The organism is Enterobacter cloacae complex sp. SYL001 (assembly GCF_049237025.1).
Taxonomy (GTDB): Bacteria; Pseudomonadota; Gammaproteobacteria; order Enterobacterales; family Enterobacteriaceae; genus Enterobacter; species Enterobacter intestinihominis.
In genome coordinates, this window is the sequence record NZ_JBMKJI010000013.1 from 1 (window position 1) to 112090 (window position 112090).

General features: G+C 56.3%; 102 protein-coding genes, 2 rRNA genes and 1 riboswitch. Of the genes, 55 read left to right on the forward strand and 49 right to left on the reverse strand.

Annotated elements, in window-relative coordinates; genetic code table 11:
• From ACOTZP_RS13395 to btuB, 3 genes are all read right to left on the reverse strand, one after another.
• A 16S ribosomal RNA gene (locus tag ACOTZP_RS13395) occupies positions 1-66 on the reverse strand; the annotation flags it as partial.
• A 381-nt stretch (positions 67-447) separates the two neighbouring features.
• Positions 448-1299, reverse strand: coding sequence for a glutamate racemase (gene murI, locus ACOTZP_RS13400; RefSeq protein ID WP_023298885.1), 852 nt, complete (start codon positions 1297-1299; stop codon positions 448-450).
• Entirely contained in the window at positions 1244-3091 is a 1848-nt protein-coding gene (btuB, locus tag ACOTZP_RS13405) for a TonB-dependent vitamin B12 receptor BtuB (RefSeq protein WP_063146865.1), read from the reverse strand. Before btuB ends, murI begins: the two co-directional genes overlap by 56 nt.
• 66 nt (positions 3092-3157) lie before the next feature.
• A riboswitch (cobalamin riboswitch) is annotated at positions 3158-3333 on the reverse strand.
• A gap of 104 nt (positions 3334-3437) precedes the next feature.
• Here btuB and trmA point away from each other — a divergent pair.
• The gene (gene trmA, locus ACOTZP_RS13410) at positions 3438-4538 is read left to right on the forward strand and encodes a tRNA (uridine(54)-C5)-methyltransferase TrmA (RefSeq protein ID WP_023298887.1); all 1101 of its coding nucleotides are present in this window, start codon (positions 3438-3440) and stop codon (positions 4536-4538) included.
• A gap of 90 nt (positions 4539-4628) precedes the next feature.
• Here the strand turns inward: trmA and ACOTZP_RS13415 are convergent, their stop codons facing one another.
• A complete protein-coding gene (locus tag ACOTZP_RS13415) occupies positions 4629-4988 on the reverse strand; it encodes a YijD family membrane protein (protein WP_017383113.1) in 360 nt (119 codons plus the stop codon).
• A 9-nt stretch (positions 4989-4997) separates the two neighbouring features.
• Positions 4998-5636 (reverse strand): HTH-type transcriptional repressor FabR, encoded by a 639-nt coding sequence (fabR, locus tag ACOTZP_RS13420; RefSeq protein ID WP_003862059.1) that lies wholly within the window; start codon positions 5634-5636, stop codon positions 4998-5000.
• A 196-nt stretch (positions 5637-5832) separates the two neighbouring features.
• Between fabR and sthA the strand changes: the two genes are divergently transcribed.
• Entirely contained in the window at positions 5833-7233 is a 1401-nt protein-coding gene (gene sthA, locus ACOTZP_RS13425) for a Si-specific NAD(P)(+) transhydrogenase (protein ID WP_003862057.1), read from the forward strand.
• On the opposite strand, the gene oxyR is transcribed toward sthA, so the two are convergent.
• The 4 genes from oxyR to argC all read right to left on the reverse strand — a co-directional run bounded on the left by oxyR (position 7216) and on the right by argC (position 11705).
• Positions 7216-8133, reverse strand: a complete 918-nt coding sequence (gene oxyR, locus ACOTZP_RS13430) for a DNA-binding transcriptional regulator OxyR (RefSeq protein WP_022649783.1) — start codon at positions 8131-8133, stop codon at positions 7216-7218. The genes sthA and oxyR overlap by 18 nt on opposite strands.
• Positions 8134-8438: 305 nt before the next feature.
• Positions 8439-9812, reverse strand: a complete 1374-nt coding sequence (gene argH, locus ACOTZP_RS13435; protein WP_271074927.1) for an argininosuccinate lyase — start codon at positions 9810-9812, stop codon at positions 8439-8441.
• Between the two features lie 105 nt (positions 9813-9917).
• The gene (gene argB / locus ACOTZP_RS13440; protein ID WP_096216668.1) at positions 9918-10694 is read right to left on the reverse strand and encodes an acetylglutamate kinase; all 777 of its coding nucleotides are present in this window, start codon (positions 10692-10694) and stop codon (positions 9918-9920) included.
• A 6-nt stretch (positions 10695-10700) separates the two neighbouring features.
• On the reverse strand, positions 10701-11705 hold the full coding sequence (gene argC, locus ACOTZP_RS13445) for an N-acetyl-gamma-glutamyl-phosphate reductase (protein WP_045623064.1): 1005 nt from the start codon (positions 11703-11705) through the stop codon (positions 10701-10703).
• Positions 11706-11793: 88 nt separating this feature from the next.
• Here argC and argE point away from each other — a divergent pair, with 88 nt between their 5' ends.
• The 5 genes from argE to gldA all read left to right on the forward strand — a co-directional run bounded on the left by argE (position 11794) and on the right by gldA (position 18677).
• Complete coding sequence (argE, locus tag ACOTZP_RS13450; protein WP_015569956.1) at positions 11794-12945, forward strand: acetylornithine deacetylase; 1152 nt, start codon at positions 11794-11796, stop codon at positions 12943-12945.
• 306 nt (positions 12946-13251) lie between these two features.
• Entirely contained in the window at positions 13252-15903 is a 2652-nt protein-coding gene (gene ppc / locus ACOTZP_RS13455) for a phosphoenolpyruvate carboxylase (RefSeq protein ID WP_271074926.1), read from the forward strand.
• Between the two features lie 102 nt (positions 15904-16005).
• Positions 16006-16770, forward strand: coding sequence for a helix-turn-helix transcriptional regulator (locus ACOTZP_RS13460; RefSeq protein WP_023298892.1), 765 nt, complete (start codon positions 16006-16008; stop codon positions 16768-16770).
• 128 nt (positions 16771-16898) lie between these two features.
• Positions 16899-17561 carry a fructose-6-phosphate aldolase gene (gene fsa, locus ACOTZP_RS13465; protein ID WP_032626957.1) on the forward strand — a complete coding sequence of 221 codons (663 nt, stop codon included), beginning with the start codon at positions 16899-16901 and terminating at the stop codon, positions 17559-17561.
• Positions 17562-17573: 12 nt separating this feature from the next.
• The gene (gene gldA, locus ACOTZP_RS13470; protein WP_038416925.1) at positions 17574-18677 is read left to right on the forward strand and encodes a bifunctional L-1,2-propanediol dehydrogenase/glycerol dehydrogenase; all 1104 of its coding nucleotides are present in this window, start codon (positions 17574-17576) and stop codon (positions 18675-18677) included.
• 91 nt (positions 18678-18768) lie between these two features.
• Here the strand turns inward: gldA and katG are convergent, their stop codons facing one another.
• From katG to metB, 4 genes are all read right to left on the reverse strand, one after another.
• Entirely contained in the window at positions 18769-20949 is a 2181-nt protein-coding gene (gene katG / locus ACOTZP_RS13475; RefSeq protein WP_206227859.1) for a catalase/peroxidase HPI, read from the reverse strand.
• Between the two features lie 144 nt (positions 20950-21093).
• Positions 21094-21984, reverse strand: a complete 891-nt coding sequence (gene metF, locus ACOTZP_RS13480; protein ID WP_022649792.1) for a methylenetetrahydrofolate reductase — start codon at positions 21982-21984, stop codon at positions 21094-21096.
• 270 nt (positions 21985-22254) lie between these two features.
• Complete coding sequence (locus ACOTZP_RS13485) at positions 22255-24687, reverse strand: bifunctional aspartate kinase/homoserine dehydrogenase II (protein ID WP_003862044.1); 2433 nt, start codon at positions 24685-24687, stop codon at positions 22255-22257.
• A gap of 2 nt (positions 24688-24689) precedes the next feature.
• Complete coding sequence (metB, locus tag ACOTZP_RS13490) at positions 24690-25850, reverse strand: cystathionine gamma-synthase (protein WP_017383102.1); 1161 nt, start codon at positions 25848-25850, stop codon at positions 24690-24692.
• 275 nt (positions 25851-26125) lie between these two features.
• Here metB and metJ point away from each other — a divergent pair, with 275 nt between their 5' ends.
• A complete protein-coding gene (metJ, locus tag ACOTZP_RS13495) occupies positions 26126-26443 on the forward strand; it encodes a met regulon transcriptional regulator MetJ (protein ID WP_006179183.1) in 318 nt (105 codons plus the stop codon).
• A gap of 48 nt (positions 26444-26491) precedes the next feature.
• Here the strand turns inward: metJ and rpmE are convergent, their stop codons facing one another.
• Complete coding sequence (gene rpmE / locus ACOTZP_RS13500) at positions 26492-26704, reverse strand: 50S ribosomal protein L31 (RefSeq protein WP_003862040.1); 213 nt, start codon at positions 26702-26704, stop codon at positions 26492-26494.
• A 200-nt stretch (positions 26705-26904) separates the two neighbouring features.
• Between rpmE and priA the strand changes: the two genes are divergently transcribed.
• The 7 genes from priA (at position 26905) to rraA (ending at position 34842) form a co-directional block, all read left to right on the forward strand.
• Positions 26905-29100: a primosomal protein N' gene (priA, locus tag ACOTZP_RS13505; protein WP_045308713.1), complete on the forward strand. Its 2196-nt coding sequence runs from the start codon at positions 26905-26907 to the stop codon at positions 29098-29100.
• Between the two features lie 119 nt (positions 29101-29219).
• Positions 29220-30245 carry a DNA-binding transcriptional regulator CytR gene (cytR, locus tag ACOTZP_RS13510; RefSeq protein ID WP_063853129.1) on the forward strand — a complete coding sequence of 342 codons (1026 nt, stop codon included), beginning with the start codon at positions 29220-29222 and terminating at the stop codon, positions 30243-30245.
• Between the two features lie 92 nt (positions 30246-30337).
• Complete coding sequence (gene ftsN / locus ACOTZP_RS13515; protein ID WP_017383099.1) at positions 30338-31306, forward strand: cell division protein FtsN; 969 nt, start codon at positions 30338-30340, stop codon at positions 31304-31306.
• A 94-nt stretch (positions 31307-31400) separates the two neighbouring features.
• On the forward strand, positions 31401-31931 hold the full coding sequence (gene hslV / locus ACOTZP_RS13520; protein WP_022649795.1) for an ATP-dependent protease subunit HslV: 531 nt from the start codon (positions 31401-31403) through the stop codon (positions 31929-31931).
• A 9-nt stretch (positions 31932-31940) separates the two neighbouring features.
• A complete protein-coding gene (hslU, locus tag ACOTZP_RS13525) occupies positions 31941-33275 on the forward strand; it encodes an HslU--HslV peptidase ATPase subunit (protein ID WP_022649796.1) in 1335 nt (444 codons plus the stop codon).
• Positions 33276-33337: 62 nt separating this feature from the next.
• Complete coding sequence (gene menA, locus ACOTZP_RS13530; protein ID WP_088581795.1) at positions 33338-34264, forward strand: 1,4-dihydroxy-2-naphthoate polyprenyltransferase; 927 nt, start codon at positions 33338-33340, stop codon at positions 34262-34264.
• Between the two features lie 92 nt (positions 34265-34356).
• Positions 34357-34842, forward strand: a complete 486-nt coding sequence (gene rraA, locus ACOTZP_RS13535) for a ribonuclease E activity regulator RraA (protein ID WP_022649798.1) — start codon at positions 34357-34359, stop codon at positions 34840-34842.
• A 583-nt stretch (positions 34843-35425) separates the two neighbouring features.
• Here rraA and zapB read toward each other — a convergent pair.
• Entirely contained in the window at positions 35426-35665 is a 240-nt protein-coding gene (gene zapB / locus ACOTZP_RS13540) for a septal ring assembly protein ZapB (protein WP_022649799.1), read from the reverse strand.
• A 400-nt stretch (positions 35666-36065) separates the two neighbouring features.
• Here zapB and ACOTZP_RS13545 point away from each other — a divergent pair, with 400 nt between their 5' ends.
• From ACOTZP_RS13545 to fpr, 4 genes are all read left to right on the forward strand, one after another.
• On the forward strand, positions 36066-36911 hold the full coding sequence (locus tag ACOTZP_RS13545; protein ID WP_022649800.1) for an MIP/aquaporin family protein: 846 nt from the start codon (positions 36066-36068) through the stop codon (positions 36909-36911).
• A gap of 21 nt (positions 36912-36932) precedes the next feature.
• The gene (glpK, locus tag ACOTZP_RS13550) at positions 36933-38441 is read left to right on the forward strand and encodes a glycerol kinase GlpK (protein WP_022649801.1); all 1509 of its coding nucleotides are present in this window, start codon (positions 36933-36935) and stop codon (positions 38439-38441) included.
• Positions 38442-38611: 170 nt separating this feature from the next.
• Positions 38612-39622: a class II fructose-bisphosphatase gene (gene glpX / locus ACOTZP_RS13555; protein ID WP_022649802.1), complete on the forward strand. Its 1011-nt coding sequence runs from the start codon at positions 38612-38614 to the stop codon at positions 39620-39622.
• 96 nt (positions 39623-39718) lie between these two features.
• A complete protein-coding gene (gene fpr, locus ACOTZP_RS13560) occupies positions 39719-40465 on the forward strand; it encodes a ferredoxin--NADP(+) reductase (RefSeq protein ID WP_022649803.1) in 747 nt (248 codons plus the stop codon).
• Here the strand turns inward: fpr and ACOTZP_RS13565 are convergent, their stop codons facing one another.
• Positions 40466-40885, reverse strand: a complete 420-nt coding sequence (locus ACOTZP_RS13565; protein ID WP_022649804.1) for a DUF805 domain-containing protein — start codon at positions 40883-40885, stop codon at positions 40466-40468.
• 112 nt (positions 40886-40997) lie between these two features.
• Between ACOTZP_RS13565 and ACOTZP_RS13570 the strand changes: the two genes are divergently transcribed.
• Positions 40998-41594: a DUF1454 family protein gene (locus ACOTZP_RS13570; RefSeq protein WP_022649805.1), complete on the forward strand. Its 597-nt coding sequence runs from the start codon at positions 40998-41000 to the stop codon at positions 41592-41594.
• A 111-nt stretch (positions 41595-41705) separates the two neighbouring features.
• Positions 41706-42473, forward strand: coding sequence for a triose-phosphate isomerase (gene tpiA / locus ACOTZP_RS13575; protein WP_003862019.1), 768 nt, complete (start codon positions 41706-41708; stop codon positions 42471-42473).
• A 47-nt stretch (positions 42474-42520) separates the two neighbouring features.
• Here the strand turns inward: tpiA and ACOTZP_RS13580 are convergent, their stop codons facing one another.
• The 6 genes from ACOTZP_RS13580 to cpxP all read right to left on the reverse strand — a co-directional run bounded on the left by ACOTZP_RS13580 (position 42521) and on the right by cpxP (position 48643).
• Entirely contained in the window at positions 42521-43825 is a 1305-nt protein-coding gene (locus tag ACOTZP_RS13580; protein ID WP_048965674.1) for an SLC13 family permease, read from the reverse strand.
• Positions 43826-43898: 73 nt separating this feature from the next.
• Entirely contained in the window at positions 43899-44642 is a 744-nt protein-coding gene (locus ACOTZP_RS13585; protein ID WP_022649807.1) for a CDP-diacylglycerol diphosphatase, read from the reverse strand.
• A 111-nt stretch (positions 44643-44753) separates the two neighbouring features.
• The gene (locus ACOTZP_RS13590; RefSeq protein WP_023298902.1) at positions 44754-45743 is read right to left on the reverse strand and encodes a sulfate ABC transporter substrate-binding protein; all 990 of its coding nucleotides are present in this window, start codon (positions 45741-45743) and stop codon (positions 44754-44756) included.
• A gap of 208 nt (positions 45744-45951) precedes the next feature.
• Positions 45952-46914: a 6-phosphofructokinase gene (gene pfkA, locus ACOTZP_RS13595; RefSeq protein WP_003862009.1), complete on the reverse strand. Its 963-nt coding sequence runs from the start codon at positions 46912-46914 to the stop codon at positions 45952-45954.
• Between the two features lie 184 nt (positions 46915-47098).
• The gene (gene fieF / locus ACOTZP_RS13600) at positions 47099-47983 is read right to left on the reverse strand and encodes a CDF family cation-efflux transporter FieF (RefSeq protein ID WP_023298903.1); all 885 of its coding nucleotides are present in this window, start codon (positions 47981-47983) and stop codon (positions 47099-47101) included.
• A gap of 153 nt (positions 47984-48136) precedes the next feature.
• Entirely contained in the window at positions 48137-48643 is a 507-nt protein-coding gene (gene cpxP / locus ACOTZP_RS13605) for a cell-envelope stress modulator CpxP (protein ID WP_023305089.1), read from the reverse strand.
• A 150-nt stretch (positions 48644-48793) separates the two neighbouring features.
• On the opposite strand from cpxP, the gene cpxR reads away from it, so the two are divergent.
• A complete protein-coding gene (gene cpxR, locus ACOTZP_RS13610; protein ID WP_003862004.1) occupies positions 48794-49492 on the forward strand; it encodes an envelope stress response regulator transcription factor CpxR in 699 nt (232 codons plus the stop codon).
• Positions 49489-50862, forward strand: a complete 1374-nt coding sequence (gene cpxA, locus ACOTZP_RS13615) for an envelope stress sensor histidine kinase CpxA (RefSeq protein WP_022649811.1) — start codon at positions 49489-49491, stop codon at positions 50860-50862. The genes cpxR and cpxA overlap by 4 nt, the downstream gene beginning before the upstream one ends.
• A 99-nt stretch (positions 50863-50961) precedes the next feature.
• Here the strand turns inward: cpxA and yiiM are convergent, their stop codons facing one another.
• Together yiiM and sodA are read right to left on the reverse strand one after the other, a co-directional pair.
• A complete protein-coding gene (yiiM, locus tag ACOTZP_RS13620; protein ID WP_038416933.1) occupies positions 50962-51636 on the reverse strand; it encodes a 6-hydroxyaminopurine reductase in 675 nt (224 codons plus the stop codon).
• A 66-nt stretch (positions 51637-51702) separates the two neighbouring features.
• Positions 51703-52323: a superoxide dismutase [Mn] gene (gene sodA / locus ACOTZP_RS13625; protein WP_003861999.1), complete on the reverse strand. Its 621-nt coding sequence runs from the start codon at positions 52321-52323 to the stop codon at positions 51703-51705.
• 288 nt (positions 52324-52611) lie between these two features.
• Here sodA and rhaT point away from each other — a divergent pair, with 288 nt between their 5' ends.
• A complete protein-coding gene (gene rhaT, locus ACOTZP_RS13630; protein WP_022649813.1) occupies positions 52612-53646 on the forward strand; it encodes an L-rhamnose/proton symporter RhaT in 1035 nt (344 codons plus the stop codon).
• Here the strand turns inward: rhaT and rhaR are convergent, their stop codons facing one another.
• Together rhaR and rhaS (ACOTZP_RS13640) are read right to left on the reverse strand one after the other, a co-directional pair.
• Positions 53647-54495, reverse strand: coding sequence for an HTH-type transcriptional activator RhaR (gene rhaR, locus ACOTZP_RS13635; RefSeq protein ID WP_022649814.1), 849 nt, complete (start codon positions 54493-54495; stop codon positions 53647-53649). It lies immediately after the preceding gene.
• Between the two features lie 73 nt (positions 54496-54568).
• Positions 54569-55405 (reverse strand): HTH-type transcriptional activator RhaS, encoded by an 837-nt coding sequence (gene rhaS / locus ACOTZP_RS13640; protein WP_022649815.1) that lies wholly within the window; start codon positions 55403-55405, stop codon positions 54569-54571.
• A 301-nt stretch (positions 55406-55706) separates the two neighbouring features.
• On the opposite strand from rhaS (ACOTZP_RS13640), the gene rhaB reads away from it, so the two are divergent.
• The 9 genes from rhaB to rhaM all read left to right on the forward strand — a co-directional run bounded on the left by rhaB (position 55707) and on the right by rhaM (position 65652).
• Positions 55707-57176: a rhamnulokinase gene (gene rhaB, locus ACOTZP_RS13645; protein ID WP_271074923.1), complete on the forward strand. Its 1470-nt coding sequence runs from the start codon at positions 55707-55709 to the stop codon at positions 57174-57176.
• Complete coding sequence (gene rhaA, locus ACOTZP_RS13650; protein WP_022649817.1) at positions 57173-58432, forward strand: L-rhamnose isomerase; 1260 nt, start codon at positions 57173-57175, stop codon at positions 58430-58432. The genes rhaB and rhaA overlap by 4 nt, the downstream gene beginning before the upstream one ends.
• Positions 58433-58553: 121 nt before the next feature.
• Entirely contained in the window at positions 58554-59384 is an 831-nt protein-coding gene (rhaD, locus tag ACOTZP_RS13655) for a rhamnulose-1-phosphate aldolase (RefSeq protein WP_022649818.1), read from the forward strand.
• Between the two features lie 82 nt (positions 59385-59466).
• Positions 59467-60453 (forward strand): rhamnose ABC transporter substrate-binding protein, encoded by a 987-nt coding sequence (gene rhaS / locus ACOTZP_RS13660; protein ID WP_023298909.1) that lies wholly within the window; start codon positions 59467-59469, stop codon positions 60451-60453.
• Positions 60454-60552: 99 nt separating this feature from the next.
• Positions 60553-62055 (forward strand): sugar ABC transporter ATP-binding protein, encoded by a 1503-nt coding sequence (locus ACOTZP_RS13665; protein WP_038416934.1) that lies wholly within the window; start codon positions 60553-60555, stop codon positions 62053-62055.
• Positions 62055-63059: an ABC transporter permease gene (locus ACOTZP_RS13670; RefSeq protein WP_023305096.1), complete on the forward strand. Its 1005-nt coding sequence runs from the start codon at positions 62055-62057 to the stop codon at positions 63057-63059. Before ACOTZP_RS13665 ends, ACOTZP_RS13670 begins: the two co-directional genes overlap by 1 nt.
• Positions 63056-64057 (forward strand): ABC transporter permease, encoded by a 1002-nt coding sequence (locus tag ACOTZP_RS13675; protein WP_271074922.1) that lies wholly within the window; start codon positions 63056-63058, stop codon positions 64055-64057. Before ACOTZP_RS13670 ends, ACOTZP_RS13675 begins: the two co-directional genes overlap by 4 nt.
• Positions 64058-64192: 135 nt before the next feature.
• Positions 64193-65341 (forward strand): lactaldehyde reductase, encoded by a 1149-nt coding sequence (gene fucO, locus ACOTZP_RS13680; protein ID WP_063853136.1) that lies wholly within the window; start codon positions 64193-64195, stop codon positions 65339-65341.
• On the forward strand, positions 65338-65652 hold the full coding sequence (gene rhaM, locus ACOTZP_RS13685; protein WP_022649824.1) for an L-rhamnose mutarotase: 315 nt from the start codon (positions 65338-65340) through the stop codon (positions 65650-65652). Before fucO ends, rhaM begins: the two co-directional genes overlap by 4 nt.
• Here the strand turns inward: rhaM and ACOTZP_RS13690 are convergent.
• The 4 genes from ACOTZP_RS13690 to ACOTZP_RS13705 all read right to left on the reverse strand — a co-directional run bounded on the left by ACOTZP_RS13690 (position 65640) and on the right by ACOTZP_RS13705 (position 70752).
• Positions 65640-66917, reverse strand: a complete 1278-nt coding sequence (locus tag ACOTZP_RS13690) for an MFS transporter (protein WP_063853137.1) — start codon at positions 66915-66917, stop codon at positions 65640-65642. The two genes, rhaM and ACOTZP_RS13690, sit on opposite strands and share 13 nt — an antisense overlap.
• Positions 66918-66961: 44 nt before the next feature.
• Positions 66962-69085: an alpha-galactosidase gene (locus tag ACOTZP_RS13695; protein ID WP_271074921.1), complete on the reverse strand. Its 2124-nt coding sequence runs from the start codon at positions 69083-69085 to the stop codon at positions 66962-66964.
• Between the two features lie 105 nt (positions 69086-69190).
• Entirely contained in the window at positions 69191-70186 is a 996-nt protein-coding gene (locus tag ACOTZP_RS13700; RefSeq protein WP_421633735.1) for a LacI family DNA-binding transcriptional regulator, read from the reverse strand.
• A gap of 17 nt (positions 70187-70203) precedes the next feature.
• The gene (locus tag ACOTZP_RS13705; RefSeq protein ID WP_023305101.1) at positions 70204-70752 is read right to left on the reverse strand and encodes a helix-turn-helix domain-containing protein; all 549 of its coding nucleotides are present in this window, start codon (positions 70750-70752) and stop codon (positions 70204-70206) included.
• Positions 70753-70855: 103 nt separating this feature from the next.
• On the opposite strand from ACOTZP_RS13705, the gene ACOTZP_RS13710 reads away from it, so the two are divergent.
• Both ACOTZP_RS13710 and ACOTZP_RS13715 read left to right on the forward strand, forming a co-directional pair.
• Positions 70856-71515 (forward strand): AzlC family ABC transporter permease, encoded by a 660-nt coding sequence (locus ACOTZP_RS13710; protein ID WP_003861971.1) that lies wholly within the window; start codon positions 70856-70858, stop codon positions 71513-71515.
• The gene (locus ACOTZP_RS13715; protein ID WP_022649832.1) at positions 71515-71838 is read left to right on the forward strand and encodes an AzlD domain-containing protein; all 324 of its coding nucleotides are present in this window, start codon (positions 71515-71517) and stop codon (positions 71836-71838) included. The genes ACOTZP_RS13710 and ACOTZP_RS13715 overlap by 1 nt, the downstream gene beginning before the upstream one ends.
• A gap of 88 nt (positions 71839-71926) precedes the next feature.
• Here the strand turns inward: ACOTZP_RS13715 and ACOTZP_RS13720 are convergent, their stop codons facing one another.
• Both ACOTZP_RS13720 and fdhD read right to left on the reverse strand, forming a co-directional pair.
• The gene (locus tag ACOTZP_RS13720) at positions 71927-72091 is read right to left on the reverse strand and encodes a DUF1471 domain-containing protein (protein ID WP_108400214.1); all 165 of its coding nucleotides are present in this window, start codon (positions 72089-72091) and stop codon (positions 71927-71929) included.
• A gap of 114 nt (positions 72092-72205) precedes the next feature.
• Positions 72206-73042, reverse strand: a complete 837-nt coding sequence (gene fdhD, locus ACOTZP_RS13725) for a formate dehydrogenase accessory sulfurtransferase FdhD (protein WP_063152737.1) — start codon at positions 73040-73042, stop codon at positions 72206-72208.
• 371 nt (positions 73043-73413) lie between these two features.
• Between fdhD and fdnG the strand changes: the two genes are divergently transcribed.
• The 4 genes from fdnG to fdhE are packed head-to-tail and all read left to right on the forward strand — an operon-like array spanning position 73414 to position 78937.
• Positions 73414-76464, forward strand: coding sequence for a formate dehydrogenase-N subunit alpha (fdnG, locus tag ACOTZP_RS13730; RefSeq protein ID WP_087878250.1), 3051 nt, complete (start codon positions 73414-73416; stop codon positions 76462-76464).
• A 12-nt stretch (positions 76465-76476) separates the two neighbouring features.
• Positions 76477-77379: a formate dehydrogenase subunit beta gene (fdxH, locus tag ACOTZP_RS13735; RefSeq protein WP_003861960.1), complete on the forward strand. Its 903-nt coding sequence runs from the start codon at positions 76477-76479 to the stop codon at positions 77377-77379.
• Positions 77376-78011 (forward strand): formate dehydrogenase cytochrome b556 subunit, encoded by a 636-nt coding sequence (gene fdoI, locus ACOTZP_RS13740; RefSeq protein ID WP_006808711.1) that lies wholly within the window; start codon positions 77376-77378, stop codon positions 78009-78011. The genes fdxH and fdoI overlap by 4 nt, the downstream gene beginning before the upstream one ends.
• Complete coding sequence (fdhE, locus tag ACOTZP_RS13745) at positions 78008-78937, forward strand: formate dehydrogenase accessory protein FdhE (protein WP_022649835.1); 930 nt, start codon at positions 78008-78010, stop codon at positions 78935-78937. Before fdoI ends, fdhE begins: the two co-directional genes overlap by 4 nt.
• Before the next feature lie 39 nt (positions 78938-78976).
• On the opposite strand, the gene ACOTZP_RS13750 is transcribed toward fdhE, so the two are convergent.
• Both ACOTZP_RS13750 and ACOTZP_RS13755 read right to left on the reverse strand, forming a co-directional pair.
• Positions 78977-79348, reverse strand: a complete 372-nt coding sequence (locus ACOTZP_RS13750; protein WP_080469998.1) for a type II toxin-antitoxin system VapC family toxin — start codon at positions 79346-79348, stop codon at positions 78977-78979.
• Positions 79349-79350: 2 nt separating this feature from the next.
• Entirely contained in the window at positions 79351-79593 is a 243-nt protein-coding gene (locus ACOTZP_RS13755) for a ribbon-helix-helix protein, CopG family (protein WP_023298920.1), read from the reverse strand.
• Positions 79594-79792: 199 nt separating this feature from the next.
• On the opposite strand from ACOTZP_RS13755, the gene ACOTZP_RS13760 reads away from it, so the two are divergent.
• Positions 79793-80713 carry an alpha/beta hydrolase gene (locus tag ACOTZP_RS13760; protein ID WP_271074920.1) on the forward strand — a complete coding sequence of 307 codons (921 nt, stop codon included), beginning with the start codon at positions 79793-79795 and terminating at the stop codon, positions 80711-80713.
• An 8-nt stretch (positions 80714-80721) separates the two neighbouring features.
• Here ACOTZP_RS13760 and fabY read toward each other — a convergent pair whose 3' ends face one another.
• The 6 genes from fabY to ACOTZP_RS13790 all read right to left on the reverse strand — a co-directional run bounded on the left by fabY (position 80722) and on the right by ACOTZP_RS13790 (position 85466).
• Positions 80722-81663: a fatty acid biosynthesis protein FabY gene (gene fabY / locus ACOTZP_RS13765; protein ID WP_022649838.1), complete on the reverse strand. Its 942-nt coding sequence runs from the start codon at positions 81661-81663 to the stop codon at positions 80722-80724.
• Between the two features lie 44 nt (positions 81664-81707).
• On the reverse strand, positions 81708-82145 hold the full coding sequence (gene dtd / locus ACOTZP_RS13770) for a D-aminoacyl-tRNA deacylase (protein WP_015569909.1): 438 nt from the start codon (positions 82143-82145) through the stop codon (positions 81708-81710).
• A complete protein-coding gene (locus ACOTZP_RS13775; protein ID WP_023298923.1) occupies positions 82142-83023 on the reverse strand; it encodes a virulence factor BrkB family protein in 882 nt (293 codons plus the stop codon). The genes dtd and ACOTZP_RS13775 overlap by 4 nt, the downstream gene beginning before the upstream one ends.
• Positions 83017-83616, reverse strand: a complete 600-nt coding sequence (gene yihX / locus ACOTZP_RS13780) for a glucose-1-phosphatase (RefSeq protein WP_003861947.1) — start codon at positions 83614-83616, stop codon at positions 83017-83019. Before yihX ends, ACOTZP_RS13775 begins: the two co-directional genes overlap by 7 nt.
• Positions 83617-83734: 118 nt before the next feature.
• Positions 83735-84535, reverse strand: a complete 801-nt coding sequence (locus ACOTZP_RS13785; RefSeq protein ID WP_023298924.1) for a DeoR/GlpR family DNA-binding transcription regulator — start codon at positions 84533-84535, stop codon at positions 83735-83737.
• Between the two features lie 34 nt (positions 84536-84569).
• The gene (locus ACOTZP_RS13790; protein ID WP_045308726.1) at positions 84570-85466 is read right to left on the reverse strand and encodes a sugar kinase; all 897 of its coding nucleotides are present in this window, start codon (positions 85464-85466) and stop codon (positions 84570-84572) included.
• A 155-nt stretch (positions 85467-85621) separates the two neighbouring features.
• On the opposite strand from ACOTZP_RS13790, the gene yihU reads away from it, so the two are divergent.
• From yihU to ompL, 7 genes are all read left to right on the forward strand, one after another.
• Positions 85622-86512: a sulfolactaldehyde 3-reductase gene (gene yihU / locus ACOTZP_RS13795; RefSeq protein ID WP_022649844.1), complete on the forward strand. Its 891-nt coding sequence runs from the start codon at positions 85622-85624 to the stop codon at positions 86510-86512.
• A 17-nt stretch (positions 86513-86529) separates the two neighbouring features.
• Positions 86530-87405 carry a sulfofructosephosphate aldolase gene (yihT, locus tag ACOTZP_RS13800; protein WP_058677378.1) on the forward strand — a complete coding sequence of 292 codons (876 nt, stop codon included), beginning with the start codon at positions 86530-86532 and terminating at the stop codon, positions 87403-87405.
• Positions 87406-87419: 14 nt separating this feature from the next.
• Positions 87420-88661, forward strand: a complete 1242-nt coding sequence (gene yihS / locus ACOTZP_RS13805) for a sulfoquinovose isomerase (RefSeq protein ID WP_271074919.1) — start codon at positions 87420-87422, stop codon at positions 88659-88661.
• Positions 88662-88677: 16 nt separating this feature from the next.
• Entirely contained in the window at positions 88678-90702 is a 2025-nt protein-coding gene (locus tag ACOTZP_RS13810; RefSeq protein ID WP_271074918.1) for an alpha-glucosidase, read from the forward strand.
• 45 nt (positions 90703-90747) lie between these two features.
• Entirely contained in the window at positions 90748-92130 is a 1383-nt protein-coding gene (locus tag ACOTZP_RS13815; protein WP_022649848.1) for an MFS transporter, read from the forward strand.
• A gap of 43 nt (positions 92131-92173) precedes the next feature.
• The gene (locus ACOTZP_RS13820) at positions 92174-93598 is read left to right on the forward strand and encodes an MFS transporter (protein ID WP_271086534.1); all 1425 of its coding nucleotides are present in this window, start codon (positions 92174-92176) and stop codon (positions 93596-93598) included.
• A gap of 74 nt (positions 93599-93672) precedes the next feature.
• Entirely contained in the window at positions 93673-94359 is a 687-nt protein-coding gene (ompL, locus tag ACOTZP_RS13825) for a porin OmpL (RefSeq protein ID WP_421633736.1), read from the forward strand.
• Between the two features lie 79 nt (positions 94360-94438).
• Here the strand turns inward: ompL and typA are convergent, their stop codons facing one another.
• Positions 94439-96262, reverse strand: coding sequence for a ribosome-dependent GTPase TypA (gene typA / locus ACOTZP_RS13830; protein WP_022649851.1), 1824 nt, complete (start codon positions 96260-96262; stop codon positions 94439-94441).
• Between the two features lie 377 nt (positions 96263-96639).
• Here typA and glnA point away from each other — a divergent pair, with 377 nt between their 5' ends.
• From glnA to ACOTZP_RS13850, 4 genes are all read left to right on the forward strand, one after another.
• Entirely contained in the window at positions 96640-98049 is a 1410-nt protein-coding gene (gene glnA / locus ACOTZP_RS13835) for a glutamate--ammonia ligase (protein ID WP_003861925.1), read from the forward strand.
• 167 nt (positions 98050-98216) lie between these two features.
• A complete protein-coding gene (gene glnL / locus ACOTZP_RS13840) occupies positions 98217-99266 on the forward strand; it encodes a nitrogen regulation protein NR(II) (protein ID WP_003861923.1) in 1050 nt (349 codons plus the stop codon).
• An 11-nt stretch (positions 99267-99277) separates the two neighbouring features.
• Positions 99278-100690 carry a nitrogen regulation protein NR(I) gene (gene glnG, locus ACOTZP_RS13845; protein ID WP_271074915.1) on the forward strand — a complete coding sequence of 471 codons (1413 nt, stop codon included), beginning with the start codon at positions 99278-99280 and terminating at the stop codon, positions 100688-100690.
• 111 nt (positions 100691-100801) lie between these two features.
• Positions 100802-100912: a YshB family small membrane protein gene (locus ACOTZP_RS13850; RefSeq protein WP_017382667.1), complete on the forward strand. Its 111-nt coding sequence runs from the start codon at positions 100802-100804 to the stop codon at positions 100910-100912.
• A gap of 100 nt (positions 100913-101012) precedes the next feature.
• Here ACOTZP_RS13850 and hemN read toward each other — a convergent pair whose 3' ends face one another.
• The 3 genes from hemN to ACOTZP_RS13865 all read right to left on the reverse strand — a co-directional run bounded on the left by hemN (position 101013) and on the right by ACOTZP_RS13865 (position 103479).
• Positions 101013-102386 carry an oxygen-independent coproporphyrinogen III oxidase gene (gene hemN, locus ACOTZP_RS13855; protein WP_032626916.1) on the reverse strand — a complete coding sequence of 458 codons (1374 nt, stop codon included), beginning with the start codon at positions 102384-102386 and terminating at the stop codon, positions 101013-101015.
• 188 nt (positions 102387-102574) lie between these two features.
• Entirely contained in the window at positions 102575-103090 is a 516-nt protein-coding gene (gene yihI / locus ACOTZP_RS13860) for a Der GTPase-activating protein YihI (protein WP_022649854.1), read from the reverse strand.
• Positions 103091-103251: 161 nt separating this feature from the next.
• Positions 103252-103479 carry a hypothetical protein gene (locus ACOTZP_RS13865; RefSeq protein ID WP_271074914.1) on the reverse strand — a complete coding sequence of 76 codons (228 nt, stop codon included), beginning with the start codon at positions 103477-103479 and terminating at the stop codon, positions 103252-103254.
• A gap of 191 nt (positions 103480-103670) precedes the next feature.
• On the opposite strand from ACOTZP_RS13865, the gene yihA reads away from it, so the two are divergent.
• The gene (gene yihA, locus ACOTZP_RS13870) at positions 103671-104300 is read left to right on the forward strand and encodes a ribosome biogenesis GTP-binding protein YihA/YsxC (RefSeq protein WP_003861913.1); all 630 of its coding nucleotides are present in this window, start codon (positions 103671-103673) and stop codon (positions 104298-104300) included.
• 311 nt (positions 104301-104611) lie between these two features.
• On the opposite strand, the gene polA is transcribed toward yihA, so the two are convergent.
• Entirely contained in the window at positions 104612-107404 is a 2793-nt protein-coding gene (gene polA / locus ACOTZP_RS13875) for a DNA polymerase I (protein WP_045308732.1), read from the reverse strand.
• A 439-nt stretch (positions 107405-107843) separates the two neighbouring features.
• Here polA and ACOTZP_RS13880 point away from each other — a divergent pair, with 439 nt between their 5' ends.
• Positions 107844-108752 (forward strand): acyltransferase, encoded by a 909-nt coding sequence (locus ACOTZP_RS13880; RefSeq protein ID WP_022649857.1) that lies wholly within the window; start codon positions 107844-107846, stop codon positions 108750-108752.
• A gap of 21 nt (positions 108753-108773) precedes the next feature.
• On the opposite strand, the gene dsbA is transcribed toward ACOTZP_RS13880, so the two are convergent.
• From dsbA to ACOTZP_RS13895, 3 genes are all read right to left on the reverse strand, one after another.
• Complete coding sequence (gene dsbA / locus ACOTZP_RS13885; RefSeq protein ID WP_022649858.1) at positions 108774-109397, reverse strand: thiol:disulfide interchange protein DsbA; 624 nt, start codon at positions 109395-109397, stop codon at positions 108774-108776.
• A gap of 27 nt (positions 109398-109424) precedes the next feature.
• A complete protein-coding gene (locus tag ACOTZP_RS13890; RefSeq protein WP_022649859.1) occupies positions 109425-110411 on the reverse strand; it encodes a serine/threonine protein kinase in 987 nt (328 codons plus the stop codon).
• Between the two features lie 75 nt (positions 110412-110486).
• Entirely contained in the window at positions 110487-110756 is a 270-nt protein-coding gene (locus tag ACOTZP_RS13895; RefSeq protein WP_003861904.1) for a YihD family protein, read from the reverse strand.
• Between the two features lie 68 nt (positions 110757-110824).
• Here ACOTZP_RS13895 and mobA point away from each other — a divergent pair, with 68 nt between their 5' ends.
• Positions 110825-111409: a molybdenum cofactor guanylyltransferase MobA gene (gene mobA, locus ACOTZP_RS13900; RefSeq protein ID WP_022649860.1), complete on the forward strand. Its 585-nt coding sequence runs from the start codon at positions 110825-110827 to the stop codon at positions 111407-111409.
• Positions 111406-111909 (forward strand): molybdopterin-guanine dinucleotide biosynthesis protein MobB, encoded by a 504-nt coding sequence (gene mobB / locus ACOTZP_RS13905; RefSeq protein WP_271074913.1) that lies wholly within the window; start codon positions 111406-111408, stop codon positions 111907-111909. Before mobA ends, mobB begins: the two co-directional genes overlap by 4 nt.
• 99 nt (positions 111910-112008) lie before the next feature.
• Here the strand turns inward: mobB and rrf are convergent.
• A 5S ribosomal RNA gene (gene rrf / locus ACOTZP_RS13910) occupies positions 112009-112090 on the reverse strand; the annotation flags it as partial.

Below are 112090 nucleotides of genomic sequence, written 5' to 3' on the forward strand. Positions count from 1 at the left end.
TTCGACTTGCATGTGTTAGGCCTGCCGCCAGCGTTCAATCTGAGCCATGATCAAACTCTTCAATTTAAGTTTGATGCTCGTGAATTAAACTTCGTAATGAATTACGTGTTCACTCAGAGACTTGGTATTCATTTAGTGTCCGAAGACATTAAGAATCCATGTCACTTTGAGTGCCCACACAGATTGTCTGATAAATTGTTAAAGAGCAGTTGCAACGCGGCTTTCAGCTCATCGTTGCGAGGTCCCGTATATTACGTTTTCCTCATTCAGAGTCAAGCAATTATTTTCACTTTTCTCTGTTGGCGTTCATCTCTGAACCCCGCTGTCCCGGCGGCTTGTAAGCCGTTGTTCCGTGTCAGTGGAGGCGCATTATAGGGAGTTCTCAGACGTTGACAACCCCTCTTTGAAAAAAAACGTTCAACCGTCTCTTTTTTGCTCAAAACCGTGCTACAGCGCCAGTTTTTCGAGCGTTTCGAAGCCATAACGACGTAAAACGGGCAAAAGTTGTTCGGTTTCTTTTGTTATCGCCATACAGAAAGCGATGTTCGCATCCGCTGATTTCGCATCCGGCGCCTCGTGCTCCAGTAGCCAGGCCGTCCGACGCGCAATCGCAGCACCGGAATCCACCAGCCGGGTCCCTTCAGGCAAAACCTTTAACAGCTCTTCCTGTAATAGCGGGAAATGGGTGCAGCCGAGAACAACCGTATCCGGTGGTTCCTGCATCCGCAGCCATGGACGCAGAATGCGACGCAGCTCTTCAAGCGATACCGTCTCGCCGTGCAGTTTCGCTTCCGCCATTTCCACCAGCTCCGCGGAGCCGAGCATGGCGATCTGGCATTCATTGGCAAAGCGCTCAATAAGCTCACGCGTATAAGGACGTTTTACCGTACCGCGTGTCGCCAGCAACCCCACGATACCGTTCGCCGTCAGACGCGCCGCAGGTTTGATTGCCGGGACAACGCCCACAACCGGGAACGGGAATTTTTCGCGCAGGGCAGGAAGAGAGACCGTGCTTGCCGTATTACAGGCAATAACCGCCAGCGCCAGGGGATAGCGCTTTTGTACCGCAGTGACGATTTCAATCACACGCTCAACGATAAAGTCTTCACTCTTTTCCCCATACGGGAACGCGACGTTATCGAAGGCGTAGATGTAATGGAGATCCGGCAGGAGCTGCCGAATCTCATCATAGACCGAAAGCCCACCGACGCCGGAATCAAACACCAGCACGGTGGGACGCGGATCAGAAGGTGTAGCTGCCAGACAAGGTGTATTCCCGTCCTGCAGTTTTGTAGCCATAAACTGTCTCGTAATCTTTATCGAACAGGTTGGCTATTTTACCACGAACTGTGAGATGTGAGGTGACAGGATATGAAACCGCGACGTCCCACAGGCTGACGCCGCCCATTTTAACTTTCTCTGACGGATAGGTTCCAAAGTCGGTGTCGTAGCGCGTGCCGAGATAGTGATACGTCAGGCTCCAGTCAACATCATAGATCTGCGTATCAAGCTGATATTTCACCTGCTGTTTAGCACGACGGTCCAGAAGTTGATTGGTTGCCGCATTGCGGGCATCCACATAGTCGTAGCCCACAGTATGCGTCAACGGACCCGTATCAAACGACGCTGTCGCTTCTACACCTTTAATGCGTGCTTTGCCGACGTTGTAATATTGCTGCAGGTTATTGTTGAAGTCGATGAGATTATCAACGTCATTACGATAGCCGGATACGCGCCAGCTTACGCCTGCCGTCAGGCCTTCAAACGCCCCTTCCCACTGCTTGCTCTCTTCAGGATCAAGATGGGTATTGCCGTAGAAGCCATAGAGCTGACCCAGATTCGGCGCTTTATAGGCCGTGCCATAAGAGGCTATGAAGCGGTAACCGTCAACGAACTCCCAGGCTGCGCTACTTTGCCAGGTACCATGGCGACCAAACTGAGAGTTGTCATCGCTGCGGGCCGCCGCCTCCAGAGTGAAATCTCCAAACTGCTGCAACCCAGTCAGGTAGACGCCAGTGTTACGCAGGTCATAGGCGTTGGTTACGTAGTTGGTACCCGGCTCGGTGCTCTGTTTCTGCCAGTCAACGCCCGCGCCGATGTTGCCATGTCCCACGTCAACTGAGTTGGTCCACTGAACATTGTACTGTTTGATTTCATCCAGGGTTGCTGTGGAGTCATAGCGTCCAAGGTGCGGATCGTAATTGTAGTCTTTGCTGTGACTGTAGCTGGAGAGCAACTGTGAATGGAAAACATCCCGGTTAAACCGCAATCCGGCATCCCAGGTCTGGCTATAGAGTTGGCGGGTATCAACCAGCACATCAGGGGTGAATGAACTGTAATAGCCGTCATAGGCGGTACGGTTGCTGTAACCATAGCCGCGAACGAAACCACTCCATTGCTCAGAGAAAGCATGCTCCAGTGCGCCGTAGAGCGTTTTATTCATAAAGCCGTCGCGATCGGTCTGGGCAAGGCCGCCGTTATTACCGTCAGCAACGACGTCAAAGCCTTTTGTGTAGGTGTAATCCCCCGCCAGCGTAACGCGCGTACTTTCACCCAATGTTTGCTGGGTGCTGCCACCATAATTCTGGAAGCCGTGTGTCCCAACGCCAGCATTCAGCGTTGTGCCATCCTTCGCACGCGTAGTGATAATGTTGACTACACCACCGATCGCATCCGAGCCGTACACCGCCGAACGCGGTCCACGAAGATATTCGATGCGCTGCACCAGGGAGATCGGAAACTGGCTGAGATCGGACGACCCCGTGACGCCCGCCTGGTTAAGGCGGATCCCATCGACGAGAATCAGGACATGGCTGGAGTTCGTACCGCGTATAAAGAGAGAAGAGAGCTGCCCCATCCCGCCATTTTGTGCCGTATCTACGCCAGGCAGGCGACGCATGACATCCAGAACCGTGGTGGATTGCCAGCGGTCGATATCGGCCCGCGTCACGACAGAAGTCGCAGCCAGAACAGATTTTTCAGGTTGTTCGAAACGGTTTGCTGTCACCACCAACGAGTCGGCGCTTTCCTGCGCCCAGCCCGAAAATGCCGTGACGGAAAACGCCGTCAACAGCGATACTTTTTTAATCATTGTTAAAGCATCCACAATATAAGAAGGATGCCGCAGGCCTCATCGATAGCACGCGATGATGAAACCAAATGCGACGTGATCCCGGCAGGTCTTCGGGCTGGGTGGCGTTATACGGATGAAGACTTCCCGTTTTCACAGTGTCTACAACTCTCATCCCGCCAGTCTTTACCGCTGCGCGTCAGCTCCAGATTTGCACTGGATTCCCTTTTCACTCTCAGGAGACCGGAAACAGAATGCTACAATTAGACACGTATAGATGTCCAGATAGCTATTAGCCATTAAATCTGGACATCCACTGCACAATCCCTACAATCCCCGCGTAATTCTTTATCACTCAGGACGCATCATGACCCCCGAACACCTCCCGACAGAACAGTACGACGCACAGCTGGCAGAAAAAGTTGTCCGCCTGCAAAGTATGATGACGCCTTTCAACGCGCCCGTTCCCGAGGTGTTTCGTTCTCCGGTCAGCCACTACCGTATGCGCGCTGAGTTTCGCATCTGGCACGATGGCGATGACCTGTACCACATCATTTTCGATCAGCAGACGAAATCCCGGATTCGCGTAGACAGTTTCCCGGCGGCGAGTGAGCTTATCAACCAGCTAATGACGCTGATGATCGACGGTGTGCGCACTAATCCGGTGCTGCGCAACAAGCTGTTCCAGATTGACTACCTGACCACCCAAAGCAATCAGGCCATTGTCTCTCTGCTCTATCACAAAGCGCTGACCGACGAGTGGCGCGAGCAGGCAGAAGCCCTGCGCGATGCGCTGCGCGCGCAGAACATCAACGTGCACCTGATTGGCCGCGCGACCAAAACCAAAATCATGCTGGACCAGGATTACATCGACGAGCGTTTGCCGGTGGCAGGAAAAGAGATGGTTTACCGTCAGGTGGAGAACAGCTTCACCCAGCCGAATGCGGCAATGAACGTGCAGATGCTGGAGTGGGCGCTGAATGCGACGGAAGGGTCGACGGGCGATCTGCTGGAGCTCTACTGCGGTAACGGCAACTTCTCGCTGGCGCTGGCGCGTAACTTCGAACGCGTGCTGGCGACGGAAATCGCCAAACCGTCGGTGGCCGCCGCGCAGTACAACATCGCCGCTAACCATATTGATAATGTGCAGATCATTCGTATGGCGGCAGAAGAGTTTACCCAGGCGATGAACGGCGTACGTGAGTTTAACCGCCTGCAAGGGATTGATTTGAAGAGCTACCAGTGTGAGACAATTTTTGTCGATCCGCCGCGCAGTGGCCTGGACAGCGAAACCGAGAAGATGGTGCAGGCGTACCCGCGTATTTTGTACATCTCCTGTAACCCGGAGACGCTGTGCAAGAATCTGGAAACATTAAGCCAGACGCACAAGGTTGAACGTCTGGCGCTGTTCGATCAGTTCCCATATACGCACCATATGGAGTGCGGCGTACTGCTCACGGCGAAGTAATGTGGGCCTTGTAGGGCAGGTAAGCGAAGCGCCACCTGCCAAAAAAGCCGGATGGCGCTTCGCTTATCCGGCCTACAATGACAAAACCCTTTACTCTGGTAACTGGCTCTTGCGGCTACGCATGCGAGAGCCAATCCAGAACACCAGCGCCACAGACAGCACCGCAGGCAGGAAGTTAGAACCGATATCCGGATACTCTGCACGCACCACGGTGCTGTACAACAGTACACCCAGAATAAAACAGGCTGCGGCCAGCCCCGGTAACCCAACCGGCATGGTGCGGTTCAGATAACGTTGATGCAGGCAATACACCGTCAGCACCAGCGCGATAATCGGGAAAATCGAGAACGGTACAATTGAGCTGAAAACCGCCGCAAACGTACCGTTAATGGATAAGCCAGCGATCAATGCCAGCAACAGCGTTCCTTTATCCTGACCTGACTGTTTCATTACTCACCTTCACTCATCGTTTTGATGTGCCAACTTCTCTTGTTCACGGCGATACCAGTAGTACGCACCTTTAGAAATCATCCGCAGCTGCAATACCAGTCGCTCTTCGAGTTGCTTACGTTGTTCAATGCTGACATCCAGCGCTTCGGCACCCGCACTGAAAACAATGGTCACCATCGCCTCGGCCTGTGCTTCAGTAAACGCACGCGGCATATGGTTTTCGAGTTCAAGATAGTCGGCAAGTTCCGCGATGAAATGCTGAATTTCACGCGCGACGGCGGCACGAAACGCCGCCGACGTGCCAGAGCGCTCGCGCAGCAAAAGGCGAAACGCGTTAGGGTTATTGCCGATAAATTCCATAAATGTCGACACGGAGGTGCGGATCACGCTGCCGCCTTTGGCAATACGCTGACGCGCCTGACGCATAAGCTGGCGCAGCATCAAACCGCTCTCGTCGACCATGGTCAGGCCCAGTTCATCCACATCACGGAAATGACGATAGAAGGACGTTGGCGCAATCCCGGCCTCGCGCGCCACTTCGCGCAGGCTTAAACTGGCAAAACTCCGCTCAGCACTCAGTTGACTGAATGCGGCTTCCACCAGCGAACGCCGGGTTTTCTCTTTTTGTTGTGCTCTTACGCCCATCACGATAGTTGAATCCTTCCAAAGGCCCGTTGGCACTATACCAGAGAATAAAATTAATCTGTTTACCTGGCTTTGTGAATGATTGTTTACGCGCGGTTTGTGCTCCACTGCCCGAAAAAAGCACAACGATAATTGGGTTACCCAGGCAATGATGTTATGATTCTGTTGCTTTTATGTATAAGAACAGGTAAGCCTTGCCATGCCACATTCCTACGATTACGACGCAATAGTTATTGGTTCCGGCCCCGGCGGCGAAGGTGCTGCTATGGGTCTGGTAAAACAGGGAGCCAGAGTAGCGGTTATTGAGCGCTACCATAATGTCGGCGGCGGTTGCACCCACTGGGGCACCATCCCTTCGAAAGCCCTCCGCCACGCCGTTAGCCGCATTATCGAATTTAACCAGAACCCTCTTTACAGCGACCACTCCCGACTTCTTCGTTCTTCCTTTGCCGATATCCTGAATCACGCAGACACGGTCATTAACCAGCAGACGCGCATGCGTCAGGGTTTCTATGAGCGCAACCACTGTGAAATTCTGCAGGGTAACGCGCATTTTGTGGATGAACACACCCTGGCGCTGGAGTGCCACGACGGTTCGGTTGAGACGCTCACCGCTGAAAAATTTGTGATTGCCTGCGGATCGCGCCCATATCATCCGGCAGACGTGGACTTCTCTCATCCACGTATTTACGACAGCGACTCCATCCTCAGCCTGCACCACGAGCCACGCCATGTGATCATCTATGGCGCGGGCGTGATTGGCTGTGAATATGCGTCGATTTTCCGGGGAATGGAGGTCAAAGTTGATTTGATCAACACCCGCGACCGGCTGCTGGCGTTCCTCGATCAGGAGATGTCAGATTCCCTCTCCTACCACTTCTGGAACAGTGGCGTGGTGATTCGTCACAACGAAGAGTACGAGAAAATCGAAGGCTGCGACGACGGTGTGATCATGCACCTGAAATCTGGTAAGAAGCTGAAGGCGGACTGCCTGCTGTATGCCAACGGCCGTACCGGCAACACGGATTCATTGCAGCTGGAGAATATCGGGCTTGAAACCGACAGCCGCGGTCAGCTCAAGGTCAACAGCATGTACCAGACTGCGCTGCCGCACGTTTACGCGGTCGGCGACGTTATTGGTTACCCAAGTCTGGCCTCCGCTGCTTACGATCAGGGCCGCATCGCCGCACAGGCGCTGGTGAAAGGTGAAGCGACGGCGCATCTGATCGAGGACATCCCGACGGGCATCTACACCATCCCGGAAATCAGTTCTGTCGGCAAAACCGAGCAGCAGTTGACGGCCATGAAGGTGCCTTACGAGGTGGGTCGTGCCCAGTTTAAACACCTGGCGCGCGCACAAATTGTGGGGATGAGCGTGGGTACGCTGAAGATCCTGTTCCATCGCGAGACGAAAGAGATCCTCGGTATTCACTGCTTTGGTGAACGTGCCGCGGAAATCATTCATATCGGCCAGGCGATCATGGAGCAAAAAGGTGGTGGCAACACCATCGAGTACTTCGTTAACACCACCTTTAACTACCCGACCATGGCGGAAGCCTATCGGGTAGCTGCGCTGAACGGCTTAAACCGCCTGTTTTAACGCGTTGTCGAAATGGCCATCCATTGCACCACGGATGGCCTCTGCCAGCTGCTCATAGCGGCTGCGCAGCGGTGAACCCGGACGATAAACCAGGCCGATCGTGCGACGCGGCTCTGGCTTAATACACGGCAGATAGACCACGCCATCACGCTTACGCTCGCGCGGCACGGCCAGCGCAGGCAGCAGCGTAATGCCACTTCCTGCCGCGACCATGTTACGCAGCGTTTCCAGGCTGGTTGCGCGGAAATGGGTATCTTCATCTGCACCCGCTTCGAAGCAGAAGCCCATCGCCTGATCGCGCAGACAGTGGCCGTCTTCCAGCATCAGCAGCTTTTCTCCGGCCAGATCGGCCATCGGCACGCGATCGCGGTTCGCCCACGGGTGATCTTCATAGATCGCCAGCATCATCGGCTCATCGAACAGCGGTACTTCAATAAACGCTTCACTCTCTTTGACCAGCGCCAGGATCGCGCAGTCGAGCTTGCCGCTGTCTAACTGCGCCAGCAGCTGATGGGTTTGCGCTTCATGCAGGTACATTTCGAGTTTCGGGAACGTCTGGTGCAGCAGCGGAATGATTTGCGGCAACAGATACGGGCCAACGGTTGGGATCAGGCCAATATGCAGCGGGCCGGACATCGCCTCCCCCTGCTGGCTTGCCATTTCCTTGAGCACTTTGACCTCGCGCAGTACGGTGCGCGCCTGATCCACCAGCAGCAGACCTGCCTGCGTGAACAGTACCTTACGACTGGTGCGCTCCAGCAGCATCACGCCCAGCTCATCTTCCAGCTTGCGGATCTGACCGCTCAGCGTTGGCTGGCTGACATGGCAGGAGTCTGCCGCGCGGCGAAAATGGCGATGCTCAGCTAACGCTACCAGGTATTCAAGATCACGAATATTCATTATTCATCCTCCGTCGCCACGATAGTTCATGGCGATAGATAGCATAGCAACGAACGATTATCCCTATCAAGCATTCTGTTGAATAATACATCACATAGACGAGGCGGCACGTGTTTGACCCAAAACGACCCCGCACCGTCAGCGAGTTTCTCTCAAAACTCGAAAAACTAAAGCCAACGTGAACTTTTGCGGACCCCGTGGTCCGCTTTTTTTTGCGTATAAAAAAGCCCGGCACTAAGCCAGGCTCCGTTTTTCTCCCTCTCCCTGTGGAAGAGGGCCGGGGTGAGGGCACCAGCCCGCACAAATCAAACCAACCGGTTTTTCGCGTCCGCAATCGCCTGCGCTACCTGCTTCGGCGAGACTCCACCTTTCGCCGCACGCTTATCCAGGCAGGATTGCAGGGCCAGAATCGGGTAGACATCCTCCCTAATAACCGCACTGAATTTTTGCAGGTCGGCAAGCGCCAGCTCTTCAAGGGCTTTACCCTGACGAATCGCTTCCACTACCGCTTCACCCACAATATGGTGCGCCTCGCGGAACGGTACGCCTTTCGCCACCAGGTAGTCTGCCAGCTCGGTAGAGTTAGCATAGCCCTGCTGCGCCGCTTCCTGACAGCGCGGACGTTTCACCTGAATACCGTCCAGCACCAGCGCGCCCATATGCAGACAGTCCAGCCAGGTGTCGAGCGCGTCGAACAGCCCCTCTTTGTCTTCCTGCATGTCTTTGTTGTATGCCAGCGGCAGCCCTTTCAGGGTCATCATCATGCCGGTCAGCGCGCCCTGCACGCGGCCACACTTACCGCGGATCAGCTCCAGCGCATCCGGGTTTTTCTTTTGCGGCATCAGGGAGGAGCCGGACGTCACGCGGTCGGACAGCTCGACGAAGCCCGCTTCGCCAGAGTTAAAGAAGATCAGGTCTTCGGCAAAGCGCGACAGGTGCACCATCCCGATAGAGGCATTCGACAGCAGCTCCAGCACGTGGTCACGGTCAGAGACGCTGTCTAGGCTGTTGCGGGTGGCGGAAGCAAAGCCCAGCCAGCCTGCCAGCTGCTCACGGTCGATTTCATAAGCCGTACCGGCCAGCGCGCCGCTGCCCAGCGGGCTGACGTCCAGACGCGTTAAGGTATCCTGTAAACGGCTCTCATCACGCGCCAGCATCTCAACGTAGGCCAGACACCAGTGCGCGAACGTCACTGGTTGCGCGCGTTGCAGGTGGGTATAACCCGGCATCACCGCATCCTGATTGTTCTGCGCAGTGTCCACCAGCGCGCTCTGCAGCTGACGATTCGCCGCCAGCAGTTCGCCGACGGTCTCTTTACACCACAGCTTCAGGTCGGTCGCCACCTGGTCATTACGGCTACGCCCGGTATGGAGCTTTTTACCCAGCTGGCCGACTTTGTCGATAAGTTTGCCTTCCACCCAACTGTGAATATCTTCGGCATCGCTCTGGAGGATTTGCTGCGGATCCAGACGCACCTCTTCCAGCAGATTATTCAGCGCCTCTTCCAGCTGCTGCTGTTCCTCTGCGGTCAGCACGCCCACGGTCACCAGCGCTTTGGACCAGGCCACAGAGCCGACAATATCCTGTTCGGCCAGGCGGTAGTCGAAGCGCAAAGAGTCGTTGAACTGTTTGAACCGCTGATCCGCTGCCTGTGTAAAACGCCCACCCCAAAGTGCCATAACGAATTTCCTTAATGATGATATTTTTGCCCGGTGGCGCTGCGCTTACCGGGCCTACAAAATTCCCGTAGGCCGGATAAGCGAAGCGCCATCCGGCACAGAATCTTAAGCCAGAATACGCGTACCAATCGGCGTACCGTTAAACAGCGCCGGGAGTTGCTCCGCGTGACGCCAGGAGGCGATATCCACCGGACGACCCAGCGTGCGCGCGGCATCCAGCGCCGCGTTCACCTTAACGATCATGCCGTCGGTGATAATGCCCTGATCGATCAGCTGTTCGGCTTTTGCGGCGGTCATTTCCGCTATACGCTGGCCTTTGCCGTCCAGAATGCCGCTCACGTCGGAGAGCAGGATCAGGTCTGCGCCCAGCGTGGCCGCCAGCGCGGTTGCCGCCTGGTCCGCATTGACGTTCATCAGCTCGCCCTCTTCGGTCACGCCGATTGAGCTCACCACCGGCAGGAAACCACCTTCCAGCAGGGTGTTAATCAGCTTAGGCGAACCTGGCTGCGCCAGTCCAACATGGCCAAGCGCTTCGTCGAGCTGGGTCACTTTCACGCAATCGCCATCGCCCAGACAGAGGCCAACGGACGCGATGTGGTGCTTCTTCGCCCACGCCAGCAGCGTTTTGTTCGCCGTCCCCGCCAGCGCACCAGTAATAATGTCAATCTGGTCGGCAGGCGTGACGCGCAGGCCATTTTTCTTAATCACCGGCAGGTTGAGCCCTTTCATCAGCTCGTCCACCACACAGCCGCCGCCGTGGACAATCACCAGCGGACGTTGATGTGATTCACGATAGTTCACCAGCGCGGTAAACAGGCGCTCCAGCGCTTCTTCGCTGTCCAGCAGTACACCACCGAGTTTGATAATTAATGGGTTCATCATCACACCTTAAATAAGAGCCTGCGTTTCAGGGAAGCCGAAACGAATATTTGCACACTGCATTGCCTGTGCGGCAGCGCCTTTGAGTAAGTTATCTTCTGCGGCGACCACAATCAGGTGCTCGCCCTGCACGGCAAAGCCGATGTCGCAGAACGGCAGGCCGACCACGTTTTTTAGCGCTGGTACGCCTTTGTCATACAGACGCACCAGTGGTTTATCCGCATACGCCTGCGTGAAGACTTCGCTCACCTGTTCTTTGGTCACACCCGGCTTCAGGCGGCAGGTAATGGTTTCGAGGATCCCGCGCGGGAAGCTACCGAGGTGCGGGGTGAAGATCACCTCCGCGCCCAGATGGGTGGTGATTTCAGGGTGATGACGGTGATTAAACACGCCATACGGCTGAAGGCTCACTTCGCAGAAGCTGTTGGAGATCGCGGCCTTGCGCCCGGCGCCGCTCACGCCGCTGGTGGCGTTGATCACCGGCCACTGGTCAAGATCCAGCAGACCCGCGTCGATCAGCGGCTTAAGGGAGAGCTGCGCCGCCGTCGGGTAACAGCCAGGCACGGCAATCAGATTCGCTTCTTTCAGTTTATCTGCGCTCCACTCCGCCAGGCCGTACACCGCTTTTTCGAGCAGATCCGGGTGCTGATGGGTGAAACCGTAATATTTTTCGTAGAACGCGCTGTCGTTAACGCGAAACGCGCCGGAGAGATCGAAGACCACGCAACCGGCTGCCAGAAACTGCGGCGCCAGGTCGTGACTGACCTCGTGTGCGGTGGCTAAAAACACCACGTCAACGCCGTCGGTAAACTCGCTGATGTCAGACATAGCCTGCAAAGGCAAATCAACCACGCCCTTAAGTTGTGGATGCAAATCGGAAATTAACTTTCCGGCATCATTGCTTTGCGCTGACACGGTCAAAGCGGTTATGGTCATATGTGGGTGGCGATTCACGTAGCTTACAAGCTCTGCGCCCGCATAACCGCTAGCGCCTACAATCAGCGTATTCAACATCGGGTTCCTTTATGCTCAACGTTAATGTATTTTTATTCACATTTATTGCATGAATATTGATACTATCACGACCTAAGGTGTGTCAACAATGAAAATGAACTTACCGCCATTTATCGAGATTTACCGCGCCCTGATTGCCACACCGTCCATCAGCGCAACGGAAGAAGCGCTGGATCAGAGCAATGAGTCTTTAATCAATCTGCTGGCGGGTTGGTTTAGCGATCTTGGGTTTAACGTTGAGGTTCAGCCCGTCCCCGGAACACGTCACAAATTTAACCTGCTCGCCAGCACCGGACATGGCGCTGGCGGCCTGCTGCTGGCTGGTCACACTGACACCGTGCCGTTTGACGATGGCCGCTGGACCCGCGATCCGTTCACCCTGACAGAGCACGACAACAAGCTCTACGGTCTCGGCACGGCGGACATGAAAGGCTTCTTTGCTTTTATCCTCGACGCGCTGCGTGACGTGGACGTGACAACGCTGAAAAAGCCGCTCTACATTCTGGCGACCGCCGATGAAGAGACCAGCATGGCGGGCGCACGGTATTTCTCTGAAAACACGTCGATTCGCCCGGACTGCGCGATCATCGGTGAACCTACCTCTCTGCAACCGATTCGGGCGCACAAAGGCCATATTTCTACCGCAGTGCGCGTGCTGGGCCAGTCTGGTCACTCCAGCGATCCGGCGCGCGGCGTGAACGCCATTGAGCTGATGCATGACGCGATTGGCCGCATCATGACCCTGCGCGACGATCTGAAAGAGCGCTATCACTACGAGGCGTTCACCGTGCCGTATCCGACGCTGAATCTCGGCAGCCTGCACGGCGGTGATGCGTCCAACCGTATCTGCGCCTGCTGCGAACTGCATATGGATATCCGTCCTCTGCCGGGTATGACGCTGAGCGATCTGGATGGCTTACTGAACGAAGCGCTGGCCCCGGTCAGCGAGCGCTGGCCGGGACGTCTGACGGTCTCCGAACTGCATCCGCCGATTCCAGGCTACGAATGCCCGCCTGACCACCAGCTGGTTCAGGTGGTGGAAAAACTGCTCGGGGAGAAAACCGACGTGGTGAACTACTGTACCGAAGCGCCGTTTATTCAGACCCTGTGCCCGACGCTGGTTCTGGGCCCTGGCTCCATCAACCAGGCCCACCAGCCGGACGAATATCTCGAAACCCGCTTCATCAAGCCCACCCGCGAACTCATTACCCAGGTTGTGCATCACTTCTGCTGGCATTAAAACGGCCCCTCACCCTGCCCTCTCCCCAAAGGGGAGAGGGTGTTCAAGTTCCCTCCCCCCTTTGGGGAGAGGGTTAGGGTGAGAGGAGTAAATCCCGCGATCTACGTCACATTCCCATAAGCATCTCTTATCTGACGCAATACGAATTAAATTTCGTAAATTGCCCGCATTTATTCATCTGCTGAACCGTTTTCGCAGCAATTGACGACGGGGGTTTTACGTGGCTTTATAAAGGGAGATGACAAAATAATGTCCAGAAAATTTTCGCCTGGGCATAAACAAAAATGATGGGGTGACTGGGTTTTTATGAACGAACAATATTCCGCGTTGCGTAGTAATGTCAGTATGCTCGGCAAAGTGCTTGGAGATACCATCAAAGATGCGTTGGGGGAGAACATCCTCGACCGTGTTGAAACCATCCGCAAGCTGTCCAAATCTTCCCGCGCCGGTAACGAGGCCAATCGTCAGGAGCTGCTCACCACCTTGCAGAACCTCTCTAATGATGAGCTACTGCCCGTTGCCCGCGCCTTCAGCCAGTTTCTGAACCTGGCAAACACCGCTGAGCAATACCACAGCATTTCGCCAAAAGGCGAAGCGGCCAGCAACCCGGAAGTCATTGCCCGCACCCTTCGTAAACTCAAAGACCAGCCCAACCTCAACGAAGCGACCATCAAAAAAGCGGTGGAATCCCTTTCGCTGGAGCTGGTGCTGACCGCACACCCAACCGAAATCACGCGTCGTACGCTGATCCACAAAATGGTGGAAGTGAACAACTGTCTGAAGCAGTTGGATAACAAAGACATTGCCGACTACGAACGTAACCAGCTTATGCGCCGCCTGCGCCAGCTGATTGCTCAGTCCTGGCACACCGATGAAATTCGTAAGCATCGCCCAAGCCCGGTCGACGAAGCCAAATGGGGCTTTGCGGTGGTGGAAAACAGCCTGTGGGAAGGGGTGCCAAACTACCTGCGCGAGCTGAACGAACAGCTGGAAGAAAATCTGGGCTATCGCCTGCCGGTCGACTTTGTGCCGGTTCGCTTCACTTCCTGGATGGGCGGCGACCGCGACGGCAACCCGAACGTGACGGCGGAAATCACCCGTCATGTCCTGTTGTTGAGCCGCTGGAAAGCAACCGATCTGTTCCTGAAAGATATTCAGGTGCTGATCTCCGAGCTGTCGATGGTAGAAGCGACGCCGGAACTGCGCGCGCTGGCCGGTGAAGAAGGTGCCAGTGAGCCGTACCGTTTCCTGATGAAAAAACTGCGCGGTCAGCTGATGGCCACGCAGGCCTGGCTGGAAGCGCGCCTGAAAGGCCAGCGCCTGCCGAAGCCGGAAGGTCTGCTGAGCCAGAACGAACAGCTCTGGGAACCGCTGTACGCCTGTTATAAATCGCTTCAGGCCTGCGGGATGGGCATCATTGCCAATGGCGAACTGCTCGACACCCTGCGCCGCGTGAAGTGTTTCGGCGTGCCGCTGGTGCGTATCGACGTCCGTCAGGAAAGTACCCGTCATACCGAAGCGCTGGGCGAGCTGACCCGCTATCTCGGCATTGGCGACTATGAAAGCTGGTCCGAAGCCGACAAACAGGCGTTCCTGATCCGCGAGCTGAACTCCAAGCGCCCGCTGCTGCCGCGCAATTGGGAGCCAAGCAATGACACCTGCGAAGTGCTCAACACCTGTAAAGCGATCGTGGATGCGCCGAAAGGATCGGTGGCCGCCTATGTGATCTCCATGGCGAAGACCCCGTCCGACGTGCTGGGCGTTCACCTTCTGCTGAAAGAAGCGGGCATCGACTACGCACTGCCGGTAGCACCGCTGTTTGAGACTCTCGACGACCTGAACAACGCCAACGACGTGATGACCCAGTTGCTGAACATCGACTGGTATCGCGGCTTTATTCAGGGCAAGCAGATGGTGATGATTGGCTATTCCGACTCCGCGAAAGATGCGGGCGTGATGGCAGCCTCCTGGGCGCAGTATCAGGCGCAGGATGCGCTAATTAAAACCTGCGAAAAAGCCGGTATTGAACTGACCCTGTTCCACGGACGCGGCGGTTCAATTGGTCGTGGCGGTGCGCCTGCACACGCGGCGCTGCTCTCCCAACCACCAGGAAGCCTGAAAGGCGGCCTGCGCGTGACCGAGCAGGGCGAGATGATCCGCTTCAAGTACGGCCTGCCGGAAGTGACCATCAGCAGCCTGTCGCTCTATACCAGTGCGATCCTGGAAGCCAACCTGCTGCCGCCGCCGGAGCCAAAAGAATCCTGGTGCCGGATTATGGACGAGCTGTCTGACATCTCCTGCGATCTGTATCGCGGCTTCGTGCGTGAAAACAAAGACTTTGTGCCTTACTTCCGCTCAGCCACGCCTGAGCAGGAGCTGGGTAAACTGCCGCTCGGCTCGCGCCCGGCCAAGCGTCGTCCTACTGGCGGCGTTGAATCCCTGCGCGCCATTCCGTGGATCTTTGCCTGGACGCAGAACCGCTTAATGCTGCCGGCCTGGCTGGGTGCCGGTGCGGCGCTGCAAAAAGTGGTGGAAGACGGTAAGCAGAGCGAACTGGAAACCATGTGCCGCGACTGGCCATTCTTCTCTACCCGTCTGGGGATGCTGGAGATGGTCTTCTCGAAAGCCGACCTGTGGCTGGCGGAATACTACGATCAGCGTCTGGTGAAACCCGAGCTGTGGGCGCTGGGTAAAGAGCTACGCGAGCTGCTGGAAGGCGACATCAAAGTGGTGCTGGATATCGCTAACGACTCCCACCTGATGGAAGACCTGCCGTGGATCGCCGAGTCTATCCAACTGCGTAACATCTACACCGACCCGCTGAACGTTTTACAGGCTGAACTGCTGCACCGTTCGCGTCTGGCGGAAGAGGAAGGTAAAGAGCCGGATCCACGCGTCGAACAGGCGTTAATGGTGACGATTGCAGGCGTTGCGGCGGGGATGCGTAACACCGGTTGATCGGTTTTGCCGGGTGGCGCTTACGCTTACCCGGCCTACAATAGGCTTTTCGTAGGCCCGGCAAGCGCCAGCGCCGCCGGGCAATACCCTGGTATCCACACCATGCACCACGATATCCCCCACATCCTGAATGACCTGATCAACGGCACCTTGCCGCTGCGTCAGGTGCATTTCCCCCCTTCGGCTAAACCTCTCCCCCGAACGTCACCTTGCCTCGTGCTTAGCTTTGATACGGCCTGCGAAGCGTTATTTTTTTCATCCGGTAATATTCCGCTTCAACCCGCCTTTTCGCTCAACATCAGCTTCGGCAAGCAACAACTGACTCTTCAGCTCGAGCGCGACAACACGCTTTTGCAACAGCAACAGGTTGCCAGACGCGGGCCGCGAGTGGGCGCATTCCTTTTGCAGACGCTCGCTGAATTGCAAATGCAGCCAGACGATCGGGAAACGGCCAGACTGGTGGTATTAAGTTTGCTCAGCCACTGTCGCGATCTGCTGGGCAGCGATATCCATACCGCCAGCCGCAGCCGTGCATTATTTGAAGCGATTCGTCACTACATCGAAGAACATCACGCCTCTGCACTAACCCGTGAATCGGTGGCGCAGGCGTTTTATATTTCTCCGAACTACCTTTCTCATCTTTTTCAAAAAACAGGCAGCGTGGGGTTCAACGAATATCTTACGCAAACACGCCTCGAGCACGCGCGTCAGCTTCTTAAAGGCTACGAGTTTAAAATCAAAGATATCGCTGCAAGCTGCGGATTTACGGACAGTAACTACTTTTGCCGTCTCTTTCGCAAGCACACTGAACGTTCCCCTTCCGAATATCGACGCCAGTATCACAGCCAGCTGATCGCCAAAAAGTAGCATTGTGATCGCTCTCTCACTTCGCCAGGGACATTACATTTATCCAGTATTTGGCAAAATTGACCTGTATTCGCCGCGACTGGGTGCGCCGTATCCTTTATTCAACCTTTCTGACTTAAGGAAAAATAATGGAACTGTACCTGGATACCGCCAACGTGGCAGAAGTTGAACGCCTGGCGTGCATTTTTCCCATTGCGGGCGTGACCACCAACCCAAGCATCGTAGCCGCCAGCGGCGAATCTGTCTGGGAGGTGTTGCCGCGCCTGCAGCATGCTATCGGCCCGGAGGGCAGGCTGTTTGCCCAAACCATGAGCCGCGACGCCGAAGGAATGGTGGCGGAAGCAAAACGGCTGAACAATGCCCTGCCGGACATCGTGGTAAAAATTCCCGTCACTGCACAGGGGCTCATCGCGATTAACGCGCTGAAGAAAGAGGGAATTACCACGCTGGGAACCGCCGTTTACAGCGCCGCTCAGGGGTTACTGGCCGCGCTGGCAGGAGCGAAATATGTCGCACCGTATGTAAACCGCGTCGATGCGCAGGGCGGTGACGGCATTCGCACGGTACAGGAACTGCAATCCCTGCTGGAACAGCATGCGCCAGAGAGCATGGTGCTGGCTGCCAGCTTTAAAACGCCGCGCCAGGCGCTGGATTGCCTGTTGGCAGGATGTGAGGCAATCACGCTTCCCTTAGACGTAGCGCAACAAATGCTCGGCACGCCAGCGGTAGAGTCAGCCATAGAGAAGTTCGAGCAGGACTGGAAAAACGCGTTTGGTAACCTCAACCTCTAAGGGAGATATGTTATGGACCGTATCATTCAATCGCCGGGGAAGTACATCCAGGGCGCTGATGTTCTCACTCGTCTCGGCGACTACCTGAAGCCGCTGGCGGCTCGCTGGCTGGTGGTAGGCGATAAATTTGTGCTGGGTTTTGCCGAAGAAACCCTGCGTCAGAGTTTTAAAAAAGCCGGACTCCATGCCGAAATTGCACCGTTTGGCGGCGAATGTTCGCAAAATGAAATCGATCGCCTGAAAAAACTGGCCGACAGTACCGACTGCCTGGCGGTGCTGGGTATCGGGGGCGGAAAAACGCTGGATACCGCCAAAGCGCTGGCGCACTTTATGGACGTGCCGGTGGCTATTGCCCCGACCATTGCCTCCACCGATGCGCCGTGCAGTGCCCTTTCCGTGATTTATACCGACAGCGGCGAGTTCGATCGCTACCTGATGCTGCCGCACAACCCGAACATGGTGATTGTCGATACCAGGGTGGTGGCAAGCGCACCTGCGCGCCTGCTGGCCGCCGGGATTGGCGATGCCCTGGCAACCTGGTTTGAAGCGCGCGCCTGTTCGCGCAGCGGCGCCACGACCATGGCGGGTGGCAAGTGCACGCAGGCAGCGTTAGCGCTGGCTGAGCTGTGCTACAACACGCTGGTTGAAGAGGGCGAGAAAGCGATGCTGGCGGCGGAACAACACGTGGTGACGCCTGCTCTGGAACGCATTATTGAAGCCAACACCTATCTGAGCGGCGTGGGCTTTGAAAGTGGCGGGCTGGCGGCGGCACACGCCATTCACAATGGCATGACGGCGGTGCCGGATGCGCACCATTTCTACCACGGTGAAAAAGTGGCATTTGGTACGCTGACGCAACTGGTACTGGAGAACGCGCCGGTAGAAGAAATCGAAACCGTTGCGGCGCTGTGCCATAGCGTCGGGCTGCCAATTACGCTGGCGCAGCTGAATATCAAAGAGGATATTCCGGCTAAAATGCGGCTGATCGCGGAGGCGTCCTGTGCCGAAGGGGAAACCATTCACAACATGCCTGGCGGCGTAACGCCGGATCAGGTCTATGCGGCGCTGCTGGTGGCGGACCAGTATGGACAGCGATTCTTGCAGGAGTGGGAGTAATAGAAAAACCGGGTGGCGCTGCGCTTACCCGGCCTACATGGCACTTTAATTTGTAGGCCGGGTAAGGCGTAGCCGCCACCCGGCACAAGGGTTACTTCACGTCAAACCGATCCAAATCCATCACTCGCGCCCATACGGCAACGAAGTCGCGGACGAACTTCTCTTGTGCATCGCTGCTGGCGTAAACTTCGGCCAGCGCGCGGAGGACAGCGTTGGAACCGAAGACCAGATCGGCGCGGGTGGCGGTATATTTCACTTCCCCGCTGGCGCGATCGCTACCGGCAAACAGCTCGTTTGAGTCGTCGGTCGCTTTCCACTGGGTGTTCATATCCAGCAGATTGACGAAGAAGTCGTTGCTCAGCACGCCCTCGCGGTTAGTAAACACGCCATTCTTGCTGCCATCGAAGTTTGCACCCAGTACGCGCAAACCGCCGATCAACACCGTCAGTTCCGGCGCGGTCAGGGTCAACTGCTGGGCTTTGTCGATCAGCAGCGACTCCGTGGTGGACACATCCACCTGCGCGCGATAGTTACGGAAACCGTCGGCAATCGGTTCGAGCAGGTTAAACATCTCGATATCCGTCTGATCCTGACGCGCATCCACACGACCTGGAGTGAACGGTACGTTGACGTAAACGCCTGCCGCTTTCGCCGCCTGCTCAACGCCCACGACACCCGCCAGCACAATGATATCGGCCAGTGAAGCTTTGTTGGTGGTGCGCTGGATCGCTTCCAGAGCCGGTAATGCCCGCACCGCCGCGGTGTTAACGTCCCAGTCGCGCTGAGGTGCCAGCGCCAGACGCGCGCCGTTCGCGCCGCCACGCTTGTCGCCGCCGCGGAAGGTCGATGCCGACGCCCAGGCCACGGAAACCAGCTCGCTCACGGAGAGACCCGAGGCCGCGATTTCCGCTTTCAGGCTTTCAATATCTTCCTGCGTCGGATGGAACACCGGCTGAGGCAGCGGATCCTGCCAAATCAGATCTTCTTTCGGTACTTCCGGGCCGATGTACCGCGCTTTTGGCCCCATATCGCGGTGGGTCAGCTTGAACCACGCGCGCGCAAAGGCTTCGTTGAAGGCCTGCGGATCGTTCAGGAAACGACGGGAAATTTTCTCGAATTCCGGATCAAAACGCAGCGTCAGGTCGGTGACCAGCATGGTTGGCTTGCGTTTTTTCGACGGGTCGAACGGGTCAGGCATAATTTCCGGCGCATCCACGGCTTCAAACTGAATTGCGCCCGCCGGGCTACGTGTCTGCACCCATTCGTATTTGAACAGGTTCTCGAAGAAATAGTTGCTCCACTGGGTTGGGGTTTGAGACCAGATAACTTCCAGCCCGGAGGTGATGGCGTCAGCGCCAATACCGGTGCCGTGCGTGCTGGCCCAGCCCAGGCCCTGCGCTTCAATAGGCGACGCTTCAGGGTCAGTGCCCACGTGCGTGGCTTCGCCTGCACCGTGCGTTTTACCGAGCGTATGGCCGCCTGCAATAAGCGCAACGGTCTCTTCGTCATTCATGCCCATGTTGCCAAATGTAGCGCGGATCGCCGCCGCCGCAGACAGCGGTTCACCACTGGCGTTTGGCCCTTCCGGGTTAACGTAAATCAGGCCCATTTCTGTGGCGGCCAGCGGGCGCTTCGCCAGCGCTTCCGGGTCACGGTGAGTCAGCCAGGCTTTTTCATCGCCCCAGTTCACGTCCAGATCCGGTTCCCAGACGTCTTCACGCCCGGCACCGAAACCAAAGGTGCGGAAGCCGGAGTTCTCCAGCGCCACGTTACCCGCGAGGATAAACAGGTCGGCCCAGGAGATTTTTTGTCCGTATTTTTGCTTAATTGGCCACAGCAGACGGCGAGCCTTATCCAGGCTGACGTTATCAGGCCAGGAGTTCAGCGGCGCAAAACGCTGCTGACCGCGACCGGCACCGCCGCGACCATCAACGGAGCGATAGGTACCCGCACCGTGCCAGGCCATACGGATAAACAGGCCCGCATAGCTGCCCCAGTCGGCAGGCCACCACGGTTGTGAGTCGGTTAACAGTGCTTTGAGATCGCCCTTTAGGGCGGAATAGTCGAGCTTACTGAATTCTTTGCGGTAGTCGAAGTCTTCACCCAGAGGGTTTGAACGGCTGGAGTGTTGATTAAGTAAATCGATGCGGAGTTGTTTAGGCCACCACTCTTTGCTGCCGGTACCTGCACCCGCGCTGTGATCGACGCCGCCCTGGTGGAACGGACATTTGCCGGCGGATGCCGCGTTATTGGTCTCGTCTGACATGCTCATCGCTATGCTCCCTTTACAGTGTTACCGTTACGATATACACCACTAGCGATAAGAGATAGTTGAATTAATCCACAGATTCGATAGCTAATACCTTTTAACTTTCTGTTCGAGTAAAAAACCCTCACTTTATGAGGGATTTTTACTTTATAACGCCGGGCGGACACCCAGCGTATGGCAAATGGCGTAACTCATCTCCGCGCGGTTAAGCGTATAGAAGTGGAAATCCTTCACCCCTTCACGGCTTAAAATCTTCACCATATCCATCGCGATATTGGCCCCCACCAGCTTGCGTGTTTCCGGGTCATCGTCCAAACCTTCGTACATTTTGGACATCCACAGCGGAATGCGCACGTTGGTCATATCCGCGAATTTCTTCGCCTGTTTGAAGTTCGAGACCGGCAGAATGCCAGGGATGATTTCGACATCAATACCCGCCGAGACGCAGCGGTCGCGAAAGCGTAAATAGCTTTCCACATCAAAGAAGAACTGAGTAATGGCGCGATTTGCACCTGCGTCCACCTTACGCTTCAGGTTAAGCAGATCCGCCTGGGCGCTTTTCGCTTCCGGGTGAACTTCCGGGTAAGCGGCAACGGAAATATCAAAGTCAGCAACGTCTTTCAGCAGGGCAACCAGATCGGTGGCGTACATGTCCGGCTTACCGCTCCCCGGCGGCAGGTCGCCGCGCAGGGCAACGATATGACGAATGCCGTTGTTCCAGTAGTCCTGAGCAATCGCGCGCAGTTCATCAGGGGTGGCGTCGATACAGGTGAGGTGCGGTGCCGCTTCCAGACCGGTTCGGTCTTTAATGCCCTTAATGATGCTGTGCGTGCGGTCACGCTCACCGGAGTTGGCGCCGTAGGTTACGGAGACGAACTTCGGCTTCAGGCTGCTCAGGCGATCGATAGAGCTCCACAGGGTTTGCTCCATTTCACTGGTGCGCGGCGGGAAAAATTCAAAAGAGACGTTAATCTGGCCGTTTACTTCGGCCAGGCTCTGATTCAGGGCTTCCCGCTGGTTGGCGTGAAAAAAGCTCATACCTTACCTCTATCTTTCGCGTGTCATTGTTTGTTGTGTTGTGAACTTCTATACGTTTAGACGTCCAGATGTAAAAATGACGGAAAAGCGGGATGACGTCAACAGAAATAATCAACATTAACGGTGAGGTTTGTTCAGGGAAGATGAAGGGGATTCATGATGGGGGGTGAGAAGGCCCCTCACCCCAGCCCTCTCCCCAAAGGGGCGAGGGGGGAAAGACCGCACCGAGCAGTCCCCTCTCCCCTAAGGGGAGAGGGTTAGGGTGAGGGGTTACAGTAGCTTAGCCAGGCGATTAATGTCGGACTGAATGGCTCCGGCGGTCACATCGCGCCCCGCACCCGGGCCACGGATCACCAGCGGGTTATCGCGGTACCAGCGGCTTTCGATGGCGAAGACGTTATCGCACGGCAGCAGCGCCGCCAGCGGATGTTCAGGACGTACCGCCTCCACGCCCACGCGCGCTTTACCGTTCGCCTCGAAGCGCGCCACGTAACGCAGCACCAGGCCCATCTCGTTTGCCGCTTCGAGACGTTGCACCATCTGCTCGTTCAGCTCGTCGCCGTTCTCAAAGAAGTGATCGACAGATCCTTCCTCGCAGCCCGCAGGCACCAGAGACTCAACGCGTACCTGACCCGGTTCAATGTCGTAGCCCGCTTCACGCGCCAGGATCACCAGCTTGCGCATCACGTCTTTACCGGCAAGGTCAACGCGCGGATCCGGCTCGGTTAAGCCCTGCTGCCACGCCTGATCCACCAGGTCGGTGAACGGAACGGTGCCGTCAAACTGCAAAAACAGCCAGGAGAGCGTGCCGGAGAAGATCCCGCTCAGCGCCAGAATGCTGTCGCCGCTTTCAATCAGGTCGCGCACGGTATGGTTCACCGGCAGGCCCGCGCCAACGGTGGCGTTATACAGCCAGTGACGGCCCGTTTTTTCGAATGCGTCATGGATCTGACGGTATTTATCAGTGCTGCTCGCGCCCGCCAGTTTGTTGGCGCTGATGACGTGGAAACCGTGGCTGGCGAAATCCAGATACTGATCGGCCAGCTGTTCGCTGGCGGTAACGTCCAGCACCACCAGATCGTCGTACGGGTGCGCGCGCATCCACAGGAACAGCGACTCTTCGTCCTGCTCAACCGCTTCATCGTTAAAGAAGGCCAGCGCCCGGCTGGCGTCCAGCCCTTCGTAGTTCAGCAGGCTGCGGCGGCTGTCCACCACCCCAGCCAGAATAAATTCAAACCCGGTACGCGCCGAAAGCGTTACCTGCTCGCGGGCGAACAGCTCCAGCCAGCGGGAACCGATATTCCCTTTCCCGAACAGTACCAGGCCGATGCGTTTTTCCGCGCGGAACAGGGAGGTGTGCAGGCCCTGAATCAGGCTTTCGGTTGGCCCCTTGCGCAGAACAGCAACCAGGCTGATGCCCTCTTCCGACTGCCAGGTGAACTCCACCGGCTGCCCTTTCAGCTGCTGCCAGAAGCGGTGGCAGTGCAGCGGGTTACGGGTGACGCCCGCGCCCACCATTGCCACCAGCGCCAGTCCCTGACGCAGGCGAAGCTCGCCCGGCAGTCCCGCTTCATCCAGAATCTTCAGGGCGCTGTCCACCACTTCAGCGGTATAGCAGAACTGCAACAGCTGGCGATCGTTATGCACGCCAACGGCCAGCGGACGCACCTGGGCACGTTTCAGGATGGTGTCGATATCTTTGTGCGCCAGTTTGAAATCCTGGCCCGCAGGTACCTGGAACTCAATCAGGCAGATGTCATCGTGGCTGGTGACAATGCGCGCGCCCGTACCGGATGCCAGCACGCGCTCGATGCGAGTGGAACCCTGATCCGGCGTGTAGCTACAGCGTAGTTGCAGGTCGATGTCGCTGCCGGAAACCGGCTGTAGCGTGCGCGCGTGCAACACTGGTGCCGCCAGACGCGCCAGCTCGCTCGCTTCGTCGAGACGCAGCAGCGGCAGCAGGCAGGCATCTTTTACTTTGCGCGGGTCCGCGCTGTAGACACCGGCCACGTCGCTCCAGATGGTGACGCGGGACACGCCCGCCAGGGCGCCAATCTGCGTTGCCGAGTAGTCAGAGCCGTTACGGCCCAGCAGTACGGTTTCACCTGCGTTGCTGCGACTGATAAAGCCGGTCACCACAATACGTTTACCCGGATGTTGCACCAGCAGCTGTTGCAGCAGCGGGTAGGACAACCCTTCGTCCACCTGCGGCTGTGCGGCGCGTTCGGCACGCAGGAAATCACGCGCGTCGAGCCAGGCGGCTTCCACGCCAAGATGTTGCAGCACGGCGGCCATCAGGCGCGCAGACCACACTTCACCATGGCCAACCACTTCCGCATACACCGCATCGGTAATGCCGCTGTCCAGCAGAGCTGCCAGACGCTCAAGGTCGTGAGTAAAGGCGCTTATCAGCCCGTCCGCCACGTCCGCAGGCAGCAAACCGGCAATCAGTTCACTCTGGTAACGACGTAAGGACTGTTGCACCTGATGCGCAGAGAGGCGATCGGTCTGGCTCAGTTTCAGCCAGCTAATCAGCTGGTTGGTGGTGCTGCCCGCCGCAGAGACAACCATCATGTCCCCCGGCTGTGAATACTCGGTCATGATCCCTGCGACACGCAGATAACATTTCACATCAGCAAGACTACTACCACCAAACTTGTGCAGCTGACGACCCTTCGCCCCTGCCTGCGCTATCACACTCATGATTACCCCTTGGCTGCGACCCGGAAGCCATTTTCCAGATCGGCAATTAAATCTTCAGAATCTTCAATACCGGTCGAGATACGCAGCAGCGTCTCGGAAATCCCGGCGGCGGCACGTGCTTCGGGTGCCATACCTGCGTGCGTCATGGTTGCGGCGTGGGAGATCAAGCTTTCTACTCCCCCTAAGGATTCCGCCAGCGTAAACAATGACAACCCGCTCAGGAAGCGACGCAGCGTTTGCTCGTCACCGTCCAGTTCAAAACTTAACATCGCGCCAAATCCTTTCTGTTGGCGCGCGGCAATCTCGTGCCCCTGGTTTTCCGGCAGCGACGGGTGATAAAGCTTCTTCACCAGCGGCTGGGTTTTCAGGAAATCCACGATCGCCTGGGCATTACGCTGCGCCACGTCCATACGCGGTGACAGGGTGCGGATACCGCGCAGCAGCAAATAGCTGTCGAACGCGCCCGCGGTGACGCCAATGTTATTGGCCCACCATGCCAGTTCAGTGACAACATCAGGATCTTTGGCAATCACCACACCCGCTACCACGTCAGAATGGCCGTTCAGATATTTCGTGCATGAATGCAACACCAGATCGGCACCCAGTGCCAGTGGGTTCTGAAGGGCCGGACTGAGGAACGTATTATCCACTACACTTATCGCTCCCGCATCCCTTGCGAGCTGACAAATTTTCGCAATATCGACTACGCGCAACAATGGATTGCTTGGACTTTCCACCAGAACCAGCTTCGGCTGTTCGGCTAACGCCTGTTTCAGCGCCTGTTCGTCGTTTTGATCGACAAACAACACGCGGTAGCAGCCACGTTTCGCCAGGCTATCAAACAGACGATAGCTGCCGCCGTAGCAGTCGTGCGGCGCCACCAGCAGATCGCCAGGTTTCAGGAACACCGTGGTCACCAGATGAATGGCAGACATGCCGGTATTGGTTAATACCGCCCCTGCGCCGCCTTCCAGTTCCGCCAGCGCGCGCTGGGTGACGTCACGCGTAGGATTGCCGCGACGCGAGTAGTCATGCGCGCGAGGTTCATTAAATCCGGTGAAATTATAGGTGCTGGAGAGATGAATTGGCGGGACAACGCAGCCGTACTGCTCGTCATCATTCAATCCGCTACGCACTGCGATGGTGGCCTGTTTACGCGTCATGGTGAGGCTTCCTGGCGAATGAGGTGAAAAGTCAGGCACCAGAGTAAACATTGAAAGTATGGACGTCAATACATCTGGACATCTAAACTTCTTTGCGTATAGATTGAGCAATGCGCAAATAGCCGTTAAAATTATATGCTTTAGGACACGCTACAGCGGCAATATCCGTGCCTCGGTATCGTCTCTACGGTAAACTACGCAAGATTACGGTTCAAAACTGATGGTTACGGGTTTTGCACCTTTAGATTAATGACTGAGAGGATTAAAGGTATCTCATGGCTGAATGGAGCGGCGAATATATCAGCCCATACGCTGAGCACGGTAAGAAGAGTGAGCAAGTCAAGAAAATCACGGTGTCCATTCCTCTGAAGGTGTTGAAGATCCTCACCGATGAACGTACGCGTCGTCAGGTGAACAACCTGCGTCACGCCACTAACAGCGAACTGCTGTGCGAAGCGTTCCTGCATGCGTTTACCGGCCAACCGTTGCCGAACGATGACGATCTGCGCAAAGAGCGCAGTGACGAAATTCCAGAAGAGGCGAAGGTGATCATGCGTGAACTGGGTATCGACCCGGATACGTGGGAATACTGATAAGCGGATACAAAAAAGGCACCTTGCGGTGCCTTTTTTTCGGGAAACTTATTTAGCGCCCGGGATGCTGAAACGCTTGTTGAAGCGGTCAACACGGCCACCGGTTGCAACATCACGCTGCTTACCAGTGTAGAACGGGTGGCATTTGCCGCACACGTCCAGGTTCAGATCGTGACCCACGGTAGAGCGGATCTGGATAGAGTTACCGCAAGAGCAGTTTGCAGTAATCATTTCGTATTTCGGGTGAATATCTTTTTTCATGGGAGAACCTCAGTTAAGGCCGCGTCGCTCTTCCAGCCCTAACGCCAGACACCACGCGATGTTGAATGTAAGTTCTTTGGCGTAAAGTACACCAAAGGCGGCGAATCATACAGAATTTAACCAACGTATGCAAACTGATCCGCACGCTGCTTTCACTAATGTGTATACTAACGCGCCACTTTTCAAGTCAGGAAGATTCGATGCCCGTCGCTCACGTTGCCCTGCCCGTTCCGCTTCCCCGCACCTTTGACTACCTGCTGCCCGACAGCATGAGCGCCAAAGCGGGCTGTCGCGTGACCGTGCCGTTCGGTAAACAGCAGCGCGTGGGGATCGTCGTCTCCGTCAGCGATAAAAGCGAGCTGCCGCTTACCGAGCTGAAATCGATCGTTGAAGTGCTGGACGATGAACCTGTTTACTCTCACAGCACCTGGCGACTGCTGCTGTGGGCGGCAGATTATTATCACCATCCTATTGGCGACGTATTGTTCCACGCCCTGCCGATTATGCTGCGTCAGGGTAAGCGCGCCAGCCATGCGCCAATGTGGTACTGGTTTGCCACCGAGCAGGGTCAGGCGGTCGACATTAACAGCCTGAAGCGCTCGCAAAAACAACAGCAGGCGTTGGCCGCGCTACGCCAGGGGAAAATCTGGCGCCATCAGGTCGACGAGCTCGAGGTGAGCGAAACCGCGTTGCAGGCATTAAGGAAGAAAGGGCTGAGCGAGCTGGCCAGCGAAGCACCTGCCCTTCACGACTGGCGCGACGGCTTTTCCGTCTCGGGCGATCGCCTGCGTCTGAATACCGAGCAGGCCACCGCCGTGGGCGCGATTCACAGCGCCGCCGATCGTTTCTCCGCCTGGCTGCTGGCGGGCGTCACCGGCTCCGGTAAAACCGAAGTGTATCTGAGCGTACTGGAAAATGTGCTCGCACAGGGCAAACAGGCGCTGGTAATGGTGCCGGAAATCGGCCTGACGCCGCAAACCATCGCCCGTTTCCGTGAACGCTTTAATGCGCCCGTTGAGGTTCTGCACTCCGGCCTGAACGACAGCGAGCGCCTCAGCGCCTGGCTGAAAGCGAAAAACGGCGAAGCGGCGATTGTGATTGGCACCCGTTCCTCACTCTTTACGCCGTTTAAAAATCTCGGCGTTATCGTGATCGATGAAGAGCATGACAGCTCCTATAAACAGCAGGAAGGCTGGCGCTATCACGCCCGCGACTTAGCCGTGTACCGCGCCCACAGCGAGCAAATCCCCATTATTCTGGGGTCCGCCACCCCCGCGCTTGAAACGCTGCACAACGTTCGCCAGCGTAAATACCACATGCTGCGCCTGACGCGCCGCGCGGGGAATGCCCGTCCGGCCATTCAGCATGTGCTGGATCTGAAAGGCCAGCAGGTGCAGGCCGGGTTAGCGCCTGCGCTGATTAGCCGCATGCGCCAACATTTGCAGGCGGGCAACCAGGTGATCCTGTTTCTGAACCGCCGCGGCTTCGCGCCTGCGTTGCTGTGCCACGACTGCGGCTGGATTGCCGAGTGCCCGCGCTGCGATCACTACTACACCTTCCACCAGGCTCAGCGCCATTTACGCTGCCACCACTGCGACAGCCAGCGTCCGGTACCCCGTCAGTGCCCGTCCTGCGGCTCAACGCACATCGTGCCGGTGGGTCTGGGGACGGAGCAGCTCGAACAGGCGCTGGCGCCGTTCTTCCCTGATGTGCCCATTTCGCGTATCGACAGGGATACCACCAGCCGCAAAGGGGCACTGGAGCAGCAGCTGGCGGAAGTGCATCGCGGCGGCGCGCGCATCCTGATTGGCACTCAAATGCTGGCGAAAGGGCATCACTTCCCGGACGTGACGCTGGTCGCCCTGCTGGACGTCGACGGCGCGCTGTTCTCCGCGGATTTTCGCTCCGCGGAGCGTTTCGCACAGCTTTATACCCAGGTTGCTGGTCGCGCCGGTCGAGCGGGTAAGCAGGGCGAAGTAGTGCTGCAAACGCACCATCCTGAGCACCCGCTGCTGCAAACGCTGCTGCACAAAGGCTATGACGCCTTCGCCGACCAGGCGCTGGCCGAACGTCAGACGATGCAGCTTCCTCCGTGGACCAGCCACGTCATCATCCGTGCGGAAGATCATAACAACCAGCAGGCGCCGCTATTCCTGCAACAGCTGAGAAATCTCCTGCAGGCCAGCCCACTGGTGGATAATCAGCTGTGGATTTTAGGCCCGGTACCCGCGCTCGCCCCGAAACGCGGCGGCCGTTTCCGCTGGCAACTCTTACTTCAGCACCCTTCGCGTATCCGTTTACAGCAGATCGTCAGCGGCACGCTGGCGCTGATTAATACCCTGCCGGAAGCACGAAAAGTGAAGTGGGTTCTGGACGTCGATCCGATTGAAGGCTGAAGACGGATCGAAAAATTTAATGCGCCTCACACTTTTTATGAAAATTCTGTAACCGATTCCATTAACTATCTGTAAAAATGGTGCGGTCCGCAGTTCGGTGTTCAGGCGAGGAGAAGACGTTGAAGTCCAGGAAAGAGGTTGCCTCGGCGACCATGAAAGACGTTGCCGAGAAAGCACAAGTCTCAACAGCAACCGTGTCCCGCGCATTGATGAACCCTGACAAAGTCTCCCAGGCGACCCGAAACCGGGTTGAAAAGGCGGCGCTTGAGGTCGGTTATTTCCCGCAAGCCATGGGGCGCAACGTTAAACGCAACGAATCCCGCACCATCCTGGTGATCGTGCCGGACATCTGCGATCCCTTCTTCAGCGAAATCATCCGCGGCATTGAGGTCACGGCCGCCGCCCAGGGCTATCTGGTGCTGATTGGTGATTGTGCCCACCAGAACCAGCAGGAAAAAACGTTCATCGACCTGATCATCACCAAGCAGATTGATGGCATGCTGCTGCTTGGCTCACGCCTGCCGTTTGATGCCAGCATTGAAGAACAGCGCAATTTACCGCCAATGGTCATGGCGAACGAATTCGCGCCGGAGCTGGAGCTGCCGACCGTTCATATCGATAACCTCACCGCCGCGTTCAACGCCGTGAACTATCTTCAGGAGCTGGGGCATAAGCGTATCGGTTGTATTGCCGGACCAGAAGAGATGCCGCTGTGTCATTACCGGTTGCAGGGCTACGTTCAGGCGCTTCGCCGTACCGGGGCTATTGTCGATCCGCACTACATTGCGCGCGGTGATTTCACCTTTGAAGCGGGCGGGCAGGCGCTGGAAAAATTGCTTGCCTTGCCAGAACCGCCTACCGCGGTCTTCTGCCACAGCGACGTGATGGCGCTGGGGGCGTTATCCTACGCCAAACGTCACGGCCTGCGCGTGCCAAAGGACCTGTCGATAATCGGTTTTGATAATATTTCGCTTTCGGAGTTTTGCGATCCGCCGCTTTCGACTGTTTCGCAGCCGCGGTATGACATTGGCCGGGAAGCGATGCTGCTTTTGCTGGATCAGCTGCACGGTCAAACAGTTAGCAGTGGGTCACGACTACTGGATTGTGAGCTGATTGTGCGCGGCTCTACCCAGGCATTAACTTAAAGTAAATACCTTTCGACACCCTTATCTGGTCAAAGCCCCGTCGCTTAAGTAACATGGCGGGCTGACGAACGAATAAATACAGCGAAACGATAGTGGCACAACGAGATTATGTACGTCGCGGCCAGCCGGCACCTTCGCGACGCAAAAAGAGTAGTTCAAAAAGCAAGCAACGTAGCCTGTCTGCTGTCTCCCCAGCCATGGTCGCCATTGCTGCGGCTGTGCTGGTGGCCTTTATTGGCGGCCTCTACTTCATTACGCATCATAAAAAAGAAGAGTCTGAAGCCCTTCAGGGTAACAAGGTCGTCGGCAACGGCCTTCCTCCGAAGCCTGAAGAGCGCTGGCGCTACATTAAAGAGCTGGAAAGCCGCCAGCCTGGCGTACGTGCGCCTACCGAGCCTTCTGCCGGGGGTGAAGTGAAGAATGCCGATCAGCTGACGGACGAACAGCGCCAGTTGCTCGCTCAGATGCAGGCGGACATGCGCCAGCAGCCTACGCAGTTGAACGAAGTACCGTGGAACGAACAAACCCCGGCGCAGCGTCAGCAAACGTTGCAGCGCCAGCGTCAGGCACAGCAGCAAACGCAACAGCAGCAGTGGACGCAGACGCAGCCGGTACAACAGCCGCGTACACAACCGCAGCAGCAGACGCGTACCGTACAAACGCAGCCTGTTCAGCAGCAGCCGAAAGCCCAGCCGCAGAAGCAAACAGCACAGCCGTATCAGGATCTGTTGCAGACGCCTGCACATACCACTGCGCAACAGCCAAAAACGCAGCAGGCTGCGCCGGTCACTAAAGAGACCGAGGCACCAAAGCAGACGGCTGAGAAAAAAGATGAACGCCGCTGGATGGTTCAGTGCGGTTCGTTTAAAGGCGCTGAGCAGGCAGAAACGGTGCGAGCTCAGCTGGCATTTGAAGGATTTGACTCACGCATTACCACCAATAACGGCTGGAATCGCGTGGTGATTGGACCGGTCAAAGGCAAAGAAAACGCAGACGGCACCATTTCCCGTTTGAAAGTGGCGGGCCACACAAACTGCATTCGACTCGCCTCCGGGGGTTGAAACCCCCAAAATCCCCCCCATCTATCATTTAATTCAGCCCTGAGCACAGGCTCAGGGCTTCTGTTTCCCGAATCTGTAACCAGGGGGTCTGCTCGTGACAACAATAGTAAGTGTACGCCGTAACGGCCAGGTGGTAATTGCCGGTGATGGCCAGGCCACGCTGGGTAATACCGTCATGAAAGGCAACGTGAAGAAAGTACGTCGTCTTTATAACGACAAAGTGATCGCCGGTTTCGCAGGCGGCACGGCTGATGCCTTCACGCTGTTTGAACTGTTTGAACGCAAACTGGAAATGCATCAGGGTCATCTGGTGAAAGCCGCCGTTGAGCTGGCAAAAGACTGGCGTACCGACCGCATGCTGCGCAAGCTCGAAGCACTGCTGGCCGTGGCTGACGAAAACGCCTCGCTGATCATCACCGGTAACGGCGACGTGGTTCAGCCTGAAAACGACCTGATTGCCATCGGCTCTGGCGGCCCGTACGCCCAGGCCGCAGCCCGTGCGCTGTTGGAAAATACCGACATGAACGCGCGCGATATCGCGGTGAAAGCGTTGGATATTGCAGGTGATATCTGCATCTATACCAACCACAATCACACCATCGAAGAATTGACCTCCAAAGCGTAAGGATCGCCCATGTCTGAAATGACCCCACGCGAAATTGTCAGCGAACTGAACAAACACATTATCGGCCAGGACAACGCCAAGCGCTCCGTGGCTATCGCACTACGTAACCGCTGGCGTCGCATGCAGCTCGACGAAGAGCTTCGCCACGAAGTGACACCAAAAAATATTCTGATGATCGGCCCGACCGGGGTGGGTAAAACCGAAATCGCCCGTCGTCTGGCCAAACTGGCTAACGCGCCGTTCATCAAAGTTGAAGCCACCAAGTTCACCGAAGTGGGCTATGTGGGTAAAGAAGTGGACTCCATCATCCGCGACCTGACCGATTCAGCGATTAAGATGGTGCGTGTCCAGGCGATTGAGAAAAACCGCTATCGCGCCGAAGAGATGGCCGAAGAGCGTATTCTCGACGTGCTGATCCCACCGGCAAAAAATAACTGGGGACAGGCTGAACAGCAGCCTGAACCTTCTGCTGCGCGTCAGGCATTCCGCAAAAAACTGCGTGAAGGCGAGCTGGACGACAAAGAGATTGAGATCGATCTCGCTGCCGCGCCAATGGGCGTGGAAATCATGGCCCCTCCGGGCATGGAAGAGATGACCAGCCAGTTGCAGTCCATGTTCCAGAACCTGGGCGGGCAGAAGCAGAAAGCGCGTAAGCTGAAAATCAAAGACGCGATGAAGCTGCTGATTGAAGAAGAAGCAGCGAAGCTGGTTAACCCGGAAGAGCTGAAACAGGACGCTATCGACGCGGTTGAGCAGCACGGTATCGTGTTTATCGACGAAATCGACAAAATCTGTAAGCGCGGCGGCAACAGCTCCGGCCCGGATGTTTCCCGCGAAGGCGTTCAGCGCGACTTGCTGCCGCTGGTGGAAGGTTGCACCGTCTCTACCAAGCACGGCATGGTGAAAACTGACCACATTCTGTTTATCGCGTCAGGTGCGTTTCAGGTTGCCAGCCCATCCGATCTCATTCCGGAACTGCAGGGTCGTCTGCCAATCCGCGTTGAGCTGCAGGCGCTGACCACTGAAGATTTCGAACGTATCCTGACTGAGCCAAACGCTTCTGTGACCGTACAGTACAAAGCGCTGATGGCGACCGAAGGCGTGAATATCGAGTTCACCGACGATGGGATCAAACGCATCGCTCAGGCCGCATGGCAGGTCAACGAAACCACCGAAAACATCGGTGCGCGTCGTCTGCACACCGTGCTGGAACGCCTGGTGGAAGATATCTCTTACGATGCGAGCGACCTTAACGGTCAAACCATTACCATTGACGCAGAGTATGTGGGCAAACACCTGGATGCGTTAGTGGCAGATGAAGATCTGAGCCGTTTTATTCTATAATCGCGTTCAATGCATTTTCATCACTGTTGATGGGGGCTATGGCCCCCATTTTTATTGGCTAAATAACTATGACTGATATCAGCCGTACGCAGGCGTGGCTCGAAAGTCTGCGTCCAAAAACGCTTCCTCTGGCTTTTGCCGCCATTATCGTCGGTACCGCACTTGCCTGGTGGCAGGGGCATTTCGATCCCCTGGTGGCTGGTCTGGCGCTTGTCACCGCCGGGCTACTGCAAATCCTCTCTAATCTCGCCAATGATTACGGCGATGCGGTAAAAGGCAGCGATAAACCTGATCGTATCGGGCCGCTGCGCGGGATGCAAAAAGGGGTGATTACCCAGGCACAGATGAAGCGGGCGCTGATTATCACCGTGGTGTTGATTTGCCTGTCCGGCCTGGCGCTGGTGACGGTCGCCTCGAAAACCACCAGCGATTTCATTGGCTTCCTGGTGCTGGGCTTGCTCGCCATTATTGCAGCAATTACCTATACCGTTGGGACGCGTCCTTACGGGTATATTGGTCTGGGCGACATCTCCGTACTGGTGTTCTTCGGCTGGCTGAGCGTCATGGGAAGCTGGTACTTGCAGGCGCATACGGTGATCCCCGCCCTGTTCCTGCCCGCGACCGCCTGCGGTCTGCTGGCGACGGCGGTGCTGAATATCAATAACCTGCGCGACATCGACAGCGACCGTGAGAACGGTAAGAACACGCTGGCCGTGCGTCTGGGCCCGGTGAATGCCCGCCGCTATCACGCCTGCCTGCTCATCGGCGCGCTGGTCTGCCTGGCGCTGTTCAATCTGATCTCTCTGCACAGCCTGTGGGGCTGGCTGTTTGTGCTCGCCGCACCGCTGCTGGTTAAGCAGGCCCGCTATGTCATGCGTGAACTCAGCCCGGCTGCCATGCCGCCGATGCTGGAGCGCACGGTAAAAGGCGCGTTGCTGACTAACCTGCTGTTCGTCATCGGGATTGTCTTAAGCCAGACGCTGAGTTAGCTGACAAATATCAATTAACAATTGATGATTTTGCCAACAAGGCATTTCGCACGATATACTGAACACATTCGCAGCAACAGAGCGTTAAACCTATGAAATACGATACCTCCGAGCTTTGTGACATCTACCAGGAAGATGTCAACGTCGTTGAACCCCTGTTCTCCAACTTTGGCGGACGGTCGTCGTTTGGCGGGCAAATCATCACGGTGAAATGTTTCGAGGACAACGGGTTGCTGTACGATCTGCTCGAAGAGAACGGCCGTGGCCGCGTTCTGGTGGTCGACGGCGGCGGTTCCGTGCGCCGTGCATTGATTGATGCTGAACTGGCGGGAATTGCCGTCCAGAACGAGTGGGAAGGCATTGTGGTGTACGGTTCCGTGCGTCAGGTGGACGATCTCGAAGACATGGATATCGGGATTCAGGCCATCGCGGCCATACCGGTAGGCGCAGCGGGCGACGGCATCGGCGAAAGCGACGTGCGCGTCAATTTCGGCGGCGTGACCTTCTTCTCGGGCGACCACCTTTATGCTGACAATACCGGCATTATCCTTTCTGAGGATGCGCTGGATATTGAGTAGTTAATCGGTAAGCGAGATGCATAAAAAAACCGCCAACAGCAATGTGGCGGTTTTTTTGTCCCTCGGGATTCGCGGTCCGTTGGGTGATATTGCAACCTTTAACCAGGATTTTTATCTTACCCTGATTCATTCCTCAGGTAACCCCTGTCGACCCTTTATGAATTCCTAATTATGTGTGGGAACCTTAACTCCGCAGCTGTTGCTCATTATGATGCTGTGTCCCTTTCCGCCATCTCGCAAATGGGCGCCGGTCCAGGGAAAGGTGTATTCACCACCGTAAAGCAACCTTTAACCGGGCTTGTGTCCACCGACTTATCACCGGTGGTGAACGGTGGAGCGGTAAGCAGCAGGGACCGCATAATGAAACGCTATTTATGTATCGCGTTCATTGCCGCCAGCGTACTCGTTGTAAAGAGCGATGAACCTGTTGGGTTTGTTGCTTTTGCTACGACAGCGCAGGACAAGTAGCGTTAAGGCCGCCTCAGGCGGCCTTTTTTATGGTTTGATATCGGTTAGCGAAAACCATAAAAAAGCCGGGTGGCGGCTTCGCCTTACCCGGCCTAATCAGTTAACCCCACCGGAATTAAACTTCTTCCATACGTCCCAGCAGTGCCTGCAGGCGATCCTGCCAGCCGTTCTGCTGTTCGCGCAGCTGGTTGTTTTCGCGCTCCAGTTCTTCACGGCTGTGCTGAGCATTCTGAACTTCCTGGGACAGGGAGTTGTTTTTCTCTTTCAGCTCTTCAATTTCCATCTGCAGCAGGGTGATGGTGTCGATCGCCTGCTGTACTTTCGATTCCAGTTTCTCAAACACTTCTAAAGACATGATGCTACCTCTCCTGAATTGCAAGGCGACGCTTTAACGTAAACGCGCACGACATATACCGTCGATTGTATGGAGCGCGGCGCTCTGTGTCCAGCGACACACCGCGCAGATCGCGGTTTGCAACACTTTTAGGTCTGGTCCTGGTGCGTTCGCGGTATATACCCCTAAATTGTTAACTCTTTAGTTAATGAAATGATTCAGCTCACATTATACCGTTGGTGCAAAAACGCGCTTTATGGCGCGAAAACGCTCATTTTATTGACACAGACCACACATTTTGATTTCGATATTTCTCGTTTGTGCTCGTTAACGATAAATTAACACTATGTCTACAGGGCATCGTGGCTGTCACGGGCGGTCACGCAAACAATAAACATTACTCTTTTGCAGGATTCCGATTATGAGTCAGACATCAACCTTAAAAGGCCAGTGCATTGCCGAGTTCCTGGGTACCGGGTTGTTGATATTCTTCGGAGTAGGCTGTGTCGCTGCACTGAAAGTGGCAGGTGCCAGTTTTGGTCAGTGGGAAATCAGTATTATCTGGGGTTTGGGCGTGGCGATGGCCATCTACCTGACCGCAGGGGTTTCCGGCGCACATCTTAACCCGGCGGTGACCATCGCGTTGTGGCTATTCGCGTGCTTTGACGGACGCAAAGTTGTCCCTTTCATCATTTCACAATTTGCCGGCGCCTTTTGCGCAGCGGCGTTAGTTTACGGGCTTTATTACAATCTTTTCACCGACTTCGAACAGACGCATCATATGGTGCGTGGCAGTGTCGAAAGTCTGGATCTGGCAGGCATTTTCTCAACGTATCCGAATCCGCATATTAATTTTGTGCAGGCGTTCGCAGTTGAAATGGTGATTACCGCTATTCTGATGGGCGTCATTATGGCGCTGGGCGACGACGGAAACGGCATTCCGCGCGGCCCGCTGGCACCACTTTTGATTGGCCTTCTGATTGCGGTAATTGGCGCATCCATGGGTCCGCTGACCGGCTTTGCGATGAATCCGGCGCGTGACCTGGGTCCAAAAACCTTCGCCTTCTTTGCAGGATGGGGCGATGTCGCCTTTACCGGCGGCAAAGACATTCCTTACTTCCTGGTTCCGCTGTTCGGGCCAATCGTAGGGGCGGCGCTGGGCGCATTCGGCTATCGCAAATTAATTGGTCGCCACTTACCGTGCGACACCTGTGTGGAAGAGGAAAAAGAGTCGACTTCCACCACACAACAAAAAGCTTCGCTGTAATCTGACTACGGGACACATACCATGACCGAAAAAAAATATATCGTTGCGCTCGACCAGGGCACTACCAGCTCCCGCGCTGTCGTAATGGATCATGACGCGAACATTGTCAGCGTGTCTCAACGCGAATTTGAGCAAATCTATCCGCGTCCAGGCTGGGTTGAACACGACCCGATGGAGATCTGGGCGTCACAAAGCTCCACGCTGGTGGAAGTGCTGGCGAAAGCCGACATCAGTTCTGACGAGATTGCCGCTATCGGTATCACCAACCAGCGTGAAACCACCGTTGTCTGGGAGCGCGAAACCGGTAAGCCCATCTACAACGCCATTGTCTGGCAGTGCCGCCGCACCTCAGAGATCTGCGAAAAACTGAAGCGCGACGGAATGGAAGAGTACGTGCGCAGTACAACCGGTCTGGTCATTGACCCCTATTTCTCCGGCACCAAAGTGAAGTGGATCCTCGATCACGTGGAAGGTTCACGCGAACGTGCACGACGCGGCGAGCTGCTGTTTGGCACCGTCGATACCTGGCTTATCTGGAAGATGACTCAGGGACGCGTTCACGTCACCGACTACACCAACGCCTCGCGCACCATGCTGTTCAACATCAACACCCTGGAGTGGGATGACAAGATGCTGGACGCGCTGGACATTCCGCGTGCGATGCTGCCAGACGTGCGCAAATCTTCAGAAGTTTACGGCCAGACCAACATCGGCGGTAAAGGCGGCACCCGTATTCCTATCGCCGGTATTGCCGGTGACCAGCAGGCGGCGCTGTTCGGCCAGCTGTGCGTCAAGGAAGGGATGGCGAAGAACACTTACGGCACCGGCTGCTTTATGCTCATGAACACCGGCGAGAAAGCGGTGAAATCAGAAAACGGTCTGCTGACCACCATCGCCTGCGGCCCACGCGGTGAAGTGAACTATGCCCTGGAAGGGGCGGTATTCATGGCGGGCGCCTCCATTCAGTGGCTGCGCGACGAGATGAAGCTGATCAGCGATGCGTTTGACTCCGAATACTTCGCGACCAAAGTGAAAGACACCAACGGCGTATACGTGGTGCCAGCGTTTACCGGTCTGGGCGCACCGTACTGGGATCCGTACGCCCGCGGCGCGATTTTCGGCCTGACGCGCGGTGTGAACTCAAACCACATTATTCGTGCGACCCTGGAATCCATCGCCTACCAGACGCGCGACGTGCTGGAAGCGATGCAGGCGGACTCCGGCATTCGTCTGCACGCCCTGCGCGTGGACGGCGGTGCGGTAGCCAACAACTTCCTGATGCAGTTCCAGTCCGACATTCTGGGTACCCGCGTTGAACGTCCTGAGGTGCGAGAAGTAACGGCGCTGGGCGCGGCGTATCTGGCAGGTCTGGCGGTTGGCTTCTGGCAAAACCTTGACGAGCTTCAGGAAAAAGCGGTGATCGAACGCGAATTCCGTCCAGGCATCGAAACCACCGAGCGCAACTACCGCTACAGCGGCTGGAAGAAAGCGGTGAAACGTGCCCTGGCATGGGAAGAGCACGACGAGTAAGACAGACTCACCCCTCACCCTAACCCTCTCCCCAAAGGGGCGAGGGGACTTAAAACACCCTCTCCCCTTTGGGGAGAGGGCCGGGGTGAGGGGCTCAGACCGCACCACCCCTCCCCCTCCCCACTCTGTGATAAACTTCGTGCAATTCCTTTTGATTGTACGAGTACCTCATGAAACGTGAACTTGCTATCGAGTTTTCCCGCGTCACCGAAGCTGCCGCCCTCGCAGGCTACAAGTGGCTGGGCCGTGGCGACAAAAATACCGCAGACGGCGCAGCCGTCCACGCCATGCGCATTGTGCTTAATCAGGTCAATATCGATGGCACTATCGTCATTGGCGAAGGCGAAATCGACGAAGCCCCGATGCTCTACATCGGTGAAAAAGTCGGGACGGGCAAAGGCGATGCGGTGGATATCGCCGTCGACCCGATCGAAGGCACGCGCATGACGGCGATGGGCCAGGCCAACGCGCTGGCGGTGCTGGCGGTGGGCGATAAGGGCTGCTTCCTCAACGCGCCAGATATGTACATGGAAAAGCTGATTGTCGGTCCTGGTGCTAAAGGCGCTATCGACCTTAGCCTGCCGCTGGATGCCAACCTGCGCAATATCGCAGCGGCGCTGGGTAAACCGCTCAACGAACTCACCGTGACCATCCTGGCGAAACCGCGCCACGACGCCACCATCGCTTATCTGCAAGCACTCGGCGTGCGCGTATTTGCCATTCCTGATGGCGACGTTGCCGCCTCTATTCTGACCTGCATGCCGGACAGCGAGGTCGACGTGCTTTACGGCATCGGCGGCGCGCCGGAAGGTGTGGTCTCTGCGGCAGTGATCCGCGCGCTGGACGGCGATATGCAGGCGCGTCTGCTGCCACGCCATGAGGTCAAAGGCGACAGCGACGAGAACCTTCGCATTGGTGAAGACGAACTGGCGCGCTGTGCGGCGATGGGCATCGAGGCCTATAAAGTGCTCGCGCTGAACGAGATGGCTCGCAGCGATAACGTGGTCTTCTCCGCAACCGGCATCACCAAAGGCGATCTGCTGGATGGCATCACCCGCAAGGGAAACATGGCCACCACTGAAACCCTGCTGATCCGCGGCAAATCCCGCACCATTCGCCGCATTCAGTCCATTCATTATCTCGACCGCAAAGACCCGGACGTACAGACGTACATTCTGTAAAACCGTTTGATCGATAGAGCTTTCCGGCCCGAATGGGCTGGAAATGTTTCCCACAAGTACGGAAGATAGAAGAGAGAAACAGCACAGGAGAAGAACATGGCGGACTGGGTAACAGGTAAAGTCACAAAGGTACAGTTCTGGACCGATGCGCTATTTAGCCTCACGCTGCACGCTCCCGTTCATCCGTTTACCGCCGGGCAGTTTGCCAAGCTCGGGCTGGATATCGACGGTGAACGCGTACAGCGCGCCTACTCTTACGTTAACGCGCCTGATAACCCGGATCTCGAGTTCTATCTGGTCACCGTCCCGGACGGTAAGCTCAGCCCGCGCCTCGCCGCGCTGAAACCGGGCGATGAGGTGCAGATTGTCTCCGACGCGGCGGGGTTCTTCGTGCTGGATGAAATCCCCGACTGTGACACGCTCTGGATGCTGGCGACCGGCACGGCCATCGGCCCGTATCTCTCTATCCTGGAGTACGGCAAAGATCTGGAGCGCTTTAAGAATATCGTGCTGGTTCACGCCGCGCGCTACGCCGCAGACCTGAGCTATTTGCCGCAGATGCAGGCGCTGGAACAGCGATATGGCGGGAAGTTAAAAATTCAGACGGTGGTCAGCCGCGAAACCGCAGCTGGCTCGTTAACCGGCCGCGTTCCGGCGTTGATTGAAAGCGGCGCGCTGGAAGAGGCGGTGGGTTTACCGATGAATACCGAAACCAGCCACGTGATGCTGTGCGGTAACCCGCAGATGGTGCGCGATACGCAGCAACTGCTGAAGGATACCCGGCAGATGACGAAACACCTTCGCCGCCGACCGGGCCATATGACCGCCGAACACTACTGGTGATCAGCGGTACTTCACCTCAAGGGTATCTTTTCCGTATTTGTTCTCGCTCTGGGTGCCGATAAACGCGCCCAGTTCGACAACCATCATCACAAAGATAACCGTCGGCAGCAGTCTGCCCACCACCCACGGGAGGATGGAGGGCAGCATTGACCAGTTCCCCGCCACCAGCATCCACGCCAGAATAATCAGAAAAGCCCAAGCGCCGGAGCGACCGCGATCGTGCAGACGTTTCACCACCACGGCGGCGGTTGGCCACAGTAAACAGACCAGCGCAAAGGCCGCAGTTTGCGTGCTCAGCCAGGCGTTATAGGCAACAAAAAACAGAAGCAGCATGGCGACAACCCACGCTGCCATCCAGATCCAGAAGTCACGGCGTCCAATACGCCCTTTGAATGAAAACAACCACTGCTGTATGGTCATGTAAGGTTCCTTATTATTGTTTAGCCCGCATTTTACCCTGGAGTTGTGACCTTTTGACAAGCCGACCAGATATCGTTTTAATCATGGGCAATAACGGCCAGGGGCAATGTTGATGAAAAGTTCGGCACACTCTCTTTATTTGTGTTTAGCGATGCTGAGCGCCAGTTTTTCTCTGCACGCCGCGGAACCGGCTTCCCCGGTCACCGCCCCCTACCTTCTGGCGGGCGCCCCCTCTTTCGATCAATCTATCAGCCAGTTCCGCGAAGCCTTCAATAAAGAAAACCCCTCGCTTGCGCTGGGGGAGTTCCGTGCGATTGACGGTGCCCGCGATACGCCAACCCTGACCCGCGCTGCCAGCAAAATTAACGAGAATCTATATGCTTCCACTGCCCTTGAGCGCGGAACGTTAAAAATCAAAAGCATGCAGATCACCTGGCTGCCGATTCAGGGCCCAGAGCAGAAAGCGGCGAAAGCGAAAGCGCTGGAGTATATGAGCGCTATTCTGCGCGCCTTTACTCCCACCTTCACGAAAGCGCAAAGCCAGCAAAAGCTGCAAAAACTGCTTACCGCCGGGAAAAACAAACGCTATTACGCGGATACGGAAGGTGCCGTTCGCTATGTTGTCGCAGATAACGGCGAAAAGGGGCTGACCTTCGCGGTTGAACCGATTAAGCTGGCCCTATCAGACGCACTCGAGGGGGCGAATTAATGACAAAAAGCAAAGCCTTTCGAGGGAAAATCTCTATACTGATTCACAGACCATGCTGCCCTTAAGGGTGGCCATATTCCTTAATTCGCTTATTGAGCGTGGAGAATTGAAATGCGACATCCTTTAGTGATGGGTAACTGGAAACTGAACGGCAGCCGCCACATGGTAAACGAACTGGTTGCTAACCTGCGTAAAGAGCTGGCTGGCGTGACCGGCTGCGCGGTTGCTATCGCTCCGCCGGATATGTACCTGGATCTGGCTAAACGTGCCGCTGACGGCAGCCACATCATTCTGGGCGCGCAGAACGTTGACGTTAACCTGTCTGGCGCGTTTACCGGTGAAACCTCCGCTGAAATGCTGAAAGACATCGGCGCGAAATACATCATCATCGGCCACTCTGAGCGTCGCACCTACCACAAAGAATCTGACGAGTTCATCGCGAAGAAATTCGCTGTGCTGAAAGAGCAGGGTCTGATCCCGGTTCTGTGCATCGGTGAAACCGAAGCAGAAAACGAAGCGGGTAAAACCGAAGAAGTGTGCGCACGTCAGATCGACGCTGTGCTGAAAACCCAGGGCGCGGCAGCGTTCGAAGGCGCGGTTATCGCGTACGAGCCAGTCTGGGCGATCGGTACCGGCAAATCTGCAACTCCAGCGCAGGCACAGGCGGTGCACAAGTTCATCCGTGACCACATTGCAAAAGCAGACGCGAAAGTGGCTGAGCAGGTCATCATCCAGTACGGCGGTTCCGTTAACGCATCAAACGCAGCTGAGCTGTTCACCCAGCCAGACATCGATGGCGCGCTGGTTGGCGGCGCATCCCTGAAAGCAGACGCTTTCGCGGTGATCGTTAAAGCGGCAGAAGCGGCTAAGCAGGCGTAATTGCCTTTGGGGCGGGTGGCGCTTCGCTAACCCGCCCTACAAAACCACTACAAACGTCCTAATACGCTAAACCACAAATAATCCAGCGGCAGCAGCACCAGATACGTAGCAATCGCCAGCGCCAGGCAGAGCAGCATCCCCGCCTTCGCAGGCACTTTCCCTAAGCCCATCGCCACCACAATCGGCGACGCCTGATACGGCAGCAGCGGCGTGGAATACCCCAGCACCTGAATCATGATCACCGACAGCAGCGGGAAGCCGGTCGCGTCGGAGAAGCTCTGCGCCAGCGTGGTGTACAGCGCCGGAACGCCGTTGGCGGTCATAATGAAGTTGAGCGCCGTGGTGATCCCCGTCAGCGCCAGGAAGCTGGTAAACGGGCGGTCTGCATCCAGCGGCATGATATGGAGCAACGCCTCGCCTACGGCCGCACCGATACCGGTCTGCGTCACCGTAATGGCCAGCCCGAGTATACCCGCGACGTAAATACAGGTGCGCATATTCACCCCCGCCGAGAACTCCTCGCCGGTGATAAATCCGATGCGCGGCAGCATAACGATGACCGAGGCCGCCAGCCCCGTCCATGCTGGCCCCACGCCGTGCCAGCTTTCCGTTACCCACATCGTCAACACCACCGCCAGCAGCCAGGCGAGACGTTTTTCGTCACGCGCCATCGGTTCCGATGGCGCGAGATCCTTCGCCGGTTTTGGGTTGCCGGGAAACAGCCAGCAGATCAGGCCAATCAGAATCAGGCCTTTGAGAATACCCAGCACCGGCGTATGCAGCAGCAGATACGGGACATAGTTGAGGTGGATGCCGTATGAGCCCTCCGCCGCGCCGCTCATCACAAGGTTTGGCACGTTAGCGGGCAAAATAGTGGCCGAGAGCTGGAAGGTGCCAAACCCGACCGCCAGCGCCAGGCCAAACCAGGCCCGCGAGCCATCAGGAATGCCGGCCCGCTTCGCCATCGCGGCGACAATCGGCATCAGCAGCGCAATACGTCCCATGTTCGACGGCATCACGAATGCCAGGGCATAGCTCAGCAGCACAACGCTTGCCACCATCAGCACCCAGGAGTCGGTAAGCTTTGCCGACAGCGCCCGGGCGGCCCTGTCCGCCAGGCCGGTTTTCCGAATCGCCACGCCCAGCACAAAGCCGCTGAACACCAGCCAGAAGGCAGACGAGGCGAAGCCGCCAAAGATCACTTCCGGCGGGGCGATTCTGGCGGTCATCGCCGCCGTAAAGAACAGCAGCGCGGTGATAAATTCCGGCAACAGCGACGTCGCCCACAGCACGATGGTGACGCCGACGATCAGCGAGGGAAGCAGCAGAGGATGCGTTAACCAGAGCGACATACCTGTCTCCTGTAGAATTTTTCAGCAAGTCTACGGCGACAGGCAGGGCGAGTAAACGCTATTTATGGTGGGGTCACTTCAGGATATCGCATTGATGATCCTGCAATTCCTCAGCCGACGCACGGTTAAAGGTCAGCAGGTTACGCTCCGTCGCCAGCAGTACAAACGAGCCGTCCGACTGCTGCGCCATCGCCAGCGCGAAGCGTCCCATATGGTCGCGCGCTTCCGGCAGCTCTTCCGCCAGCATCATAAACGGGCTGCGCTGCACCAGTTCGTTCTCCGTCACCCGACGGGCAAGGTACTCATGCCCTTCCAGCCCGCCCGGAAGCGGTAGCCACTGGGTGCTGATTTGCCCCTGCGCCGCGTTCAGCTTCTCGCGCACGTCCGGGCGCAGGCAGGAGATGTGGATATGGAAATGGTTTTGCGTGCGCCCGGTCGGGGAGTTGATGGTCAGAGAAACAGCGCTGTCAGGCACGTCGGCTCCCCGTTTCATGCTCATAAAATGACGAGACTGCCATGCCAGCCAGAAGAAATTCGGTGTCTGAGGCTCAGTCAGCAGCGGGCTTTCGGTGCCGTTGATACGGTACGTGGGCATCAGCAGGTATTGCAGCGGTCCGTTGCGGTCCTTGAACACCACGTAGCCCGCATCTGGCATCACCTGCGCACACGGCGCCGGGTTACGGTTATGCAGCTGGTTGGGCACACACTGGTCGAGAACGATATGACGCAACGCATTCGGATTACCCGCTTTCATCCAGTACACGCCGCCTGCGGCAAGGGCGATAACGATCAGAATCAGTAAGATAATTTTTTTCACAACGCGTTCCCTGTTTTCAATAGAGGCAAAAGAGTAACGCAAAATGATGACCAAATAAAAAACCCGGTGGATTTCTCACACCGGGTTACCGTGTCGTTCTTTGTAAAACGCTTAGCGCTTGCTGATCTGGTCGAAGGTGCCGCCGTTAGAGAAGTGCTCTTTTTGCGCTTTGGTCCAGCCGCCAAAAACATCATCGATAGTGAACAGCTTCAGTTTCGGGAAGGCGTTTTCGTATTTCTTCGCGACGGCCTCATCGCGCGGGCGGTAGAAGTTTTTCGCCGCAATTTCCTGCCCTTCCGGTGAGTAGAGGTACTTCAGGTAGGCTTCCGCCACCGCTTTGGTGCCTTTCTTATCAACAACCTTATCGACGACGGAGACGGTCGGCTCAGCCAGGATGGATTCGCTCGGGGTCACGATCTCGAATTTGTCTTTACCCAGCTCGTTGGTCGCCAGCAGGGCTTCGTTTTCCCAGGCAATCAGCACGTCGCCGATGCCGCGCTCGACGAAGGTGTTAGTTGCGCCGCGCGCGCCGGAGTCCAGCACTTCGACATTTTTAAACAGCGCTTTCACGAATTCCTGCGCTTTAGCCTGGTCACCGTTGTTGTGGTGCAGGGCGTAGCCCCAGGCCGCCAGGTAGTTCCAGCGTGCGCCGCCGGAGCTTTTCGGGTTCGGCGTGATGACAGACACGCCCGGCTTAATCAGGTCGTTCCAGTCTTTAATCTGTTTCGGGTTGCCTTTGCGCACCAGGAAGACAATGGTCGAGGTGTATGGCGCAGAGTTGTCCGGCAGGCGCTTGATCCAGTTTTTGTCGATACGGCCACGCTCCGCGATCGCGTCTACGTCATAAGCCAGCGCCAGGGTAACCACATCGGCTTCAATGCCGTTGATCACCGATGTCGCCTGCTTACCTGAACCGCCGTGAGACTGGCGAACCACCACGTTATCGCCGGTTTCCTGTTTCCAGTGCGCCGCAAAAGCTTTGTTGTACTGGTCGTACAGTTCACGCGTCGGATCGTACGACACGTTCAGTAACTGAATGTCCTTTGCCAGAACGCTGGTCGATGCCAGCAATAATGTTAACCCCACGCCCCATTTATTCATCGCCCGGCTCTCTTGTTTAGTGTTTTGATGAATGCAGCGTGCCAGAAAGCTAACCGATGATTAAAGAATAAAAAAAGATTGGCTATAACGTGGAGGAATAAAAAAAGGATGGGCACAAAAAAGCCGGGTGGCGGCTACGCCTTACCCGGCCTACGATCCGTGCTTTTGTAGGCCCGGTAAGCGCAGCGCCACCGGGCAACAGAGCCGATCAGTACAGTTTTTTCGCGCAGTCCAGCCAGTCACCTTTGAACGGACGCTTCATGTTTTCAATGGCGTCGATGATGTCATGGTGAACCAGTTTCTCGTTCTGAATACCGACGCAGCGGCCGCCGTGGCCCTGTAGCAGCAGCTCGATCGCGTACGCACCCATGCGGGACGCCAGGATACGGTCGTACGGGCCTGGGGAACCGCCACGCTGAATGTGACCCAGAACGGTCGCGCGGGTTTCGCGTTTGGTTTCGGTTTCGATGTACTTCGCCAGCTCGTCAACGTCACAGATGTGCTCGGTGATAGCAACGATGGCGTGTTTCTTACCTTTCGCGATGCCGGCTTTGATCTCTGCGACCAGATCTTCACGGCTGAACTCTACTTCCGGAACTACCACGAACTCACAGCCACCGGCAATGGCCGCCGCCAGGGTCAGGTCACCGCAGTAACGGCCCATCACTTCAACAATGGAAATACGCTGGTGAGAGGAAGAGGTGTCACGCAGGCGGTCAATCGCTTCCACAACGGTACCCAGCGCGGTGAAGTAACCGATGGTGTAGTCAGTGCCTTTGATGTCGTTGTCGATGGTGCCAGGCAGGCCGATGCACGGGAAGCCCATTTCAGTCAGACGTTTTGCACCCATGTACGAGCCGTCGCCGCCGATAACCACCAGCGCATCCAGACCCCGTTTTTTCATGTTTTCGATAGCCACTTCACGGATGTGTTCGTCACGGAATTCCGGGAAGCGCGCGGAACCGAGGAAAGTACCGCCACGGTTGATCATGTCAGACACGCTGTAGCGGTCGAGCTGAACCATGCGGTCTTCATACAGACCCAGGTAACCGTCATAGATACCAAAAACTTCCAGACCTTCCGTCAGCGCTGCACGGACAACCCCACGGATTGCCGCGTTCATGCCCGGCGCATCACCGCCGCTTGTCAACACACCGATTTTCTTAATCATGACTACCTCTGAACTTAGGAATGCAAAATTGAAATCTGCTGCCGGAAGAAACTGTTCAACCGTCGAATACTGCAAATAGTATATCAATCCCTTCCAGCTGAATTGATTCAGGTCAGGCCATATGGTGGTAATTTATCCACAAAATGCTGGTCTGGCTCACTTTTTTACAACGAATTACGAAAGCTCAAAACGCCCTGGGGACGACAGAGCACGGATCCTGGTGAATAATGACGTCTGACCCAGGGAAACGCTGCAAAATCGCCTGCTCCACCTGTTCAGCGACCATATGCGCCTGAACCAGTGGCAGGTTGTCTTCCATTTCCAAATGAATCTGAATAAAGCGGGTCGGCCCTGACTGCCGCGTACGAAGATCGTGAGCACCACTGACGCCAGGCCAGTGGGTCACGATGGCATAAATTTCATCACGTTCTGCATCCGGAAGCGCACGGTCAAGAAGCGACTGTACCGCGTCATACCCCATCCGCAACGCGCTGTATAAAATATAGATCCCTATCCCTAACGCAAACAACGCATCGGCACGATGCCAGCCATACCAGGCCAGACCGAGCGCAATAAGAATTGCCCCATTCATCATAACATCAGACTGATAATGAAGCATATCGGCCCGTACAGCCTGGCTTTGTGTTTTGCGTACAACCCAGCGCTGGAACGTTACAAGAACAAGTGTGCTTATAAGTGCAACTACGGTTACGACCACACCAACGCCCGGATCGTTCATCGGAGAAGGCGAAATAAGATGCTGAATGCCGGTCAAAAACAGGAAAAGCGCGGAGCCAGAAATAAACATACTTTGTGCCAGCGCGGCCAGCGATTCCGCTTTGCCGTGGCCAAACGTATGCTCTTCATCCGCCGGTTGCAGCGAATAGCGCACCACCAGCAGGTTGGTCAGCGAGGCGGCAATATCCACAAGTGAATCCACCAGCGCCGCCAGAATACTAACCGACCCGGTGTACCACCACGCGAAAATTTTAATGATCAGCAAACACGACGCCGTCACCGTCGCGGCGATTGCGGCCCGGCTTACCAGCCGTCCATAGGATTGATTCATAAACACTCCTGTCATGCCATGGCGCTAGTATAACGGATGGTTGAGGAGTCAAAGGATGAATAAACGGTTAACAACACTGAACGATGGGCAAAAAAAACCCCCACATCATGTGGGGGAAGACAGGGATGGTGTCTATGGCAAGGAAAACAGGGTTTACTGGTTACTACGGGTACTGCTATTGCTACTGAAAAGCGTCATATCTGAGCTTCGCTGCATCCGTGCAACCTCACGCAACTGGTTCATACGTTGCTGATGTTTGGTATTCAAAACCGCTTGCTGCTCGGGCGTTAGCAGGTGGAACATCTGGTTGCGTACCTTCGCCATTTCTACCTGGCGGGCAACCTGTTCCTGCGCCATTTTTTCTGCCTGAGCGCGTACAGCGCTTTCGTCAAAATTTTCTGCGGTGACAAGGCGATGCATTGTCTCCATTTCGCTAACATTAACAGGGGGCTGGTCGTGTCGTGCCCTCTGCATCAGATCTCGCATCTGTTGACGCTGATGTTCGGTTAAACTTATGCCGTCAAACATATGGCTTTGGCTGCTGTGCTGCGTTGCGCCCTCTGCTGAGGAACCGTTATCGCTGTTGATAGCTACAGCAGCCTGGCTAAACGCACAGAAGGCCAGCGTTGAGGCCATGACGGCAGCGGTAACTTTGCGCATCACTTGCTCCCAAAATCTTTCGTGTCGCGATTCAACGAGAGACAGTCTACGATTCAGGCTGCAAACATGCGTCAGGGGGTGTAAAACAACGTAAAGTCATGGATTAGATAGCCTTGATGTCGTAATTTCTGCCTCGGAGGTATTTAAACAATGAATAAAATCCTGTTAGTTGATGATGACCGAGAGCTCACATCTCTTTTAAAGGAGTTGCTCGACATGGAAGGTTTCAACGTCCTGGTTGCCCACGATGGGGAACAGGCGCTGAGTCTCCTTGACGACAGCATCGATTTACTTTTGCTCGACGTCATGATGCCGAAGAAAAACGGCATTGATACGTTGAAAGAGCTTCGCCAGACACACCAGACCCCCGTCATTATGCTGACCGCGCGCGGCAGCGAGCTTGACCGCGTACTCGGCCTTGAGCTGGGTGCGGATGACTATTTACCTAAGCCGTTCAACGACCGTGAACTGGTGGCCCGTATTCGCGCGATCCTGCGCCGCTCTCACTGGAGCGAGCAGCAGCAGAATACCGACAACAGCTCACCTACGCTGGAAGTGGACTCCCTGAGCCTGAACCCGGGCCGCCAGGAAGCGAGCTTCGACGGTGAAACGCTGGAGCTAACCGGCACCGAGTTCACCCTGCTGTATCTGCTGGCGCAGCATCTCGGCCAGGTGGTGTCGCGTGAACACTTGAGCCAGGAAGTGCTGGGCAAACGCCTTACCCCGTTTGACCGCGCCATCGATATGCATATCTCGAACCTGCGCCGTAAACTGCCGGAGCGTAAAGACGGTCACCCCTGGTTTAAAACCCTGCGTGGTCGCGGTTATCTGATGGTTTCCGCTTCATGATAGGCAGCTTAACCGCCCGCATCTTCGCCATCTTCTGGCTGACGCTGGCACTGGTTTTAATGCTCGTTTTGATGTTGCCAAAACTCGACTCACGCCAGATGACGGAGCTGCTCGACAGCGAGCAACGTCAGGGCGTGATGATCGAGCAGCACGTGGAAGCGGAGCTGGCAAACGATCCGCCGAACGATTTAATGTGGTGGCGCAGGCTGTTTCGCGCTATCGACAAGTGGGCGCCCCCCGGACAACGTCTTTTACTGGTCACCAGTGAAGGCCGCGTGATTGGGGCCGATCGCAATGAAATGCAGATTATCCGCAACTTTATTGGCCAGGCGGATAACGCCGATCACCCACAGAAAAAGAAATATGGTCGGGTAGAAATGGTGGGTCCTTTCTCGGTGCGGGATGGGGAAGATAACTACCAGCTCTACCTGATTCGCCCCGCGAGCAGTTCCCAGTCCGACTTCATCAACCTGCTGTTTGACCGTCCGCTGTTGCTGTTGATTGTCACCATGCTGGTTAGTTCCCCACTGCTGTTATGGCTGGCGTGGAGCCTGGCGAAACCGGCGCGTAAGCTGAAAAACGCGGCGGACGAAGTGGCGCAGGGCAACCTGAGGCAGCATCCGGAGCTGGAATCCGGGCCGCAGGAGTTCCTGGCCGCCGGAACCAGTTTTAACCAGATGGTGAGCGCGCTTGATCGAATGATGACGGCCCAGCAACGTCTGCTGTCGGATATCTCCCACGAGCTGCGAACGCCGCTCACGCGTTTACAGCTGGGTACCGCCCTGCTGCGCCGTCGCAGCGGTGAGAGCAAAGAGCTGGAGCGTATTGAGACGGAAGCGCATCGCCTGGACAGCATGATCAACGATCTGCTGGTGATGTCGCGCAATCAGCAGAAAAACGCGCTGGTGAGCGAAACGGTGAAAGCCAATCACCTCTGGCATGAGGTGCTGGACAACGCGGCCTTCGAAGCGGAACAGATGGGCAAATCCTTCACCGTCAATTTCCCGCCGGGCCCGTGGCCGCTGTACGGTAACCCCAACACGCTGGAAAGCGCGCTGGAGAATATCGTGCGTAACGCCCTGCGCTACTCGCACACGAAGATTGAAGTGGCGTTCTCGGTGGATAAAGACGGGATCACTATCATCGTGGACGACGACGGTCCAGGCGTCAGCCCGGAAGATCGCGAGCAGATTTTCCGTCCGTTCTACCGTACCGACGAGGCGCGCGACCGTGAATCTGGCGGTACGGGGCTGGGTCTGGCGATTGTTGAAACAGCCATGCAGCAGCACCGTGGCTGGGTGAAAGCCGATGACAGCCCGCTGGGCGGTCTGCGGTTAACGCTGTGGCTGCCGCTGTATAAGCGTTCGTAATCCCCTCACCCTAACCCTCTCCCCATAGGGGAGAGGGGACGGCTCGGTGCGGTCTTTTCACCCTCGCCCCTTTGGGGAGAGGGCCGGGGTGAGGGGCAATTATTTCCCCCACAATCTCCGCGAACTGCTCTCGATCTTGCCGCTTATCCGCCGCTTCTGCATCGTTCTGGTCCAGCTGGTGGATAATCCTGCCGCTGACAGCAGGCGGTGAAACTGTTCATCGTCGAACGGCATATGCCAGGCAATGGCACAGGCCTCGAATACCGACACCTCACTCAGGCGCGAAGCCAGCTCAATCGGCGCATCCGCCGAAACCTGTCCCGCCTGCACAACGCGATACAGCCAGCCGGTTTTACCCGCGTTTTGCAGCTGGGCCGACATATCCTGAATGCCAAAATGGTAGTTAAGTTTGAAGCACGGCGAGCGCGGCTGGGTGACCTGAATCAGAGCATCGCCCCAGCGATAAATATCGCCAATAAAGACGTTCTTCTCCGTCAGCCCTTCCGTTGAGAGATTTTCGCCAAACGCGGGGGCGACGAAAAGGTCCGCCTGTTCAGGAAATTCGGTTTTCCAGTGCTGATAGTGCTCGCGCGGATAGTGGCACAGCGCGCGATCGGGCCCGCCGTGGATTTTCTTTTCGGCCTGCTGGTCGCCCGCCAAACCAAGCTCGGTAAGCGTCAGCTCACCGTCGACCTGCACTTTGGCGATAGCGCTCGGGCGACTGCCTTCGTACTCCCTTACCTTGCCTGTAAACACATTCACCGGGTAATGCATCTCCACTCCTTCAGATACAAAAAAAGCGAGTCATCAGACTCGCTTCTCACAGGCGTCAATGCAACCTTATTTTTTAGCGGCGAAACGCGCTGCTGCTTCGTCCCAGTTCACTACATCCCAGAAGGCTTTGATGTAGTCAGGGCGACGGTTCTGGAACTTCAGGTAGTAAGCGTGTTCCCACACGTCCAGACCCAGAATTGGGAAGCCGGATGCGCCAGAGATAGCTTCACCCATCAGCGGGGAGTCCTGGTTTGCGGTTGAAACGACCGCCAGTTTGTCACCTTTCAGGACCAGCCACGCCCAGCCAGAGCCGAAACGGGTTGCAGCGGCTTTTTCGAATTCCGCTTTGAAGTTGTCAACGGAACCGAAGTCACGCTCGATAGCCGCTTTCAGGTCGCCCTGAAGGGTGGTGCCGGTTTTCAGGCCTTTCCAGAACAGGCTGTGGTTAGCGTGACCGCCCGCGTTGTTGCGCAGCACGGTTTTCTTGTCTGCTGGCAGCTGGTCCAGTTTGGTGATCAGCTCTTCAACAGGCAGATTAGCGAACTCTGGCAGGCTTTCCAGCGCAGCATTCGCGTTATTCACGTAGGTCTGGTGATGTTTAGTGTGATGGATTTCCATCGTCTGCTTGTCGAAATGCGGTTCCAGTGCGTCGTAGGCATACGGCAGGGATGGCAGTGTATAACTCATAATCCTCTCCATTATTGTCGGGCGGCACAGCTGTTAATGCCGCGTAAGCAGTTGGTTCATTATAGTTAATTAAATGATATTGAAAATGATTATCAATGCCGTAGTTTTTATAAGGTTATTCGGTTTTTGAGAAATGAAGGAATTGTGAGTCTGCTCACGCGGTTAACGTGCTGATTGCCATTCAAAACAAAAGTGCGGCAACCTTCTGAAGGTTCCCAAACCGCCTAATTTTTACACTCATCAAGTCGGCGGGAAGCCTCCGGCTATAAAAACGATGAGGATGTAAAAATGAATCATGCGATTACGATGGGTATCTTCTGGCATTTGATAGGCGCGGCCAGTGCAGCCTGTTTCTATGCCCCGTTTAAAAAGGTGAAAGGCTGGTCATGGGAAACCATGTGGTCCGTTGGCGGTACCGTGTCCTGGCTGATTTTGCCGTGGACAATCAGCGCCATGCTGCTGCCCGATTTCTGGGGCTACTTCTCCTCCTTCAACGCCTCCACCCTGCTGCCGGTATTCCTGTTCGGCGCGATGTGGGGTATCGGTAATATCAACTACGGCCTCACCATGCGCTACCTCGGAATGTCGATGGGGATTGGCATCGCGATCGGCATTACGCTGATTGTTGGCACCCTGATGACGCCAATCCTCAACGGCAACTTCGATGTGCTGATCAACACCCAGGGTGGGCGAATGACGCTGCTGGGCGTGCTGGTAGCGGTGATCGGCGTGGGAATTGTCACCCGCGCGGGCCAGTTGAAAGAACGCAAGATGGGCATCAAAGCCGAAGAGTTCAATCTGAAGAAAGGGCTGCTACTGGCGGTGATGTGCGGCGTCTTCTCGGCGGGCATGTCGTTCGCGATGAACGCCGCCAAACCGATGCACGACGCCGCTGCAGCGCTGGGCGTCGACCCGCTGTACGTTGCCCTGCCAAGCTACGTGGTGATCATGGGCGGCGGCGCGCTGGTAAACCTCGGCTTTTGCTTCATTCGTTTGGCAAAAGTGAAGAATCTGTCGGTAAAAGCCGACTTCTCGCTGGCAAAACCGCTGATCGTCACCAACGTCCTGCTTTCCGCCCTCGGCGGTCTGATGTGGTATCTGCAATTCTTCTTTTACGCCTGGGGTCACGCCAGTATTCCGGCGCAGTATGACTACATGAGCTGGATGCTGCACATGAGCTTCTACGTGCTGTGCGGCGGGCTGGTTGGGCTGGTACTGAAGGAGTGGAACAACGCCGGGCGTCGTCCGGTTGGCGTGCTGAGCCTGGGCTGCGTGGTGATAATTATTGCGGCCAATATCGTCGGCCTCGGCATGGCGAACTGATTACGCTGCCTTTCGACTGCGATGACGCCACTGAACCGGCGTCATCCCTACCTCACGGTTAAACACCACCGAAAAGTAGTTACTGTCCTCAAAGCCGCAGCGCATCGCCACTTCACTCACCATCAGCTCCGTATGCTGTAACAGATACTGAGCGTGGCAGATGCGCAGCTGGCGCAGATAGTGGTTTACCGTCATCCCCGTCTGGGTGCGGAACTGCTGGCGCAGCGCGCGCTCGCTGCACTGCTCCTGCTCGCAGAATTTTTCCAGCACGAAACTCTTGTTAAGACTGCCCGCAAGCCGGGTGATGAGCTTATCCAGCAGCGCTTCCTGCGTGGTGGCAGAGGGATTATCCGTAGCGTAACGATGGCGCTTCAGGGTCATCACCAGCTGGGCAAAAAGCAGCTCCGACATCTGGTTTGCCACCGGATCGCTCTTCTGGCTCTCCTGCTCCAGCTGGGAAATCGTCTGGCGCACCTGAGCCATGCCGTTGCTGCTTAAGCGCCAGTGCGGTTCGCCTCTGGCATCATGTAAACCGGGGATATTGCCCGCCCAGTCGACATTCAGTTTAAGCCTGTCAGGGCAGTAGATGACGTTCTGCAACACCAGATCGTTAACCGAGGCGTAAGAGTGTTTATCTTCGGCGCGGATGTAGAACAGGTCTCCGCGCGTGATGCGGTAGGGACGGTCGTTGAGGACGTGCAGGCCGTTGCCCCGCCACACCAGCACCAGCTCGCAGAACTCGTGGGTATGCTCGGCAAAGACGTTTTGCGGATAGCGATCCGCCACCGCGACGGCCTGACTCGCGGAGGCAAAAAAATCATCTTTACGAAGAATTAACTGAGCAGCCACACCACAACCTCGACGGCGAATAACCGGACATTATTAGCCTTTCTGCGGTAAAAAAACGGTGACTGCCCTCGCGTTACTGAAGCAACGCGTCTTTCCCCTGACGGATATCGCGCGGCGACCAGCTAAACTCCCGGCGAAACAGCGTCGAAAAGTGGTTACTGTCGCCGAAACCGCAGCGATAGGCGATATCGGTGACGCTTTCATCCGTGTGCCTTAAAAGGTGACGCGCTTTGATCAGGCGCAGACGGTTGAGGTAGCGCTGCGGCGTCAGCCCGGTATGCTGCTTGAGCTGACGATGCAGCGTGCGCAGCGAGAGCGAAAAGTCATCCGCCAGCGTTTCCCAGCAGACATCTTCGGCAAAATGATCTTCCAGCCAGGCCATCAGCTGATTCAGGCGCGCGTCGTTATTTTCCAGCCCTTCCACCAGGCTGCTGCGCCGCAGCAGCACCAGCAGCTGCATAAACAGCATCTCGCGGGTAGCAATGGCGTGCGTCTCCTGTCCATCCTCGCTCTGCTCCATCTGGCTTACCAGCTGACGCACCTGCTGCAACGTGGACTGATTCACCCGCCAGTGCGACGGATAATGGCCGTCCTTCTCCTGCGGCAACAGCTGATTCAGCCCGGAGAGAAACTGAAACGCATCCGGAGAACGATAGAGCACATTGGTCAGGCACAGGTTATCGGTATGTTCATACAGGTGCCTGTCGTGATCGCGCACGAAGCACACCGTACCGCCGCTGATGGTATACGGCTGACCATTAAACACGTGGATGCCCGTTCCGTGCTCAACAATCACAATTTCATGAAAATCATGATGATGTTCCGGGAACGCAGCCTGAGGCAGCCGTGGCTCAATCGCAACCGGCGAAGCCCCCGAAGGAAAAAAATCGACGCTGTGCAGTACGGTCATAACGGCCTCTACCAATGAGAAAAGTTCTCAAAATAGTAATTAAGGCCTTCCCCGCTCACCTTAAATTTTTGACAGCAAACCGCGCAAAAGCTGCCGGTTTTTCAAGAAACAGGCGGAAAGATCGGGAAATGCGGTCAGCGTCACACTGCCTGCAAACCCCGCGATTACTGGAAACTGTGAACTCCCTCACGTTCATCTTTGCTTTCTTGCCAGCGCGAGATTTGGGCTGTCAGTGGCGAGAAGGTGGCTATTTCTTCCCTTTCTTACACTCCTCGGTAATGACTTAAGAAAGGACCCGACCATGACTTTTCGCCATTGTGTGGCTGTCGATTTAGGCGCATCCAGCGGCCGTGTAATGCTCGCCACCTGGGACTGCGACCTGCACACCCTTACGCTTCGCGAAATGCACCGTTTCGCCAATTGTCTGCAAAAACAGGACGGTTTTGTTACCTGGGATATCGACGCCCTGGAAGCAGAGATCCGCACCGGACTTCACAACGTCTGTGAAGACGGTATTCGCATCGACAGTATCGGCATTGATACCTGGGGTGTGGATTACGTGCTGCTGGACAGTCACGGCGAACGCGTCGGCCTGCCGGTCTCCTACCGCGACAGCCGCACCGATGGGCTGATGGCGCACGCCATCGCGCAGCTTGGCAAGGAGAACATCTATGGTCGCAGTGGCATCCAGTTTCTGCCGTTTAACACGCTGTATCAGCTACGTGCGCTGGTTGAGCAACAGCCTGAGCTGGTCGAAAAGGTGGCGCATGCGCTGCTGATCCCGGACTACTTAAGCTACCGTCTGACCGGCAATATGAACTGGGAATACACCAACGCCACCACCACGCAGCTGGTCAACATCAACACCGATAACTGGGATGGACATCTGCTGGCCTGGACGGGCGCCTCGCCGTCCTGGTTCGGCGCGCCAACCCATCCGGGCAATGTGATCGGCCACTGGCTTTGCCCGCAGGGGAATGAAATCCCTGTTGTCGCCGTCGCCAGTCACGACACCGCGAGTGCGGTCATTGCCTCGCCGCTCGCCGACAAAGATGCGGCCTATCTCTCTTCCGGCACCTGGTCGCTGATGGGCTTCGAGAGCAAAACCCCGTACACCAGCGATGCCGCGATGGCGGCGAACATCACCAACGAAGGCGGTGCCGAAGGCCGCTACCGGGTGCTGAAGAACATCATGGGGCTGTGGCTGCTCCAGCGGGTGCTGAAAGAGCAGAACATCACCGACCTGCCCGCGCTTATCGCGGAAACCGAAACGCTGAAGGCCTGCACCTTCCTGATCAACCCGAACGACGAACGCTTTATCAACCCGGTGCACATGAGCGCCGAAATCCAGGCCGCCTGTTTTGAAGCGGGGCAGCCGGTACCTTCCCGCTCCGCCGAGCTGGCACGCTGCATTTTTGACAGTCTCGCCCTGCTGTATGCCGACATCCTGAGCGAGCTGGCTGACCTTCGCGGCAAACCGTTCACACAACTGCATATCGTGGGCGGCGGCTGCCAGAACCAGCTGCTGAACCAGCTCTGCGCGGATGCCTGCGGCATTACCGTGGTGGCAGGTCCGATTGAAGCCTCCACGCTCGGCAATATCGGCATTCAGCTGATGACCCTGGACGAACTTTCAAACGTCGACGATTTCCGTTCGGTGGTGACGGCGAATAACAGCCTGACCACCTTCACCCCCCATCCCTGCCATGAAATTGCCCGCTACCGGGCGCAGTTTCAGCAAAAACGACTGACTAAGGAGCTTTGCGCATGACCACTCAACTTGAACAAGCCTGGGATCTGGCTAAACAGCGTTTCGCCGCCGTCGGCGTGGATGTCGAAGAGGCGCTGCGCCAGCTCGACCGTCTGCCCGTCTCCATGCACTGCTGGCAGGGTGATGACGTCGCCGGTTTCGAGAACCCGGGCGGTTCCCTGACGGGGGGTATTCAGGCCACGGGTAACTACCCGGGCAAAGCGCGCAACGCCACCGAACTGCGTGCGGATCTGGAGCTGGCGCTGAGCCTGATCCCCGGGCCAAAGCGCCTGAACCTGCACGCCATTTATCTCGAATCCGACGAGCCGGTCGCGCGTAACGAAATCAAACCGGAACACTTTAAGAACTGGGTGGAGTGGGCGAAAGCCAACCGGTTGGGTCTCGATTTTAACCCGTCCTGCTTCTCGCACCCGCTGAGCGCGGACGGGTTTACCCTTGCGCACGCCAACGACGAAATCCGCCAGTTCTGGATCGACCATGTCAAAGCCAGCCGCCGGGTCTCGGCGTATTTCGGCGAGCAGCTTGGCACGCCGTCGGTAATGAATATCTGGATCCCGGACGGCATGAAAGACATCACCGTAGACCGACTGGCCCCGCGTCAGCGTCTGCTGGCCGCGCTGGATGAAGCTATCAGCGAAAAACTGGACCCGGCGCACCACATCGACGCCGTCGAAAGCAAGCTGTTCGGCATTGGCGCAGAGAGCTACACCGTGGGCTCAAACGAGTTCTACATGGGTTACGCCACCAGCCGCCAGACCGCGCTGTGCCTGGATGCCGGCCACTTCCACCCAACCGAGGTGATCTCCGACAAAATCTCCGCCGCCATGCTCTACGTGCCGCGTCTGCTGCTGCACGTCAGCCGCCCGGTTCGCTGGGACAGCGACCACGTGGTGCTGCTGGATGACGAAACCCAGGCCATTGCCAGCGAAATCATCCGCCACGACCTCTTTGACCGTGTACACATTGGCCTCGACTTCTTCGACGCCTCTATCAACCGCATCGCGGCGTGGGTTATCGGCACCCGCAACATGAAGAAAGCCCTGCTGCGCGCGCTGCTGGAGCCTGTCGCCGCCCTGAAACAGCTGGAAGAAAACGGCGACTACACCGCGCGCCTGGCGCTGCTGGAAGAGCAGAAATCCCTGCCGTGGCAGGCGGTGTGGGAGATGTACTGCCAGCGTCACGATGCGCCTGCGGGCAGCCAGTGGCTGGACAACGTGCGGGCATATGAGGAAGACGTGTTGAGTCAGCGCGGGTAACTGCCCCCTCACCCCTGCCCTCTCCCCAAAGGGGAGAGGGAGCAAACCATCCCCTCTCCCCTTTGGGGAGAGGGTTAGGGTGAGGGGTTCAACCTCACCGCGATAACTGGAAATGAAAACTATGCAGACCATCACCACCTCCTGGTTCGTCCAGGGCATGATCAAAGCCACCTCTGACGCCTGGCTCAAAGGCTGGGATGAGCGCAACGGCGGCAACCTGACGCTACGCCTGGACGACGCGGATATCGAGCCATTTGCCGCCGATTTCCACCAGAAGCCGCGCTATATCGCCCTGAGCCAGCCGATGCCGCTGCTCGCCAACACGCCGTTTATCGTCACCGGTTCCGGGAAGTTCTTCCGCAACGTCCAGCTCGACCCGCAGGCCAACCTTGGCGTGGTGAAAGTGGACAGCGACGGTGCGGGCTACCACATTCTCTGGGGTCTGACGGACGACGCGGTGCCTACCTCTGAACTGCCGGCGCACTTCCTCTCCCACTGCGAGCGCATCAAGGCGACCAATGGCAAGGACCGCGTGATCATGCACTGCCACGCCACCAACCTGATCGCCCTGACCTACGTGCTGGAAAATAATTCTGATTTCTTCACCCGCAAACTGTGGGAAGGCAGTACCGAGTGTCTGGTGGTGTTCCCGGACGGCGTCGGCATTCTGCCGTGGATGGTGCCGGGCACCGACGAAATCGGTCAGGCAACCGCAACGGACATGCAGAAGCACTCACTGGTGCTGTGGCCGTTCCACGGCGTCTTCGGCAGCGGCCCGACGCTGGATGAAACCTTCGGCCTGATCGACACCGCCGAGAAATCCGCGGAAGTGCTGGTGAAGGTCTATTCCATGGGCGGCATGAAGCAGACCATCACCCGGGAAGAGCTGATCGCCCTGGGCAAACGCTTTGGCGTCACCCCCATGCAGTCGGCGTTAGATCTGTACCAATAACAACATCGCGCCCCGCTCATTGAGACGGGGCGAAAACCACCTGCAATCCCTACAACTAACTCAAGTCAGTGGAGTAAAAGCAATGAAAATAAAAGCAAGCTTGATCCTCACCGTTGCCGCTCTGGCGTTGTCCGGTTCCGCTTTAGCAGAAGTGAAAATCGCCCTGGTGGCGAAGTCCTTAGGAAATGGATTCTTCGAGGCAGCGAACGTCGGCGCGCAGGAGGCGGCCAAAGAGTTAGGCGATGTGAAAGTGATTTATACCGGCCCGACCACCACCACGGCGGAAGCGCAGATCGAGGTGCTGAACGGGTTGATCGCCCAGGGCGTGGATGCGATCGCGATTTCCGCGAACGATCCGGACGCCGTCGTGCCGGTGCTGAAAAAAGCGATGCAGCGCGGCATTAAGGTTGTGTCGTGGGACTCCGGGGTGGCGAAAGCCGGACGCCAGATCCACCTCAACCCGTCCAATAATGCCCTGATTGGCGAAACCAACGTGAAGCTCGCCGCCGACGCGCTGAAAGCGCTGAATGTCGAGAAAGGCGACGTGGCGGTGCTGAGCGCCACGCCAACCTCCACCAACCAGAATACATGGATTGCGGAGATGAAAAAGGTGCTGCCGAAGTACCCGTCCGTCAATCTGGTGACCGTGGCCTACGGAGACGATCTCTCTGACAAAAGCTACCGCGAAGCGGTCGGCTTGCTGAAAACCTACCCCGAACTGAAAGTGATTGTTTCGCCATCGTCCGTGGGCATTGTGGCCGCTGCGCAGGCGGTGAAGGACCAGGGCAAGATTGGCAAAGTGTACGTCACCGGTTTAGGCCTGCCGTCCGAGATGGCGGGCGCGGTGAAGTCCGGCGCGAGCAAGAGCTTTGCCATCTGGAACCCGATCGACCTCGGCTATGCGGCAACCTACCTGGCGGATGACCTGGTGAAAGGCACGGCCACGAAAGGTGAGGCCAGCATGGGCAGACTGGGCAAAGTGAAGCTGGATGCTGACGGCAACGGCGCGATGGCCGAGCCGTTCGTCTACGATGCCAGCAATATTGATAAGTTCTCGAAAATCTTTTGATGCAATTTGTTGGCCGGATAAGCGTAGCGCCATCCGGCAAAAGGCGGGTGGCGCTGCCGCTTACCCGCCCGACAAATTCCTCTGTCCAGGAGAACTATCATGACCCCATTGCTACAGCTTTCTGGCATCACCAAGGTGTTCCCCGGCGTGCGTGCCCTTGAGAACGTGCAGCTTGCGCTGTGGCCCGGCAAAGTGACGGCGCTTATCGGCGAAAACGGCGCGGGCAAGTCGACGCTGGTCAAAGTGATGACCGGCATTTACCAGCCCGACGAGGGCGAAATTCTCTATAAAGCGATCCCCGTTCATCTCCCGACGCCGGAGTCGGCGCATAAAATGGGCATCACCGCCATTCACCAGGAAACCGTGCTGTTTGATGAACTCTCGGTCACCGAGAATATTTTTGTCGGTCAGTACCTTCACAAAGGCTTCCTGAAAAAGCTCGACTGGCCGGAAATGCACCGCCGGGCGCAGGCGATCCTCACGCGGCTGGAAGTGCAAATCGACCCGCGCGCGACGCTGAAAACCCTGAGCATCGCCCAGCGTCACATGGTGGCGATTGCCCGCGCGCTGTCGTTTGAGGCGCAGGTGGTGATCCTCGATGAACCCACGGCGGCGCTGTCGCAGCATGAAATCCTCGAGTTTTACCAGATTGTGGAGCGCTTAAAGCAGGAGGGCAAAGCCATCCTGTTTATCTCCCACAAGTTCGACGAGATTTTTGAGCTGGCGGACCATTACACCATTTTGCGCGACGGCGCGTTCGTCGGCGCAGGTGCAATAAATGAGATCACCGAGGAGCGGATGGTGTCGATGATGGTCGGGCGCGCCATTACCCAAACTTTCCCTAAAATCGACTGCGAAAAAGGCGAGACGGTGCTGGAGGTGAAAAACCTCTGCCATCCGACCGAGTTTGCGCATATCTCGTTCTCCCTGCGTAAAGGGGAAATCCTCGGCTTTTACGGGCTGGTGGGGGCCGGGCGTACCGAGCTGATGCAGGCGCTTTCCGGCGTCACGCGGCCATCGTCCGGGGAAATTATCCTCAACGGACAGCCCCGGCGCTTCTGCCAGCCTGCGGATGCGATCAAAGCCGGTATCGTCTGCGTGCCGGAAGAAAGACAGAAACAGGGGGCGATTATCGCCCTGCCGATTGCCCAGAACATCAGCCTGCCTCAGCTCAGCAAGCTCAATCCGAACGGTGTGCTGCATGACGACCGTGAATGGAAGCTGGCGGACGAGTACGCCAAACGCCTGCAAGTGAAAGCCTTCAGCTGGAAGCAGGCGGTGGAGACCCTCTCTGGCGGCAACCAGCAAAAGGTTGTGATCGGCAAATGGCTGGCGACGCACCCTGACGTGATTATCCTCGATGAGCCGACAAAAGGCATCGATATCGGCTCAAAAGCAGCCGTGCATCAGTTTATGTCCGAGCTGGTCAGTCAGGGGCTGGCGGTAATTATGGTCTCGTCCGAACTGCCGGAAGTGATGGGCATGGCGGATCGCATTATCGTCATGCACGAGGGGCTGATGGTGGCCGAGTACCAGGCGGGAGACGCGACGGCGGAAACCATCGTCAGCGCCGCCAGCGGTGCAAAACAGGAGGCGGCATAATGCTTAGCTCACTCTTAAAACACCGCGAAGCCCTGCTGGGCGCGGTGATTATCCTGATGATCGTCGCCATTGGCAGCCGCGTGCCATCGTTTATCGCGCCGGGCAACCTGGTGGAGATGTTTAACGACACCGCCATTCTGATCGTCCTCGCGCTCGGGCAGATGATGGTGCTGCTCACGAAAGGCATCGACCTGTCGATGGCGGCCAATCTGGCCCTGACCGGGATGATTGTCGCCCTGATTAATTTCCATTACCCGGACGTGCCCGTCTGGGCGCTGCTGATCCTTGCCAGCGTGCTTGGGCTGCTGATGGGCGCGATAAACGGCCTGCTGGTGTGGAAGCTGGGCATTCCGGCGATTGTGGTAACGCTCGGCACTATGAGCATCTACCGCGGAATGATCTTTTTGCTCTCCGGCGGCGGCTGGGTGAACTCAAACCAGATGGGTACAGATTTCCTCGGCCTGCCACGTGCGTCAGTGCTGGGCTTGCCGGTGCTGAGCTGGTGCGCCATCGCCGCGCTGCTGCTGGTGGGCTACTTCCTGCGCTACAGCCGCACCGGACGAGCGCTCTACACCGCAGGCGGTAATGCCACGGCAGCGTACTACACCGGGATCAACGCCGGAAAAATGCAGTTCATTAGTTTCTGCCTTTCCGGTCTGCTGGCCGGGTTCTGCGGCTACCTGTGGATATCGCGCTTTGCCGTTGCGTATGTTGACGTCGCTAACGGTTTTGAATTGCAGGTGGTGGCAGCCTGTGTGATTGGGGGGATCAGCACCATGGGCGGCACCGGGCGCGTGCTCGGCTGTCTGTTTGGCGCACTGTTCCTCGGGGTGATTAACAACGCCCTGCCGGTGATCGGCGTCTCCCCGTTCTGGCAGATGGCGATTTCCGGCACGGTAATTGTGATAGCAGTGCTGCTGAACGAGCGCGGCAATAAACGTAAAGGCCGATTGATACTACGCGATGCGGCGCTGGCACGTCAGAAACTGGCGGTGAAATCATGAGTAAAATGATGACATCTGAAGCAATCAAACCCACTTCTGCGCCGGGCTTCTTCCAGCGTCTGCTGTGCTGGGAGGGCTTCCTGCTGGCGGTGACGCTGGCGGTGTTTGTGGTGAACGCGCTCGCCTCACCCTACTTCCTCAATATCTGGAACCTCTCCGACGCGACGTTCAACTTCACCGAAAAAGCGATCATCGTGTTGCCGATGGCGATGCTGATTATCGCCAGGGAAATTGACCTGTCGGTAGCCTCCACCATCGCGCTCAGCTCCACGGTGATGGGCTTTTGCGCTGCGGCGGGCGTCGATACGCCGCTGCTGGTCTGCGTCGGATTAGGCGTCGGGCTACTGTGCGGGCTGTTCAACGGCATTTTGGTGACGCGCTTTAACCTGTCGTCCATCGTCATCACCATCGGCACCATGAGCCTGTACCGCGGGATCACCTACATCCTGCTCGGGGACCAGGCGCTGAACAGCTACCCTGAGAGCTTCGCCTGGTTCGGCCAGGGCTACGTCTGGGGCGCGTTGTCGTTTGAGTTTGCGCTGTTTATCGTGCTGGCCGCTCTGTTTGCCTTTGTGCTGCACCGCACCAACTTTGGCCGCCGCACCTACGCCATCGGCAACAACCCGACCGGCGCGTGGTACTCCGGCATCAACGTGAAGCGCCACAACCTGATCCTCTTCGCGCTGGTGGGGCTGATGTCCGGCCTGGCGTCGGTGCTGCTTACCTCGCGTCTGGGCAGCACCCGCCCGACCATCGCGATGGGCTGGGAGCTGGCGGTGGTGACGATGGCGGTGCTCGGCGGCGTCAATATTCTCGGTGGGTCCGGCAGCATGGTGGGCGTGATTATCGCCGCCTTCCTGATGGGGCTGGTGACCTTCGGCCTGAGCCTGCTCAACGTGCCCGGCATTGTGATGTCGGTGATTATCGGCGCGATGCTGATCGTGGTGATTTCGCTGCCGATTATTACCCGCCGGATGATGCTGCGAAGACGGAATTAAATTGCCCCTCACCCCTGCCCGCTCCCCTGAGGGGAGAGGGTGAAAAGCCGCACCAAGCAGTCCCCTCTCCCCTCCGGGGAGAGGGTTAGGGTGAGGGGAACGGATTACCTCAAAAGCATATTAAGGAGAATTATCATGAGCTTTATGTTGGCACTCCCCAAAATCAGCCTGCACGGCGCGGGCGCAATCGGCGATATGGTCAACCTGGTGGCGAGCAAGCAGTGGGGAAAGGCACTGGTTGTCACCGACGGTCAGTTGGTAAAACTCGGCCTGCTCGACAGCCTGTTTAACGCGCTGGACGCCCATCAGATGTCGTATCACCTGTTCGATGAGGTCTTCCCAAACCCAACGGAAGCGCTGGTGCAAAAAGGCTATGCGGCATATCAGGATGCAGAGTGTGATTACCTGATTGCCTTTGGCGGCGGCAGCCCGATTGATACCGCCAAGGCAATCAAAATCCTCACTGCCAACCCCGGTCCGTCAACCGATTATTCCGGCGTCGGCAAGGTGAAAAACGCGGGCGTGCCGCTGGTGGCGATCAACACCACCGCAGGCACGGCAGCGGAGATGACCAGCAACGCGGTGATCATCGACGCCGCGCGTCAGGTTAAAGAGGTGATTATCGACCCGCACATCATCCCGGATATCGCCGTGGACGATGCCAGCGTGATGCTCGATATTCCGGCCTCCGTGACCGCCGCAACCGGCATGGACGCGCTAACCCACGCCATTGAAGCTTACGTCTCCGTGGGCGCACACCCGCTGACCGATGCCAACGCGCTGGAAGCCATTCGTCTGATCAACCTCTGGCTGCCGAAAGCGGTCGACGACGGTCACAACCTGGAAGCGCGCGAGCAGATGGCTTTTGGGCAGTATCTGGCGGGCATGGCGTTTAACAGCGCCGGGCTGGGGCTGGTGCATGCTCTGGCGCACCAGCCGGGCGCGACGCACAACCTGCCGCACGGCGTCTGCAACGCCATCCTGCTGCCGATCATCGAAAACTTTAACCGCCCGAACGCGGTCGCCCGATTCGCCCGTGTGGCGCAGGCGATGGGCGTTGACACGCGCGGCATGAGCGACGAAGCGGCCAGCATGTCCGCCATTCAAGCGATTCGCGATCTAAGTGCCCGCGTCGGCATTCCGTCCGGATTTAGCCAGCTCGGCGTCACCAAAGCCGATATTGAAGGCTGGCTGGATAAAGCGCTCGCTGACCCGTGCGCGCCGTGCAACCCACGTACCGCCAGCCGCGATGAGGTCCGCGAGCTGTACCTGGAGGCATTATGATCCGCAAAGCGTTTGTGATGCAGGTAAACCCGGATGCGCACGAGGAGTATGCGCGCCGCCACAACCCGATCTGGCCTGAGCTGGAAGCGGTACTGAAAGCCCACGGCGCGCACCACTACGCCATTTACCTCGACAAAGCCCGCAACCTGCTGTTTGCGACAGTGGAGATTGAATCGGAGGAGCGCTGGAACGCGGTGGCAAATACCGACGTCTGCCAGCGCTGGTGGAAACATATGGCTGACGTTATGCCGTCTAACCCGGACAACAGCCCGGTGAGTGCGGAGCTGAACGAGGTGTTTTACCTGGACTGATGTGTTAACGCTGCTGCCCCTGCGGTAGCAGCTATCTCCCGCCTGCCACTCAGCGTAAACGCCGACACAACCGTAATCGCCAGCACGAAGCAGCCCAGCATCAGGTACGTCTCCTGGAAGCCGACCCGGTCATACATATTTCCGGCAAAGGCGGAGAGGAAGATCGCCGCCGACTGTTTGGCAAACTGGAAGCCAATCAGGTAGATGGTGGCCGACAGGCGCGTATCAAACACCCCGGTGATGTACTTGAATGCCCCCACCAGCAGGAACGGGACTTCCAGCGCGTGCAGCATCTTCAGGGCAATCACCTCCACGGCAGTGGTGGCAAACGACGAGCCGATAATGCGCGTCGCCATGATTACCCCGGCAATCAACAGCGTGTTTTTCGCGCCGATGCGGTTAATGATCCACGGCGAGCAGAACATGATGATCGCGTTACAGATTTCCCCGGCCGTGGTGGCGAAACCAAAGGCGCGGGTCCCCTCCTGCGGTGTGGCGAAAAAGGTTTTAAAGAAGGTGGCAAACTGCTGGTCGAAGACGTCATACACGCAGGCCACGCCAATCACGTACAGGATGAACATCCACATTCTGCGCTGGCGGAACAGGGTGAAGACGGTTTTAGCGGTGATCTGCGGCTGATTGGCGCCCAGGGCATTCATCACCTGCGCCGTCTGGTTGGGCTTCGGTTTCGCAACCACCAGCAGCAGCATCAACAAAAGCGCTGCCGCCGATCCCATCCAGAAAACATACGACGGATCGATGCCGAACAGGATGCCGCCCGTTGAGGCGCACAGCCCCCAGCCGAGACAGCCGAACATGCGCGCCTTGCCGTACTCAAAAAAGCTGTTGCGGCTCACGCGTTCAATGTAGGCCTCAATCGCCCCCGAACCCGCTGAGAAGACAAAGCCGATATACAACCCACCGCTCAGCGCCCCCAGCCAGATATTGGTTTTCAGCAGCGGGGCGAAGACGTACAGGAAGAACGGCGCGAACAGGAACAGCAGCACCGAAATGATCCACAGCAGGTGTTTTTTCAGCCCCAGCTTGTCCGAAATGACCCCCAGCACCGGCTGGAAGGCAATGGCCGACAGCGAGATGCAGGAGAAAACAATCCCCGTATGGGTTTTGTTCAGGCCGATGATGTCCGACAGCCAGATCGGCAGGAACGGAAAACAGGTGGCCATGATGAAGAAGTAGAGAAAGAAGAACAGCCCGAAGATCCAGAAGTTAGGGTTGTCTTTGTGGGTACAGGTTGTTGTGTTCATTATTTTTATCCTCAACGGAGGGCCGGTTGCCCGGCCCGTCACCCTTACACGCGTTCCACACCAATCAGAATGGCGGTTTCCGGATCCAGAATTGGCAGCGCAATACCCGCCTGCATCAGCCATTCACCGCTTACCGTTTGCGGCGCGTCCATCCACGCCGGCAGCTTGCGCATGGTGTGCCCGCCCTCGCCCGTAATCTGAATGTTCGGGTGATCGAGCAGCGTGATGCGGTACTGCGCGCTGGCGTCTAACCCCGGCATGCGCAGCGGCATCATCAGGGTGTAATCCGGCATCGCGAGCTGGCTGACCAAAAACAGCCCCTGCGTCTTGTCTTCGCTCACTATACCCTGCGCCAGGGTGGTGGCGTCCGGCATATCCACGCGCCACTGGGTGCCGTGATGAATGACCTCGCGCCACCGCTTATACAGCGCGGCGTAATGTCGATAGCCTTCACGCTCCTGCGCGTCGACGGTGAGCGGATCCAGCTCCAGCCCCATGTGACCAAACAGCGCCGTCAGTCCGCGGAACTGAATGCTGTGCTGGCGGAAGGTAGCGTGACATTTATGATGACCGATATGCGCCCCCATCACCTCCGGCGGGAAGAAGTAGCTCATGCCGCGCTGGATAGTGTTGCGCTCCAGCGCGTCGTTATTGTCGGACGCCCAGAAGCGGTGGCAGCGGGTCAGCACTTCATAATCGATTCGCCCGCCGCCGGAGGAGCAGGATTCAAACTCAATGTGCGGGAAACGCTCGCCCAGCACGTCCAGCAGGCGATAAAACTGGCGGGTCTGGGCATCGGCGGCGGCTTTGCCCTTGTGCCCTGGCTGCACCAGCTCGCGGTTCATGTCCCACTTCACGTAGTCGACCGCATGCTCGCCCAGCAGCCAGCTCATGCGCTCGACCAGATAATCAAAGGCCTGCGGAATATTAAGATTGAGCACCAGCTGATGTCGCCCGGTCGCCTGGGCGTAGCCCGGCAGCGCCAGCACCCAGTCAGGGTGCGCGCGATACAGATCGGAATCCGGGTTAATCATCTCCGGCTCAACCCAAATACCAAACTCCATGCCAAGCTGTTTAACGTGATCGATCACCGGCTTAAGGCCGTTCGGGTATTTTTTCTCGTCCAGATACCAGTCGCCCAGCGCCGCGTGGTCATCGTTGCGGCCTTTGAACCAGCCGTCGTCGATAATAAAGCGCTCCACGCCCAGCGCTGCGGCCTCGTCGGCCATGCGCATGATGTAGTCCGGATCGTGGTTGAAGTAGATCCCCTCCCAGGTGTTGAGGTGCACCGGGCGCGGTTTATCTTCCGGGAAGCGGATAACGTTGTCGCGCAGATAACGGTGGAACTGCTGGCTCATGCCGTTCAGCCCGTGCGGGGAGTGGCTGGCATACAGGCGCGGCGTCCAGAGCGTTTCCCCCTCTTCAATCGCCATTTCACCCGGCAGGTAGAGCGCTTCGGCCTGCATATAGCGGCGGCCATCGGTTTTCGCTTCCGCGCGCAGGCGGTGGTTGCCGCTCCAGCCCAGATGCACGCCCCAGACGTGGCCGTGCATTTCACTGAATGACGGCGTACCTGAAATCAGTGCCGGGAAATGTTCGTGGGAGGTTTTACCCCGGCGGTTTTCAATCACGAAGCTGTCGTGCTCAAGCGTAACGCGGTGCGGCTGAAACTCCCTGATCCAGCGTCCGTGGAAGGCCATCACCTCCTGCGCACGTTCGGCCACCGGCAGCGTCACGGCAAAGCGATCCACCTGCCACGCCAGCGTTTTCAGGTTGGTTAACCCATGGCGCACCACCAGTACGCCGCTGGCATCCAGCACCAGCTCGCTGGTCAGGCGCAGGCCCGCCTGTTTATCTTCCGCCGTTACCGTCAGGGTTTGCCCCTGCTGTTGTACGCCTGTGGTGGTGAAGACAGGCGAACCGTCCAGCCCCTGGCGATGCCCCTCGATGCCGGGCGAACCAAACAGGCCGTGCCCCAGCTCTGCCATCAGCGTGACGGGCGAGTCGACGTCCAGCCTGCCGTTAGCAACCGGGCGCGCAATACTCAGCACATCCTGCGGCGAAAAGTGGTGAAGGTGCGGTCCCCAGTAGAGAATTTCGGCGAACGGATGGGTTTTTAGCACCACGTCAACCGTATTGCTTTCAAGTCGAAAAATGGCATCTTGCATCGGACATCTCCTGTCATCGGGATGTCCTGAGTGTTGATCCGAAACGTTTCGGATATAAACCACAACGTTTCGGATCTGTGATCGAGTTTTGAATTTTTGGTGTAATCAGGCCGTCTGGGCTGGGGAAAATTCCGGCTGCCAGAGCACCTGAAGCGTATCAATGTCGTCGCCGTTAATCAGCTGGCGCACCATATCGGCAATCTGTTTCCCGACGCCCTGACGGGTAGACTGGATCACCGCCGCGACGTCGATATCGACAATGCTGTCCTGCGGTAAACCGTCATAGACCACCAGCGAGACGGCATTTTCACCGGTTAAGCGCCCCATCTGCGCCAGAGCCATCGCTGCGCCGTCGCCGTGAGTGTTGCAGTCGGTAATGATGGCCGTGGGCGGCTGCGGCAGGGAGAGAAGTTCTTGCGTGGTGGCATACCCCACGCGGCGCGAAGGGGGCATGGCGCGCAGCCATTCGCTGGAAAGACCGGCTTCCCGCAGCGCGTCCAGGAAGCCCTGGCGACGCTGGGTGATGAATGCCTGGTTGTTGCTTTCGCCCAGCAGCGCAATGCGCTGATGGCCTTTCTCGATCAGCCAGCGGGTGGCCTGATACGTACCGGCATAGTTGTCGAAATCGAACCACGCGTACGGCTGCGGCAGCTGGCTGCGGCCGAGCGCCAGGAACGGGAACCCGGCGGCCTGAAGCTGCTCAAGACGCGGATCGTGATCCAGCGTATGCGCCACTATCAGCGCATCCACGCGTCGGCTCTGCACCATGCGCATATAGCTGTGTTTGTCCGCCAGATCGTCGTCAGCGATGAGCAGCAGGTCAATCTCATGTCGCGCCAGTTCGTGGCTAATTTCGCCGACCATGTCCATAAAAACGCTGTTATTGAGCGGAACAGGATGCACCGGAAACACCAACCCGACGGCGTCGATTTTGCCCATCTTCAGGCGACGGGCAAAGGTATTTGGTCGGTAGCCACGGCGCTGGGCCTCCGCTTCCACGCGGGCGCGCGTCTCAGCAGAAACGTCGTCATATCCGTTGAGGGCGCGGCTGACGGTGGTAACAGACAGCCCCAGTTCTTTGGCAATGGCTTTAAGCGACATGATTTTCCGTATCTTCTTTAGTTTTGTTCCGCCACCAGCAGCGCGTGCGTATCTGGCTCCAGCGCCTTAAAGATATGCGGCTGGTCAGCAGGGTAGCAAATGTAATCTCCCGGGCCGAGTTCTTCCGCCGCGTCGATCAGACCGACCATCGCCCGCCCCTGGGTCACGATAATATGCTCAACCGACCCTGGCGGATGCGGCTGGGAAATACGGTCTGCCCCCGGCTGAGTCAGCAGCAGGTAGATATCACGACGCGCCCCCGGCGGACACGCCGCGAGCAAAATCGCCTCGTAGTTCGCCTGCCCGGCGACAACTTTTGTGCCCTCGCCGCGGCGGATCACCTGCGTGACGGGCTGCTGTGGCTCCAGTAACCGGGCAAACGGAATATCCAGCGCCACGCAAAGCGACCAGAGCGTTTCCAGGCTAGGGTTGCCGTTGCCAGACTCCAGTTGTGAAAGCGTGGATTTGGCGATCCCGGCACGGCGGGCGATCTCCGCCAGCGAAAGTCCGGTTCGCAGGCGTTCTCGCACCAGGCTTCTGGCGATTACGCTGATTGGCTGCGTCATAATAACGGCCTCATTCTCTCTATAACGAACGAATCGTTCGCCTTGTAAAACGTTTTTGATGCGTTCATTATAATGGAAATACGTTCGATATGGCTAAAATGGTATGAAGAATCACCTCTCTTGCCTGAAAGGCGACACGATAAAAGCGATCGTCCTGGTCTGCCTCGCGGTGGGCGTGGTCGGCATGTCCTACGGCTCGCTGGCGATGGCCTACGGCTTCCCGCTGTGGGTGCCATTTGTCCTCTCCCTCACGGTGCTGGCAGGCGCATCCGAGTTTATGTTTATCGGCATCGTAGCGAGCGGCGGCAATCCGCTGGCGGCGGCCGCAGCCGGTTTACTGGTAAACGCGCGCCATGTGCCGTTCGGCGTGACGGTGCGTGACCTGGTGGGCAAGCGCGGCCTGAGCTTTCTGGGCTGTCATATCATGAACGATGAAAGCGTGGTGTTTGGCCTGTCGCAAAAAACCGCCGAGCAGCGTAAAGCGGCCTACTGGCTGTGCGGGTTAGGCGTGGCAATCATCTGGCCGCTGGGCGCGGTGCTGGGGGCGATGGTCGGCAAGCTACTGCCAGACCCGGAAACCATCGGGCTGGACGCGGTGTTCCCGGCGATCCTGCTGGCGTTAGTGGTGCCGGCATTTAAAAACCGTACCACGCTGATCCGCGCCTGTAGCGGCGCGGTGTTGTCGCTGGCCGCCGTACCGTTTGCGCCGGTTGGCCTACCGGTGCTGCTCTCTTTGCTCGGCCTTGCCGCGAGGAAAAAATAATGGAAAACATGACGGTCTTTATTCTCGGCATCGCCATTCTTTCTGCCGGAACCTATCTGATGCGTCTCGGCGGGGCAAAACTCGGCAGCCGGCTGGCGCTTTCTGAACGGTCGCAGGCGCTGCTTTCAGATGCGGCTACCGTTTTGTTGTTCTCCGTCGCGCTGGCGACAACGTTTTATGAAGGGGACCATTTTGCCGGGATGGCGCGCGTGCTGGGGGTGGGGTTCGCGGTGTTTTTGGCCTGGCGCAAAATGCCGTTAATTGTGGTGATCGTCGCGGCGGCGGTGGTGACGGCGCTGCTGCGTCTGGCGGGCATAAACTAAAAAAGCGCCCCAGGGGCGCTCTTTCGACGGTACTGCGAAATTATTTGTTCAGTTCAGCGGTCATGTGTACGCGGTTACCGGTGAATGCCTAAGTAATTTTGTAGGATGACGCGCCCGCTTCCTGAGCCTGTGCGGCGATTTTAGCTTCTGCACCGTCCAGCGTAGAGGCGGATGCGGTCACAGTCTGCGCAGCGAAAGAACCGAAAGATGTAGCCAGAGCGATTACTGCGACAAAAGTTTTGATGCTTTTCATGAGATAAACCCTTTCGTTAAGTTGTTTAGATAAGGCACCATGCCTTGATGAGATAAATACTAGACCTCATCATGAACAACTAAAAGCGGAAGGATTTGCTATACTCATTCAAAATTACTGATTAACAATTAATCGCTGCGGATGGGTGTAAATTGTCGCCCTGCCTGGCTTGCAGAACCCCACCAGCGTCAGGTTGCAGCGCTCCGCCACTTCAACCGCCAGCGTGGTTGCCGCTGACACCGCAAACAAAATTTCCACGCCGCACATGGCGGATTTTTGCACCATCTCGTAGCTGGCGCGGCTGGAAACGAGCGCGGCCCCTTGCAGCCAGACGTTGTTTTCCCGAGCGCGACGGCCCAGCAGCTTATCCAGCGCGACGTGGCGGCCAACATCTTCATGCCCGCCTGCAATGCTCCCCGACGGCAATACCCACGCCGCCGCATGCGTACAACCGCTGAGCTGGCCGATGGGCTGAACGTCATTCAGGTGCTCAAGCGCCCGATCAAGATGCGCCAGATTGAACGTCTGGGTGAACGGCAGCGGGATAATGGGTTTGCCGATATCGTTAAGCTGTTCAACACCGCACACGCCGCAGCCGGTACGTCCGGCCAGCGCCCGGCGGCGCTCTTTCAGCCCCATAAAGCGGCGGCTGGAGAGTTCGATTTGCACTTCGAGACCGTTACAGGCCGGTACGACGTCCATGCCGTAGATCTCCTGCGGATGCGCAATGATGCCTTCCGAGAGGGAGAAACCGATGGCGAACAGCTCGAGATCTTTCGGCGAGGCCATCATCACCACATGCGAAATCCCGTTGTAAACCAGGGCAACGGGGACCTCTTCCGCCAGAAAATCCGGCGTGGCATGTGAAATGTGAGGCGGTCTGTGTACCGACAGTTCCACAATGCCCGCAGGCAGTGGCGACGCGTGGGTAGCACGGTTTTGTTTAAACACGACGGTATTCCTGAACAACCACGGAAGTGAGCCTGCTATTGCACCACAAACAGCGGACCTTACGCATAGTATGGATCAACTTTTCAGCATCCATTCTCCTACTCAATTCGGAGGGGTGCAACCGGTCATCTGCTACACACCCTTAACATCCGCAGAGAGAAATGTGATTGATATCACACTTTATAATCAATGCCGTGATAATACGTTCACTTTGTTTTAACGCCGTTGGAACAGGCGTACCGACATTGTGGTATTCTGGGCTTATCCCTCGGAGAAATGAGGGATTAACGCAAATTTTTCTCCTTTGCGGTTAATTCTCAACCGCAAAGTAAAACTACATAGCAATGTCGTAATGAACCAAGGAGTGACCCATGCAGGTCAGCAGAAGGCAGTTCTTTAAGATCTGCGCTGGCGGTATGGCAGGCACCACGGCGGCGGCACTGGGCTTTGCGCCCGGCGTAGCGCTGGCGGAAACTCGGCAGTATAAACTGCTGCGCACCCGCGAAACCCGTAACACCTGTACGTACTGCTCCGTCGGCTGTGGGCTGTTAATGTATAGCCTCGGCGACGGTGCGAAAAACGCCAAAGCATCTATTTTCCACATCGAAGGCGATCCGGATCATCCGGTCAACCGTGGTGCGCTGTGTCCGAAAGGGGCCGGTCTGGTAGATTTTATCCACTCCGAAAGCCGCCTGAAGTTTCCTGAGTACCGCGCTCCCGGCTCTGACAAATGGCAACAAATCAGCTGGGAAGAGGCGTTCGATCGCATCGCTAAGCTGATGAAAGAAGACCGCGATGCCAACTTTATTGCGAAGAATGCCGAAGGCACCACCGTTAACCGCTGGCTCTCCACCGGCATGCTGTGTGCTTCAGCGTCCAGTAACGAAACCGGCTATTTAACCCAGAAATTTACGCGCGCACTCGGTATGCTCGCGGTCGACAACCAGGCGCGTGTCTGACACGGACCAACGGTAGCAAGTCTTGCTCCAACATTTGGTCGCGGTGCGATGACCAACCACTGGGTCGACATCAAGAACGCCAACCTTATTGTGGTGATGGGCGGTAACGCCGCTGAAGCGCACCCTGTCGGGTTCCGCTGGGCGATGGAAGCCAAAATCCACAACGGCGCGAAGCTGATTGTGATCGATCCCCGCTTTACGCGTACAGCGTCAGTGGCGGATTTCTACACCCCTATTCGTTCAGGTACTGACATCACTTTCCTGTCAGGCGTATTGCTGTACCTGATGACCAACGAAAAATATAACCGCGAGTACACCGAAGCCTATACCAACGCCAGCCTGATCGTGCGTGAGGATTACCACTTCGAAGATGGCCTGTTCAGCGGTTATGACGCCGAAAAACGCAGGTACGACAAAACCAGCTGGAACTACGAGCTGGACGAAAACGGCTTTGCGAAGCGCGACACCACCCTGCAACACCCGCGCTGCGTGTGGAACCTGCTGAAAGAGCACGTGTCCCGCTATACGCCAGAGGTTGTCGAAAACATCTGTGGGACGCCGAAGGCGGACTTCCTGAAGGTGTGCGAGTTGATTGCGGAAACCAGCGCCAAAGATAAGACCGCGTCGTTCCTGTATGCACTCGGCTGGACGCAGCACTCCATCGGCGCGCAGAACATCCGCACCATGGCGATGGTTCAGTTGCTGCTCGGCAACATGGGGATGGCAGGCGGCGGCGTTAACGCCCTGCGCGGTCACTCCAACATTCAGGGTCTGACCGACCTTGGCCTGCTGTCTCAGAGCCTGACGGGTTACATGAACCTGCCGAGCGAGAAACAGACCGACCTGCAAACCTATCTGACGGCCAGCACGCCAAAACCGCTGCTCGAAGGCCAGGTAAACTACTGGGGCAACTATCCGAAGTTCTTCGTCTCGCTAATGAAAGCCTTCTACGGCGACAAGGCGACGGCGGAAAACAGCTGGGGCTTTGACTGGCTGCCGAAGTGGGACAAAGGGTACGACGTCCTCCAGTACTTCGAAATGATGCACCAGGGCCAGGTCAACGGCTATATCTGCCAGGGCTTTAACCCGGTGGCGTCGTTCCCGAACAAGAACAAGGTTGTCGAGTCTCTGTCGAAACTGAAGTACCTGGTGACAATTGACCCGCTCAATACCGAAACCTCGACGTTCTGGCAGAACCACGGTGAGTCGAACGATGTCGACCCGTCGAAGATTCAGACCGAAGTGTTCCGTCTGCCGTCCACCTGCTTCGCGGAAGAGAACGGCTCTATCGTCAACTCTGGCCGCTGGTTGCAGTGGCACTGGAAAGGCGCGGACGCCCCGGGCATCGCCCTGAACGACGGCGAGATCCTGGCCGGTATCTTCTTACGCCTGCGTAAAATGTACGCGGCTGAAGGCGGCGCAACGCCTGAGCCGGTGCTGAACATGACCTGGAACTATTCGACGCCGGAAAACCCTGCGCCGGAAGAAGTGGCCATGGAGAGCAACGGTAAGGCGCTGGCGGACGTTATCGACCCGGCGACCGGCACCGTGCTGGCGAAGAAAGGCGATCAGCTCAGCACCTTCGCACACCTGCGTGACGACGGTACGACGTCAAGCGGCTGCTGGATTTTTGCCGGTAGCTGGACGCCGAAAGGCAACCAGATGGCCAACCGCGATAACGCCGACCCGTCGGGCCTCGGTAATACGCTGGGCTGGGCATGGGCATGGCCGCTTAACCGCCGCATCCTCTATAACCGTGCCTCTGCTGACCCGCAGGGCAACCCGTGGGATCCGAAGCGTCAGCTACTCAAGTGGGACGGCGCGAAATGGGGCGGTGTGGATATTCCGGACTACAGCACTGCCGCACCAGGCAGCGATGTCGGGCCGTTTATCATGCAGCCTGAAGGGATGGGGCGCCTGTTTGCTATCGATAAGATGGCGGAAGGTCCGTTCCCGGAACACTATGAGCCGTTTGAGACGCCGCTGGGTACTAACCCGCTGCACCCGAACGTGGTCTCTAACCCGGCAGCCCGTATCTTCAAGGGCGATTTTGAAGCTCTGGGTAAAAAGGACAAGTTCCCGTATGTCGGCACCACCTACCGTCTGACCGAGCACTTCCACTACTGGACCAAGCACGCGCTGCTTAACGCCATCGCGCAGCCGGAACAGTTTGTGGAGATCGGCGAGAAGCTGGCGGGCAAGCTCGGCATCGCCCATGGCGATACCGTGAAGGTCTCCTCTAACCGCGGCTACATCAAAGCCAAGGCGGTGGTGACCAAGCGTATTCGCACGCTGAACGTTCATGGTCAGCAGGTGGATACCATCGGCATCCCAATTCACTGGGGTTATGAGGGCGTGGCGAAGAAAGGGTTCATTGCGAATACCCTGACGCCGTTCGTCGGTGATGCGAACACGCAGACGCCGGAGTTTAAGGCCTTCCTCGTGAACGTGGAAAAGGTGTAACGGAGACGACTTATGGCTTATCAATCTCAAGACATTATCCGTCGTTCCGCGACTAACGGTTTCACGCCCGCGCCTCAGGCGCGGGACCACCAGCAGGAAGTGGCGAAACTTATCGACGTGACCACCTGTATCGGCTGTAAAGCCTGTCAGGTGGCTTGTTCAGAGTGGAACGACATCCGTGACGAAGTGGGTCACAACGTCGGGGTGTACGACAACCCGGCGGACCTGACCGCCAAGTCCTGGACGGTAATGCGTTTCTCGGAAGTGGAACAGAACGACAAACTGGAATGGCTTATCCGCAAAGACGGCTGTATGCACTGTGCGGATCCGGGCTGCCTGAAGGCGTGTCCGTCAGAAGGGGCTATCATTCAGTATGCCAACGGCATCGTCGACTTCCAGTCTGAACAGTGTATTGGCTGCGGCTACTGCATCGCGGGCTGTCCGTTCGACGTGCCGCGCATGAACCCGGAAGACAACCGCGTCTACAAATGTACGCTGTGCGTTGACCGCGTAAATGTCGGTCAGGAGCCAGCCTGCGTGAAGACCTGCCCAACCGGCGCTATCCACTTTGGCTCTAAAGAGGATATGAAAACGCTGGCGGCAGAGCGCGTGGGCGAGCTGAAAACCCGTGGTTACGATAACGCGGGCCTGTACGATCCGGCCGGGGTTGGCGGTACGCACGTGATGTACGTGCTGCACCACGCCGACAAGCCGAATCTGTACCATGGCCTGCCGGAGAACCCGGAAATCAGCGCCACCGTGAAGTTCTGGAAAGGTATCTGGAAACCGCTGGCCGCGGTCGGTTTTGCGGCCACCTTTGCAGCGAGCATCTTCCACTACGTCGGCGTTGGTCCGAACCGCGCGGAAGAGGAAGACGATAACCTGCATGAAGAGAAAGACGAGGTGCGCAAATGAGAAAACGTGACACCATCGTGCGCTACACCGCGCCGGAACGCATCAACCACTGGGTCACCGCCTTCTGCTTCATGCTGGCGGCGATAAGCGGGCTGGGGTTCTTCTTCCCCTCCTTCAACTGGCTGATGCAGATACTGGGCACGCCGCAGCTGGCGCGCATCCTGCACCCGTTCGTGGGTGTGGTGATGTTTGCCTCGTTTATCATCATGTTTTTCCGCTACTGGCACCATAACCTAATCAATCGGGATGATATCTTTTGGGCGAAGAATATTCGTAAGATCGTCGTCAACGAGGAAGTGGGTGATACCGGGCGTTATAACTTCGGCCAGAAATGCGTATTCTGGGCGGCGATTATCTTCCTGGTCCTGTTGCTGGTGAGCGGCGTGATCATCTGGCGTCCGTACTTTGCGCCTGCTTTCTCAATCCCGGTGATCCGATTTGCGCTGATGCTGCATTCATTTGCCGCAGTGGCGTTAATTGTGGTTATCATGGTGCATATCTACGCCGCCCTTTGGGTGAAAGGCACCATTACCGCGATGGTGGAAGGATGGGTAACCAGTACGTGGGCGAAGAAACATCACCCGCGCTGGTACCGTGAAGTCCGCCAGAAACAGGAAAAGTCATCTGAATGAGTATTCGCATAATCCCGCAAGATGAGCTGGGGTCGAGCGAGAAACGCACGGCGGATTATATTCCGCCGTTGTTGTTCCCCAGACTCAAGAACCTCTACAACCGCCGCGCAGAGCGTCTGCGCGAGCTGGCAGAGAACAACCCGCTGGGCGATTTTCTGCGTTTTGCCGCGCTGGTCGCCCATGCGCAGGAAGTGGTGCTATACGACCACCCGCTGCAAATGGATCTGACCGCACGCATCAAAGAAGCCAACGCGCAGGGCAAGCCGCCGCTGGACATTCACGTTCTGCCGCGCGACAAGCACTGGCATAAGCTGCTGCATTCGCTGATTGCCGAGCTGAAGCCCGAAATGAGCGGCACGGCGCTGGCGGTCATTGAGAACCTGGAAAAAGCCTCAGAGCAAGAGCTGGAAGAGATGGCGAGCGCGCTGTTTGCCTCCGACTTCTCGCTGGTGAGCAGCGATAAAGCGCCGTTCATCTGGGCTGCGCTGTCGCTCTACTGGGCGCAAATGGCGAGCCTGATCCCGGGTAAAGCCCGCGCTGAATATGGCGAAGCGCGCCAGTTTTGCCCGGTGTGCGGCTCAATGCCGGTCTCCAGCATGGTACAGATTGGTACGACGCAGGGGCTGCGCTACTTGCACTGCAACCTGTGTGAAACCGAGTGGCACGTGGTGCGCATCAAGTGCAGCAACTGCGAACAGACCCGCGATCTGAACTATTGGTCGCTGGAAAACGAAGACGCGGCGGTGAAAGCCGAAAGCTGCGGCGACTGCGGGACCTACCTGAAGATTCTGTATCAGGAAAAAGACCCGAAAGTCGAAGCGGTAGCCGACGATCTCGCCTCGCTGATCCTGGACGCGAAGATGGAGCAGGAGGGCTTTGCCCGTAGCTCGATCAACCCGTTCCTGTTCCCGGGGGAAGGGGAGTAATTTCCTGTGAGAATGCCGGGCGGCGCACGCTTGCCCGGCCTACAGGTGGTAAGGTGAAACGACCCCAGCAATACCCGAAAAGTCTTTCGTATTGCGCGAAATTAACGGACAGCTTCTGCTCTGAGCAGTAGCCAGAATAATGGCGTCAGGAAGCTTCATCCCGTGCTGTTCGCGAAGTAATACGCTTCTTTCAGCAATTTCCCGCGTTATATCAATAATTTCAAAGGCCCCCATCACGGCTGCCGTTCTTGCTTCTTGACCGTGCCTGCGAGCGCCCACCATTACTTCCATCCATGTGATGAGGCTAATGGCACGATGCGAAGCTGTGCGATCGATCGCATCCGCAGCCTCAACGTGGTTATTAAAAAGATCGATGAGAATATTGGTGTCAAACACAGCCATGTGCTCCATCATTACCACTCCTCACGCAGCTTGCGTTCGTACTCAAGCCCATCTTCCTGCTGATTTCCCCACAGGCCAAGCGCTTCGCGGATAACCGATGAATTCTGCTGGTCGAGATACAGTTCTATGGCTTCCCGCAGCAGTTCGGCGCGCGGCCGGTTGCGCAACTGCTTCAGGTTATCCAGTCGTTGAATCACGTCATCAGACAAATCGATCAGTATTCTGCCCATAGTAAGGTCCGCCAAAAGACTCATATATCACCTTAGTATATCATCCACGGTTAATTTTCAGGCAATATATCCATAATTAAGACATGGTTAAAGAACATTGTTAAGGCAGTCACCGATTTTGCGAGCCGCTTTCCAGGACATTTATATCTTCAAATTCCTCTGTTTTCATCTTTCGTAAACCAGGCTATAAAGCTGTATATAAATACAGCATGAGGACGTAACCATGGCGCTGGAAAAGGGAATTGATAAGCTTGTACAAGATTTTATTGCAGCAGGGCGGCCTTCCTCGCGAAAGCAGAATATAGATGAACGGAGAGCCGGGTATGTTGCCAGCACAGCTCTGGCCGGGGAGACAGAAACTCGTGTCCAGGTTGAAACGCTTGTTCTTGAGGAGATGACCTTTCGGCTATTTTCGCCTGTCAATGCCCCTGAAACGTTACCTTGTGCCCTCTACTATCATGGCGGTTGTTTTGTCAGCGGTGGGTTTGAAACCCATGATAATCAGCTTCGCCAACTGGCGTTTTACGGTAACTGTCGAGTCATTGCGGTTCAGTACAGACTCGCACCCGAGCATACCTTCCCCGCTGCGCATGACGATGCAGAGAGAGCGGCAGATCTTGTCTGGCAAAATGCAGAACAATTAGGTGTGGATAAAAACCGGATTACACTTTGTGGAGACAGTGCGGGAGGGCATCTTGCGCTGGTAACGTCATTGCGGCTTAAGGCCAAAGGTCTCTGGGATCCCGCACAGCTCATTCTTATCTACCCCATGCTCGACGCTACGGCCAGTTTTGAAAGCTATACCCTCAATGGCATGGACTACGTAATTACTCGCGATACCCTTTTGAGCGGCTATGAAATGTATCTGGATAGAGCTTACCGTCAGCATCCTGAAGTCAGCCCACTGTGGCGCAACGACTTTAGCGGTCTGCCGAAGGTCCATATTGTTACCGCTGAGTATGATCCGTTACGCGACGAAGGCGAGGCGCTTTATCAGCGCCTCACGGAGCAAGGCGTGAAGTGTACCGCTCAACGATGGCGGGGTGTAATTCACGGCTTCTTCCAGTTGGGTGGAATTAGCCAGTCAGCGCGAGACGTTATGCGAGATATTGCCTGGCGCATTAACCATGCCGGGCGAGAGTGAGAAGGAGACTACTCCTCCTCGTTCCCGCCCTCTTCATACGCGCCATACGGCTTCGCAGGCAGAACGATATAGGTGCCTTCAAACACCGCGCCCGGCGTTTCATCGCCGAACAGCTCAACCTGCATTTGTACGCGTGCTTTACGCCCACGCGCCAGACGGTCGAGATCGCCGCCCAGTGCGCCCAGGTCAGCTACCGCGCTCGGCTTGCCGCTGATCGGCGCGCTGTAGCGGATATGGGCATCGGCCAGAATAATGGTGCCGCCGAGATGACGTTCGCGCAGCATCAGCCAGATCAGTCCCCAGCCGGTGAGCGTGGCGAGTGAAAACAGGCTACCGGCAAACAGGGTATGGTGTGGGTTCTGGTTTCCGGTTTCCGGCATGGTGGTAATAAATTTTTGCCCGGTATATTGCTGAATACGCACGCCCATTTTTTCACTGAGCGGAATGTGCTGATACCACGCCTGCTGGAGCTGCCCGCACCAGTCGGCACGATGGAGAATATCGTCCAGGGTGGCGATGGGTTTGATCATCAAAAAGTGACGAATCGGCGTAGTTTGCGGGGCGGTGATTTCCCCCTGATTCACGAAACCAAGCTTGGCAAAGAACTCAACGGCATCTTCACGGGCGCTACAGGTGACGCGCTTGACCCCTTCCTGACGGGCGACGGATTCCAGCGTCATTGCCATCAGCGTTCCGAGGCCTTTGTCCTGCACGGAGGGGTGAACGGCCATAAAGCGGATGGAAGCTTCGTTGTCGGCATTGATATACAGACGCCCCACGGCAACGAGGTTGCCCTCTTCATCAACCACCATCTGGTGGTGCGCCATCGCGTCCCAGGCGTCGCGTTCAGACCCTTTCGGTTGATGCAGTGGCTTGCGCAGCATTTCCCAGCGGAAATGGTAATAAACCTCTAACTCTTCTTCCGTTTGCGGTACTCGAAGGTGATACATAGCTGTACTCTCTCTTGTTACCCGCGGCCAGGCCGCCAGTTGGCTCATACCTGGAGCCAGAATGTGACGGGGCCATCGTTCACCAGCGAAACCTGCATATCCGCAGCGAATCGTCCGGTTTGTGTATTCATGTCCTGTTGGCGACAGCGCTCAACAAAGTACTCGTAAAGGGCTTCTGCGCGATCCGGTGCCGCGCCCTTCGAAAAACTCGGCCGCATGCCGCGTTCGGTATCCGCAGCCAGCGTAAACTGGGACACCACCAGCACGCTGCCGCCCGCCTGCTGAACGTTCAGGTTCATCTTGCCTTCCGCATCGCTGAAAATGCGGTAGCCCAGCACGCGCTCACACAAGCGGTTGGCTTTTTGTTCGTCGTCATCCTTTTCGACACCCAGGAGCACCAAAAGTCCTGGGCCGATTTCACCCGTCACCTCATCCGCCACGGTGACGCTGGCACGGGTTACGCGCTGAATCAATGCAATCATGGTTGGTCTGCTTCTTGTTGTTTTTCAGCTTCTGCTGCTTTTTTAAGTTCGCGGTAGACCCCGAGAGTGACAGTTATTTCGGCGCCAAGCAAGACGATGCACCACGTCCAGTAGACCCAGACAAACAAAATGGGGATCACCGCCAGTACGCCGTAAATAAGCTGATAAGAGGGGAACATGGTGATATAAAGCGCGAATCCTTTCTTGCCCAACTCAAAGAGCAACGCCGCGACCAGCGCACCCACCACGGCATCCCGGTTGGGTACGCGCGTAGTTGGCACCACGCTATAAAGCAGCCAGAACGAAAGCCACGATAAAATCAGCGGGAAGATGCGCAGCACGTTATCGATCACGCTGTTTAAATCGCTCGCCCAGCGCAGCGAAAGAAGGTAGGAGCTGATCGCCAGGCTCGCCCCCGCCAGCAAGGGGCCGAGGGTTAAAATCATCCAGTAGACGGCAAAGGAATAGACCTTTGGGCGGACTTTTTTGCTCCGCCAGATGGTGTTGAGCGCACTGTCGATGGAGTACATCAGCAGCAGCGCGGTAACAATAAGCCCACACGCCCCCACCGCCGTCATCTTGCTGGAGTTAGCGACAAACTGTTCAATGTAGTTCTGGATCACATCGCCGGTGGCAGGAATAAAGTTTGCGAAAACAAAATGGCGAAGCTGCATGCTCACATCGGCAAACATCGGAAACGCCGAAAAAAGCGCAAAAATCACCGCCACCAGCGGAACCAGCGAAAGCAAGGACACGTAAGCGAGATTGCCCGCCAGCGTGGTCATGTTGTCCTCATCAATGCGATGCCAGAGGAGTTTCAGCCACGCCCTCAGCGGGCGCGTGTGGTGATTGGCTTTTTGATGAACGGTTTTTAGCATAACTGCTTCGCAAAGTAGTTCGGTATCGTCTCTTTTCCGGTCACCAGAATGGAGGTGATACCTAACTGATTAGCCCCTTCTATATTATCGGCGTTGTCGTCAAAAAAGACCGCATCCGCTGCCGTGAATCCTTCTTCCTGCAATACCGCCTGATAGATGCGCGCCTCAGGTTTACGCATTCCCATCTCCTGGGAGAGATACACTTTATCTGCCGCCGCGTGAATTTCCGGGTATTCATCCGGCCAGAAGGTGGTATGCAGGCGGTTGGTATTAGACAGCACGACAACGCGATGCCCCTGCTCGCGCAGCTTGTGCATGATGTCGATCACTTCGGGGCGGATCGCGACAAATATGGCCTGCCAGCCGTGGGAAAATTGCTCGTAGCTTAACGAGAGACCCATTTCCTGACAGAAACGCTCTGCGAACGCTTCGTCGCTGATCTCACCGCGCTCGTGCAAATGGAAAGTCTCACCCATCGCGAAATTCTGCTTTAACGTCGCCAGCGGAACACGGCTAAAATCGCTCCATGCGCCCAGCACCCGGTTAAAATCGATATCGACGATTACATTTCCTAAGTCAAAGATATAAAGCATGTTTATCTCCTTTCGCCGTGGAAAAGTAACTGTAGCGGGAAAGAGAAAGTTTAGCTATGCGCCAGATTCAGCTTAGAGAAAGGAAAGGCCCGAATCGCAATATCGGGCCATAAGACGATCAGCCAGCCTGCTGCTCTTCTCCGGAATTCACTTCGACAACCTCAACCTTGCTGGATTTTAGGTGACTTTGCAGCGCCGGGCCGGGCAGCTCATCGGTGAACAGCGCCGTCGCCTGCGCCACGTTGCCAATTTCAACCGCCGCGGAGGCGTGGTATTTCGTATGATCGGCCGCCAGTAAAATGTGACGGGAGTGGGCAATCATGGTTTTCACCACGCTGGCTTCGTTAACGTCAAATTCCATCATCGCGCCGTCGTGCTCTATCGCCCCCACGCTGGTCACGAGGTAGTCCGCCCGGAAGCCAGACACAAACGCCGTTGCCGCAGGCCCGATAATGCCGCCGTTATGCGGGCGCAGCGTACCGCCAGGTACCATCACCTCAAAACGCGGGTTCTTATAAAGAATGTGCGCCACCCGCAGGCTGTTGGTGATGATGCGCAGATGATTATGATTAAGCAGTGCCCGGGCAACGTGCTCCACGGTCGTCCCGATAGTGATAAAGATGGTCGAGCCATCCGGGATATAGTCCGCAATCGCTTCGGCAATCGCCCGTTTCTCTTCGGTAAGCGAAACTTCACGCTGTTCGAACGCCGTATTGACCACGCTGGATGCCCTGCCCGCACCGCCGTGATGACGGGTGATCAGCCCCTGCTCGCTAAGCTTGCGGATATCCCGGCGCACGGTTTGCGTCGACACATCCAGCAGCTGCGCCAGTTCATCAATGTTCATATAGCCGCGATCGGCAATCAGCGTCAGCAGCTGATCGTGACGCGGGTTGCCGGTCAGTTCGGTAAGGCTCATGGGCTGTCCTCTGAAAACCATCACGCCCCGCATTTTATACAAAAAGTGACAAAAAAGAGCGGGTTTGATCACAGTCGGGTATACCCGCGCGCCCGCCGGGCTTTGTGCATTTCAGTGCTGCGACGGCGCTGGCAAAACGCACGGCGTCTGCGGCGGGCAATTTCTGCCCCAGGCTGACCGCCAGCGCACCGTGGAACACGTCGCCCGCGCCGGTGGTATCAATGACGTTCACTTCAAAACCAGGCTGATGACATAGCGCGCCGTTTTCCAGCCAGAAACAGCCGTCTCGCCCCTGCGTGACATACACATGTCCATTTGTGAGCATTTGTGCTTTTTTTAATGCGTCTTCTGTTTCATCCAACTGCGTTAAACGCCGCAGTCCCGGCGCAGAGAAGGCCGCGTGATCGCTTAAGGCGATCAGCTCCGCGATATCCTGCGGGGTAACATCCGCATCCAGCAACGTCGGAACGCCCTGCTGACGGGCCAGGGTAAATGCCTGTTTTGCCCCGTCATGCCAGCGCACGTCGGCTAAGACAATGTCCCACTGAGAGAAGTCGATTTCATGCAGCCAGCCTGCCGACGCAGGGAGATCGGGGCTGGGGTAGTTGGCAATCACTCTTTCCCCACCTGCATCCACCAGCACCGCCGATTGCGACGATCGGGCCCCCTTAACTACGCGCGTATAGCGAGTGTTCACCCCCAGGGATTCCAGCTCCGCAAGCAACCGTCTGCCGGTATCGTCGTCCCCCACCCGACCAATAAAATCCACTTCCGCGCCCAGTTTCGCGGCTGCCACTGCCGCCGTTGCCGCCGGGCCGCCGCCCACTTCCGTGTAGTCTTTTGCGACATATTTCCCACCTTCTTTTGGTAAATCATCGAGATACCAGATGCGATCCAGCACGGTAATGCCGACACAAACGATGCGAGTCATGGTGATTCCTTCTGCGATTTCTGATGCCTTCATTTTAATTTCACCAAATGTTTAAAAAGTGACCCGTGTCAATTTTTTGACTATAAATTACAAATACGATCAAAAACAGACACCACAAACGCGCAAAAATTGACACGATGTGACAGGAGAGAGGCATGTCAGCAATCGCATTTATCGGCTTAGGACAGATGGGCGCGCCCATGGCGAAGAATCTGTTGAAACAGGGCCACCAGCTTAACGTTTTTGATGTGAACCCGCAGGCGGTTCAGGCGCTGGTAGAGAGCGGCGCCCGGGCGGCGGCAACGCCCGCACAGGCAGCAACGGATGCCGAATTCGTGATCACTATGCTGCCAAACGGCGACCTGGTGCGCAGCGTGCTGTTCGGCGAGCACGGCGTGTGCGAAGGATTATCCCGCGACGCGCTGGTCATTGATATGTCCACCATTCACCCGCTGCAAACCGACGCGCTGATCCGCGACATGGCAGAGCAAGGCTTCAGCCTGATGGACGTGCCCGTCGGGCGCACCTCTGATCATGCCATCGCCGGTACGCTACTCCTGCTGGCAGGCGGCACGGCAGAGCAGGTTGAGCGCGCCACCCCCGTCTTAATGGCGATGGGTAATGAACTGATTAACGCCGGCGGGCCGGGAATGGGCATCCGCGTGAAGCTCATCAATAACTACATGAGCATCGCCCTGAACGCCCTTTCCGCCGAGGCCGCCGTACTGTGCGAAGCGCTTGGCCTCTCCTTTGACGTGGCGCTCAAGGTGATGAGCGGCACACCTGCGGGCAAAGGCCACTTCACCACGTCGTGGCCGAACAAGGTGCTGAAAGGGGATCTTTCACCCGCCTTCATGATCGACCTTGCGCATAAGGATCTGGGGATCGCCCTCGACGTGGCCAACCAGCTGCATGTCCCAATGCCGCTGGGCGCGGCTTCACGAGAAGTTTACAACCAGGCACGCGCCGCCGGGCGCGGGCGCGAAGACTGGACAGCCATTCTTGAACAGGTTCGCGCATCTGCCGGGCTGAAAAAATCACACTGATACGAAAGGACTGAGGAATGACGATGTACACCCTGAAAGATATCACCCGACCTTCCGGCGGTTTTGCGATGCTGGCCGTGGATCAGCGCGAAGCGATGCGCCTGATGTTTGCGGCGGCAGGCGCGCCGGTACCGGTAACCGACCAGCACCTGACCGATTTTAAGGTCAACGCGGCAAAAATTCTGTCGCCGTACGCCTCTGCCATTCTCGTCGACCAGCAGTTCTGCTATCGCCAGATTGTCGAGCAGCGGGCCGTGGCCAAAAGCTGCGCGATGATTGTGGCAGCCGACGAGTTTATTCCGGGGAACGGTATTCCGGTCGACAGCGTGGTGATCGACAAGAGCATTGACGCGCAGGCGGTCAAACGCGACGGCGGCAAGGCGCTGAAGCTGCTGGTGCTGTGGCGCAGCGATGAAGATCCGCAGCAGCGCCTGGAGATGGTGAAAGCGTTCAATACGCTGTGCCACGACAACGGGCTGTTGAGCATTATCGAGCCGGTTGTGCGTCCACCGCGCCGCGGCGCCGCGTTTGACCGCGAGCAGGCGATTATCGATGCGGCCAAAGAGCTGGGCGACAGCGGTGCCGACCTCTACAAAGTGGAAATGCCGCTGTTTGGTAAGGGCACGCAGCAGGAGCTGCTGGCGGCCTCGCAGAAGCTGCACGAGAACATCGCCATGCCGTGGGTGATCCTCTCCTCCGGCGTGGACGATAAGTTATTCCCGCGCGCGGTGAGCGTGGCGATGCAGGCGGGGGCATCGGGCTTTTTAGCCGGTCGCGCCGTCTGGTCCTCTGTGATTGGCCTGCCGGACACCGAGCTGATGCTGCGTGATATTTCCGTACCAAAACTTCAGCGTCTGGGTGAGATCGTCGACGAAATGATGGCTCGCCGTTAAGAAAGGATCCGAACATGAAATGGTTTAATACCCTGAGCCATAACCGCTGGCTCGAACAAGAGACCGACCGCATTCTTGATTTCGGTAAAAACGCCGCCGTACCGACCGGCTTTGGCTGGCTGGGCAATAACGGGCAGGTGCGTAGCGATATGGGCACCCATCTGTGGATCACCGCCCGCATGCTGCACGTTTACGCGGTGGCGGCGAACATGGGACGTCCTGGTGCGTACGCCCTGGTTGAGCACGGCATTAATGCCCTGAACGGTCCGCTGCGCGACAAGCAGCACGGTGGCTGGTACGCCTGCGTAAACGATGAAGGCGTGATTGATGCGTCCAAGCAGGGCTATCAGCATTTCTTCGTCCTGCTGGGCGCGGCGAGCGCCGTCACCACCGGCCATCCGCAGGCACGCAAGTTGCTGGACGACGCCATCGAGGTGATTGAGCGCTACTTCTGGAGCGAACAGGAGCAGATGTGCCTGGAGTCCTGGGATGAAGCCTTCAGCAAAACGGAAGATTACCGCGGCGGTAACGCCAACATGCACGCCGTGGAAGCTTTCCTCATCGTCTATGACGTGACCCTCGACCGCAAATGGCTCGACCGCGCCCTGCGCATCGCCTCGGTGATTATTCACGACGTGGCGCGCAAAGGGGAGTACCGCGTTAACGAGCATTTCGACACCAACTGGAACCCGATCCGCGACTACAACATCGATAACCCCGCCCACCGCTTCCGCGCCTACGGCGGCACGCCGGGGCACTGGATTGAGTGGGGTCGCCTGATGCTGCACCTGCGCGCCGCCCTGGAAGCGCGCTGTGAAACCCCGCCGGAATGGCTGCTGGAAGATGCGAAAGGCCTGTTCCACGCCACCATCCGGGACGCCTGGGCACCCGACGGGGCCGATGGCTTTGTCTACTCCGTGGGCTGGGACGGCAAGCCAATCGTCCGCGAACGCGTGCGCTGGCCAATCGTCGAAGCGATGGGTACGGCTTACGCGCTCTACACCGTCACCGGTGAGGCGCAGTACGAAGCCTGGTATCAGAAGTGGTGGGATTACTGCATCAAGTACCTGATGGATTACGAAAACGGTTCATGGTGGCAGGAGCTGGACACCAATAACGAAGTGACCACCAAAGTCTGGGACGGCAAGCAGGATATTTACCATCTGCTGCACTGCCTGGTGATCCCCCGCCTGCCGCTGGCGCCGGGCTTAGCGCCTGCCGTAGCCGCCGGATTACTGGATAGCCTGGCCAAATAATAAAGACGGAGTTTTTATGCGTACCCTACACAATATTGACCTGAAAAATAACGAAAGTGGTTTTACCCTGCGCTGGCAGGACCGTCTGATTTTATCCCACTCTGCGGATGCCCCTTGCCTGTGGATCGGCGCAGGTGAGGCGGATATCGAGATGTTTCGCGGCAACTTCAGCATCAAAGACAAGCTCAACGAAAAGATTGCCCTGACGAACGCGACCGTTACGCAGCAAAGCACGGGCTGGGCAATCCGCTTTACCCGCGGCGACGCGGTGAGCGCGACGTTGTTGGTGGGCGTGGATGGTGAAGGCCGTCTGGAGCTGAAGCTGAAAAATGACGCCGCCAGCCATAACCGCATCTGGCTGCGGCTGGCAGCTCAGCCTGACGATCATATCTACGGCTGCGGAGAGCAGTTCTCGTATTTCGATCTGCGCGGCAAGCCGTTTCCGCTGTGGACCAGCGAGCAGGGCGTGGGCCGCAATAAGCAGACCTACGTCACCTGGCAGGCCGACTGCAAAGAGAACGCGGGCGGCGATTACTACTGGACCTTCTTCCCGCAGCCTACCTTCGTGAGCACCCAGAAGTACTACTGCCACGTGGATAACAGCTGTTATATGAACTTCGACTTCAGCGCGCCGGACTTCCACGAGCTGGCGTTCTGGGAAGATAACGCCACGCTGCGCTTCGAATGCGCAGAAACCTACGTCGATCTGCTGGAAAAACTGACCGGCCTGCTGGGGCGTCAGCCTGAACTGCCGGACTGGGTTTACGACGGCGTGACGCTGGGTATTCAGGGTGGCACCGAGGTGTGTCAGCAGAAGCTCGACGCCATGCGCGAGGGCGGCGTGAAGGTGAACGGCATCTGGGCGCAGGACTGGTCCGGCATCCGGATGACCTCCTTCGGCAAACGCGTGATGTGGAACTGGAAGTGGAACAGCGCGCTCTATCCGCAGCTTGATGAGCGGATTGCGCAGTGGAAACAGGAAGGCGTGCAGTTCCTCTCCTATATCAACCCGTACGTCGCCAGCGATAAAGATCTCTGCGAAGAGGCGGCGAAACGCGGCTATCTGACCAAAAACGCCAACGGCGAGGATTACCACGTTGAGTTCGGCGAGTTCTACGCAGGCGTTATCGACCTGACCAACCCGGCAGCCTACGGCTGGTACAAAGAGGTCATCAAAAAGAACCTGATCGAACTGGGCTGCGGCGGCTGGATGGCCGATTTCGGGGAATATCTGCCGACCGATACCCACCTGCACAACGGCGTTAGCGCGGAGATCATGCATAATGCCTGGCCTGCCCTGTGGGCGAAATGTAACTACGAAGCACTGGAGGAGACCGGCAAGCTCGGGGAGATCCTGTTCTTCATGCGCGCGGGCTACACCGGCAGCCAGAAGCACTCGGTGATGATGTGGGCGGGGGATCAGAACGTCGACTGGAGCCTGGACGACGGTCTGGCGTCCGTCGTACCGGCGGCGCTGTCTCTGGCGATGACCGGGCACGGGCTGCACCACAGCGACATTGGCGGCTATACGACGCTGTTCGAGATGAAGCGCAGCAAAGAGCTGCTGCTGCGCTGGTGCGATTTCAGCGCCTTTACGCCGATGATGCGTACCCACGAGGGCAATCGCCCTGGCGACAACTGGCAGTTCGACGGCGACGCGGAAACCATCGCGCACTTCGCGCGCATGACCACCGTGTTCACCACTCTGAAGCCGTACATCAAAGCTGCGGTTGCGCAGAACGCGAAAAGCGGCCTGCCGGTGATGCGTCCGCTGTTCCTGCACTACGAGGACGACGCGCGCGCCTACACGCTGAAATACCAGTACCTGTTTGGCCGCGATCTGCTGGTGGCCCCGGTTCATGAAGAGGGACGCCGCGACTGGTCGCTCTATCTGCCGCAGGACAGCTGGGTCAATGCGTGGACGGGGGAAACCTGCCAGGGCGGTGACGTGACCGTTGATGCCCCGCTCGGCAAACCGCCGGTCTTCTATCGCCAGCAAAGCGAATGGGCAGATCTGTTTAGCACCTTACGTCATATCTGATAAGGCTCGCCCGCGGGGAAACCTGCGGGCAGACGGAGAACAATAATGAGTCAACATACTTCTGACCCGGCAACCCTGCGCCTGCCGTTTAAAGAAAAACTCGCCTACGGGATGGGCGATCTCGGCTCTAACATCCTGCTGGATATCGGCACGCTGTATCTGCTGAAGTTCTACACCGACGTGCTGGGACTGCCCGGTACCTACGGGGGGATTATCTTCCTGATTGCGAAGTTTTTTACCGCCTTCACCGATATGGGCACCGGGATCATGCTCGACTCCCGGCGCAAGATTGGCCCGAAAGGGAAATTCCGCCCGTTCGTGCTGTATGCAGCCTTCCCTGTGACGCTGCTGGCGATTGCCAACTTCGTAGGCACACCGTTTGAGATGACCGGCAAAACGGTGATGGCAACGGTGCTGTTCATGCTGTACGGCCTGTTCTTCAGCATGATGAACTGCTCTTACGGCGCGATGGTGCCCGCCATTACCAAAAACCCGGACGAGCGAGCCTCGCTGGCGGCCTGGCGTCAGGGCGGCGCCACGCTCGGCCTGCTGCTCTGTACGGTGGGCTTTGTACCGGTGATGAACCTCATTGAGGGCAATGACCAGCTTGGCTACATCTTTGCCGCCACCCTCTTCTCGCTGTTCGGGTTGTTCTTTATGTGGTGGTGCTATAAGGGCGTAACCGAGCGTTACGTCGAGACGCAGCCTGCTAACCCGGCGCAGAAACCGGGGCTGTTGCAGTCGTTTCGCGCCATCGCCGGGAACCGTCCGCTGTTTATCCTGTGCATCGCTAACCTGTGCACGCTGGGTGCCTTTAACGTCAAACTCGCCATTCAGGTCTACTACACGCAGTACGTGCTGAACGACCCGATCCTGCTGTCGTACATGGGCTTCTTCAGCATGGGCTGTATTTTTATCGGCGTCTTTATGATGCCTGGCGCGGTGCGGCGCTTTGGTAAGAAAAAGGTCTATATCAGCGGGCTGGCAATTTGGGTGGCAGGCGATCTGCTTAACTACTTCTTCGGCGGCGGCTCGGTGAGCTTTGTGGCGTTCTCCTGTCTGGCGTTCTTCGGTTCCGCGTTCGTGAACAGCCTGAACTGGGCGCTGGTCTCCGATACCGTGGAGTACGGCGAGTGGCGCACCGGCGTACGCTCCGAGGGGACGGTCTATACCGGCTTTACCTTCTTCCGCAAGGTATCGCAGGCGCTGGCGGGCTTCTTCCCGGGGATCATGCTTACGCAGATTGGCTATGTGCCCAACGTGGTGCAATCCGCCGGCACGGTTGAAGGGCTGCGGCAGCTGATATTTATCTACCCGAGCCTGCTGGCGGTCATCACCATCGTGGCGATGGGCTGCTTCTACAACCTCAACGAGAAGATGTATGTGCGCATCGTGGAAGAAATTGAGCTGCGCAAACGTACGGCATAAATGACGTGATTGAGCGCCCTGCGGGGCGCTTTGAGGATCGACCATGACACACAATACTGATCCGTTAACCCTGAAATTGAGCCTGCGAGAGAAGTGCGCCTACGGGATGGGCGATTTTGGCTCGAACCTGATGCTCTGTATTGGCACGCTGTATCTGCTGAAGTTTTACACGGACGAGCTGGGCATGCCCGCGTTCTACGGCGGCATCATTTTTCTGGTCGCCAAGTTCTTTACCGCGTTTACCGACATGCTGACCGGGGTGCTGCTGGACTCCCGGCGTAATATCGGCGCGCGGGGGAAATTCCGGCCATTCATTCTCTACGCCTCCGTCCCGGTGGCGCTGGTGGCCACGGCGCAGTTTATGGCCAACGACTTTAGCCTAACGGTGAAAACGGCCCTCGCCACCGTGCTCTTCATGATGTTTGGCCTCTGCTACAGCCTGATGAATTGCGCCTACGGTGCAATGGTTCCGGCCATCACCAAAAACCCGAACGAGCGCGCGCAGCTTGCGGCGTGGCGTCAGGGCGGCGCAACGGTAGGACTGTTGCTCTGCACCGTCGGCTTTATGCCGATTCAGGCGCTGTTCGTCAGCCAGCCCTCACTCGGCTATCTGGTGGCCGCGCTGGTGTTCGTCACCGGGGGGCTGTTCTGCATGTGGTGGTGCTACAGCGGGGTGAAAGAGCGCTACGTCGAGCTTACGCCCGATCACCATAAGCCCGGCATTCTGAAATCATTCTGCGCGATTTTCCGCAATCCGCCGCTGCTGGTGCTGTGCATCGCCAACCTCTGTACCCTCGCCGCGTTTAACATCAAGCTGGCGATTCAGGTCTACTACACCCAGTACGTGCTGAACGATCTGCATCTCCTGTCGTGGATGGGCTTTTTCAGTATGGGCTGCATTCTGATTGGCGTGTTTCTGGTGCCTGCCGCGGTAAAGCGCTTTGGCAAGAAACCGGTCTATCTGGGCGGGCTGGCGCTGTGGGCGGTGGGCGACGTGCTGAATTTCTTCTGGGGAACCAGCTCCCTGCTGTTCGTGCTCTTTTCCTGCATGGCCTTCTTCGGCACGGCGTTTGTGAACAGCCTGAACTGGGCGCTGGTGCCGGATACGGTTGATTACGGCGAGTGGAAAACCGGGATTCGCGCCGAAGGGTCGGTGTATACCGGCTATACCTTCTCGCGCAAAATCTCCGCTGCGCTCGCCGGTTTTCTGCCCGGCATCATGCTGACCCAGATTGGCTACGTTCCTCATGCCGTGCAGAGCGCGGGCACGCTGCTGGGTTTGCGTCAGCTGATTTTCCTCTGGCCGTGCGGCCTGGCGATCGTTGCTGCCGTGACCATGGGGCTGTTTTATAAACTCAACGAAGCGCGCTTCGCCTTTATTATCGAGGAGATTGGAAAACGGAAAAAACAGACAGCAAATACCCCTGAGATAACCACCAACAATAAAGCGTCAGCAGTCACTTTATAACTATAAATCCGGCCAATATGTCCTTCCTGTTAATCAGGAGGGAGGCCTTTCTGTACCTGATACATGGACAAATTATGAATAGAATCATCACCGTACTGATCGTGTCGTCTGTGTCCTGCCCGGTTTTTGTCGGGGCCTATGTCGAAACGCGCGAAGCGTACAATACGGCCTCTGAGCTGCACGAGGTGATCCTGCGTGCGGGCTATAACTTCGATATGGGCGCGGGGCTGATGTTCACCAACGCTTATAACGTGGGGAAATGGGACGAACTGAAGCACAGCTATAACGAAATCGAGGGTTGGTATCCGCTCTTCAAACCGACCGACAAACTCACCTTCCAGCCCGGCGGGTTAATTAACGACAGCAGCGCAGGATCGGGTGGAGCACTCTATTTAGATACTAACTATAAATTTACGGACTGGTTTAATCTGACGTTCCGCTATCGCTATAACCATAACAATTACGATACGCCGGACTATAACGGACAGATGGATAAAAACGACACGCACGAATTCGCCAACTACTGGAATTTCAAAGTGACGGATGCGTTTTTCTACACCTTTGAGCCGCACTTTTTCCAGCGGGTGAATGATTACCACAGCAAAAATGGCAAAGATCATCACTGGGAAATTACCAACAAGTTCAGCTATAAAATCGACAGAAACTGGCTGCCGTACCTCGAACTCCAGTGGCTGGACCGATGGAATGATTACAACCGCGAGCAGTACCGGATTCGGTTAGGGTTACGTTATTCCTTCTAATAAAAAAGCCGCTGATCGCTCAGCGGCTTTTCGTTGCCGGGTGGCGCTTACGCTTTACCCGGCCTACGGCATAACCGAATTACTCTTCTTTCGCACCGCGCATAGCACGTTTACGATCGTTCTCGGTCAGGTGACGTTTACGGATACGAATTGACTGAGGCGTCACTTCTACCAGTTCGTCATCATCGATGAATTCCAGAGCCTGCTCCAGCGTCATCTTGATCGGTGGAACCAGAACCGTCGCTTCGTCAGTACCGGACGCACGCATGTTGGTCAGTTTCTTACCGGTCAGGCAGTTTACCGTCAGGTCGTTAGAACGGCTGTGAATACCGATAATCTGGCCTTCGTAAACTTCAGCACCGTGACCCAGGAACAGCTTACCGCGATCCTGCAGACCGAACAGCGCAAACGCAACCGCTTTACCCTGACCGTTGGAGATCAGTACGCCGTTGTTACGCTGGCCCACTTCGCCCGGACGGATGTCGTCATAGTGGCTGAAGGTGGAGTACAGCAGACCCGTACCGGAAGTCATGGTCATGAACTCAGAACGGAAGCCGATCAGGCCACGGCTTGGGATCACGTAGTCGAGACGTACGCGGCCTTTGCCATCTGGATTCATGTTTTTCAGGTCGCCTTTACGCTCACCCAGTGCCTGCATGACAGAACCCTGGTGCTGCTCTTCAACGTCCAGCGTTACGTTTTCGAATGGCTCTTGTTTACGACCGTCGATTTCGCGGAAGATAACTTTCGGACGGGATACCGCCATCTCGAAACCTTCACGACGCATGTTCTCAATCAGAACAGACAGGTGCAGCTCACCACGACCGGAAACGCGGAATGCATCAGCGTCTTCGGTTTCTTCAACGCGCAGCGCAACGTTGTGCACCAGCTCTTTGTTCAGGCGGTCAAGGATCTGACGAGAGGTAACGAACTTACCTTCTTTACCACAGAACGGAGAGGTGTTGACGTTGAAGAACATGGATACGGTTGGTTCATCAACGGACAGGGCTGGCAGCGCTTCGACGTTCTGCGGATCGCAGATGGTGTCGGAGATGTTCAGTTCACCCAGACCGGTAATAGCGATGATGTCGCCCGCTTCAGCGATGTCGCTCTCGATACGCTCAAGACCCAGGTGAGTCAGAACTTTACCGACTTTACCGTTACGGGTTTTGCCTTCGCTATCGATGATAGTGACCTGCTGGTTAGGCTTCACTTTACCGCGCTTGATACGACCAATGCCGATTACGCCAACATAGTTGTTGTAGTCGAGCTGGGAGATCTGCATTTGCAGGGTGCCTTCCAGGTCAACGTTTGGCGCAGGAACGCGGTCAACAATCGTCTGGTACAGCGGAGTCATGTCTTCCGCCATGTCTTCGTGATCCAGACCGGCGATACCGTTCAGCGCAGACGCATAAACGATAGGGAAGTCCAGCTGTTCGTCGGTCGCGTCGAGGTTAACGAACAGGTCGAAGACCTGGTCAACAACCCAGTCAGGACGCGCGCCAGGACGGTCAACCTTGTTGATCACAACGATAGGTTTCAGGCCGTGGGCAAATGCTTTTTTGGTCACGAAGCGCGTTTGCGGCATAGGGCCATCAAATGCGTCAACCACCAGCAGCACGGAATCCACCATGGACATCACGCGCTCAACTTCACCACCGAAGTCGGCGTGCCCTGGGGTATCAACGATGTTGATACGGTAGTCATTCCATTTGATAGCGGTGTTTTTGGCGAGGATGGTAATCCCACGCTCTTTCTCCAAATCGTTGGAGTCCATCACACGCTCTTGAGTTTCGGCACGAGCATCAAACGTACCGGACTGCTGTAGCAGCTTGTCAACCAGGGTAGTTTTACCATGGTCGACGTGCGCGATGATGGCGATATTACGCAATTTTTCGATCACAACTTTGCCTCAGGCATTTAGAAATAGCGCGTTATTGTACACGGATTAATCGCACTACAAAACAGGATCACAAACATCCCCCGCAAACAAGTATTGCAGAGATGCTTTGTGATCGCTTTCACGGAGCGGTAAAAGGGCACTTTAACGTAAATTGCACCAATATGGTGCTCAATGTTCACACTGAAGCACTATAATGGTGCAACGAATCCAATGTGGTGCAGCCCTTCTGCACTATGGTGCGCATGATAACGCCTTTTTGGGGTGTTTTAAAAGTTGGCACAGATTTCGCTTTACAGAAATACAGTAAAAATATGGCAGCCCAGCCGATTTGAAGACCTCGTTACCACGACGACAATGACCAATCTGGAGAGTTAAGTATGTCCGCTGAACACGTTTTGACGATGCTGAACGAACATGAAGTGAAGTTTGTTGATCTGCGCTTCACCGATACCAAAGGTAAAGAACAGCACGTCACGATCCCTGCTCATCAGGTGAACGCCGAATTCTTTGAAGAAGGCAAAATGTTTGACGGCTCCTCCATTGGCGGCTGGAAAGGCATTAACGAATCCGACATGGTTCTGATGCCAGATGCAACCACTGCGCTCATTGACCCGTTCTACGAAGAACCTACGCTGATCATCCGCTGCGATATCCTGGAACCTGGCACGCTGCAAGGCTATGACCGTGACCCACGCTCCATCGCAAAACGCGCTGAAGAGTACCTGCGTTCTACCGGTATTGCAGACACCGTTCTGTTCGGGCCAGAGCCAGAGTTCTTCCTGTTCGACGACATCCGTTTTGGTGCTTCCATTTCTGGCTCCCACGTCGCTATCGATGACATCGAAGGCGCATGGAACTCTTCCACCAAGTACGAAGGTGGTAACAAAGGTCACCGTCCGGGCGTGAAAGGCGGTTACTTCCCGGTTCCTCCGGTCGATTCTTCTCAGGACATCCGTTCTACCATGTGTCTGATCATGGAAGAGATGGGCCTGGTTGTTGAAGCGCACCACCACGAAGTGGCAACGGCTGGCCAGAACGAGATCGCTACCCGCTTCAACACCATGACCAAAAAAGCGGATGAGATTCAGATCTACAAATACGTTGTACACAACGTTGCGCACCGTTTCGGTAAAACCGCGACCTTCATGCCAAAACCAATGTTTGGCGACAACGGTTCCGGCATGCACTGCCACATGTCCCTGTCCAAGAACGGCACTAACCTGTTCTCTGGCGACAAGTACGCGGGTCTGTCCGAGCAGGCGCTGCACTACATCGGTGGTGTTATCAAACACGCTAAAGCGATCAACGCCCTGGCGAACCCAACCACTAACTCCTACAAGCGTCTGGTCCCTGGCTACGAAGCACCAGTAATGCTGGCGTACTCTGCCCGTAACCGTTCTGCTTCTATCCGTATCCCGGTGGTTGCGTCTCCGAAAGCGCGTCGTATCGAAGTGCGCTTCCCGGACCCGGCGGCTAACCCATACCTGTGCTTCGCAGCACTGCTGATGGCCGGTCTGGACGGTATCAAGAACAAGATCCACCCGGGCGAAGCCATGGACAAAAACCTGTACGACCTGCCGCCAGAAGAAGCGAAAGAGATCCCACAGGTTGCCGGCTCTCTGGAAGAAGCCCTCCAGGCGCTGGACGCAGACCGCGAGTTCCTGACCGCTGGCGGCGTGTTCACCGATGAAGCTATCGACGCTTACATCGCGCTGCGTACCGAAGAAAACGACCGCGTTCGCATGACGCCGCACCCGGTTGAGTTCGAACTGTACTACAGCGTTTAATTGATTTGTTTTACCCGGCGCATACGCGTCGGGAGTCGTTGCCGTGGAAACTTTAGCCCATCTTCGGATGGGCTTTTTTCTCCACCAACAACCTGATCTCACGCGCTTTTTACCTCTAAAACGCTATACTGCACTAAAATAGTGCAACGACTCCAGGAGACTGCTGAATGGCAACTGGCACGCTGCCCGATGCTGGGCAGATCCTCAATTCTTTAATTAACAGTATTTTGCTGGTCGACGACGAGCTGGCGGTGCATTACGCCAACCCGGCGGCGCAGCAGCTGCTCGCCCAAAGCGCCCGTAAACTATTCGGCACGCCGCTGCCAGAACTGCTGAGCTATTTCTCGCTGAATATTGGCCTGATGCAGGAGAGTTTACAGGCGGGTCAGGGCTTCACCGATAACGAAGTGACGCTGGTGATTGACGGACGCTCGCATATTTTGTCCCTCACCGCACAGCGTCTGCCAGATGGCATGATTCTGCTGGAAATGGCGCCGATGGATAACCAGCGTCGTCTCAGCCAGGAGCAGCTTCAGCATGCGCAGCAGATTGCGGCGCGCGACCTGGTGCGCGGGCTGGCCCATGAGATCAAAAACCCGCTGGGCGGCTTACGCGGCGCGGCACAGCTTCTGACCAAAGCGCTGCCTGACCCTGCCCTGGCGGAGTATACCAACGTCATTATTGAGCAGGCGGACCGTCTGCGTAATCTGGTCGATCGCCTGCTCGGGCCGCAGCAGCCAGGGATGCACGTTTCAGAAAGCATTCACAAGGTCGCGGAGCGGGTGGTGAAACTCGTCTCGATGGAGCTGCCGGATAACGTCACGCTGGTGCGTGACTATGACCCAAGCCTGCCGGAGCTGGCGCACGATCCGGACCAGATTGAACAGGTGCTGTTGAACATTGTGCGTAACGCGTTGCAGGCGCTGGGCCCGGAGGGTGGCGAAATTATTCTGCGTACCCGCACCGCGTTCCAGCTGACGCTGCACGGCGTACGTTATCGTCTGGCAGCACGTATTGATGTGGAAGATAACGGACCGGGGATCCCGCCGCATCTCCAGGACACCCTGTTCTACCCGATGGTCAGCGGTCGCGAAGGCGGCACCGGGCTGGGGTTATCCATAGCCCGAAATTTGATTGACCAACACTCCGGCAAAATTGAATTTACCAGTTGGCCGGGACATACCGAGTTTTCGGTTTTCCTGCCGATTAAAAAATAAAGGTGACGTTTATGCAACGAGGGATAGTCTGGGTAGTCGATGACGATAGCTCCATCCGTTGGGTGCTTGAACGCGCGCTCACAGGAGCGGGATTAAGCTGCACGACGTTTGAGAGTGGCAGCGAGGTGCTCGACGCACTCACCACCAAAACGCCGGACGTTCTGCTCTCGGATATTCGCATGCCGGGAATGGACGGACTGGCGCTCTTAAAGCAGATCAAACAGCGCCACCCTATGCTTCCGGTCATCATAATGACCGCCCACTCCGACCTGGATGCTGCCGTCAGCGCGTACCAGCAGGGCGCGTTTGATTACCTGCCAAAACCGTTTGATATCGACGAAGCCGTTGCGCTGGTTGAGCGCGCTATCAGCCACTATCAGGAGCAACAGCAGCCCCGCAATGCCCCCGACTTTGGACCAACGACGGACATCATCGGTGAAGCGCCAGCCATGCAGGACGTGTTTCGCATCATCGGGCGTCTGTCGCGTTCGTCTATCAGCGTCTTGATTAACGGTGAATCAGGGACCGGTAAAGAGTTGGTCGCACACGCCCTGCATCGCCACAGCCCGCGGGCGAAAGCCCCCTTTATCGCCCTGAACATGGCAGCGATCCCTAAGGATTTAATTGAATCTGAGCTGTTCGGCCACGAAAAAGGGGCATTTACCGGAGCCAATACCATTCGTCAGGGACGCTTTGAACAGGCTGACGGCGGCACGCTTTTCCTGGATGAAATCGGCGATATGCCGCTGGATGTACAGACCCGACTGTTGCGCGTGCTGGCAGATGGACAGTTTTACCGCGTGGGCGGGTATGCGCCGGTGAAGGTGGACGTACGCATTATCGCCGCGACGCACCAGAACCTGGAGCTGCGCGTACAGGAGGGGAAATTCCGTGAGGATTTATTCCATCGTCTGAACGTGATCCGCGTCCTCCTGCCGCCGCTGCGCGAGCGTCGGGAAGATATCCCGCGTCTGGCGCGCCATTTCCTGCAGGTGGCGGCCCGCGAGCTGGGCGTGGAAGCCAAGCAGCTTCATCCGGAAACGGATGCCGCCCTCACCCGTCTGGCGTGGCCGGGCAACGTGCGTCAGCTGGAAAACACCTGTCGCTGGCTGACGGTGATGGCCGCCGGCCAGGAAGTGCTGATTCAGGATTTACCGGCAGAACTGTTTGAAGCCACCGTGCCCGAGAGCACCGCAGGACATACGTTGCCGGACAGTTGGGCAACGCTGCTGGCGCAGTGGGCAGATCGCGCTCTGCGTTCCGGTCATCAAAACTTGCTCTCTGAAGCCCAGCCTGAAATGGAGCGCACGCTGTTGACCACCGCGCTTCGTCATACCCAGGGCCACAAACAGGAAGCGGCTCGCCTGTTGGGATGGGGTCGAAACACCCTGACGCGCAAGCTGAAAGAGCTGGGAATGGAGTGATCTTACTCCGCTGTGTAAAGGTTACTAATTGAGCGCAAAGTGCCGTTATTTTGCGCTTTACTGTTCCGATGAGTTTTGTATGATCGTGCCCGGAAACTGGAGGGGTGCATCATGCTGGAATCATTAGTGACCTTGCTTTCGAGCGGTGCAGCAGAAAGCCACACGCCACAAACTGCCGTTGCGGCGGTATTGTGTGCGGCACTGGTTGGGCTGTTTAGCTAACGAGCTGTCGATGAAAAGCCGGGTGGCGGCTTCGCCTTACCCGGCCTACATAAGTGCGAGTTGTAGGCCGGGTAAGCGAAGCGCCTCCCGGCATTGCAACTTAAATCACGCGCGAGAACTGCTGTAAACGCGCTTTCTGGCGCAGATAGGCATCGAAGCACATGCAGATATTACGAATCAACAGACGCCCCTTCGGCGTGACGACCACCGCGCTCTCCGACACATCCACCAGCCCGTCCTTCGCCAGCGGCGCCAGAAGCTTCAGGTCTTCGGCAAAGTAATCGCTGAATTGCAGATCCCATTGCGACTCCACCTCGCGGAATTCGAGACGGAAGTTGCAGATAAGCGCCTTAATCACATCACGACGGATGCAGTCGTCGCGCGTTAACGCAATGCCGCGCCACAGCGCGTTGCCCGTTTCATCAACCTGCTGGTAATACAGCTTCAGCTCTTTTTGGTTCTGGGCGTAGCAGTCGCCAATCATGCTGATAGCGGAGACACCCATTCCGAGCAGATCGGTATCTCCCTGGGTGGTGTATCCCTGGAAGTTACGGTGGAGAACACCTTCGCGCTGGGCAATCGCCAGTTCGTCGTCAGGGCGGGCAAAGTGATCCATCCCGATAAACTGATAGCCGGTTTCGGTCAGCGAGGCGATGGTCTCCTGCAAAATGTCCAGCTTCTGCTGGGCGGAAGGCAGATCCGCATCTTTGATTTTGCGCTGCGCGGCGAACAGCGTCGGCAGGTGCGCATAGTTAAAGACGCTCAGACGGTCCGGGTTGAGCTCAGCCACGCGTTTAAGCGTGTAGGCGAAGCTCTCCGGCGTCTGCTTCGGCAGGCCGTAAATCAGGTCTATATTCGTTGAGGTAAAGCCAATTTCACGCGCATGGTTGAGTAAGGCAAAGATAAACGCTTCATCCTGCTCGCGGTTGACCAGGCGCTGTACTTCTTTGTTGAAGTCCTGTACGCCCATACTCAGGCGGTTGAAGCCTTCGGCGCGTAAATGATCCAGCACATCCAGCTCGATTTCACGCGGATCGACCTCGATCGAAATTTCAGCGTCGTGGTTAAAACTGAAATTGCCGCGCAGTAGCGCCATCAGGCGGCTGATCTGCGCTTTATTCAGATAGGTTGGCGTACCGCCACCCCAGTGAAGCTGGCTGACGTGACGGCCTTTAAACAGCGGTGCGCGGTGCAGAATTTCCTGTTCAAGCGCATCGAGGTATTGATCGGCTTTGTGCTGCTGGCGGGTAACGATTTTATTGCAGCCGCAGAAGTAGCAGAGCTTGTGGCAGAACGGAATATGGACGTAGAGCGACAGCGGGCGCTCGGGATAGCGCGCCACAGCATGCTGAAAATCCGCCTCGCCGAAAGCGTCAGAAAACTCCAGCGCGGTGGGGTATGAGGTATAACGCGGCCCGGAATAGTTATATTTCTGGATCAGGGCCAAATCCCAGTCGATAGATGGTACAGACATGCTCACTCCTTCCGTTGGTGTCGCGTTCGTATACGGCGGCCCGTTCTGGTCCCGTTGCGGGCCATCATTCGGGTGCGCAGCCACTTCTGTCGCCGCGACAACCGCCGTAGTTTAACGAATAACCACACCAGATAACATATAACCGGAAGGGTTATAAGCAGGACGAGTGTACCTGCCGGGTGCAAATGTTAGTTTCCACCTTTCAGCAGACGCATCATATCTTCCTGCTTTTCGTCTTCCTCTTCGTCTTCTTCATCATCGTAGGACAGACCCAGCTTCTGCATCAATTCATCAATGCGATCCAGTTTGGCATCTACCCAGGACTGCTCTTCAGCGGTCAGGGTTTCACCCTCTTCAAGACGTTCCAGCAGCGCATCCAGGCGCTCATCGTTCTCCAGCATATCCAGCTCAGCCTGCGGTGAAAGCATAGGTTTCTCGCTCTTTGGTTTGTGCTGCTTAGTGACCGGCGTGTCTGTCACGCCCAGTGGAATGGGAGTTTTACTGCCGATACGAGGATCTTTCTGCTGTTTGCCTTTTGCAGAAGCGCCTGCGGCACCGCCACCGTTAGCACGGCTACCCGCAGTATGGCCACGATGCTTTTTATCGCGTTTGCGATCGCGCGCTTCCTGATTCAGTTCTTCGCGCGTTTTGCGGCGGGCTTTTGCAGGGCGTTTCGCGCCCGCAGCGGAGGTCGGTTTTTTCATGATGTTTTATCTTTAAGTCGTTTTCTTCAGTATAGAATTGCGGCGAAATCTAGCAGAAAGCAAGCAAAGAAAAAAGGCGACAGAGCAATCTGTCGCCTTTTTTCCTGACTCACAACCCTTAACGGGTCAGACATTCCCTGTTTGCCTTCAACAAACCCTGTTTATCCCTTGGCTACTACCGTCCGTGATACGGTTCCGTTTCCTGTTAAAAACGCCTCCAGGCGCCGGTCGTCCTGACAATCCTGAGTCTTCGCCTCCTGGCGCTCCTGACCCTTATCCTTAAGTCGTTTTCCTGCTGCCATCCTCGCCTTGACGCACACTTTACCTTGTTCTCTTAAACTAACAAGCAACGAAAAGGTACTAAACCGGATTTTCAGATAATTACTCATTAATAACTCTTTGAATTTTAATATTTTGAGTTTTTTAGCGCCTGCGATTTCTCTTAAATTTCTCATACGCTTAAGGGCAGATCTCTTACATTCCGTAGGGCTTTCACTTACACGTCAATGACGAAGGGAAAAGCCTTTTGCCCGCATTCAGGTATAATCCCCCGCAGATTACGATTTTTGGAGACGACCACGTGACTACCTGGAACTACCAACAGACGCATTTTGTCACCAGTGCGCCCGATATTCGCCACCTGCCCTCAGACACAGGGATTGAAGTGGCATTTGCTGGGCGCTCCAATGCGGGAAAATCCAGCGCCCTGAATACGCTGACCAATCAGAAAAACCTGGCGCGTACCTCAAAAACACCTGGCCGTACTCAGCTGATTAACCTGTTTGAAGTGGCTGAAGGCAAACGCCTGGTCGATTTACCGGGCTACGGTTACGCGCAGGTACCGGAAGAGATGAAGATCAAATGGCAGCGTGCGCTGGGTGAATACCTGGAAAAACGCATGTGTCTGAAAGGTCTGGTGGTGCTGATGGATATTCGACACCCGCTAAAAGATCTCGACCAGCAGATGATTGACTGGGCGGTGGCAAGCGATATTGCGGTGCTGGTGCTGCTGACAAAAGCGGATAAGCTGGCGAGCGGCGCGCGCAAGGCGCAGGTGAACAAGGTGCGTGAAGCGGTGCTGGCATTCAACGGTGATGTACAGGTTGAACCGTTCTCCTCGCTGAAAAAGCAGGGTGTGGACAAACTGCGACAGAAGCTAGACAGCTGGTTTAACGATCTGGAACCGGCGACAGAAGCGGAAGCAGAGTAACAACAGGCGCGGCGATGACCGCGTTTTTTCCGCCCGAAACTTTCCTTTCCGCAATAAAAAACGCCCCAGTCATTACTGACTGGGGCGGCTAAAATATTCAGCCAAATCCGATTACGTGAAGTAAAAGGTCTGAAAGATAGAACATCTTACCTCTGTACCCTACGTCGTTAACTCTACTCTTTTTTTGTCTCTTGAAAAAGCACTTTTTGTAGTTTTTTTTCATTCTTTACATAGGGAATTCTAATGATCGTCACAAAACGCGCGTACTTATGTTGCTTACTTACATAAAACGCGCGTTATTCCGATAACGCTTAGTGAGCCTGATCCCAGTTTTCGCCGCTACCCACTTCCACCAGCAACGGAACGTCCAGCTTCATGCTGTTTTCCATCAGTTCATGGATCTTCTGAGAGACCTTTTCCAGGTCGTCTTTATGGACTTCAAATACCAGTTCATCGTGTACCTGCATGATCATTTTCACGCGCGGTTTCTCTTTTTCCAGCCAGGCATCAACGGCGATCATCGCGCGTTTGATGATGTCTGCCGCAGTGCCCTGCATCGGGGCATTGATAGCAGCACGTTCAGCGCCAGCACGGCGCGCGGCGTTGCTGGATTTGATGTCCGGAAGGTAAAGACGACGGCCATCCAGCGTTTCAACGTAGCCTTTCTCTTTCGCCTGCGCGCGGGTACGCTCCATATATTCCAGCACGCCCGGATAGCGCTCAAAGTAGAGATCCATATACTTCTGCGACTCTTTACGCGGAATGTTGAGCTGGCGTGAAAGGCCAAATGCGCTCATGCCGTAAATAAGGCCAAAGTTAATCGCTTTAGCGCTACGACGCTGTTCGTTTGTCACGCTGTCCAGCGGCAGGCCAAACACTTCGGCAGCTGTCGCCCGGTGGATATCCTTCCCTTCAGCAAATGCCGTCAGCAGGCCTTTGTCACGCGACAGGTGCGCCATAATACGCAGTTCGATTTGCGAGTAGTCTGCGGAGACAATCAGATAATCCTCTGGCGCAATGAAAGCCTGGCGTATACGGCGGCCCTCTTCATTACGCACCGGAATGTTTTGCAGGTTAGGATCGGTTGACGAAAGTCGCCCGGTCGCCGCCACAGCCTGGTGATAGGAGGTGTGCACGCGACCCGTTTTCGGGTTGATCATCAACGGCAGTTTGTCGGTATAGGTCGATTTCAGCTTAGCCAGACCGCGGTACTGCAGGATAACTTTTGGCAGCGGATAATCCAGCGCCAGCTCTTCCAGCACCTCTTCAGAGGTTGAAGGCGCGCCGCCCGGCGTTTTCTTCAGCGGTTTGATACCCTGCTTTTCAAACAGGATGGTTTGCAGCTGTTTCGGTGACGACAGGTTAAATGCCTCTCCAGCAAGTTCATGCGCTTTCTGTTCAAGCTCGGTCAGGCGCTGCGCCAGCTCGCCAGAGTGATTATGTAGCACCGTTGGGTCGATTTTGACGCCGTTACGCTCAATGCGGGACAGCACAGGCACCAGCGGCATCTCAATGTTCTGGAAAACATTCAGCGGCCCTTCGTGCTTCTGCAATTTCGGCCACATTTTGAGATGCAGCTGTAGCGTAACATCAGCGTCTTCCGCGGCGTAGCGGCCTGCTTCTTCCAGCGCGATCTGGTTAAAGGTCAGCTGATTTTTGCCCTTACCGGCAATTTCTTCAAAGGTGATGGTTTTGTGTTTCAGCCAACGATCGGATAAGGAATCCATATCATGGCGGCCCGCCACGCTGTCCAGAATGTAAGATTCCAGCATGGTGTCAAAAGCGATACCACGCAGTTCAATGCCGTAGTTTTGCAGAATACCGCGGTCGTACTTCAGGTTTTGCCCGACCTTCAGCGCTTTCTCGTCTTCCAGAATCGGCTTCAGCAGTTCTAAGGCGCGCTCGCGCGAGATCTGCTCCGGCGCATCCAGATAGTCATGCGCTACCGGAACATAGGCTGCCATACCCGGCTCCGTCGCGAATGACAGACCTACCATATTGGCAGATATGTTATCGAGACTGTCCGTTTCGGTATCGAACGCAAATACCGGTGCTTTTTTCAGCTTTTCAATCCAGGCGACGAGCTGCGACTCTTCAAGGATGGTTTCATAGTTATCGAATGAGAGCGCTGCCGCTTCTTCTTCTGCCTGCTCTTCGGCATCGACAACGATAGTTTCTTTCGGCTTCGCCGCAGCTTTTGCCCCTTTCGCCTGAAGCCATTTCCCGGCTTCGACATCCGTGGTCCAGCGTTTAAATTCGTATTTTCTGAACAGGCCAAGCAGTTCTTCTGCGGCGGGTTCCTGCACTTCAAGCTGGTCGCAGGTAAGCTCCAGCTCGACGTCGGTTTTGATGGTGGCTAACTGATAAGAGAGGTAAGCCACCTCTTTGTTATCGGCGAGCTTTCCGGCCATGGTTTTTGCACCACGGAAGGTAAGTCCGGCAATTTTGTCGGACTCAGCGTACAGCGTATCCAACCCACCTAACCCTTGCAGCAGCGCCTGAGCTGTTTTTTCGCCCACGCCCGGCACGCCAGGGATGTTATCCGAGGAATCCCCCATCAGGGCGAGGAAATCAATAATGAGTTCTGGCGGCACGCCATATTTGGCAACCACTTCTTCCGGGCCAAGAATGGTGTTGGTCATGGTATTAATCAGCGTGATCCCAGGTGTTACCAGCTGCGCCATGTCTTTATCACCGGTACTGATCAGCACCGGACGGCCAGCCTTTTCAGCTTCGCGCGCCAGGGTGCCAATAACGTCGTCAGCCTCAACGCCCGAGACAGCCAGCAAAGGCAGCCCCATCGCTTTGACCATAGCGTGCAGCGGTTCAATCTGCGCACGCAGATCGTCAGGCATGGGTGGACGGTGAGATTTGTAATGCTCAAATAATTCATCGCGGAAGGTTTTCCCCTTCGCATCAAACACCACGGCCGCATGGGTTGGGTGGTATTGCAGAATCAGGCTGCGTAGCATATTCAGCACGCCGTACATTGCGCCGGTAGGTTCCCCTGCGCTGTTGGTCAGAGGAGGAAACGCATGATACGCCCGATAAAGGTAAGAAGAGCCATCGACGAGTATAAGTGGGTTTTCTGGGATCTGAACCATAATGTCCGTGCCTTTAATTAATTTATGGGTAAAGGATGCCACAGAAGGATGAAAACATCAGGTTTTAGCGCTTTATACAGAAAAAGATTTTGCGATCGTGAAGATCGCTCGCAAAAACAAACTGTGGATAAGTTTGTGCATATTTTTAATACAGGTGAATAACAGTTCTATAAAACTGATACTGAAAAATTATTTATCAAATAAAATCAATTAGTTGAAATTAGATCACTTAAGATCCCATCCCACTGATGGTTATTTAGTCTATGTGGATATAAGACGTAAGCACCCTGTCTATATAGAAAATTTCGCTGCATGGCAGGAAAAGCCGCAGCCTCTTCGTGCGAAAGCGCCCTGGTCTGGGCCAATATCTGATAAGATCGGCGCCCAGCACCGGATAGCCGGCTGCTTAATTACAGCTAACTATCTGAAAAAATTCATTATGTCGAAAATACTCGCTGCGATAACCTTATTGCTAAGCGTCATTTTAACTATTCTGGTTACCATCGCCTGTTCTGTGCCAATCATCGTTGCCGGAATAATTAAGCTCCTGCTGCCCGTCCCTCCGGTATGGCGTGCAGTGTCTGCTTTTTGTAATTTTATGATGTACTGCTGGTGTGAAGGGCTGGCGATCCTGTTGTATCTGAACCCCTGGTTAAAGTGGGACGTTCAGGGCCTTGAGAAGCTGAATAAAAAGAACTGGTATCTGCTGATCTGCAATCATCACAGCTGGGCCGACATCGTTGTATTGTGCGTGCTGTTTCGCAAACATATTCCGATGAACAAATACTTTCTGAAACAGCAACTGGCATGGGTGCCTTTCATTGGTCTGGCCTGCTGGGCGCTGGATATGCCGTTTATGAAACGCTATTCACGCAGCTATCTGATTCGTCATCCGGAACGCCGCGGTATGGACGTGGAAACTACGCGCCGTTCTTGCGAGAAGTTTCGCGCGCATCCCACCACCATAGTTAATTTCGTCGAAGGTTCGCGCTTTACCGAAGAGAAGCGCCAGCAGACTCGCTCTCCGTATCAGCACCTGTTGCCGCCAAAGGCAGCGGGTATCGCAATGGCCCTCAACGTGCTGGGTGAGCAGTTTGATAAATTGTTGAACGTAACGCTCTGCTATCCGGAAAACGACAGGACGCCGTTCTACGATATGCTCAGCGGCAAGCTGACGCGTATCGTAGTCCGCGTTGATCTGTTGCCCATCGATACGGAACTGCACGGTGATTACGTTAACGATAAAAACTTCAAACGTCGTTTCCAGCTTTGGCTCAATACACTCTGGAAAGAGAAAGACGAACAGATAGCGGAGTTAAAATCTTCATACAAAAACGCCGGTCAATGACCGGCGTTTTCTTTATGTTTGTTACTTCATCTCAACCAGGTGTTTCACGGTATCAGCGTACTGTTGTACGAAGATATCCATACTGGTGGTGTCCATACCACGCATATTTACCTGGTATTTACCGTTAACATACATCGCTGGCACGCCCTGCAACTGGAAGTCAGCGGCAGCTTTTTCCTGCTGTGCCACGAGAGATTTCACCACAAAACTGTTCCAGGCAGCGTCGTAGTCTTCACCTTTCACACCGGCATCAACAAACACTTTACGGATATCTGCCGTAGTTTGTACGGTCTGGGTTTTCTGTACGGCTTCAAACATAGGCGCGGTGATCTTATCTTCCACACCCAGCGCAATCGCAACCGCCCATGCCTGAGTCAAATCTTTACCCAATGGGCCAAGGAACTCAACGTGGTATTTCGTCATTTTGGTGCCTTCCGGCAGCTTTTTCTTCACGTTGTCAGAAACATGAAGTACCTGCTCAAACTCGTAGCAGTGCGGGCAGTAGAAGGAGAAGAACTCCAGCACCTGAGGCTCGCCAGCTACAGGCTTGTCCAGCGTAATGTACTGCTTACCGTCGGTAAACTGCGCAGCAGTTGCGCTAAATGCCAGAATCATACCAGCCAGCGCCAGCCAAATTTTTTTCATGATTAACTCTCTCCTGGGTGTGTCCAATTAATACATCGGCGTTAATTGCAGAGGGGGTTCCTGTAGAACCTTAACCTGCTCGGTAAATGTGGATATCTGGTTGCGCCAGTAATCCTCCCCGGTAAGCCAGGGGAAATTTCGGGGAAAAGCCGGGTCTTCCCAACGCCTGATTAACCACGCGAGATAATAAACAAATCGCATCGCACGTAAAGGCTCTATCAGGGCAATTTCGTCTGAATTAAAGGGGCTAAATTCTTCATAAGCTTCAATTATGGTCTCAAGCTGCATGCGCTGCTCGGCTTTATCACCGTTGAGCAGCATCCACAGATCCTGCACCGCAGGTCCCATACGAGCGTCATCAAGATCGACAAATAGCGGGCCGTCGCGCCAGAGAATATTCCCGGCGTGGCAGTCACCGTGCAGGCGTAGAGCGGTAATATCATCCCGCCAGCAGGCTTTTACAGCATCAATAAGCTTATCGGTCGCCGTGAGGAAATTATCCTTAAGCGCCTTTGGGATCAGCGCCGATGTTTCGAATACCTCTCGCGGCTCAATAAGATATTCCTGAACACCAATCGTCGGTCGGGCAACAAACGATTTTTTACGTCCCGTCTGATGAATGCGCCCCAGATAACGGGCAACCCATTCCATCTGATCGATATTATCTGCCTCAAACTGTCTTCCGCCCAGGCTCGGAAATACCGCGTAGTAAAAACCCTGATGGGTCAGCAGCGTTTGGTTATTAAATTTGAGCGGTGCCGCAACGGGAACATCGTCATCCAGCAGATCGTGGGCAAACTGATGCTCTTCCTGAATTTGTTCTGCGGACCAGCGTTGTGGCCGGTAAAACTTTACGACAAAGCGCTGGCGCTCTTCGTCCTGAAATTGGTAGACACGGTTTTCGTAGCTGTTTAAAGGGGTTAACCCGGAATCCACCCGAATACCCTGCTCGAACAGCGCATCCATAATGGTATCCGGGTGTAGTGTCTGGAAAGTAAAAGCCTGGTCGTTCATCCGATCATCCGGAAATTATACGAATGATTCAGGATATCATCTTGTGGCGATTTCGGTGGCTCCGCTTACAAGCTTTTACTCTTTAATTACGCCTCGGGCGCGCAGTAATGCGGTTTTAAAATCCTCTTCATAATCTTTCTGAATACCAGGAATAACAGCATCTTTAGCCGAGTCACGCATTTTGAGGTGGTAGATCAGGATGTCATCAGAAAGGTCTGCCAGTTCGCCATCAAAACCTGACTCTTTCGCCAGTTTCTGTAAAAATTGCATCAGATTCAGCTCTGGCTCTTTTTGCCAGGCCGGCTGGAGAAGCTCAATGACTTCATTAAGACGTTTACATTTCATGGTAGTGCTCCTTTCATTTAGAGAGACACGTTAGCAGGGTCAATCCCACAATAAAAGAGGCGATATTCGTGAATCAATGCCAGGAAATCATCGGGGTCGTTCTTGCCGGAGGCAGGGCAACGCGAATGGGCGGAAAAGATAAAGGTCTTCAGCTCCTGAACAACACCCCCTTATGGCAGCATGTTGCTGATACGCTGGCAAATCAGGTGTCGTCGATGGCGATCAGCGCTAACCGACATGTTGATATTTATCAGCGCAGTGGGTATCCGGTTTATCAGGATAAGCTTGTGGACTACCCCGGCCCGCTGGCGGGAATGCTTTCCGTTATGCAGCAGTCGCACGGAGAGTGGTTTCTCTTTTGTTCATGTGATACGCCCTTCATCCCGTCCTGTCTGGTTGAACGTCTGGTGCAGCGGTGCGAGGGTGCTCCCGTCGTCTGGGTACACGACGGCGAACGCGACCATCCGACGATCGCATTGATTAATCGCTCGTTAATATCTGCGCTGGAAGATTACCTGGCCGCAGGAGAGCGACGCGTCATGGTATTTATGCGCCAGTCAGGAGGGCATTCCGTTGATTTCAGTGACATGAAATCGGCGTTTGTGAATGTAAACACGACGGAAGATTTGCAGATGATGCAGGAGAAGAAATGATACCCGTATTAGCGATCTCTGCCTGGAGCGGCACCGGGAAGACTACGCTGCTAAAAAAGCTGATACCTGCACTTTGCGCTAAAGGTATTCGTCCCGGATTGATTAAGCACACGCACCATAACATGGATGTCGATAAGCCGGGGAAAGATAGCTATGAGCTGCGTAAGGCTGGCGCTGCACAAACGATGGTGGCGAGTAACCAGCGCTGGGCGTTAATGACAGAAACTCCGGATGAAGTACCGCTGGATCTCGCTTATCTTGTCAGCCGGATGGATCATTCCACGCTGGATCTGGTGCTGGTTGAGGGGTTTAAGTACGAGGCTGTTGCGAAGATCCTGCTGTTCAGAAACGGTGCCGGGCATGATGTAAGTGAGTTAACGCTGGATGAACATGTGATTGCTGTGGCCAGTGACGCTGCGTTGACGCTGGAAGTACCGGTTCTGGATTTGAATAATGTGGAGGGGATTGCAGAGTTTATTTTGGCGTGGTGTGCAGTCTGAGATCTGCCGGGTGACGGCTTCGCCTTACCCGGCCTACCGTTTTTCGACGTATAAACGCAAAAAGGCCATCCTTGCGGATGGCCTCTTCACTTGTTTGATGCCTGGCAGTTCCCTACTCTCACATGGGGAGACCCCACACTACCATCGGCGCTACGGCGTTTCACTTCTGAGTTCGGCATGG

Bases quoted from the DNA above. Each gene is read 5' to 3' on its own strand.
- rhaA (WP_022649817.1), top strand. From the start codon at position 57,173: ATGACCACTCAACTTGAACAAGCCTGGGATCTGGCTAAACAGCGTTTC.
- ACOTZP_RS13545 (WP_022649800.1), top strand. From the start codon at position 36,066: ATGAGTCAGACATCAACCTTAAAAGGCCAGTGCATTGCCGAGTTCCTG.
- argE (WP_015569956.1), top strand. From the start codon at position 11,794: ATGAAAATGAACTTACCGCCATTTATCGAGATTTACCGCGCCCTGATT.
- dsbA (WP_022649858.1), bottom strand. From the start codon at position 109,397: ATGAAAAAAATTTGGCTGGCGCTGGCTGGTATGATTCTGGCATTTAGC.
- yihT (WP_058677378.1), top strand. From the start codon at position 86,530: ATGACGATGTACACCCTGAAAGATATCACCCGACCTTCCGGCGGTTTT.
- rraA (WP_022649798.1), top strand. From the start codon at position 34,357: ATGAAATACGATACCTCCGAGCTTTGTGACATCTACCAGGAAGATGTC.
- ACOTZP_RS13865 (WP_271074914.1), bottom strand. From the start codon at position 103,479: ATGAGTAATTATCTGAAAATCCGGTTTAGTACCTTTTCGTTGCTTGTT.
- yihS (WP_271074919.1), top strand. From the start codon at position 87,420: ATGAAATGGTTTAATACCCTGAGCCATAACCGCTGGCTCGAACAAGAG.
- rpmE (WP_003862040.1), bottom strand. From the start codon at position 26,704: ATGAAAAAAGATATTCACCCGAAATACGAAATGATTACTGCAAACTGC.
- argB (WP_096216668.1), bottom strand. From the start codon at position 10,694: ATGATGAACCCATTAATTATCAAACTCGGTGGTGTACTGCTGGACAGC.
- ACOTZP_RS13675 (WP_271074922.1), top strand. From the start codon at position 63,056: ATGAGTAAAATGATGACATCTGAAGCAATCAAACCCACTTCTGCGCCG.
- yihI (WP_022649854.1), bottom strand. From the start codon at position 103,090: ATGAAAAAACCGACCTCCGCTGCGGGCGCGAAACGCCCTGCAAAAGCC.
- ACOTZP_RS13695 (WP_271074921.1), bottom strand. From the start codon at position 69,085: ATGCAAGATGCCATTTTTCGACTTGAAAGCAATACGGTTGACGTGGTG.
- glnA (WP_003861925.1), top strand. From the start codon at position 96,640: ATGTCCGCTGAACACGTTTTGACGATGCTGAACGAACATGAAGTGAAG.
- fdxH (WP_003861960.1), top strand. From the start codon at position 76,477: ATGGCTTATCAATCTCAAGACATTATCCGTCGTTCCGCGACTAACGGT.
- ACOTZP_RS13820 (WP_271086534.1), top strand. From the start codon at position 92,174: ATGACACACAATACTGATCCGTTAACCCTGAAATTGAGCCTGCGAGAG.
- sodA (WP_003861999.1), bottom strand. From the start codon at position 52,323: ATGAGTTATACACTGCCATCCCTGCCGTATGCCTACGACGCACTGGAA.
- mobB (WP_271074913.1), top strand. From the start codon at position 111,406: ATGATACCCGTATTAGCGATCTCTGCCTGGAGCGGCACCGGGAAGACT.
- trmA (WP_023298887.1), top strand. From the start codon at position 3,438: ATGACCCCCGAACACCTCCCGACAGAACAGTACGACGCACAGCTGGCA.
- ACOTZP_RS13485 (WP_003862044.1), bottom strand. From the start codon at position 24,687: ATGAGTGTGATAGCGCAGGCAGGGGCGAAGGGTCGTCAGCTGCACAAG.
- cpxA (WP_022649811.1), top strand. From the start codon at position 49,489: ATGATAGGCAGCTTAACCGCCCGCATCTTCGCCATCTTCTGGCTGACG.
- priA (WP_045308713.1), top strand. From the start codon at position 26,905: ATGCCCGTCGCTCACGTTGCCCTGCCCGTTCCGCTTCCCCGCACCTTT.
- yihU (WP_022649844.1), top strand. From the start codon at position 85,622: ATGTCAGCAATCGCATTTATCGGCTTAGGACAGATGGGCGCGCCCATG.
- argH (WP_271074927.1), bottom strand. From the start codon at position 9,812: ATGGCACTTTGGGGTGGGCGTTTTACACAGGCAGCGGATCAGCGGTTC.
- ACOTZP_RS13810 (WP_271074918.1), top strand. From the start codon at position 88,678: ATGCGTACCCTACACAATATTGACCTGAAAAATAACGAAAGTGGTTTT.
- ACOTZP_RS13715 (WP_022649832.1), top strand. From the start codon at position 71,515: ATGGAAAACATGACGGTCTTTATTCTCGGCATCGCCATTCTTTCTGCC.
- ACOTZP_RS13750 (WP_080469998.1), bottom strand. From the start codon at position 79,348: ATGGAGCACATGGCTGTGTTTGACACCAATATTCTCATCGATCTTTTT.
- fieF (WP_023298903.1), bottom strand. From the start codon at position 47,983: ATGAATCAATCCTATGGACGGCTGGTAAGCCGGGCCGCAATCGCCGCG.
- katG (WP_206227859.1), bottom strand. From the start codon at position 20,949: ATGAGCATGTCAGACGAGACCAATAACGCGGCATCCGCCGGCAAATGT.
- zapB (WP_022649799.1), bottom strand. From the start codon at position 35,665: ATGTCTTTAGAAGTGTTTGAGAAACTGGAATCGAAAGTACAGCAGGCG.
- yiiM (WP_038416933.1), bottom strand. From the start codon at position 51,636: ATGCATTACCCGGTGAATGTGTTTACAGGCAAGGTAAGGGAGTACGAA.
- oxyR (WP_022649783.1), bottom strand. From the start codon at position 8,133: ATGAATATTCGTGATCTTGAATACCTGGTAGCGTTAGCTGAGCATCGC.
- ACOTZP_RS13570 (WP_022649805.1), top strand. From the start codon at position 40,998: ATGAAAAGTTCGGCACACTCTCTTTATTTGTGTTTAGCGATGCTGAGC.
- cpxP (WP_023305089.1), bottom strand. From the start codon at position 48,643: ATGCGCAAAGTTACCGCTGCCGTCATGGCCTCAACGCTGGCCTTCTGT.
- fsa (WP_032626957.1), top strand. From the start codon at position 16,899: ATGGAACTGTACCTGGATACCGCCAACGTGGCAGAAGTTGAACGCCTG.
- argC (WP_045623064.1), bottom strand. From the start codon at position 11,705: ATGTTGAATACGCTGATTGTAGGCGCTAGCGGTTATGCGGGCGCAGAG.
- dtd (WP_015569909.1), bottom strand. From the start codon at position 82,145: ATGATTGCATTGATTCAGCGCGTAACCCGTGCCAGCGTCACCGTGGCG.
- ACOTZP_RS13720 (WP_108400214.1), bottom strand. From the start codon at position 72,091: ATGAAAAGCATCAAAACTTTTGTCGCAGTAATCGCTCTGGCTACATCT.
- fdhE (WP_022649835.1), top strand. From the start codon at position 78,008: ATGAGTATTCGCATAATCCCGCAAGATGAGCTGGGGTCGAGCGAGAAA.
- ompL (WP_421633736.1), top strand. From the start codon at position 93,673: ATGAATAGAATCATCACCGTACTGATCGTGTCGTCTGTGTCCTGCCCG.
- ACOTZP_RS13565 (WP_022649804.1), bottom strand. From the start codon at position 40,885: ATGACCATACAGCAGTGGTTGTTTTCATTCAAAGGGCGTATTGGACGC.
- cpxR (WP_003862004.1), top strand. From the start codon at position 48,794: ATGAATAAAATCCTGTTAGTTGATGATGACCGAGAGCTCACATCTCTT.
- glpX (WP_022649802.1), top strand. From the start codon at position 38,612: ATGAAACGTGAACTTGCTATCGAGTTTTCCCGCGTCACCGAAGCTGCC.
- rhaS (WP_023298909.1), top strand. From the start codon at position 59,467: ATGAAAATAAAAGCAAGCTTGATCCTCACCGTTGCCGCTCTGGCGTTG.
- hslU (WP_022649796.1), top strand. From the start codon at position 31,941: ATGTCTGAAATGACCCCACGCGAAATTGTCAGCGAACTGAACAAACAC.
- fdoI (WP_006808711.1), top strand. From the start codon at position 77,376: ATGAGAAAACGTGACACCATCGTGCGCTACACCGCGCCGGAACGCATC.
- ACOTZP_RS13815 (WP_022649848.1), top strand. From the start codon at position 90,748: ATGAGTCAACATACTTCTGACCCGGCAACCCTGCGCCTGCCGTTTAAA.
- ACOTZP_RS13790 (WP_045308726.1), bottom strand. From the start codon at position 85,466: ATGACTCGCATCGTTTGTGTCGGCATTACCGTGCTGGATCGCATCTGG.
- rhaS (WP_022649815.1), bottom strand. From the start codon at position 55,405: ATGACCGTACTGCACAGCGTCGATTTTTTTCCTTCGGGGGCTTCGCCG.
- glnG (WP_271074915.1), top strand. From the start codon at position 99,278: ATGCAACGAGGGATAGTCTGGGTAGTCGATGACGATAGCTCCATCCGT.
- ACOTZP_RS13710 (WP_003861971.1), top strand. From the start codon at position 70,856: ATGAAGAATCACCTCTCTTGCCTGAAAGGCGACACGATAAAAGCGATC.
- polA (WP_045308732.1), bottom strand. From the start codon at position 107,404: ATGGTTCAGATCCCAGAAAACCCACTTATACTCGTCGATGGCTCTTCT.
- hemN (WP_032626916.1), bottom strand. From the start codon at position 102,386: ATGTCTGTACCATCTATCGACTGGGATTTGGCCCTGATCCAGAAATAT.
- tpiA (WP_003862019.1), top strand. From the start codon at position 41,706: ATGCGACATCCTTTAGTGATGGGTAACTGGAAACTGAACGGCAGCCGC.
- ACOTZP_RS13755 (WP_023298920.1), bottom strand. From the start codon at position 79,593: ATGAGTCTTTTGGCGGACCTTACTATGGGCAGAATACTGATCGATTTG.
- fabY (WP_022649838.1), bottom strand. From the start codon at position 81,663: ATGTATCACCTTCGAGTACCGCAAACGGAAGAAGAGTTAGAGGTTTAT.
- glnL (WP_003861923.1), top strand. From the start codon at position 98,217: ATGGCAACTGGCACGCTGCCCGATGCTGGGCAGATCCTCAATTCTTTA.
- ACOTZP_RS13705 (WP_023305101.1), bottom strand. From the start codon at position 70,752: ATGACGCAGCCAATCAGCGTAATCGCCAGAAGCCTGGTGCGAGAACGC.
- btuB (WP_063146865.1), bottom strand. From the start codon at position 3,091: ATGATTAAAAAAGTATCGCTGTTGACGGCGTTTTCCGTCACGGCATTT.
- ACOTZP_RS13890 (WP_022649859.1), bottom strand. From the start codon at position 110,411: ATGAACGACCAGGCTTTTACTTTCCAGACACTACACCCGGATACCATT.
- rhaT (WP_022649813.1), top strand. From the start codon at position 52,612: ATGAATCATGCGATTACGATGGGTATCTTCTGGCATTTGATAGGCGCG.
- ACOTZP_RS13590 (WP_023298902.1), bottom strand. From the start codon at position 45,743: ATGAATAAATGGGGCGTGGGGTTAACATTATTGCTGGCATCGACCAGC.
- metJ (WP_006179183.1), top strand. From the start codon at position 26,126: ATGGCTGAATGGAGCGGCGAATATATCAGCCCATACGCTGAGCACGGT.
- metB (WP_017383102.1), bottom strand. From the start codon at position 25,850: ATGACGCGTAAACAGGCCACCATCGCAGTGCGTAGCGGATTGAATGAT.
- murI (WP_023298885.1), bottom strand. From the start codon at position 1,299: ATGGCTACAAAACTGCAGGACGGGAATACACCTTGTCTGGCAGCTACA.
- yihX (WP_003861947.1), bottom strand. From the start codon at position 83,616: ATGCTTTATATCTTTGACTTAGGAAATGTAATCGTCGATATCGATTTT.
- sthA (WP_003862057.1), top strand. From the start codon at position 5,833: ATGCCACATTCCTACGATTACGACGCAATAGTTATTGGTTCCGGCCCC.
- rhaM (WP_022649824.1), top strand. From the start codon at position 65,338: ATGATCCGCAAAGCGTTTGTGATGCAGGTAAACCCGGATGCGCACGAG.
- ACOTZP_RS13775 (WP_023298923.1), bottom strand. From the start codon at position 83,023: ATGCTAAAAACCGTTCATCAAAAAGCCAATCACCACACGCGCCCGCTG.
- ACOTZP_RS13665 (WP_038416934.1), top strand. From the start codon at position 60,553: ATGACCCCATTGCTACAGCTTTCTGGCATCACCAAGGTGTTCCCCGGC.
- fpr (WP_022649803.1), top strand. From the start codon at position 39,719: ATGGCGGACTGGGTAACAGGTAAAGTCACAAAGGTACAGTTCTGGACC.
- ACOTZP_RS13690 (WP_063853137.1), bottom strand. From the start codon at position 66,917: ATGAACACAACAACCTGTACCCACAAAGACAACCCTAACTTCTGGATC.
- ACOTZP_RS13760 (WP_271074920.1), top strand. From the start codon at position 79,793: ATGGCGCTGGAAAAGGGAATTGATAAGCTTGTACAAGATTTTATTGCA.
- ACOTZP_RS13785 (WP_023298924.1), bottom strand. From the start codon at position 84,535: ATGAGCCTTACCGAACTGACCGGCAACCCGCGTCACGATCAGCTGCTG.
- ACOTZP_RS13880 (WP_022649857.1), top strand. From the start codon at position 107,844: ATGTCGAAAATACTCGCTGCGATAACCTTATTGCTAAGCGTCATTTTA.
- metF (WP_022649792.1), bottom strand. From the start codon at position 21,984: ATGAGCTTTTTTCACGCCAACCAGCGGGAAGCCCTGAATCAGAGCCTG.
- ACOTZP_RS13895 (WP_003861904.1), bottom strand. From the start codon at position 110,756: ATGAAATGTAAACGTCTTAATGAAGTCATTGAGCTTCTCCAGCCGGCC.
- rhaD (WP_022649818.1), top strand. From the start codon at position 58,554: ATGCAGACCATCACCACCTCCTGGTTCGTCCAGGGCATGATCAAAGCC.
- ACOTZP_RS13670 (WP_023305096.1), top strand. From the start codon at position 62,055: ATGCTTAGCTCACTCTTAAAACACCGCGAAGCCCTGCTGGGCGCGGTG.
- glpK (WP_022649801.1), top strand. From the start codon at position 36,933: ATGACCGAAAAAAAATATATCGTTGCGCTCGACCAGGGCACTACCAGC.
- fucO (WP_063853136.1), top strand. From the start codon at position 64,193: ATGAGCTTTATGTTGGCACTCCCCAAAATCAGCCTGCACGGCGCGGGC.
- ACOTZP_RS13580 (WP_048965674.1), bottom strand. From the start codon at position 43,825: ATGTCGCTCTGGTTAACGCATCCTCTGCTGCTTCCCTCGCTGATCGTC.
- ACOTZP_RS13415 (WP_017383113.1), bottom strand. From the start codon at position 4,988: ATGAAACAGTCAGGTCAGGATAAAGGAACGCTGTTGCTGGCATTGATC.
- rhaB (WP_271074923.1), top strand. From the start codon at position 55,707: ATGACTTTTCGCCATTGTGTGGCTGTCGATTTAGGCGCATCCAGCGGC.
- ACOTZP_RS13700 (WP_421633735.1), bottom strand. From the start codon at position 70,186: ATGTCGCTTAAAGCCATTGCCAAAGAACTGGGGCTGTCTGTTACCACC.
- ACOTZP_RS13460 (WP_023298892.1), top strand. From the start codon at position 16,006: ATGCACCACGATATCCCCCACATCCTGAATGACCTGATCAACGGCACC.
- ACOTZP_RS13850 (WP_017382667.1), top strand. From the start codon at position 100,802: ATGCTGGAATCATTAGTGACCTTGCTTTCGAGCGGTGCAGCAGAAAGC.
- pfkA (WP_003862009.1), bottom strand. From the start codon at position 46,914: ATGATTAAGAAAATCGGTGTGTTGACAAGCGGCGGTGATGCGCCGGGC.
- ppc (WP_271074926.1), top strand. From the start codon at position 13,252: ATGAACGAACAATATTCCGCGTTGCGTAGTAATGTCAGTATGCTCGGC.
- gldA (WP_038416925.1), top strand. From the start codon at position 17,574: ATGGACCGTATCATTCAATCGCCGGGGAAGTACATCCAGGGCGCTGAT.